Here is a 115,343-nt window from a genome sequence, read left to right as displayed (position 1 = left end):
ATCTGCATGGGAACCAATGTCATTGGCTTATCGGTCGGCAATGGCTTTTATGCGGGAGATGCGGGCGGAAGACATTTCTACACGATAGGAAAAGGGTATGAAGCATTCGGAGAGAACCTGCTTGCCATTGGAGAATGGCATATTGAGTACGAGGATGGCTCCAAAGCGCTAATCCTTACGGAAGCAGACCGCTGGAAGGTTAGAGATAGCGCAACGATGCTTGCGAATGTGTACGGATCTGAAAATTTTGATGCAAGACGTTACCCGGTCGGCTGGTATGAGGCTCCGTTTGATGCTGCAGAATGGGAGCAGGCAGTGGTGTTGGCAGCTCCATCAGGCAGATTGGTTCGCCAAAATCAGCCACCAATAACCGTGCGAAAAATATATGACACCATTGGAATTGAGGAGCCGCTTGAACAGGTATATGTCTACGATCTTGGACAAAACATGTCCGGCATGTTTGAGATCCATGTGAGCGGACCGGCAGGCAGCAAAGTGACGATCAAGCCGGGTGAGTTGCGAAATAAAGATAATACGGTTGCAACGCCTTGGGATATTGTTACTTTTTCTGAATACATCCTTGCCGGCACGGGTGAGATCGAGGTATGGAAGCCTGACTTTTCCTGCTACGGGGCCAGATGGGTGCAAATCGAAGGCTGTACGCGTGATGGTGGAGACCCTGCCAAGCCTGTCATACACGATGTCAAAGGTTACTTTGTCACTTCTGCCGCGAAAAATGTGGGCGAGTTGGAGGCGGATGATCCGCGCATCACACAGCTTGCCAAAATTATCATTAAAGCAATCGAGAGTAATTTACAGAGCGTACATTCGGATTGTCCGACGATTGAGAAGCTGGGCTGGGTAGAGACGGCCAGTCTGATGGGACCCTCCATTATGTATGTTAAGCAGGTGGAAGAGCTCTGGCTGAAAATAATGCGCGACATGATGGAGGCTCAGACAGAGGAAGGGCTCATTCCTGATATCGCTCCTGAGTATTCCAGGTTTGAAGAGGGGTTCCGTGATTCCATCGCATGGGGAAGCGCGATCATCCTCGTGCCAGAGCTGCTGTTGCAGACATACGGGAATAAGACCGCTATAGAAGAGGCATATCCGGCTATGAAAGCTTATATGGCTTACTTGCATACCAGAGAGATTCATGGCGGATTCATTGGACATGGATTAGGCGATTGGGGCATTGCACCGCAGACAGGCGGTGATTATGTTGAAAACGTGGAAACCGCCTTCTATTACGAAGCCTTCCGTTTGATGGCAAAATATGCTTTAATGCTGGGATATAACGAGGAGCATACGTATTATGCTGCCGAGGCGGAGCGAACTAAACAGCTTTATAATGAGCGTCTGCTTAAACCAGTTCCAGGTCAAAACCGCTACGCCTATTGCAAGCTGAACGGCGAATATGATCCAGAGAACCAGGTCATGCAGGCGATGCCGCTTTATTTTAGCTTGGTTCCGGAGGAGAAGCTTGCTGATATTGAAGTCGCATTGCTTCAGGCGACAGCCAGCCATCAGCTGCGCTCGGGAGAGATTGGGCTTCGTTATTTATTTGGCGCATTAGCCAAAATAAATCGAAACGATATCGTATTCGATATGATGATGCAGCCGGAGCATCCGAGTTATATCCGGTTTGTGGAGCAGGGCGAGACGGCTTTGCCTGAATTTTGGACGGACGATTCTAGGTCACGCAATCATGATATGATGGGCCACATCTTAGAGTGGCTATATAAGCATATGCTTGGTATCTCATCGATAAAAGACGCTTATCAAGAAATTGGGATCGCGCCGATTTATTTTGATAAGGTGCGTTTTGTGCGAGGAAGCTATCATTCCGTTAGAGGTATCATCCAAGTCGATTTCTCGCATGGGCAAGATGGAGTGAGATTACAGGTAAGTCTGCCTCCTAACACCATAGGTCAAGTTAAGATTCCACTTGCTTCAGCGAATGCCAAGGTATTAGAGGCTGGGCAGGAAAGGGAGTTCGATCCTGAATGGGAGAATGGCCAGCCTTATGGGGTAATTAAAATCAGCTCTGGCAGCTATAATTTCTATTCCCCGAAAGAATAAGTAGGCTTGCTTAGAACTGAACTGATCCCTGTTTATGAGACGGAGATCAAAAAACCTTTTCGTACTAAATAGCCAAGTGAAGCTTCTATAACAAGTATAGTGTTGTAAATAGTAAAGTACCTTAGAACTGCTAAAAAGACAGATAGATTCCAGGCCTTTTTGGAAACTGTCTGTTTCTTTCTTTTTTATCGTGGCTATATAATAAATAAACAGATTAATAAACAGATAGGATGTTTAACGATTCAGACTATGTTATCATTGTGTCATTTTATCTAAAGGGGTAAAGTTGCTATCAATATAGGGATAAACTTTGTGTCACTGGACATCACTGGACAAATGGACCGATAAACCCGCGTGGTTACGCGGATTCTCACAGACATCTTCACAAAACCCGTATTTCTTTTAGTTTAATTCCAATGATTTTTTGCTGTATAAATATAATATTTTTATATATTGTGACACAATTTATTTAAAAATCGAAAAAACAGGTGAAGATATGGAGGATCCGCTCTCCATCGGCACCATCGGGCTGATCAAAGCCATTGAGAGCTACCGCGCGTACAGAGGCACGAAGCTGGCTACTTTGCTACCCGCTGTATCGAGAACGAAATCCTGATGCATTTAAAAAACAAAAAGGACGTATCCCTGCATGACCCTATAGGGACGGACAAGGAAGGTAATGAGATTACGTTAATCGATATCCTCGGCTCAGAGGCAGATGATGTGATCAAAGAGTTGGATCTGAAGATCGAGAAGAGCAAGATTTACCTCAATCTGGATATTCTGGACGACCGGGAGAAAGAAGTCGTAGTGGGCCGCTTCGGCCTGGACACCGGCAGGGAAGAGCGGACGCAGCGGGAGATTACGAAGGAGCTGGGGATCTCGCGGAGTTATGTACCTGTTAAACCTTATTTCTTTCAAAATAAGTTCACATCATTTTTTTCGCTTTAATCAGGCGAGCGCTCTCCCGTTATATTGGGAAAGCGCTCGCCGTATTAACACGTTTTTCTATTAACTACCGTATTACCAAGGCAGCTCTGTGTCCATATGAAAGAACTTGCCTGTCGGTCCGTCCGAAGGTAACGTGGCAAGCATTACGCTTGTCTTACCGCCATCTTCAAGATCCATATCAGCGTATTTTCCGCCCAGTGGAGTCTTCACCCAACCAGGGTAAGCAGAATTCACTTTAATTGGTGTATCCTTCAGCTCATGTGCAAGATGGGTCGTAAAGGTATTCATTGCCGCCTTCGAGGCATCGTAAGCAAGAAGCTTGACATCATAAATTTGAGCAGCGGGATCGGAATGGAGTGTATTCGATCCAAGCGCACTGGATACATTAACAATTCTTCCGGCTGGCGCTTTGCGAATCAACGGCAGCAGTAGCTGAGTTAATTCAACCATGCTGAAGAAATTGGCATCGAAGGTTTCACGCATAACGACCGGCGAAACGGTACTTGTTTCATTAATGGGTGCAAGATCTTCAATCTCTATCTGTATCCCAGCATTATTAATCAACATATCAAGCTTACCGTACCGCTGTTCAAAAAAATTGTAGGCAACTTGAAGGTCTTCGGCTAGATTGACGTCCAATTTGATATTCTCCGCTTGGATTCCCTCCGAACGAAGTGTATCCACAGCAACCTTCCCTTTCTCCAAATCGCGTGACCCAATAACGACAGTGGCTCCAAGCTTACCTAATTGACGTGCCGTTTCCAATCCAATGCCACGATTTCCTCCAGTTATAAAAGCAACTTTGCCGTCCATGTTTATAGTCATTTTTAAATTCTCCTTTAAGATTTATTTTATACAGTCCTTTGACTTAGCCTTGATGATTTTAGGATTGGCATCATACCTAAAATTAATGCCGCTTTAGATTTAAATCGAGAACGATCGTTCTAATTATGTTAAAAAATTTATCCCAGGACTGCTAAAGTTGTATTAATAATGCTTTCCAGCTTTTCTTTGTCTTCTGTCGTTTTAATCATTACACGCAATCCCACCTAAGCATTATGCAGATAGAGGGAAAGGCTCACAGCATCATAATGTTCGGGAATTTCTCCCGTTTTCTGAACTGAACGCTCACCTGCAAATCATACAACAATTGCTCTGAAGCAAAAAAACTGCTCATGAATTTAAACTGCCACTTCTGGATCGAGCAGTGACAGTTCAACGGCCGAATTTACCGTTAAACAGCCCTTGGGTTGATTCTCTTCACAACTGACTATCATTTCAAACAACTGCTGGATAGCCTCTTTGGCAGAATTTGAGCGATGAATGCGATTCGTAATATTTGAATTCAAAGTCAAAGTATATCGGTTCAAGACATCCATAAATAACTGATGCTTGTCTACGAACGTATCATAAAAGCTTCTTCTGTGAATGCCCATGCCCTGGACAAGCCCCTGTATGGAGGTTTTTTCGTAGCCTTGACGCCAGAATAAGTCCATTGCCTTGTCTAATACCACGTTGATTTCAAACTCTTTGCTTCTCGCCATGATCATTCTCACGCCCTTTTGCTGCCCCACCTCCTGTCTGCAAATTCATATTATCATATTGAGAACGATAGGTAAAGTATTGTTTTGAATTGAGCTGCAGCCCGCAGCAATGGGGTTTATGTGTACATTACGGATTGCACGGTGAAGAAAATCGTTTCCATTTAATCGACCAATGCAGATGATATTGTTAAGGAAGTCTATCTGAAGATCGAGAAGAGCAAGATTTACCGCAATCTCGACATTCTGGATGACCGGGGGAAGGAAGTTGTAGTGGGCGGTTTGGCTTGGACACCGGCGGGGAAGAGCGGACGCAGCGGGAGATTGCGAAGGAGCTGGGGATCTCGCGGAGTTATGTGTCGCGGATTGAGAAAAGAGCACTGATGAAGCTGTATCATGAGTTTTATAAGGTGAAGCGGTAAGAAATGAAATGATAATTACAAAGTAGTATTTTAAAATAAAAACGTTAAAAAACGACTTGTCTGCGGATAAGTTGCTTTTGTTTTTTAGGTGAACCCCTGATGAATGCGGATTAGTATATCCAACTGCTATATCTCTACGAAAAAAAGGGATTCACGATGAAGTTGGAATTCGACGAAGCTCCAAAAAGGGTTTGGACATTCTTGGTTTTAGAGAGAGTTCTTTTGCGGTTTTTTTGAATCCAACTAGAGGTTTGGATTCAGAGACCCTGTTTGATTAAACTCCAGATGCGTTCAAACCTGTCCTGGTAGTCTGGTAAATTCCAGGATTCTTTGAAGGACGGGAGGCTAAACACCGCAAACGCGGAGAGAATCGCTTCTGCCCGTTCCAAGTGGGGATCGTGATAGTCCATTAAGCCGTCAATAATTTGGTAGGAATCCCAGAGAACGTCACGTAATACCAGTGGATTGCTGTCAACATATTGCGTATTCAAGGCGAACATTTTGGCATTCTCGTTATAGGCACGTTTTTTTGCGTTAGCAAATGCCCAAAGCCAATCGTGGAGCAATTCCTGTGGATTAGCCATATTAGTCATGTCTATTTTGATTTGTTCTGAAATCATCCGGTTGAACCAGCTCTTCGACACGGCTGCCCAGAGCTCTTGCTTATTTTTAAAGTGTTTATAAAGCGCTGCGTGGGTGATACTTAATTCATCCGCAATTTGTGAGAGGGTCACTTCGGATTTATCCGTGCGTTCAATTAATGTCTCCGCTGTTTCAATAATGAGCTCTTGTGTGATTTTAACCACTGTGCTGCCAACCCTTCTTTCTTCAATAAATCCCCAATAATCGTTTATACACCTGCCTGTATTTTATCATATAAAACAATGAGTAACAATTGTTGACTTTTGTAACCTCTGGCATTATGCTTGTCACATAAGTTACAAAAACAAATAAATGTTACTTATTATTCAGCGCATAGGAGGCTATTAATTATGAAAGCAGCACAGATTACCAAATATTCAAAAAAATTCATAGTAGAAGTCAATGATATTCCAGTCCCGGAAATAAGTGATAACGAAGTCTTGGTCAAGGTGAAAGCAGCGGCGGTTAATCATTTGGAATTGCTCATTGGTACCGGGAGCGTGAAGCTGATCCAGGATTATGAGTTCCCGTTGGTACTGGGTAACGAGCTGACAGGTGTTATAGAAAAGGTTGGTAAGAACGTCCAGGGATTTAAAGTTGGCGATGCAATTTACTCACGCCTGCCACTACAAAAAATCGGTGCCTTTGCGGAATACGCGGCGATTCATGCGGATGCCATCGGGCACTTGCCCGCTAATCTCGATTTTGTGACCGGTGCTGCTGCGCCATTAACAGGATTGACTGCTTATCAAGGTTTGCATGAAGAATTGGCTGCCAAAGCTGGCGAAAGCGTGTTTATTCCCGGGGGTTCTGGTTCATTTGGCCAAATGGCCATTCCTATCGCCAAAAGCATGGGGCTGAGGGTCATCGTTAGTGGAAATCCGCAAGCGCGTGAACGGACAATGGCGACTGGAGCAGACCAATATATTGATTACACGACTGAGAATTATTGGGAGCAGCTTAGTAATGTAGATTATGTGATGGATACGTTGGGACCAAGCGAATTTGATCATGAACTTTCCATTATTAAAGCAGGAGGTCGCCTTCTTTCTCTGCGGACCGGACCTAACAAACGTTTCGCCGAGCATATGGGCTTGCCAGGTTGGAAACAAAAGCTCTTCACCATTGCCGGGGCTAAGTATGATCACAAAGCGAAGAAAAAGAAGATTCAATATCATTTCATTTTTGTTCGCAGTGATGGCGAACAATTAAAGAAAATTACGAAGATTATTGAAGATAACGGGATTGTACCAGCGGTGGACCCGACTGAATTCCACATTGAAGATATTAATGAGGCTCTGAAGCTTGTTGCGACTGGTCATCCTAAAGGAAAAGTCATTATCCGATTTTAAGGGGAGCACCTAATGAAAGCTGCACAAATTTCTAGATATTCCAAAACACTTGAAGTGGAAATCAACTCAGTCGATGTTCCATCAATCACATCAACTCAGGTTCTGATCAAGACTAAGGCAGCCGGTGTTGATCCACACCTTGCCTTGGCGATTACAGGAAAAGTTAAGTTGTTCGATCATTACAACTTTCCATTGACTCTAGGCAACGAGTTGGCTGGAGTTGTGGTTGAAGTCGGTACCGGTGTCCAAAATTTCAAAACAGGTGATTTCGTGTACACTATGCCACCGCTAGATACAATGGGAGCGTTCGCTGAATATGTCGCAGTAGATGCATCTATTGTGGCTAAAATACCAGCTAATTATTCCTTTACAGAAGCAGCAGCCGTACCATTGTCTGCTTTGACGATCATCCAAGCACTAGATATTTTAGATGCTCAACAAGGCAGTAAATTATTTGTCTCTGGAGGTACGGGGGGCTTTGGACAGATTGCCATACCTTACGCGAAGTCACAAGGACTGTTTGTGACCGTCAGTGGTAGTGGATCAGCGCGTGATTTGGCCAATCGACTCGGTGCAGATGAGTTTATCGACTATGAAACGCAGGATTATACTCACATACTGAGAGGCTATGATTATGTTATTGATACCCGGGGGGCCAGTGAAATTAGTAAACAAATTAAAATATTAAAGCCCGGTGGTAAATTATTGTCGTTAAATGCTGGTCCCAATGCCCGTTTCGCTAAACGAAGCGCAGACTTGTCAACGGCGAAGAAGATTCTTTTCAGTTTACTGGGGTTGCCTTTTGATGGGCTAGCGAAATGGCATAATAAAAGTTATGATTTCATATACGTTCAACCAAGTGGCAAGCAATTAGCAGCTTTCACACAGTATCTTGAAAAAGCAAAATCTAAGCCGGTAATTGATTCTGAGTACCCCTTTGATCAATTGAATGCCGCAATTACTAAAATTGCGACAGGCCATAGTCAAGGGAAAGTCATATTGAAAGTAGATGATGAAGAATGAAATTGAATAATAGAACGATACTGGTGACAGGCGGCACGTCTGGAATTGGCTCTGCTTTTGCAAAACGTTTTCATGAGATGGGAAACACAGTGATCATCACAGGGCGCTCACAAAAACGAATTGATCAAGCAGTAAAGAACAATCCTGGAATCATTGGGATGGTAGCTGATGTTAGTGATGCTAAAAGCGTTGAGCAACTTGCCAAAGAATTAGCTAAACATTATCCCAAACTGGATATTGTTTTCAATAATGCTGGTATCATAAACGAGTTTGACTTATTCGATGAAAGTATTACCTACGAGTATCTTATTTCAGAAATCAACACAAACTTGAATGGTACAATATATGTGACCAAGGCTTTGTTGCCACTATTAGCCAAACAAAGAGAGGCAATGATTGTTAACGTTACTTCACTACTTGCTAATATTACAGTAGCCAACGCACCGACTTATTCTGCAACGAAGGCTGGCATACACATGTTCAGTGATGCATTACGTGAGCAAATCCGTTACAAAGGAAAAAATATTCATGTGGTGGAGCTTTGTCCACCAGTTATTTCTGAAACCAATCTCACGGACACTTATGATGAAGGATTGATGAATAAATTGATCTCTTTCCCCTTAACAAAGCTTGTTAATGTTGGTATTAAAGGCATGTTGAGAAATAAACTACGCGTGAACGTAGGTTTTACCAAAGTTATGCGCTTTTCAATGAAGTTCGCCCCGGATTTTATCACGCATACTTGGGGTCAAATGATTCTTAAGCAAAGTAATAAGAAAAACTAATCTTATACATTTTTTACGGACTATAGTTCGTTTTCATTGCTTGTGATATTGAATGGATTAGCAATAACATTTTTATTCTTTACCGATCGTTCTCAATATGTTATATTGAATACGGGAGGAGGGAACCAGAATGGCACGTTACAAAGAATTTGAAGAAAATGTAGTACTAGATAAGGCAATGAAGCTCTTTTGGGAACAAGGCTATGAAAAGACATCAATGACGGATCTAGTTGAGCATATGGGTATCCATCGGAGAAGTTTGTATGACACCTTTGGCGACAAACATACGTTGTTTCTGAAAGCAATGGATCGATTTCGAACTAAAGTAAATAGCGAGCTTGCAGGAGTAGTTAAAGGCTCTGAGACGGCTGTTGAGGCTCTTCAATTGATTATTAGTTACATGATATATGGGAATGAAGATTCACCTTCTGGTTGTTTAATGGTGAATTCTGCCGTGGAATTAGCTATGCGCGATGTAGATGTGGATTCAAAGGCCACTGAATCATTTACACTAGCAGAGCAACTGTTCAAGGATATTATTTTGTGGGGACAGGAGAATGGAGAATTAAACCTAGATTATGATGCCTCAGTACTGGCAGAACATCTGAATGTGGTGGGTATTGGGTTGAGGGCAATGGCGAGAACTTCCATTCCTAAAGAGAACCTGCAACGTACAGCCAACATCTCTATAAAACTTTTAACTAAATAGTTATAGGTTAATTGTCCTTTATGTATCAATGTTTATAATTTTTAGAGTTTATAATTTTTAGAATGATCGTTTTAATATATTGAACCAACAAAGTTTTCTTCTTGAAGAGACCCTTCTTTTTACCAAATATAGAATGATCATTCTTGTATTATAAAACATATCCCTCCATCTAATAAGAAATTGTATCTTCGTAATGAGAAGAATCCAGAAAATGTTGTTTTGGAATTGGAATACTATACTACAAAATAAAAAGGAGTAATAAAAATGAAAATTTCTGAACAAGTCGCATTTGTCACTGGTGCCAACCGAGGTCTTGGTCGATATCTAACGCTAGAACTTCTGTCCAGAGGAGCAAAAGTTTATGCAGCAGCAAGAAATCCAGAATCTATTGATATCCCAGGTGTAATCCCCGTGAAACTGGATATTACTAATCCTCAAGAGGTGATTGAAGCTGCTAAGATCGCTCAGGATGTAACACTTCTAATAAACAATGCGGGGTCGTCAACAGGTGCTTCTTTACTTGAAGGAGATCTAGATCAAATACACTTAGAATTTAACACGCATTTCTTTGGTACTCTTTCTATGGTTCGTTCTTTTGCACCACTTATAACTAAAAATGGCGGTGGTTCGATTCTGAATATTCTTTCCTTATTGTCTTGGTACAGTTCGGGTACTGTGGGCGCTTATACGGCTGCAAAAGCTGCAGAATGGGCATTGACGAACGACCTACGTTTAAATCTCCACTCTCAAAATATTCGAGTAGCGGGGTTACATGTGGGCTATATGGAGACAGACATGACATCGGGCTTAGAAGTTCCCAAAGTTAACCCCTTGGACGTTGCAAAAGCAGCGATTGATGGTATAGAATCTGACAATTTTGAAATTATTGCGGATGATGCTAGTCGTCAAGTACAAGGTGGACTTGCCGGTGGTGTAGCTGCACTATACCCCCAACTTTCCTAAAATAAGGGGCAGTAATAATAAGGAATTTCACTTAAAAACAGAACAAAGGAGACAATAAAAATGATAATTTCTGAACAAGTCGCATTTGTTACTGGAGCAAACCGGGGATTTGGCCGCCATCTTGCCCTTGAACTTCTATCAAGAGGGGCGAAAGTGTATGCAGGTGCAAGAAACCCGGAGACTATTGATATTCCAGGTGTTACACCAGTTAAGTTGGATATTACCAACCCTCAAGAAGTTGCAGCTGCTGCTATGATCGCTCAGGATGTTACCGTGCTAATTAACAATGCAGGCTCATCAACAGGGGCGTCTTTACTAGACGGTGATTCTGAAAAAATAGGTTTGGAATTTAATACACACTTTTTCGGTACACTGTCCATGGTTCGGGAATTTGCACCGATCATAGAGAAAAACGGGGGAGGATCAATTTTGAATATTCTTTCCGGATTATCATGGTTTAGTTCGGGAACTTTAGGCGCGTATACGGCTGCAAAGGCTGCAGAGTGGGCATTAACGAATGATTTACGATTAAATTTATATCCACGCAATGTAAGAGTAGCTGGTCTACATGTTGGCTTTATGGAGACAGACATGACTGCCAACGTAGACATGCCTAAATCCAATCCTGCAGATATCGCGAAAATAGCTATTGACGGTATAGAATCTGGCAGCTTTGAAATTATCGCAGATGAAATTAGTCGTAAGCTACAAGGTGCACTTGCAGGTGGGGTATCAGCGTTATACCCACAACTTTCTAAATAAAAAACTAATTTAAACTACAGAGGAGTTGTTTGATATGAGTAAATTGTGGACTAAAACAAAAATCGGAAAAATGGAATTGCCTCATCGTTTAGCTATGGCACCAATGACACGTAGCAGAGCAGAAGAGGACGGTACACCAGGTGAACTAAGCTCCCTTTACTATGCTCAAAGAGCATCTATGGGGTTAATCATTAGTGAAGGCACACAACCTTCTGATGATGGGCAAGGTTACTTGAATTCACCTGGTATCTATACTGAAAAGCATATAGAAGGTTGGAATAAGATTACGAATGCAGTGCATAAAGCTGATGGTTATATATTTATCCAATTAATGCATGTGGGCCGCATGTCGCATCCAGATAATACACCCCATCATCGTCAACCTGTTGCTCCATCTGCAATCGCGCCAGGTGTGGAGATGTTCACCGCTAAAGGAATGCAGGATATCCCGGTTCCGCGGGAGTTAAGTAAAGAGGATATTCAAACAACCATTGCTGATTTCCGAAAAGCAGCAGCAGCGGCTATAAAAGCAGGAGCAGATGGCGTCGAAATTCATGGAGCGAATGGTTATCTGATTAATCAGTTTCTTGGAGAGAATTCAAATACACGGACAGACGAATATGGAGGCTCTATAGAAAATCGTAGTCGCTTCGCGATCGAAGTAGCGAAAGCTATTATCGAAGAAATTGGAGCAGAAAGAACCGGCTTCCGTATTTCGCCAGGAACACCTCTTGGAGGAATACAAGATGGGGAACAAGGTCCTGAACTTTATCTCCACCTCGTAAAGGAATTAGCTCAATTGGATTTAGCTTACCTTCATGTCATGCATCTTGGAAATGAGAAGCTTCTCCAAGACATTCGCACAAACTGGACAAACGCATTATTGGTCAACAGAGCAGGGCGTGCTATTGATGATATTAGTGTAGATATTGATAGTGGCACAGCTGATCTGGTACCCGTTGGTGTATGGTCTTTGGCTAATCCAGATTTTGTGGAACGTCTCAAAGTAGGGTTCCCTTTAAATGAAGTTGATCGTAATACTTTATATGCTGGTACCGGAAGTAAGGGTTATACAGATTATCCTACGATGGATGAAGTGAAAGCTCAAAGGCAGTAACACAGCAGTAAGAACATAAATACCACATGGCGTGCCACTGTAATGGCACGCCATGTGGTATTGTAGATGTCGGGGGACAAGAACATATTCCCATTGAAAGTCACTAATTTAGCGGCTTTTTTTGTTTTATCGCAAGTTCGTGTCCCGAGCCAAGGACAAGAACTTGTACCGATTGCCGTAATGGAAAAGATTATAGTCCGATTACCGATTAGGCATATGTCTAATCGATTTTCGCCAGCTAATTCATTTAGCTGACGGTCAGGATAGCGTAACTATGGCGATTTGAAAAACTGGAACCGCAATCAATATACTCATTTTGAGCATCGGTAATTGCCAGTTTTGAGTATACTCTAAAGATTTTCTAATTTCATGTCCCGGAATAAGGTTGAATAAGTGCGTCATCTATGCCCTGCTTTTTTCGCGAGGTTAATAGAATGTGACGTAATGAGGAGAAAGGTTTTGAGATAAATTGGCCTCCTTTGAATATTTTTCCAAAATCTTGCGGATTCCCCTGTTTGTGTACTTTTTCTTCCATGAGGACTCAAACAAATAGGCCGCTTGCTTATTTTTCATAGTATCAGCGTGCATGGCCAGCAACTCTTTGAAATTATGAGGAAATGGAACAATGCAGTCTTTTTTAGTCCAGTGTGATCTTATTTTCAAAACGGGGTTCAACTGATCCGTTGCATAGAAAATTTATTTCCAATTCCTCCGACAACGGTTTTTCTTGATAAGGCTGATACCAAAAATATGCATCCGGACCGTGCAGTTGTACTTGATAAGGTCTCTCTGGCGATGATGGGATCAAAATACCCAGCGTGCCTAATACATCAGGAAACTCCTTGCGGTTCATTGATCCAACAGCTGAAACAAAAGAGTGATTCGTTAAATAATGACCGATGGCTCGCCCCCGGATTCCCGAATGAAGCAACAGACGTGGGGTTTCGAATGTGCTTTTCGATAATACGACCGTCTTTGCTTTAAGAACATAAGCTTTTTTGTCCGGAGATATAGCTTTTACACCGGTAACATACCCATTCTCTTCGAACACTTGGACCCGCCCGGGCCTTGACAGCCAAATCGTAAGGTCTGTTGTTCATCGCTTCAGCCAGAAAGGAGGTAGAACTGAAAAATACATCGGAAGGAACCTGCCCATATGCGGTTGACTGCAGGTTGGCGGCGATCGGAGTAGTCGTGGCTGTGGGAAACCCGTTTTGATGCAGTCGATTCCGCAAAATGTCAGTGAACGAAGAACCATCGGTATATCTGTTCGTGACGCTCATGACCTGTTCGAAAAATAAGGTCTACCAGAAAGATCTGGTGACCTCATAATACGATTGGGCAGGTTAGTTTAAGATAAACCATGCAAACATAATAAAAATGAAAAAGCTAAAGACCAGTATAGGCTTTAGCTTTTTCTTAATTCTTTATATTTTTTTCCCCACTTGCCCATACTATCTAGTATAGGAATAAAACTTTTCCCTAAAGGGTATGCGTCAAACAGCCCCCATCATGCAGTCATGTTGAGGGCTGTCGTATACTATAGCTATTGTTGTTTAAATACTCGGCAGGCGAGCGGTAGCATCGGCGACCACGGAAGCAACTTGTCTAAGACTTCGGGATCGTTTGGATCTGTCAGCTGAGGCGGTTGCTCGAAGAGGTACTGCACATACTTAAATGGATTTAGGCCATTTTCTTTTGTTGTTTCCATCACACTGTAGATCTTCGCGCTGGCTTTGGCTCCGCGAGCTGTGCCCGCGAAAAGCCAGTTTTTACGATTATGTGCTTAAGCACATAAACGCAAAAACTTCCTCTTCAGCAATACGCCGCGCGGAGCAAAAGCAAGTGCGATCATCTACAGCATCGCGGAAACCGCAAAGGCGAATGACCTGAAGCCGCAGGCTTATCTGCAGTATATATTCGAGCAGTTGCCGCAGCAACTTGAAGATGTGAAGGATCATGAAGCCTTGCAGAAACTGGCGCCATGGTCGCCATCACTGCCGCTCTTCTGCCGCAATTTCAAGAAATAATCTCGAGCCAAAGCCTCTTCTAGATAAGCAGGGGCTATTCGGCATTCCTTGAGTTGCGATGTCTTCATATTCTCGAAAAATCGGTAGTTCCATCATCTCATATGCTTCATCTTAGTTCCATGTGTGTCGGATTTGATGCATACTGAATAACAGAGAAAAACAATTGCTCCCGCGCCTTCGCTTGGGCTACGTCCTCCATCAGTGGATAAGATGTACACGGTAATATGAACCATTATTTCCAACTTGGGCGAGTGACTGCTATGATCTCATGAGGAACTATAAGCATACTAAGAGAAAAAAGAGACAATCGTTAGAAAACGATTATCTCTCATCGGAATAATTGATGTTAAAAGGTTAAGTTAATGAAGTTGTTTAAACACAAGGATTTCCGAGTGTTTGAAGGCCTTTTTCTATATCTGGATAATGATGATTTGAGGGCGTGGTCACACGTTTGGTCACGCTAAACTAGGATACTCATGTTATGAGAGGCCCCGGGACGAAGGCTTAAAAAACATCATTCAACGTTTATTTCCACTCTGCAACATCGGCAATCGGCTTTCGTGTTGAAGGGCGGCCATCAGAATCTGCCTTACCGATGGATACCAGCATAACCGAAACGTAACGTTCCTTGTCCAATCCAAATATTTCAGCAATGTTCTCCTTATCATACCCACCCATGGCACAAGTGTCATAACCGTAAGAACGCGCAACCAGCATTAACTGCATAGCCACCAGTCCGCCATCGGTTAAGGCCACGTCTTTACGAAAATGATCCGGGCTATTGCTATAATGAATATTGATAGCCTCAAGGATATATTCTTTCACAGATTCAGTCATTGACCCCTGTTTTACTTCTGCATTGAAAATTTCTGGCGCACTCGCAACATGCTCTAGGTCACCAAAAATTGCAATTACAGCAGATGAAGTTACTATCTGTTGTTCATTGTATTGTTGCCCATTGAATATGGCCAAAGGCAGCAATTTGGATTTAGCCTCTTCGCTTTCAATGACCAGGAAACGCCATGACTGCAAATTATAGGACGAGGGAGCCTTGGTCGCCTTGGTTAATATATCCTTCATTTCATCGCGGCTAATCTTAACAGAAGTATCGTATTTCTTAATCGCCCTACGTTCAAAAACAATTTTGTTGAAATCGTTTATCCGATTTCCATGCTCATGTAAATTCATGCTTCTATTCTCCTTTTTTGTTGGATTTATATTCGATTGCAGGAACATCATACCGCGAGAACTAAGGGTCAACTAGTACGGTGTTTATGCTACTATAAAAACTATTACCTTAACTTAACTCACACGAAATCCGATAAAACAAATGCATTCGTTATAAGATTCTGGTACAATTTATTAAGCATAGATCATTGGAAAGGGGATGCGACTCTTGAATGACGAACTGCGGCGTAAGGAGCTTGCTGAATTTTTGAAAAACCGTCGCAACAGGACAAGACCAGAACAAGTTGGACTGAGTAACAACTCTAATTCTCATAGAAGAACTAAGGGCCTTCGCCGGGAGGAAGTGGCGGTTTTGTCCGGAATCTCAGTGTCTTGGTACACATCCCTTGAACAAGGGAGAGACGTGCGTATATCAGATAGTGTCATCGAAAGCTTGGCCCGTACTTTAAAGTTAAGTCGTGATGAAAGAGCTCATCTCTATGTCATAGCGGATCGCAAGATCCCTCTGGAATCGGTTTCAGATGTGTCATATCTGCAAATATCCACCCCTGTGCTTCAACGCATCGTTGATCAATATATACATCTGCCAGCCTACGCCATTGACGGTCAGTGGAATCTGTTAGTTTGGAATCAGACAGCCATTGAAGTATTTGGATTGCAGTCTAACAAGATGAAAAACTGTTCGGGAAATCTGATCTGGTTAATGTTCAACGACCCCGTTGTACGAGGCCGTTATGCGGACTGGGAAGACTCGGCCCGAAAGCTACTCGCAGCTTTTCGTTACACTTTTGCTCGGCGGACGGAAGATCCCTACATCATTGAAATTATTAAGAAGCTTTTGGAAGTGAACGAAGACTTCAAAACGATTTGGGAACTCCATGACGTCCAGTGTTTTCGGGATGATAACCATTTTAAAATACAGCATCCCTCTGCAGGTGAAATTAATGTTCGTTCCAACACGTTTTATGCAGGCGAATACGACGATGTTACCCTCATTTTGTATACACCTGAAGACGATATGGATGAGAAAAATTTGATAAATTTAGGAGCATTCAGGCCAATAAATTCATTGAACCCCTGATTATTTGATGATACACTGTTTGACCAGCCATTTCTTTTAGACGCAGAGAAAATTAAGTGGATGCTTCATCGAAAAGAACGATTTACATTTTCATCCCCTCATGCCATTGAGGATTCAGCCGAAATATGGAACCAGCTTAGAAAGGACACGAATCAGACCGTTGAATTTATTGAAGGCTGTAACGATGAGGAACTTTATATGCACTATGCCTTTGATCAGTGGATGGAAAGGCAGAAACCAAGAAATCCATGGGCTCGATATGCTGACGATGGAGTCATACACTGTTGGAAGAAAGCAGAAGCTGAACAACTCCTTGAGGAGTTGAAAAGTCGAATGAAAACCTGCAAATTGGAAATACACCCGGATAAAACCAGAATCGTATATTGTAGAAGTGATCGATATCAAGGAGGACATGAGTATGAAGATTTTACCTTCCTAGGATACACGTTTCGCAAACGGTATATGAGAAACAAGCAAGGGGAATTTTTCAATGGTTTTTCACCGGCAGCCAGCAAAAGTGCAGGACAAGTATTGCGAGAGCGCATACGTAACATACGTACTTGCAATAAATCGGTTTCCATAGAGGAATTAGCTAAGTTAGTGAATCCTGTAATACGTGGTTGGTTCAACTATTTCTCGAAGTTTGCTGCTGGCTCAGCCAAAAGAATCCTGACTTATGTAAACCTCACTATAGCCAGATGGACGAAGTCCAAGTACAAGTCGATGAAGGGGAGCACGCTAAAGGCAATGAGATTTTTGAAACGTATTGCAAAGTGCAACCCGAATCTCTTTTACCACTCATAGACATGTTCACAAAACCCGTATTTTATACATATGTACATAAGTAGACTCAAAGCCTTACCACGTTCGGTCCATCCGTAACGTTCTGTCGGAGGACAAGAAAAAGCGGTCAAACTTACATCCCTTTTACTCGAAGAAAAAATCTTCATTCTAAAAAAACTTTTTACTGCAAAAAATTTCATCACAAAAAATAGAACAACCGATGGAAAATCAGGAGTGGTTACCTGTATTCCATCGGTTGTAAGAGACAACTTATGAAAGAAGACGAGTTTAAACCCCTCTTCAAACTTGGCAGCTTATTTCCTGCTCGAAAATGGTTTCTCATGGAGTGACTTAGCAAGACTTCTTATATTCAACTGATCAAGTATCGGGATCAGTCTCCACTCGAAATCGTTCTGCTGTATATTTCTTTTTTGTTTATCATTCCGTTCAAATTAAAAGATCTTATTCGTTCTCCAATTCATAATCTTTCAAAGCATCTTGACACTGCTAATCCGCACTAAAGAAACCACCAATTGACCGAAGAAGTAACATAAACCAGTTTTCTTTCTCCACTGTTCGCTCAGTGATTAAATCAACAGTTCTTAATTGTACGACGCTTTGCCCTTTGACTACGTAAGTAAATGTCGCCGTTCCAGCTTTTGTACCAGCTACTACAGGGGCAGCGAGCCCACCTGGAACTAAATTGACTGTAGCAATAGGTTGTGTAGATACATCTGATTTCGGGAGAATAAAATAAACATCATCTTTTGTTACTATCTGAACATTTTTTTCTTTCCCGCCCTTGACAGGAAATGTTTCCATCCCAGTGACTAAACTCCCAGCAGGAATTACTTGATTCATTGTAAAGTGATTGAATCCATAGTCTAATACCTTTGCCGTCTCTTCGAAGCGGCTCCCCATCGATGGAGTCCCCATGACAACACTGATTAAACGCATACCATTGCGCTCTGCAGTTCCGGTAAAGCAATAGCCTGCGCTTTTGGTATATCCTGTCTTGAGCCCATCCAAGCCCTCATAAGCATAACTCGGAATAGCTTTGTTAGTCTCTAGCATCCGGTTTGAATTGACAATTGGATCTTTATCGGACTTACGCATCTTGTAAAATGGAATGGATGTGACATCAGCATAATCTGGTTCATCTTGAATAAGGTTTTTCGCCAATGTGGCCACGTCTTTTGCTGACATCAGCGTTTCTCCCATTTCATCAGGGCGAAAGCCTTCTGGCATGTCGGCGCGGCTCAGTCCGGTAGCATTGATAAAATGGGTTTTAGTCAGTTCCATGCGTTTGGCTTCCTCATTCATAAGTGTTACAAAGTTCTGTTCTGTGCCCGATACATGCTCAGAAAGAGCAATCGCAGCATCATTCGCGGATCCCACTGCCATTGCGGTGTACAGTTCTTTTACCGTATGCTGATCTCCTTCTGCAAGAAATGCACGGGTACCTACGCTTTTAGATGCATGATCGCTGACTGTAACGATGTCATCCCAGGATAGTTCTCCTGTTCTAACTTTTTTGGCAACAATGTACTCTGTCATCATTTTGACCATACTTGCCGGCGCAAAGCCCTGATCGGCATTGATGGACAATAGAACATCTCCTGTAGTTTGTTCAATGAGAATGGCGGATTTAACATTAAGATGCAATGATTCCACAGTCGGTATGTCAGACATCCCCGATGAGTTAAGTGTTCCTTGGTTCGTGGCTGAAACTGAGAGCGGTAACACATATATTGCCAGTATACAAACGACGATTACTGTGATTAATGGTTTGAATATTCTAAAAATCAATGTTCTCTATCCTCATTTCTGATCATTGGACGTTCCAAATCGATGTGTCCCATTAAGCTTTCTTTATGTTCTCCATCAACCAAAAGTTCAATAGAGCTCACCTCACCAAATTGAAAAAATGTATGTTTTAGCGCTTCAATGGCGAACTGCTCTCCACCTGAGCCAAGCAGGGCTGTCGGGGGAACATGAAGATCAAGTATAATGTTTCCATGCGACACTTCAAGCTTGTTTAAGATTATCTCATCTTTCCACATCGGTATATTGCGATATATGAAAATTATAGAACTGAATGATTTAATGTCAACCTTAATTTTTTTCTAGTCTTAAGAAATTCTTTAGAAATTACTTACCTCGTTCTTCAGGATTTGTTTTTTATGATGGATTTAAGTGAAGCAATGAAACTTGCTTTACTGTGTTTGAATGACCGTTGGAAAACGTTGGAGGGATAACCCATTATGAACGAATACCATTCGAGATTTTTTGGGAAAAGCAATCTTCATGTAAAAATTTCAATCCATGTTTGCATCAGTTTATTCCTTGCCTTCTTCCTAACATTAGGCTTCTCATATGATCTTGCGTATTGTCGCGGAAGCGGATGAACACCATAAACAAATTGGTCCCACTTTCTCTCGGTTGTAGGCCCTTTCTCCATGGACCTAAAAACAATGCCATTCGTTAGGTCTTTCAGTCATTTTCGTACATCTCTAATTTCAATACATACATGCTCGATTCGAGGTTATAAATGCCGAGTATATCAGGCGTAACCTCAAATGAATTCATGTCATCCACGATATCATTCCGTCCACCAGACGCCAAGAGAACACCCCAATTTGCATGAGACTTTCCATCCGCAGAGAAATGACTATCACTCATATCGGCGGTTAATACCGTAACACTTGCACCGGGATAACAGACAAAAACACTGTATTCCCTTGGATTACCTCCGTCATCGTTCATGCTTTCGGTTCGAACTTCGTAGACATTTGCTACCTCAAGTTTAAGTCCGCCATGGTTAAAAGTTTTAGTTTCTCCGTTTTGTGTCGGACTTGGTGTAGGACTTGGTGAATTAGAAGGTGTTTCAAGTGACGTTGAAGTCGGTGTTGAACTCGAATCAGTATTGGAGGGCATAGCTTCAGTAGGTACATTATTGTTATTGCAGCCAGCTAACAACATCAACATAGTAATTGTCATGAGTATTACCATAGCACCTAGCATTTGATTAGAGTAGTTCATACACGATCGCCTTCCTTATCAGCATAATTTCTTTCACCATTTAGACGTAAATATTTGGAAATTGTTGCGTTCCCATTAACGTGATAAAGCTGCCGATAATGCCAGCAGATTCTTCGTAGGTGTATATGGAGCTATCGTTTTCCGTTAGAGCTTAACGCCACCGTGCCAGTATAGAACTTTATTTCATCAGACACGTACGGCGTACTAATGTTTACTGGTGTCTATATATAGTATTTTATACATATGTATACAAATCGACCGAATCCCTTGTCCCACAACTGTTTGTGTAACTTTGTCTGAGGACAAGAACATTGTTCCTTAAAGATTGTTCGATCCGTTCTCCACTTACTCCAATTTTCAGCGGGTTGAATTTCAATATGTGCAACCTGCTCTCCTCCAACCATCGTAGATACTTTAAAAATCCCACTTGCTGTTCCACGTACCCGCACAGTAATTGCTTTTTCACTCCGGAATACAAAATATTTGTATCCTGCCCATGCACCATCTCGTATGTTGGCAATATACTGATTGCTCTCCTCTTCTCTATCCGTTCCGCTTTGAGTAAAGTAAGGATGGTTGCCGGTAGTGTCTTTTTCTTTACCGTATTCATAGGTTCCTTCAGGTCCAGATAGATTGCATGCTATGCGCGCCTCATATTCCCCTGTCCCAGTCAACGGCCCTTCATTAAGGCCGCAACTGGTCATTTCCACCTGTGGTATGCTACCGTCCGTCAGTATCTCAATCCTTTCAGCACAACCCTGCCGTGAAAAATGGTGTCCATTCGTTTGTCTATGATAAAATACGTACCATTCTCCATTGATTTGTACAATACCACCATGTGTATTTCCGGTATAGTTTAACGCTTTCCCCGCAGAATGTTTACCCACATCGCCATTGCTCACAATGGTACCTCCAAATGCATATCCGCTATCAGGCCTATCGCTGACGGCATAACATAGCTCATGACTTTTTTCAGAGGAATATATTATATAATATTTATTTCCTATTTTACGTGGGCTACTAGCTTCGTAAAATGCGTGCTCTTCGAAACTGGTCGCTTTGGCCGTACATGCACCAGGAACGGCCACAATGGGTGAGCTTTTTAGCGTGAGCATGTCCGGTTCCAGTTCTACACAATAAGCACCATCGATCAGGAGTAAACAGATGGTCCGTTCCTTCCATTCCGTTCAAATAAAAGTGATATATTCCTTTGGCCGTAAAACTAGCTCTGGCCTGGGCAAGGCCCTTCCTTACAGTGAATTCCTTGCGAATATAAGGGGCAGGTTTATATACATCAATTTGCACTTCCTTTTCCGGTTCTATCCAGAGGGCATGCCAGTCACTGGTATGCAGCAGCCCCATTTCGAAGAAAGCGTATTCACTAAATAATGACACTTCATCGTGATTGCCCCAAACCTTAACCCTCCAATAAACGCGTTGCAGCGTTTTCAACGACGGACCCGCATACAAGATGGCTTGGGACTGGTCAGACTCTATCTTGCCTGTATCCCAAAGCAAATCGTTAAAATCTTTCGTTCCGGATGCCTGAGCTCCTTTTGTTATGAGCAGCGTTCCTCCTGCATCAAAAATATGGTGTAACAGCCTTCTCCCGAATTCGGTATTTATTAGGCTATATTTTAGCTTTAATTTAAAATTGTTTCAAGAACAACCTGACGTGGCAGCCTCTCCTCGAGCCTTTCTTTCATAAAAAAAACGTTAACCTTAATAATAAGATTAACGTTTTTTAAAATTCAATTTTTCACATAAAATAAATAGCCGCCGGAGGCAAGATTCTAAGACGTAACTCTACCTTGTAAATCTTCGTTATTCAAACGATCACGAACCTCGGTTAATGCGAAGCCCAGCAAATTCTTACCTTTCCAAAACAAAGGATTATTTACGTGAGGATGGTCTTTTGAAAGTCCAATTCCCCAAATCCGATCCACTGGACTAGCTTCTACAAAAATCCGGTTTTTACTTGCCTTTATAAAATTCAAAAGTTCGGGGTTTTGTCCGAACTTGGCTAGGTTTCCTTGAAGTACGATATCATAACAACGACTTTCCCAAATGTCTGCATCAAAACCTTTAACTGCACGACCGTAACTCTTCATTTCTTTCGGGTGCTTTGCCATCATTATTGCCTCAAGCATTTCGTTGTCATAAAAAAGCCGTGCCTTTTCAGCCATCATATACTGCTCGGCGCAGCTGTATAGCTCCCCTTCCACTCTAAATGAGCTTTCCCACCACTGGCTTAAACAGCTGGCACTTATGGTGCCATCTTTCATTGATGTATGGCCCCAGAAAAATAGAAACTTTAACTTCGCTCCAGACTCATAAGCAACTTGCAATTCTTTTAGTGAATAGTACATAAAATCTCCTCACTTTAAACAAGTAATTCGAGATCGATTAACTTCATAAGCCCTGATTCAAGCCTATTGGTAATAGAGCTGCGGATTCTCTAAAAGTTAAATGTCACTGAATCACCTTTATCCATTTTAGGAATAGCGTACCACATGATAGGTTGATAGGCAAAATACGATAGACTTAAAAAAGACTGTGAAACGATTTCCGTATACCAGCCTTTTAATAATATTCGTTCTTCTTAGGCTTGATAGCGAATAAGAAGTAGAGCCACCGTTCCTGTTTCATACTCGGAAGCGCCATTCCGATGACCGTGAACCATTTCATGACTGTTTTTTCTTGCCGATGTTCTTCCGCGAACGATGTCGAGCATATCGCGAATAACGGAATGGCAAGCAAAAACCCCTCCGAATATTCTGGATGCTGGCAAGGGCTGCTAAATCCAATTTTTTCTTATCCATTATAATTTGCTCTCCATTCGATATACGTACGAATATACCTGAATTCCGCTCCTTCCCTTGTTAACCATCCCCTCGAGAATCAACGAATAACCAAATAATAAAAAATTGCGGTACATTTTCCAATTATACGCTAGCGATGTGAATAGAATAGTTTTCCTTCTATAGGGAATAAGAAGAAGAAAGGATTTTATTTTTGGAGGGAACATACGATGGCAAATATCCCAGCACTACCTACATACCCAGAGCCGTTTTGGATGAAATCGGCGGAGAGTCTTCCTTCCTACCCTAAGCTGGAGGAGAATATCGAAACCGATGTTGTCGTGGTTGGAGGGGGCATTTCAGGAATAACGACAGGATACTTGCTCGCGAAAGCAGGGTTGCGAGTCGTTCTATTGGAGGCCAGCACTCTCTTCAGTGGGACAACCGGTCATACAACTGCTAAAATAACCGCTCAGCATGACATTATCTACGATGCGCTGATTAAACAACAGGGTTATGAGAAAGCAGAACTCTATTACAAAGCCAATGCAGACGCGCTTCAATTTATTCGAGATACGGTCAATGAACATGGGATTGAATGCGGCTTCACCGAGCAGGATGCCTACGTGTATACAAATACAGATTCTTACCTGTCGAAGCTTCAAGACGAAATGGCTGCTTATGAAAGGCTCGGTATAACCGGATACTATGTTGACCATATTCCTTTGACGAACATTCCGGCAATAGCAGCCGTCGTCATGAAGAAGCAGGCACAATTCCATCCTTTGCAATATTTGAGCGCGCTTGCCGGCAAGTTCGTCGAGGCTGGTGGCCGGATCTACGAACATTCGACGGCAACAGATATTCAACAGGATCAACACCCCGTTGTCTCAACAGCTAATGGCTACCAAATCACTTGCGATCGCGTCGTCATCTGCTCCCACTTTCCCTTCTTTGACGGATATGGCTTTTTTTTCGCCAGAATGCATGCGGAGCGTTCCTATGCCCTTGCCGTAAAAAGTAAGGTTAACTATCCAGGCGGCATGTATCTTAGCGCGGAGGAGCCAAAACGTTCCATCCGCAGTGCTACGGACCTGGACGGCTTCCCGCTCTTGATTATTGGCGGTCAGAACCATAAAACGGGACAAGGTATTTGTACGATCAACCATTATGAAACGCTGCAGCGGTTTGCAGCAGAGAATTTCGGAACGGAAAGCATTTCTTTTCGCTGGTCAGCGCAAGATTTAGTGACTGGAGACAAATTGCCTTATATAGGCCGTATTACGGAGAACAATCCGAATATCTTCATCGCTTCCGGCTTCAAAAAATGGGGAATGACAACAGGCACCGCAGCTGCTCTTCTCATACGAGACCTTGTTCAGGAGCACGACAATCCGTATACCCAGCTTTTCGCGCCATCCCGTTCCCTGTCTCTCAGCACGCTGAAGAATCTCGTCGTGGACAATTTGGACGTGGCCAAACATCTTGTCAGCGGTAAAGTAGAAATGGTGCATCGAAAGCCTCATGAGCTGAATTCGGACGAAGGTGCCGTAGTCAGCGTGCATGGCCGCCGAGCAGGCGCTTACCGCGATACGGAAGGAAAACTGCATGTCGTAGATACGACTTGCACGCATATGGGCTGCGAAGTGGAGTGGAATGACGGGGAGCGAACATGGGACTGTCCTTGCCATGGATCCCGCTTCTCGATAACAGGCACAGTACTTGAAGGTCCGGCAGAAAGGCCGCTTAAGAAGATTGAAGTTAGCGGTTAAATCCACCATAGACACCGATAAACCCGCTGGAGCAGATTTTACTGCCCAGCGGGTTGTTTCTCTTATCTATTTCGGACGAAAATCATGTGGCATTATTCATTAAGGAATGTTGGAACTTAAATGACTAGAACGACAACCTCGGCAGAATACAACCCGTCTGCGTAAGCCGTTAATACAATACGGCCCTTTTCTCCCGATAATCGAATAATTGTGCTGACGCAGCCTCGGTACATATGCATCCAATTTCGGTCATAGGGCTCGCTGGAGCACAGGTCTCCGTTATCCACTCGCACAATCTCAGCAGGTCCGATAACTTGGAAGGTGACCTTGGCACTTTCACGGAATACGGGCGTCCCCTCTTGGTCGATTGCCCGGACAGTTAACAAACGATGGTAACCATCCTTGGCTGGCAATTTGACTGTTTCTTCATCGAAGCTCAGTCTCACCGTAGGGCCGGCTGTTTGCAGCGTATAGCTACAGGCCTCTTGTCCGCCATTGAACCCTCTAACTTTCACGGTGCCTGGCAAATAAGGAAGGTAACCCGTAATCATGCGGCTAGGGTAAGAGGAAGGTTGCTTTACATGGTACTGCTTGCCATTAAGCTCTAGCACCACTTTCTCGCAGTTAGACGCGATCATATACGGAATGACCGTTTTGTTGAATTGCTGGAAATTCCAATGGCTTGCGTATCGCGGAGCATCCCAATGCTGCTTGACGCCCTCGTCCTGCAAGGAGTAATCCTGTACAGCAAAATATACCATTGGCTTTTCCGACCAGTAGCTTTCGTATAGATAGGACAACGGCTTGCGTTCATTGTTCGTCCAAAATAATGAACCGGCCCAGCCTTTCGCAGGATATCCCATGGATTCACCCAAATAGTCGATGCCCGTCCAGAGCATCCCGCCGATGACGTAATCGTGCTTCTCCACGTCCATCCATGGCACCTCGTCACTGAAATTTTGCATTTGCTCGGGATGTCCCCTGAAAAATTGATACGTCTCCGTGCCCAGAATCAGCTTGTCAGGAGCAACTTTATGGATGCCGGGATACCATTGCTCCTGATAGTTGCAGCTGATGACATCGACAATTTCGGCGATCCGCCGGATTCGTTCAATCCTCTCGTCCTGATCGTAAATTTCCGTATCGCTCTCCGTGTCCACGAACTGCTGAATATCCTCCACTTTGGAGAGATCGACGTTGTCCTCGTATTTGAAGTGCGGATTCATCGCGTAGGAGACAGGCCTTGTGTCGTCAAGCGTTAGAAGATGATCCTTAAGCATTCTCAAGATGCTCAGCATGGAAGCCTGTCCTTGGTTCTCCACTTCGTTGCCGACGCCCCACATGAAAATACAGGGATGATTCCTGTCTCTTCGCACCATACATTCCAAATCGCGCTGCCACTCCGTCTCAAAGTATCTCCGATAAGACCCGCCCGTCCACTTGTCGAATGGCTCCTCATAGACCAGCAGCCCCAGCTCATCGCAAAGATCCAGCAGCTCCGATGCCGGGATGTGATGAGAGACGCGTACAGCGTTGCATCCCATTTCCTTGAACTTAAGGAATCGCTCTCTCCAAATTTCTGGCGTGACAGCTATACCGAGAGATCCGGCATCTTGATGTACGCAGAAGCCTTTGATTTTTGTCACTTGACCGTTCAAATACATCCCTTTGCCTGCAACCATTTCAATTGTCCGAATGCCGATTCGCAGCTTGTAAATGTCTGAAATCTGTTTATCTTCGTGCAGAGTCAATTCCACATTGTAGAGATGCGGCTGCTCGGGACTCCACAGCTTCGGAGACGGAATATCAATCGTAATGCTGCCGTTGTCAGACTCTCCCGTATAAGATAGTCTTCCGTTTGTCATATTTGCACTCACAAAGCCAGCGACCCCGGTATGAATCTTTACCACTGCGTTGTCGCCTTCAACCTTCGAGACTACCTGTATATGCTCCGGATTCAAATGTTTTTCTTGCAAGGTCAACAGCTTGACCGTCCGGTATATACCTGCTCCCGAATACCATCTGTCCGCTGGCATAGATGTATTATCCACTTTGACCTGAATCAGATTATCGCCCGCATGGACGGCATCCGTAATATCAAGGGTGAATCTGGAATAACCATATTTCCTGCCTCCTACAGAAATGCCATTCACCCATACCGTACTGTTCTCGTATACGCCGTCAAATTGCAGCTGATAGACGTGACCTTCCTTCTTCTCCTCTAAAACTAAAGTTTTTCTGTACCAGCCGATCCCCCATCTATCCCTGAACCCCTGTGGTTCGCCCTGCTTCATATGTCTATCGATCGGAGCGGTTATCGCCCAGTCGTGGGGCAAATGAACGGGCTCAAAGTTATCGTCTGCTGGCTCGTTTTTTGTAAATTCCCAACCATTCATCAATAGTGTTTCGGCTCTGTACATTCTATTGTCATCCTTTCGCTATTTCGTTTGGCAGCGTTGTAACAAGTGATACTCTGTTATATTATTTAGTGTAATAGCCCGATAATAAGGAAACAATCTAATGATTTTACGAATAACATTAAAATATTAAGGTGATCTGATGACGAAAAGATATATTCCAGTCCTGACTGAATTAGACAGAGAATTGCCTTATTATGTTGTGCAGGCCGGACAGCATTGGCTGCAGGAGAATGTCATACGCCCCCAAGGCTATTTATATCAGTGGATTCAATGCGTTGAAGGAGAAGGGGAATTAATGGTCGAAGGCAAGGTCTATCGGGTGAAGGAAGGAATGGCTATGCTTCTATTTCAGGGAGTTCCCCATGAGTATTATGCAGTAAGCTCCTCCTGGATCGTCGACTGGATCGTCTTCGACGGCCATCAAGTGCAATCGTTCCTGAACCGCATTGCTGGCATCTCAGCATCCGGCGTATATTATGTATCCAGACCTGAAGCGCTATTGGCCAGAATAAGGAATGTCCTTGATATTGGGCAGTCGAACGCCGGATTGAAGGGTATCCAATGCTCTGGAGTGATGTACTCCCTGCTTACAGATATTGTGCAATATGCATCGGTCCTCCCCAACCATAGCGCCACCAGCCTCAATTTCAAGCTTAAGCCGTTATTCGATTACATTGAGCAGAACTTCAGCCAGCCGCTCACGCTGGAAATCTTGGCCGAGGTTATCGACGTTACGCCGCAGCATTTATGCACCGTTTTCAAAAAAACAACCGGTATACGTATTTTTCAATATATTCATTCCGTAAGGATTAAAAAAAGCAAGGAGCTTCTTCTGCAGCATTCTCAAATGCATGTGAAGGAAATTGCTTATCTAAGCGGCTTTGAAGATGCCAACTACTTCTGCTCTGTCTTCAAAAAGCTGGAACAAATTACACCGAGCCAGTACAGGAACATTCATTTTTGATTCATTGAATGGAAACAAAAAACCACGTCTTAGCAGGTACATTGTACCCCTTAAGACGTGGTGCTCCGATGATACTATTTTTACCGCTGGTCACGCCTTGAGTAATCTTAACGTCTGAAAATACTAAACCTTCCCATATTCAAAAGCTAAGACCAACTTATTACAGCTCATCTGCAATCATTTTTGCCTTTTCCGCAAGCTCCCTCATATCATCAGGCGGAACAAGCTCTGCTAAATCGTAGGACAGCGGATTACGGGAAAACTTGTTCAATTCATCCCGAAGCAGGTTTCTTTTTTCTTCGGAGGCATCAATATAAAGTTTGCGCGGCTGCCTAGCCTCATCCAAATCATGCAAATCGACATAGCCTGATTTAAGACTCTCTAACACCATGGCTGAAAGGTCGATTAGAGCACCGCAGGCAATATCAAGCTCTACCCGAAAGATGCTGTTAGCACGTTTCATATCATATCCAATATTTCCGCCGTTTTTCAAGTCTCCCTCAGAAAGCAGAATATCGAAACCCAAGTCCTTTAAGATCTGATTGAGCGTCACATCCGTTAAGTCCAATTGTTCCAAATAGTCTATTAATGCCAGCGAATCATCGGAACCGCCAATTAAATCTCCCCACCATTTGCTTATGTACATATGTTCATCTCCGCTTTCTTTTTAGGCATTCTAATTTTCCAAATAAAAAGGGATATCAAAAACCGGACTCAGTGATTTATTTATATATGAAAATACGTAAACAGCTACTTGTTGAGGACTAATAAGTTATTTAATTTAGTAATCGTTTCTTTAGAAACTTTTTTACCGTATAGGTCTTCATTTTGCTTCCAATATAGCAATGTCTTTTTCATAGAGATAGCGAACTCAGGATAAGCAAGATTGTAATGGACTCCAATTCCAACTGTAGATAGTAGGCATTGTGTGTATTTAGGGAGCTCGCCCACAATTGTGAAGAACATATCGTTATACTCAAAATAAGAAACACGCTCTTTAGCATGATCATAGCTCAACGGATAGGTAGAAATTCGGGCAGTCTTACCCTCAAAGGCGGCATACTTGTTGGCCTCTCCCCATACTCCCTCCCAGCTAAAGTTGGTCAGGCGAGAGGCTAGAAAATCGTTATAATCGGGTTCAGAGTGCTGCTCCATATCGGTGAATGCTATGCGCATTGAACCTCGGTTACGATAAAAGGCGCAGTCGATAATGATAATGCCGCCGTATAAGCCATTAGGATATTGAAAAGTAAGGCAGCTGCCATTGTGATAATCACTTTCAAATTTCGTAGGCGGCTTGACCCTCTTTTTTGCTATACTTTTGGGTACACTTATTTTGGCGATGAATGTATGTAAGTACTTTTTTCGCTGGTTAATAAATGGTACATTTGCTCCAAGCTGTTCACAGACAGTTAAGTCACTCCCACTCTCAATGATCTGAGCGACTTGCTCTAACAGCGAATCCTCTAAGGATTTCGTTTCCCAAAGGCAGTAGGACAACGCAAATAATACATTGTTTCTATCATCTGCATTATTTAAGCTATCAGTAAATTTCTCTTGTAGCTCGCTGACAATCTGAGTAACTTCACAACCCCGATTATACTGCTCATAGAAATATTCCTTGATCTCACACGAGGTGTCATTACCAAAAACCTCAGCACTCCAAGTTCCCATACGCTCATCACCTCTAGAAAGTTAGATCGGCTAATGTCATTTCAATACAACAGAGGATACTGTTGTACCTTGATATTTCCAATCAGTCTAATTCAGCTCGTGAAAATAGGTCTTTTATTAATGAGTCATCTTCACATGCTTCCTTAAAGGCGATTGCAAAACTAAGTATGGCTTCTCTATTGTCTGAATAAGCAGCGAACATATCGGCTTCAGGGTCAAATCGCACAATATCAACTAAATGAGGCATTTTTTCTTCAAGAAACACGGCTGCTAATGAACCCCAATCATAGCCATTGCCCTCAAATCCTTCATCGGCTCGTGTTTGAAAAATTTCATGCTTATATTTGCCAACACTTAAAATCATGGATATGCTTCCATTATTATGAGCAACTAGCCCAAATGGGTTTATTTTTTCATTAACTTCTAACAAACCCTCATCCTGTTCAACTTTAACGATATGGATCGTTTCATTTCCTGCTCTACTAGCGGCGTTGCGGCTCATTTCTAAAAACCTCCTGCCATGTGCATCTTCAGGGTCTAGTGCTACAGCTTGTTCAAAAGCAACTATCGCTTCCTTATACTGTTCAAGGTAATAATAAGCATAGCCTATTCGGTAATGCCAAAGAGGGTCGTTCTCGCCTTGCTTTTGCACAGATAAAAAATATTTGATCGCTTCATGATAATTATCTTGATTATTCAATGCTCTTGCCAAATGGCAAACTAAGTCGTAGTCCCTGTCTGCTTCGGGTATTTCCATAATTTTATTAATAATTTTCTCATACTGGTCCTTGTTATGCCAAAGAGTGAGCTGCTTTAATAGATCCTTATCCATCTTTGTATTCTCTCCTCTAACTTTAATTAATTGGATTTTAAGCAAGTCATTTTAATTTGGGTGAGGTTTTCTAAGTTGATTTCAATTTGTAATTCAGTATGCTCATTAATAGCGATTAGGGTTTTATCTTTAATTTCTAAGTTCTTTATAGGATTTGAATTTTCAAAAAATATTCCCCATACCAAATGGTCTTCAGCATCCGTACAAGCAATAAATCCTTCATTGCCCATTTGACCATCACCGCCATATATTTTCCCATCTTGATAATCAATACTGACCCATTCATCAACGATCGTCCAATAATCATCATTATACTTTGCTATGCTTTCAATGGTTGTGTCACATAAGGGAGAGCAAAAAAATTCACTTTCTTTTGTGTTGGGGTTATATGTGCTATAACAATTTAAAATAGTTACAGTGCCATTTGGAAAGATGATGCAATTAATGCCGGGCAGTTCATGTTCTTCAAGATTCCAATGTTCCGCAATAAAAGTATTCATATTGTATCCCCAATTATTTAAAAACTCTCAATTTTTGAAAGATAAAAGTCTTCCCAATTATCTCTTGTGTTCTGTGATTGTGGATTAGCAGGAATGATAATTTTTTCCGTTGGCAAGTAAAAATAATTCTTTTGGGTATGCTTTTGCAATCCTGAAATTTTCTTTAAGTCTCTTTGAAATGCTCGATAAAAAGATTGTATCTGTTTGTTAGGATTTTTTGATATCATGCGCATTTGTATAAGTTCTCGACTTTTATAGGTTTCTCTGCCGCCTTTAACTTCAATAGAATAGGAGCTTGGTTCATCGTAAAAATATCCAAATTCGTTTATTTGGGTTATATCTTGTATAGGGTAGCAGGAAAAGAAGAAAGAGTTATATGCAGAATCATTAAAATAACTGGAGAACAATTCGTTTTTTTCACTTTCAAAAGATGAATATTGACGTTCACCCTGTGCGTTAACAAATATTTCAGCATACAGTTTAACTCCATGACTCAGCATTACTTGATGGCTCTCAGTAAGAAAATCCATAACAGGCATTGAAATATTAAAATAGATGGATATACTATTTTCCTCCTTATCCAAAATATAAATGAATAGGGTGTTATTCAAGTTGGAAATTAACCGCCACCCTCGAATCCCTCGTCTAACCTACCAATCACGTTCTTGAATGGCTACTTCTGTATCTATTTCGATACTAAAAAAGGCTAAAATATCTTCAACAGTTTGTGCAATTGATTCTCTCGCAACGGTTTCAATTTCGCTGTCATTTTCGTCAAACTCTTCTGCAATAACATTGATTGCTTGGATGGCGAAATCAAGCTTTGCTTGAATTTCTTCGATATCTTGATTTCCTTGTTCCAAAAATTCAACAACTTTAACTAGTTCAGCTTTGACTTTATCCACAAGAAAATCAGGGAAATATGCATCAATATACATATCTTTTAAATATTCAATTGATGCACTACTTTTGTCTTGCACTCTTAGCTCCGATGGTTTCATTTTGTCTGACTTTCGTTCGACTTTACCTCGGCTCCAATCTAATAATGTTAAAGTCGATCTATCTCCTGGATCTAGCTTATCTGTAATTTCAAATTCTCTTAATGCTTCCTCATATTGTTCAAGATAATAGTAGGAGTAGCCCACACGAAAATGCCAAAGAGGGTCATCCTCACCTAGTTTTGCAATAGTCAAAAGCTGTTGAAGTGCTTCATCGTAACGTTTCAGATTATTCATAGCTCTTGCCAATAAACTGATCGTATTATAATCTCTGTCTGATTGGGGAATTTCCATAATTTTATCTACTATTTTTTCATGTTCATCTTCTTGATGCCAAATATTAAGTTGTGCGAAAGGGTCTTTTTCCATCACTCTGCCTCTTTTCGTTTGTAAGATAGTAACACTTCCTCATTTATTAAGGTTCCGCCTAAATCCAATACAATGGCCTGTATGTCCGATATCTGCCTCCTCTATCAAGTAAACCGGAGTCTTAATCTTCCAATTATAACCTATGATAAGCGCAGGTCATAGGTCCACTATTGAATTAATCTGCCGATTAACTTAATCTCCACTTTTATGCAATCCTCGTAGGAGGAGGATGAGTCTCTTCTTTCATTTTTCACTTTTACTTAACGATGGGATGGGGACAATGAAGTTTTCTGGTGATATGAAAATGAAAAAAGACCATCTCGATACATGAATCGAAATGGTCATTACATTGGCTCGAGTAAGAAGCTGAAATTGTTACGTCCACAGTTACTAAGCGTTGCTTCGCATTCTGCCCCTATTGTTGAGGAAGAAATAAGTTTTCTCTATCAAAATAAATTTTAAGTTTTATAATGATGCCCATATGAATATAAACAGACATGATGGTGTCATCATGTCTGTTTATATTTTAAATTCTTTTATACGCTGAATCGCCAAAAGGCTCGGACTGTAATCCTGATTATGAAATTGCGCTTACATTTTATTTTATGAAACAGCTCATCGTTCGTTTATGACGACTGTCAGTTCAACATTGAAATGGTTGAAAAATGAGCTGAGAAAAATGATATAAATCATTTTTCCATACCGGCCAATCATGGCCTCCGCTCTCCTCGTACCAAATGTGAGGTACATTCTGCTGGGTCAAATACGCATGTGTCTGGTCGCTGACATGTTTTAGATTATCCAAAACTCCGCATGAAAGCCAAAGCAGCTTGAGTTTTGCGGTTGTTTCCTCAGGATTCGGTACTAGCCGCTCAGGTGCCTTCGTATTAGGAGCGGAAGAGAAACCGCCAATCCATGCAAAATGGTCGAGATTCCCTAACCCAATATTGAGTGATTGCCCTCCTCCCATAGATAAACCGGCAAGAGCACGATTTTCTCTTTCAATCTGAACCCAATAGTTTGATTCTATAAATGGAATGATCTCATGCAACAAATCGGATTCAAAGTCCTCGAAAGCTTGCAGCTTGTCGGGATCGAATAGGTTTCCCTCCGCTCGATCATTCGGCATTGCCCGACCGTTTGGCATGACCACGATCATAGGCGCAAGCTTGCGTGCTGCGTACAAATTATCAAGAATAACTTGCGGATTGCCGTGATGGTACCATTCCGTTTCATCCCCGCCAATACCGTGCAATAGATAGAGTACGTTATACCGTTGATTATCTGAATATCCCGGTGGGGTGTAAATCATCATTTTGCGTGAGGTGCCTACCGTCATAGAGAAATATTCAACCGTGTCTATTATCCCACGGGCTATGTTATCCCCATATTGGTCATATCCTGACGGTGCGGTATTCAATATTAAATTATATTTAGCCATGTTCATAATCTTCCTTTCCTGAATGAAAGTGCTTCACTGCCAACAGTGTATTACTTCCATTCAGCGCTAACAACCTGTTAATTCATACTTCTTTCTCATACCCCAAAGTAGAAATTGGCGGGGCATACTCCCATAATCCGACAGGTTGCCGTCGACCATTGTCTAGTAGTAAGCTCATTTTGTAAACGCATACATTTAGTTCCATTTTAAACCACGTCCCCGAAGAAAGAAGTATTGCCCTCTCCACCCTGCCTAATTACTACCATGATTTGCATAAATCAAACAAAATAAAGGAGATGTAATGAATGAGTAAGAAGAAATTTAGTTTAGGAGTCAAGATTATGCTGCTTCTCGCATTAGTGATGTCGCCGATGTTGCTAAGCGGAAAGCCGGTAGAAGCGTGGGTTGGCATGCCAATGTCCAAGCTCCATGTTAGTGGTAATCAGCTGGTGAACACCAACGGTCAGCCCGTATTGCTCAGCGGGTGGCATCAGCCTTCCGGTGCTTACTGGACATACCAGAACAGCAACTACTATCTGAATCAGAACGGCGGGAATCGGCATGCAGCTATTCTGGCATATTTGAAGGATATTACCGATACCTTTACGAGCACTTCCGCCAAATACGGCAACAACCATGGATGGTATATGAATCAGGTCCGTCTATTCATTGACCGGGAAGACATGGGAGACGTTGCAGCGGGCACCTATAACTTTGCTGGTTTGCAGGCCGTCACCCAGAACGTAATCATTCCTTACATCAACTATGCCAAGACCAAAGGTTTATATGTTACACTCGGCCTCGATTACACGTTGAATAACAACCAAGCGACAACGCCCGACAATCTTGCTAAATTCAATCAGATCTGGGGCTACCTAGCTGACCAGCCGGGCATTAAGAGCGCGGATAACGTCATGTTCGAGCTAATCAACGAGCCTGTACTATCCGATGTTAATGGTGTTTGGGGCGGACATCCTTCCCAGTCCAATTTCGTTGCGCACTGGAACTCGCTCAAAAATTTCCAAAACGCAATGATCTCCACGATCCGCAGTAAAGGAGCAGATAACGTTGTCTGGGCAGCGGGGCTCGGCTGGGATCAATACTATCAATTGTGCGCAGCATATCCACTTACGGATCCACTGAACAATGTTGGTTATTCGGTCCATTGGTATCCAGGCTATGGTGCTAATGACAATTACACGCTTTTACAGCAGCAGTGGGATACCAATATTAAGCCTTGCGCTGATAATTATCCAATCAATATTACAGAAACAACCTGGTTTAAAACACAACCCGGAGACTCCTCCTATTGGGAGCTGTTTAACGGGTCAAACGAGGGATTCGGCAAAAACACTAAAGCGATCTTCACAGCGGCAGGTAATGTGAGCATTGCTGTCCATATGAACGGATTTTTGCTGAATTCCGGCACGAGAAGCTCGTTCGCAGACCCGACAGCCGGCTTGCTGTATGATGGTAATACAGCCCGCGATGGCATGGCCCGCTTTATTTTTGAATGGTATTATGAACGCGCTCAGTTAAATCCTTGGAATGGTGTCTGGAATGGAGTGACGAATGGTGCGACGTACAAGCTTGTAAACCGTGCATCGGGCAAAATGCTCGAGGTTCCGGGCGGGCAAAATACGAACGCCCTGCAGCTTCAACAGTCGACGGACAATAACACGACGGCGCAGCGCTGGGTCGTTACGGATCAGGGTACCTACAACAACTATTATGAGTTGCGGAGCGTGAGCTCATCTGATAATAAAGTCATGGATGTTCGTAACGGAACAAAAAACAACGGGGAAGCGATTCAGCTTATGCAGGCTCTCTCCAATACAGCACAACAGTTTCGCTTGATCAAGCTAAGTAACGGATACTGGAGCATTCTTAACGTGAACAGCAACAAAGCAGTCGAAGTGCTGGGATCCTCCACCGCAGATGGAGCGAAAATCCAACAAAATTTATACCGCGGCGATCTGAACCAGCAATGGCAGTTGGTTCAGTGAAGTTGGAAGGGCAAGTCCATTACGGACTATGCCCTTTCTTTTGCTTAGTGTGAGCTAATAGCAGGTTAAAATATTATCATTAAGTACACTTACCTAATCTTAAGCCCCTAGTTGCCGTCGCTCACCGAAGAATAATCTGCTCCCGACTAGGACCAACAGATACCGTTGTGATTGCGACTCCGATCTCCGACTCGATGAATTCGACATAACCCCTTGCCGCCTCCGGTAAATCTTCCATTTTAGCCACCTGCGAGATATCGCACTTCCAGCCCGGAAGCCGCTTATAAATAGGTTTGGCCGAGGATAACTTCTGTGGGAAGAGGAACTCGTTCGCGACCTCCCCCTCCGTCTCATATCCTACGCATATCGGAATTTCATCCAAGTAACCTAGAACATCCAAGTTCGTAAGGGCGACGGAGGTTGCGCCTTGGATCCTGCAGCCATAACGCGTCGCGACCGCATCGAACCATCCGACCCTTCGCGGCCGGCCTGTCACCACTCCATATTCGCCGGCATCTCCCCCGCGGCTTCGAAGCTCCTCGGCCTCCTCGCCCTCCAGCTCTGCTACGAAAGGACCGGCACCGACACAGCTGGAGTAAGCCTTAGTAACCGCAACTATCTTCTCTATCGAATACGGCGGAAGCCCTGCACCGACCGAAGCATATCCGGCAAGCGTAGATGAGGAAGTGGTGAATGGATAAATGCCGTGATCCGGATCCCGCAGCGCCCCAAGCTGTCCCTCAAGCAAAATCCCTTCTCCATTTCGATATGCCTTATGCAACAACGATGTGGTGTCGCACAGGTAAGGTGCTATAGCTTCCGCCTGCTCGCTTAGCTTGGATAACCAGTCCTCCACCTTAATGGAAGACTGTCCGTAAAGATGCTCAAGCAGAATGTTCTTGCTCTCTAATAAATGCTCCAACCGTTCACGAAGATGAGCCTCGACGAACAACTCGGAAACCTGAATTCCGAGCTTCGCGTATTTATCGGCATAGAAAGGAGCAATACCGCGTTTGGTCGAACCGAAGCTGCGTGCTCCCAATCGCTTTTCTTCAAGCTCATCGAGCATCCGGTGCACTGGCAATACAATTTGAGCCCGCTCCGAAATACGTAATTGAGGACGTGGAACCCCTCTTACCGTTAAGGAATCCAATTCTTGCAGCAGCACATCGATATCTACCGCTACTCCCGGGCCGATAACGTTTACGACATCCGGATAGAAAACCCCTGAAGGTAGCATCCGCAGTGCGAATTTGCCGAAAGGGTTGATAATCGTATGCCCCGCGTTGCTCCCGCCTTGGTATCTCACCACATAGGAAGAATCGGCCGCCATCACGTCTGTCATTTTCCCCTTGCCCTCGTCTCCCCAATTCGCACCTACAATTGCTGTTATCGTCATATCCTTGACCTCCGATCCTAATTTGCTTACAGAGCTAATGATAATGGAAGTAAAGTATATTAGAATAATAGATATTAGTTATATTAGGTATAAAGAGAGGTAATAGATATGCAAGTAAATCTGGAGTGGTACCGTGTCTTTTATTGGATTGCTAGAACAGGGAGCTTATCGCGGGCAGCAGATCAGCTTCATATCACTCAACCGGCCGTCAGTCATACCATTAAACAGCTGGAGAGCACCCTTGGTGGGCAGCTGTTTTTCCGCACTCCGAAGGGTGCTACCTTGACCAAGGAAGGAGAGGTGCTTTTTCACTACCTGGAGCAGGCTTTCAATTTCGTTGACATCGGAGAGAAGGCCATTGCAGAGATGAACAACTTAAACAGCGGAGAAATCGCGATTGGGGCAAGCGACACGTTGTGCAAACACTACTTATTGCCTCATCTGGAGCAGTTCCATGCCCAGCACCCCGGAGTACGGATTCGAGTCACGAATCGGACGACTCCGGAGACGCTAGCGCTGCTAAAGGAAGGCAAAATCGACTTTGGCATCGTCAGCCTGCCCGCTTCTGACAAACAAGTTGAGTTCCGTAAGAGCACGCCGATCCAGGACAGTCTTGTCGGGGGGATCAAATTTCGGGATTTGGCGGCTGACGTCCCGCTTTCCATTGAAGCCCTCAAGCAATATCCTCTCCTGATTCTTGAATCGGGGGGCAGCACAAGACGGTACCTGGATGACTATGCCGCTTTACATGGAGTAAAGCTGGAGCCTGAATTCGAACTGGGAAGCGTGGATCTTCTCGTTCAATTCGCTCGCAGCGGATTCGGCCTTGCTTTTGTCGTTCGGAATTATATCCAAGAGGAGCTGCAGTCCGGCAAGCTCTTTGAAATATCATTGGATCCGCCGTTGCCCGAACGGCAAATCGGTATTGCAACGCTGAGAGGAGCCCCTCTGTCTTCGGCGACCCGGTCTTTTCTGGCGTTATTGCCTTGAAAGCCGTTCTAACGTCGCATCGTGCCATTGATCCAGAACATTACAATATTTCGATATACCCTTCTGTTCCATGCACGCGAATGCGTTGCCCATCTTTTATTAGTTTGGTAGCCTTTTCTACCCCAACAACTGCTGGCAAGCCATATTCACGCGCGATAACGGATCCATGGGTCATTAGTCCGCCAACTTCGGTGACTAGTCCTTTAATAGATACAAACAAAGGTGTCCAGCCAGGGTCAGTAAAGGACGTGACTAATATATCTCCATCTTCTAGAACCGCATCTTCCATCCTTAAGATGACACGTGCTCGCCCCTCAATCACTCCGGAAGAAACAGGCAAGCCTGCCAAAGCTTCGGCTGGGAGATTTTCTCGTTCGTATTTACCCGAAATCATTTCACCATCAGACGTAATAACTCGTGGTGGAGTTAGTTTTTCATATATGTTGTACTCGTCCTTTCGTTTGCTGATGATCTGGTGATCCAGTTTACTTGTGCGTACGACATCGCTAAATTCGTCAAAAGTGAGATAATATACATCTTCTTTCTCATGAATAACGCCTGCTAGTACGAGCTGCTCGGCTTCTTTCAGTAAAGCTTGCTTATATACGAAGTAGCGACTAATCATGCCGTATTTTGGATATTCACGATACCCGATGAAATTCTGGATTAGACTAATCACTCGTTTTGTCTCTTCGGCTTTTCGCTTGCCATCCGGTAATGTTTTCAATCGATCTAATAACTCTCGTTCTTTTTCTAAAGCTTCCTGTCGTCCTTGCTCAAATTTCCGTTTGCCCGCATTAGGCTCAAAGTTTTTGATGTGACCTAGAATCATCGGGACAAGTGTCATTGGTTTTTCACTCCAACGAGGTTTCGTCATATCGATTTCTCCGGCACAGCGCATTCCGTATTTATGGAGATAAGCAGAGATAGCGTCTAGGGTTTCCTGTCCACCTTTAAACGTAACGAGCTCATACAAAAAGTTATCGTCTTTTACATGCTGTAAATAATCAATGACTTCTGGAAAGGGGCGAATCACATCTGCGACATCCAATAGCGCCAGACCCATTTCCGAAGTAATATTGTTTGGAACAGATTGCGAAAGCGTATCTGCCACGTTTTTTTCACCTAACCACTCTTTCATTTTTTCATTAATCCATGCAGAAGCATCCATAGCAGTCATAAACACAGCCGAACTTTGTGGATCAAATAAAAATTTCTTTAATTGCTGGATATCTTCTAGAATAAAATCAAATAAAGCTGATCCTGTTTTCGTTTGGATGTTTTGTTTTAACTCTTCTATCGATGTTTGATTACGCTTAATCAATTCAGATACGATTGCCGGATCGTTTTCGATTTGTGCTTGAAAATCCGAAGACGCTATACCTTCATTACTTTTAATGGGACTAGGTATTTTTTCAACATCATCTGGTGACGTTTTTATAAAACCTTCTCGCGCAACGATGGTCAAAAGTGCGTCTTTGATGAGTGGCTCGGATTTTCCGAGAGCATCTATGATCATCTTTCTTCTGTCAGGCGAAGCCAAAGTTTGTGTGATATCAACAAATAGTCTTCCACCAGCTTTACGCATAGGTGCACGTGTCGTTAACAGGTAAAAAGACAGTCCCAATGGTTTTATAGGGTCGGTCATCATTTGTTGGTGGCCGACAGATACATAGACGCGATTTTCTTGATCATCCGCTTCAGGGATCGGGTATAAAGTAGTGATTGGCCGGCTCTGAACAATATAAAAGGTATCATGAGCCAAGCACCATTCGATATCTTGTGGGCAGCCGAAATGTTCTTCAATCTTTCTTCCTATGCGTGCTAGTTGTAAAATTTGTTGTTCAGTAAGGGTTTGCGCCTTTTGCTGATCAGGATCGATCTGCTGTGTCTCTGTTCCGCCTTCTTTTAGTCCATAGATAGCCCATTTTTTGGTTGCAATCTTCTTATCGACGATTTCCTCTTCCTGTACTTTATAACTATCGGGAGATACCAAGCCAGATACCAATGCTTCTCCAAGTCCAAAACTGGCATCGATGGATAACAGCTTTCGGTTAGAAGTAATCGGATCAGCAGTAAATAAAATCCCTGAAGCCTGTGGGAAAACCATCCTTTGAACAATAACGGATAAATAAACTTGGCTGTGGTCAAATCCATTTTGCATACGGTAGATCACCGCGCGATCCGTAAAGAGGGAAGCCCAACATTTGCTAATATGCTGCAAGACTGCTTCTTTGCCGATAATATTTAAATAGGTATCTTGTTGGCCAGCAAAAGAGGCATGTGGTAAATCTTCAGCCGTCGCACTAGAACGCACTGCATAAGCATGTTCATCCCCAAACTGGGAGAGATAGTGAGTAACTGCTTTTACAACATTGGCAGGAATATCTGCTTCCATAATGATCTGTCGAATCATTCGGCTGATTTCACCAATTTGATTTCGATCCTCTACTTTTAGCAACGTTAGTCGATTGAGCAAAGCATGGTACGTTTCGTTTTGTTCGATGACTTTTTGATATCCCACTGTTGTAACACAAAATCCTTCCGGTACTTGTATTCCTTCTATTTTGGATAATTGCCCTAAATTCAACCCTTTTCCGCCAACGAGCAATAGCTGCGTTTTATCCATTTCCTGAAAACCGAGAACCAAAGAACTCATTCAACATCTCTCCTAACCATTAAATTGAGAAAAAATCATTTGACACGAGTTCATCGACATAGTACAATTAAATTATAAGATGTGTTATCTATGTCAATTCAACTTTTGAGAGTCGTATTCAGATTGTATCATCGTGTCTGTTTATATGCAATATTAAAGAACCTGATATAACTAATCAGGTCCTTTTTTGATTTCCTAATATGATTAGTTGTATCAAAAAAAAGTGGACATTTCCTTTCTCTAAAACGGATGTCCACTTTTTTTGTGCGAATTCTTTCATTTAATTCTTCTATGACTATTAATGTATGATTATTGATTTACCAGTGAATATCTACGCCGCCTTCAACACGGATATCTTGCCCTGTAATCCATCTGCTATCTTCTGAGGCTAAAAATAAAATAACGGGGACCACATCGTCTTCTGGTATTCCAATTCTGTTGAAAGGACTAGATTTCGCCACTTCCGTCATAATGACATCATAAAGTTCTTTCGGAGAGTCATTTATTACCGTATCCGTTATCGCTATAGGACTTACATTGTTCACTCGAATATTATATTTTCCCCATTCAATAGCGATAGTACGAGTTAAAGCCCCAACAGCGCCTTTAGCTGCAGTATAAGATGCATATCGATCTAAACCTTGAACGGCTCTGCTTATAAAATTGATAATCGATCCACCATTTTCTTTCATCAAAGGGAAACAAAGCTGCATCATCGTCCATGTTGCATATAGTTGTGTTTTTAATGAATGATCTAAATCCTCAATCGTTTGCTCTAAAAAAGGCACCATATAGTTCGAAGAAGTGGCCCCATTAATTAATACATCTACATGGCCAAATTTCTCTTGAATGTTCTGCACAAATTCCTTCATCTGCTCTTGTTCTTTTAAGTTTGTTACTATTGCTAATACATCTGTGCCTTCTGCCTCACACAGCTTTGCCGTTTCCTTTAATTTCTCTTCTTGAATATCACAAATGGCTAGTTTTGCCCCTTCTTTGGCAAAGCGGATCGCATTTTGTTTTCCAAGTCCTGCAGCTGCTCCAGTAATCACAACAACTTTATCTTTAAATTTCACTTGCTACACCTCCGAATGTTATGAAAAACAGATCCTGTGTCCATATAAAATGACACCTTCACTGTAACAAACTTCGAAGCGGTAACATTACAAGCTTGATGCTTTTTTATATCAGATTTGCACGTGAACTTTTAGATGGTCCAAATTGGTGTAAATAAGAAATAGACCATACTTCGCCAAGGAGATGGTCTATTTCTTTTCTGAACTTACACGTTTATTTTTGGTTATTACGTGCTTCAGCCTTGATCATGTTTGAGATTTAGGCTTGAGACGGTACTGATGAGGTGTGATTCTCATTTCTCTCCGGAATATATCGGTAAAATGGCTTTGTGAGCTGAAGCCGAGCTTTTGTCCAATATCATTCAATGTCAACGAAGTATGTTCGAGAAGCTGCATAGCCGCGGAAATCCTCTCCTTACGGATGCGATCAGAAAGCGTTTCTCCCGTCTCTCGTTTATATGCATGGGAAAGATGGCTTCGGCTAAAGTGCAACGACTCCGCGATTTCGCTGACAGTCAGAGAATCGTACAGATGTTCTTTAATATAATGATGACACTTCCGAACTAACGGTGAATAGCTTTTATCCTCTTGGGCAAGCGCGACATTGCCGGCATACTCAAGGAAAACTTGTTGATGCAAATCTAATAAAGCTTGTACAGATTTGGCCTGTTGCGCCTTCAGGATATAATTACGGTAAATACCTGAAGCCTCCATATCCGACATTCCTCCGTCTACGGCAGAACGCACAATTTGAGGCCATAAAAATTGAACAACCATATAAGTAAAAGATAAATGATCGCTAAAAATCAGCTTGGTATAGGTTTGAAATTCGTGGGTATTCAGCTCACTCTCAATTTGTTTGCGACGACCGCCGCGAACGCAATCTAATAAAAACGATAGGATGGAATTTCCTTTCAGTCTCGCATACTCATCAGAAATATCGGTTTGAAAGTCCATTGCAAGCGCCTCCTCATTAAATCACTGTATCTATTCTACCAGAGAGTTGAGGAGGTTTTCATCTTAGAGAGTGTGACCATTTAAAGAGTAAATAAATGATCAGCATCGATGAAAATCGATAGGCACCTATTTTTAAACCCGCTTGAAGCATGACAACCTTATCTTGAATGTTTGACATCTACAAGTCATCCTCTTCTACCAGAAAAAGTCTAAAATTGTGCAAGTTTTATTTTGCGATTTTAAACCATGGGCCTGAAGCTTGAATCACGTTCCAAAGTTTTTCCGGAAGCTCAAGCTCACTCACCTGCGACGCTCTTATCGCGGTTTGGATCTCAGACTCTTGTCCCTGTTGAAGCTTTTCAACCCAGTCTGGATTCATGATTAACGCGTGGCCAATCGCAGCCAAGGATAATCCCTTATCTAATGCTGCTATAACATTATCCGGAGTTACCATAGTGCCAGCAGCCATTACAGGTATTCTGCCGTTTACATGTTCAACCATTAATTCAAGATAGGTTTTTTCATCTTGACTATCAACTGGCTTTGATAAATTGGCATTAACCAATGACGCATGCACATAATCAACGCCCTCTTCAATGAGGTGCTCAATCAAAGCATAGGTATCCTTCATTCTTAGACCGCCTTCTTCTGATTCGTCAGGAGAAATTCTGTAGCCGAGAATAAACGGTTTTGTTGCATGTTTTTTAATAATATTGTTCATTTCTTGAACGACTGCTAAGGGGAAACGCAAGCGATTTTCCAGTGATCCTCCCCATTGATCCTCACGCCTGTTGAAGAAAGGAGAAAAGAAGTTCTGAAGTAAAAATCCATGCGCACCATGAATTTCAACGCCATCAAACCCCGCTTCAATGGCTCGTCTTGTTGTTTCTCCAAACGCGTGAATCACTTCCAATATCTCATCGTGTGTAAGTGCTCTAGGCTTAACGGAAGGAGCAAATGCTGTGGCTTCAGTCTCTACATCGCTGGAACTAACGACCTCCCCATTTGGAGTCAATGCTGGCAGCGCTTTGTTCCCTGCGTGAAAAATTTGCAGTATAACAGGAGCTCCCCCACTTTTCGCTGCATCCGCCAATTTACGCAAACTTGGAATAAAAGTATCATCATAAGCGGCGAATTCATTCGTAAAACCAATACCGTTCGATTGGACATGTGTACATCCTGTGATAACTAAACCTACGCCATTCACTCTTTTCTTGTAATATTTCACTTCATCATCTGAAATCGTGTAATCGTCATTACTCGCCCAAGTGGTCATAGGTGCCATGACGACGCGGTTTTTGATCGTGATGCCATTTTTGAATGTAAAAGGTTCGAACAATTGATTGTATTTTGAATTCATTTCATTTCCTCATCTCATTTGATTTATTGAGAACTGATTATATTTAATTATTCCGACCTTTCTTTAAGTCCATGTGTCATTAATAAATCGAACATTCGTTTATTTTTAGCTGATTAATAATACTCCCATTTCTTATCAGTCGACTGCCTATATAATAAACGATCATTCGATTAAAATCAATGCTTTTTATCAGAGGGCAGCCATTCTACTGGAATGTTTCTCCCTCTGATGGTTTTAAATTATGCTTTTAAAGCATCCCAAGTCATTTGAATTAATTCATTCAAGCTATCTTGCTTCAACTCTATTCGACCACCAAAATGTTCTTTAACATATTGCATGGACGGGCTAAACATAAACATATGAAGCAGGCCTGTATCCACTTGTTTGAAAACATGTTGACTCTTTCCTTTTTCAAGCAAGCTAAAAATCGGCTCGAACATCTCTATTCCTTCTTTTAAAGATAACTTATGAAGAAGAGGTGAGTTTGAAAATTGTTCAATAAATAAAAATTCTTCTTTATTGGTTAAAATAAAGTTTATAAACTTTTTCAACGCATGTTCGAAAGCTGCTTGTAAAGATATTGAGTCATCATAATTATAAAACACTTCTAGACTCATCTTCTTCTTAATACTCAAATACAATTTATTCAGCATGTCCTCCTTATTTTCAAAATAAACGTAAATCGTTGAAGCAGATACGCCAGCTTTTTTCGCGATCTTGGACATCGAAGTTTCAGACAAACCATGTTCATTTATCAGGTGGATCGCTGCATTAAAAATGCTCTCACTTTTATTTTCATCTTTATGTCTCATGCGCCTATAATAAACGTTCGTTCGATTAAAGTCAATTCAAAAACCTCATCTATTGAAAGGGCCCGATCTCTCACACTACCATCTTATCGGCAGCATCTTACCTCGCATGATGAAACGTACAGCCACCTTATCCCCTTCGGCAACCATCTCCTCCAACGTCCACTTTATATCAGGGAAGCCACTTCGCATCATTCCGATGATCGCGAGATAGCCAGCTGGCCCCCGCATCGGCTCGGCCTGTCCGGGGACAAAGAAGATAGCACCCGGTGCAATAAGCTCATCAGCTAGCTTCTCGCTAGCTGTATTAATAAACTCCGTAAATCTGTGCATCTGATGTTTGTTAGTTTCAAATAACATGGTGAAACTCCTTTCTAGACTTCCATTGTTTTTAAGGCTTGGGGAAAGCTTCGTTTTTCGAAACATTTATCATCGCATGAGGGAAACTTTTCTTGAAGTACTTTTCAACTCTGGCGTGGATATCCCCACGGTACCAATCCGACAGCCCATATGCTGCAAATAATTCAGGCATTCCTAGCCGCATTGAACGCTTTCCCATCGAACCGTCCCCTATATTCAGCGTATCAATCCAAATACGATCCACTATGCCGTTCAGCAATTTAGGAAAATCAGGGGTAAACGGCAATACAGGTGAAATGGATGCCTGCGCAGCTATTCCGGATTCATATATTTCTCTTAAAGCTCTTAGGCGCAATTTGATCCCAGGCGCATACGGCGAAAAAATTTGCTTAATATCCTCTCGATCTGTTTCAATCGTCATGGATACCAGGACATCACAAGTCTTCTTTAATTTAAGTATCAAATCAAGATCCCTTGTAATGAGTGGGCTTCGTGTCTGGATTTGAAGCAGATCAGGTGGCGTTTCGAGCATCGCTTCTAAAATCCGCCTTGTAAGGGCTGCCTTCCGTTCAATTGGTTGATAAGGATCAGTAGCCGAGGACATAAAGATCTTAATCGGTTTGTTTTTTTGACGCAGCTTGATCACTTCATTCTGGTAATTTTCAGCCGCATTTGTTTTGATCTCCACCCATTCTCCCCAAGGCGTATCTTTAAACTTTTGAATCGGCATTTCTCTTACGTAACAATACCTGCATGAAAATGCGCAGCCGCTATACGGGTTCAAGGAATGGGTATATCCAATATCTAAATAACCTTTGGCTTCATTTAAAATTTTCTTGGAAATTATATCTTTCATTTCAATTGGCATTTAAATTTACATCCCTCTCTATAAGATCAGGATTGAAAAACATGGAGGTATTCCGTGTAATCGTCGTCGCTGAAGACATTAAAGATGATTTTCTCAAAATGGTGGGCATGCGTATTCAACCACTCATTGACGGTCTGGACAGCTATTCTGGACGCTTCTGGCTTAGGAAACCCAAATACCCCTGTCGAGATTGAGCAAAAAGCGACCGTTTTTATATCTTCTATTTCACTGGCCAGCTCCAAACAAGCTCGGTAACAAGCAGCTAAATCTGCCTTTTGCTGCTCTATCAATTCCGTTCCTTTGGTTACAATTGGACCTACTGTGTGCAAAACAAACCTTGCAGGCAAATTATAACCTTTTGTGATTTTTGCTCCACCTGTAGCTTCTGACTCGCCTTGATAAGTCATAATTATTTTGCAGTCTTCCCTTAACTGCGGACCTGCCGCGGTGTGAATAGCATTATCGATACAAGCATGGTATGGTTGAAAACAGCCCAACATATATTGATTCGCTGCATTGACGATTGCATCTGCACCTAGCCGTGTAATGTCGCCCTGCCATAAGCTGAATCTATCAGCTTGACTAAAGCTGCACCGGGGTACCAAAGTTGAAACGCAATCTAAATGATCCACATCAACAGTCCCTTTTTCTTTTAATTCGGTTTGCAAAAGAGCGTCTAGCTTGCTTAAAAAGTCCACTGCTAATGGTGTCGGTTCCCTGACCGTGAGAAGCCCCTTTAGTAAATTGCGTTTTTCCATATAATTAGAGGGAATCATCGTTTTCCGCACCTGCTGTTGTTCTTCCAGCAGCGTTTCTAATAAATCGTTTACCATTTGCTCTTTACGACAGAAATCATTTTGCACTGGTATATAACGGTCGTTCAATTGGATGAGAGAAGCATACTCCATTAATGTTAGTTGCACCCTTTTACATCTCCCTCAACATGTGCTTTATTTCGTAACCGCTAATACAACCTCTTGCATATCTTCGGTAAATGAGACTGTTTTAGCATTTATTTCCTGCATACCCTCTGGGTGGTCTTTGTTTAGCCGAATTAAAATAGCCTTCTCATTATGATAAGTCATTGTTTCAAATGGATAACGAATGATGCCAGGTGTATTAAACCCAACTCCCAATTCCAAAAAGACGATCTTCTTTTCTTCAGCATTCAACAAAAAATTTTTGTATGACGTATCCCGATCGTGCCACTTTTCATCCTGCACAAAATACCGGTTCATTCTTAAATTAGGATCCATCTTTCCGCCGCAGATCGGACATTTAGGTACGAGTTCTGCTGGAATTTGACAATTAACGGTCTGCTGAATCATATCCTTAACGATTTGTTCATTATAATAAAGTTTGTTATGGCAGCCTTTAGCACACTGTAGATAGCTGTAATTGCCTTGTATCTCAAATACGCGATCTGGCGGAAAGCCTCCCTTTTCAAACTGGCTTTCGACGTTGGTCGTGATGACAAAATACGGCTTGTTTTGAACCAATCGAAATAAATCCTGGTAAAGCTTGGTCGCACCCGCTTCATAGCGGCTTAAACTAATGTGCTTGGCCCAGTAAGCCCATTTCTCTTCCTCTGTTGCAAACGGATAAAAGCTGGACGTGTAAAGGTCAGTGAAGCCATACTTTTCAATAAAGGGGCCAAAATGGTCGGTAAATGGTTTCCCGCTATATGCGATGCCCGCAGCTGCCGATAAACCTGCCCCTCCGCCTAATAAAATGGTATCCGCTTCCTCCAACGCCGCTTTTGCTTTGTCCAAACGCGCACGATAACTGTCCATCATTTCGATCTCTCCTCGGTTCCTTCCAGATATGGATTGCTCTTTAGAAAATCACGGATTGATCACAACAATCTTTCCGCTTGCCTGATTACTTTCCATCAACAGATGTGCCTCATGGATTTGGTCGAGCGTAAATATTTTGGCAATCGGCGCTTTGATCTTATGCTTCTCGATAAAAGCAAACAAATCTGCAAGCAAATTTTCTTTAATGAGCTCGCTTGTAAAAGCTGTAAAATAAACGCTTGTCGGTATATGAACCAACGGTTCAAAACGTTCCATCTCCCACTCATTCCCTAATATCCCTGACATGCATAAGATGCCATACTCTGACACGAGCGACAGCGAATGTTTCAATGTTGCCTTTCCTACTAGCTCCAAAATTTTATTTGCACCTTTTGGCGCAATGGCAAACAGCTTTTCGGTTAATGATTCATCATCGAGCAGTACATAATCTGCGCCAAACTGCTTTAAAAAATCTGCTTTATTTTTATCTCGGGTGGTCGATATAACAGTTGCGCCGGTGGACTTGGCGAGCTGCAAGGCGGCCAAGCCTACAGAACTGGTTCCTCCACGGATCAGCAATGTTTCCCCCTCTCTCAGCCTTAGACATTCAAATAGCGAAGCATAAGCTGTATAATACATTTCCGGGCTTGCGGCAAGCTCTACCCAGTCCAGCTCATTTTGAATAGGGTACACTTGAGTACACGGGATAAGCGCATATTCAGCATAGCTGCCGTCAAATTCACGTCCCAGTCCTCCCATCAAAGACACAACACGCTGCCCTTTTTTATAAGAACTATCCGAAGGATCATCTATTTCCCCCGCACATTCAATTCCAATCACTCGTGGCAGTTTAACGGATGGAGAATGGCCTTGCCTTGTATACATCTCCGAACGGTTAATGCCAAATGCTTTTATTTTGACACGTACCCAGCCTGGCAGCACTTCGGGCATGGGAATTTCACACACAACCAAATCCTGAGGTGCACACGCTTTTTCTAGAACGATCGCTTTCATCGATAAAACGCTCCTTCCATACTCACTCTAAAATTTATATATTTTCTTCTCGATTTGAATCAATAAAGCATTAGCACCGATCGCCAACCCAGCGGATAATAAGCTACCCCACAACATTTTGTTAACATTCATTGTACGAAGTCCATCGAACAAAATGCTGCCTAATCCGCCTGCGTTGATGAATGCCGCGATTGTTGCCATGCCGATCGTAGACACGACTGCAAGTCTGATTCCGGCAAAAAGTGTTTTTATGGATAACGGCAGCCTGACCTGAAACAGAACTTGTATAGGGTTCATTCCGATGCCAGCAGCTGCTTCAATAATAGACGGATCGATTTCAGTTAAACCCGCAATAAAATTGCGCAATAATAAATATTGGTTGTATATGATTAGAACGATAATGGCTGTCCCTGTTCCCAATCCAGTTACCGGAATCATAATCGCGAAAAGCGCCAGACTAGGGATGGAGTAAATGACGGAAAATCCATGAAGCAGCATTTTTGAAATGATTTTCGAAGACATGGCTGCTATCGTTAAAATCGCAGCTAGTAGAACTGAAATAATCGTAGCAGCTACTACCATTTCCAAATGTTCCAGCAGTGCCTTAACCCATTTATCAGGATGGCGTATGGCATATTCAATCAAGCCAATCCCTCCCAGAAACGTTCTTGCTCTCTCGAAGAATAAAGGAGTGACGATACGAAATCATCTGCAGGATTTTTTACAATATTGCTTGGGGTATCAAATTGACATATTCGACCTTTGTTCATGATCATGACTCTGGTTCCGAGTTTAAATGCTTCGTTGATATCATGCGTGACCAAGAGAAAGGTTTTATTTAACCCGCCATGTATTCTCAAAAGCTCATCCTGCAAATTCAACCGGTTGATCGCATCGATTGCGCCAAAGGGCTCATCCAGCAGCATAATCTTGGGATCCGTCGCCAAAGCTCGAGCCAATCCGATTCTTTGCTGCTGGCCACCTGACAACTCGGACGGATAGCGATTTCTAAATTCCTGCGGCTCTAACCCTACAAGCGATAACAACTCATCTACTCTAGTATGAATTTGAGCTTTATTCCATTTCAAAAGCTTTGGCACTACCGCGATATTCTGAGCTATGGTCATGTGTGGAAATAACCCAACCTGTTGAATGACATAACCAATACGACGTCTAGCCACTACAGGGTCAACCATTGCAATATCTTCGCCAAATAGCTTTATCGTCCCCTCATTCGGTTCATAAAGACGATTTATCATTTTTAATAAGGTTGTTTTGCCAGATCCTGAAGAGCCTAAAATCGTGACAAACTCCCCCTCTTGGATCGACAAACTCACATGATCGACCACGTAATCTCCGGAATGCGAATATTTTTTACTCACCTTATTGAACTCAATTGCTGTAAGAGACATGTTCTCCTCCATGAAACCGCTTATTTAATCGATTCGTAAAAGGCTTTGGCAACGTCTTCATATTCCTCTTTATCCACATCGACTTTGGCGTTGAGCGCTGTAATGGTATTTGTATCTAATGCCGCACTTACCTTATTGATTATTTCTGCAAGGTTAGGATTAGCGGTCAATACCGTGTTCTGAATAACGGGAGCTAAATTATAAGGCGGCCATACACGCTTATCGTCTTCTAATAAGGTAAATTCATCCTTATTCACTAATTGGCCTTCCGTTGTATAAGCTGGCGCAACATCCGCTTCATTATTCCGGAGCACTGTATATTTCAAGCTATTGTCATACACTTTCGATGATTTCCAATTCATTTTTCCATATACTCTTTCTAATGCCGGGATGCCATCCTCTCGTTGGTCCACTTCTCCTTGTGAGGCAAATCGAAGCTCGGCTGCATGCTTTTGCAAATCTGAAATGGTGGTTATACCAAGCTTTTTGGATACATCGGTACGAATAACAAGTCCCGCCCCGTCGCTCGCTTGGGAGTAATTGAGCCAGGTGATTTGAAATTGTTTGTTATATTCTTCCTTCACCGTCTTATAAACTTCATCAGGATCGGTAATGAGATCCATCTTTAGTACAGCCAATAAACCGGTGCCCGTATATTCAGGATACATATCAATTTCATGATTCACGAGCGAGGTATGAATCACGGAACCTGCAATGCTAGGGACTCTTTCCACTTGAAACCCGGCATCTTCCAAAGCTAAGGCGTACAGTTCTCCAACAATTAAATTTTCCGTGAAATCCTTTGTTCCAATGCGAATCGTTGCGCTGTTGCTTGGGTTTGCGCTATTGCCTCCGCACGCCGCTATCATGAGTGCCAATACCAAAAAGGTTAGGATAACAGTGAATGGCTTCATTTTCTTCCTCATTCTCATTCCCTACTTTCTAACAAATTTATATTTGAACAAAAACCTGTCCGTGAGATCAAGGGACAATCCAGCTGCAACCGCCAGCATGGCAACCGAGATGCCGCCAACCAACAGCAAATCCATTCGATTAAGGCCTAAGCCTGTGAAAATAATTCCTCCAAGTCCGCCCGCACCGATTTTGGCAGCCAATGTCGCACTTGCAATGATTTCGATCGTTGCCGTCTTCATTCCGGCAAGAATGATGGGTGCGGCTAGAGGGAATTTGACTTTCCATAATACTTGCCGATCTGACATACCTGCTCCATAAGCTGCTTCCAATAAAAATGGAGGAACTTTCTCTAGTCCTGCAGCAGTGTTCATAAGAATGGGAGGAGTCGCTAATAAAACTAATGCGACCATTGCGGGCCCCGTCCCTGTCCCCATAATCGGGATTAATAGCAGGAGAACGGCCAAACTCGGAATAATTCGCAAAGCTTGAAACAGAGCTACCATCCATCTTTCGTATTGCTTATGCTTCACACAAAGGTGTCCGCAAGTTATCCCAATTAATGCAGACAGCAGTAGTGCCCAAAAACTAAGCTCCAAATGCGATTTTACAGAGAACCAATAGTCCTTAGAGTGATTGAAAAAATAATCAGATAGTTGCATCCATAAATTGACGCCCAATGTGACTCCCCCTCTATCCTCGAAAAGTCATCGTATAATAGCTGCGACGTTTTACGGGGATGCTAAGCGCCCATATTTAACATAAAAGTGCTCATAAACCTATTCACTCAAGCATTTAGTTTTATATAAAACTAAATCATCAAAAAAATTAGAACTCGATCTTTCGAAGAAGTTCTATGATTTGATTTTTTTCCTCAATAGCGAACTTGCTATATATTTTGTCTATTAGGGATTCAGATATTTCTTCAAAAACTTTTCTAAGATCGTATCCTTTCTCTGTAAGAGTAAGCCGATATATACGAGTATCCTTGAGATCCTTCTCTTTGCGGATGTATCCTTTCTTCACCATCTTATCAACCAAAACGGTTACCGTTGACTTGTCTCGGTCAATTAGCTTGGATAGCTCATGCATAGTAAGGCTTTCTTGCTGATACAGTCTAAACAAGATATCACCATGTGATGGCGCAATATCCTTAATATTTCTTTCTCTTAGCTCACTTTCTATAAACCGATTACCCTGACGATGGATGCGGCCAACTAAAGATAAAATGTATGTTTCATTCATGAGCTTCATTTTAGTTTTATATAAAACTTTTGTCAAGCACCGTGCTGTTGCTTAAATCAGTCAAGCTGCAGTCAAACAGCTGTCCTACCGAGTTGTTAGAATAACGCCAGAGCTTCTGTATTCAAAACAACTATCCGTTCCGGCTTATGCTGTGTGGATCGGGTAACCGAGTGCTACTTCCGCTGCTTCAAGCACGATCTCGCCAAGTGTAGGATGCGCATGGATCGTTAGCGCGATATCTTCAAGAGTTGCACCCATTTCGATAGCAAGAGCAAGCTCAGCAATCATATTAGAAGCTTCAAGACCGACGATGTGCGCACCCAATACAAGACCGGAATCCGCATCTGATACGATTTTGACGAAGCCTTCATTAGCATTAAGCGACATTGCCCGTGCGTTAATAGCGAATGGAAATTTGCCGACCTTAACGTTAAGACCTTTGTCCATGGCTTCCTTCTCACTCAAGCCTACGCTCGCGCATTCAGGATCGGAGAAGCAGACTGCTGGCACACATTTGTAGTCAATAACGCTTGGTTGACCGGAAATTGCTTCAGCTACGACACGTCCTTCGTACATGGCTTTGTGCGCAAGCGCAGGTCCAGCAATGATATCGCCAATCGCATAAATATGAGGAATGTTTGTACGGCATTGCTCATCAACTTCAACAAGGCCACGATCGGTCATTTTAACGTTTATAAGGTCAAGACCAAGCTTGTTATCGGTATTTGGACGACGTCCAACCGTTACGAGCAAGTAGTCAGCCGTTACTTTCTCTTCTTTGTCGTCAACTGTATAGGTTACAGTTACGTCTTTATCAGTTTGTTCAGCACCGTTTGCTTGTGCGCCTGTAATGATATCAACGTTCGTGCTTTTCAGTTTCTTAGCGACGATGGATGACATATCCTTGTCAAAACCCGGTAAAATAGCGTCGGAGCCTTCGATTACCGTTATTTTTGTACCGAATTTCGAATACATCTGTCCAAGCTCGATACCTATATAACCGCCGCCTATAACGACGAGGCTCTTCGGTATTTCAGGCAAGGACAAAGCGCCTTTCGACGACACGATACGGCCGCCGAAAGGGAAAGCCTTCAGCTCGATTGGGCGGGAACCTGTAGCAATGATGCAGTTACTGAAACGGTAACGCAGCGATTCCTGATCATTAAATACGCGCGCTTCATTTTCGCTAATGAACGTTACTTCGCCTTGTAAATATTGGACTTTGTTTGCTTTAAATAGAGAAGCAACGCCGCCTGTCAATTTCTTAACGACACTGTTCTTAAATTCTTGTACCTTGCTAAAATCAACCTTGGATTCGCCTACTTCGATTCCAAAAGCAGAAGCGTAGCTGTGCGATTCATATTGATGTGACGCGGAAATAAGCGCCTTCGACGGGATACAGCCTACGTTCAAGCAAACGCCACCTACGTATTCTTTATCTACAACAAGTACATTTTGTCCAAGCTGGGCAGCACGAATAGCTGCTACATAACCGCCGGGGCCTGCGCCAATGACTAGAGTGTCAATATCTTGGTAAACATCATCTACGACCATTTCTCATACTCCATAATGAATAATTCCATTTAATAATCAAGTTAGCTACTATAAATAAAAACTAGAACGTTCATTCTATATTTTCCGCAAAAATCCCTCTTACATGAAGTTGAATTTGCTATACTCATCACCTCATATTAAGCGTATAATTGGATGTTGAACGCTCATTCATCAACTATTCGTATCCGTTAGTTGAATAGCTGTGGACCAGGGGGAGACTCAAGAATTCAGAAACAAACGTTCTAATAAAATGAAAAAAATACATTACCCTCGTAATCAGAGGTGAATTCACCGTTCTGCTACCCCATAGAATAAAAAGAGTCTCATCGATTTATCCAATAATTGCTCGAAATTCCATCTCCCTGTATTATAAATACATCATATATAGAACGATTGGTAAAGAATTTTTCAATTTTTTTAACTTAAGTCAGATCAGTGACTTTTAAAATCATATTTTTACCCTTTCAACCTAAAATGCTCAGCGAAGTATGAATAATACCCGATAATTTCCCTTTATCAGTTGCTGTTTTTACCATCGTACGTAATCCTAACCAAACATTCATGAAGAAATGAGAAAGGGCTTCCGGGTCAAGATGAGCTTCAATTTCACCTGTTTGTTGACTAATAAAAATGAGATTATATAACAACTTCTCTGTTTTTGAATAGCTATCTTCAACAAGGGAAGAAACTTCTGGATCTAACAAGCCCAGTTCCACACCCGAATTAACGATGAAACACCCTTGGGGTTCTCCTTCTTTCTCTATAGAGGACTCCAAAAATTGTCGAATTAATTCCTTAACCGGTTCTTGCTTTTCAACCAATAATCTCAATTTTTTGTTTTGAATAGCTTCGTATCGTTGGAGTGCCTTTATAAATAAAGCATGCTTATCTCCAAAAGTATCATAAATGCTTCTTCTGTGAATTCCCATAAAATCGACTAATTCTTGCATCGAAGTTTTCTCGTACCCTTGCATCCAAAAGAGTTGTATAGCTTTATCTAATACTTCATTGACTTCAAATTCTTTATGTCTTGCCATTTTCATCACCTCATGCATTCATTATACATTTAAGTGAATGATCAGCAAAATTAAGGGTAAAACTTGAATAAAATCAATTTAGATTTATCAATTTTATGTTGTTGTTTCTCCCTCTTGTATAGTCATAAGAATCTTTCCTTGAGCTGTCCCTTTTGCGATTTTGGCAATAGCTTCGTTCACTTGCGAAAACGCAAATATCGAATCAATGGTTGGTTTTATGCCCGCTTCATCAATCCACTGGGGGATGTTTTTTAGTTGATTGCCATTTGGCTGAACATATAAGAAATCATAAGTTTTTCGTTGAATATGTGCCGCCATATCAAACGGCATTCCGATTGCACCAAAAAGGACTCTCTGCATCGTTGAAAATCCGCCATGTTGAATTGCAAAACGTGTATTTGGCACAGCATTCAATGATAATAATTTTCCGCCAGGTTTTAAAATACGTAATTCTTTCCTGAACTCACTTACACCACGGGTATCAATCACGTAGTCGAAATCTTCCAGCACCTCAACATAATTTTGCTTCTGATAGTCGATGAATTGGTCAGCACCAATGGATAGCGCTAAATGCCGAGATGATTCACTACCACTGACAGCTACAAAAAGCTTTTTTGATCTCGCAAATGGAATGGCGATCTGTCCGAATCCGCCTGTTCCACCAGAAATGAACAGTTTTGCCCCCGGTTTTACGTTCAGTACATTAAGTGCCTGAACAACGGTCAGAGCCGCTAGTGGAACGGCAGCACCCTCTTCAAAAGTAAGATGTTTGGGCATTTTCGCGACAATACTTGCATCAGCCACAACATATTGTGCAAACGCACCCATTGTACCTAATGGCATCAGCGCATATACTCTATCGCCCTTTTTAAATGCTGTCACCGCTTCGCCAACCGATTCAATTTCACCTGAAAGTTCATTTCCGAGTGTCAAAGGAAAATCATATTTATCAAAAACGCGCACCTTTCCAGTGATCGCTAATATAAGATGCGGGTCAACGCCTGCCACCTTTGTTTTGATTAACACTTGATGTTTGTTTATTTTTGGAATGGGCACATCGTTGATGTGTGCTTCTAGCTTTTTTGTGTAGCCGTATATTTGGACTGCTTTCATCATCTTTTCCTTAAAAATGAATAATCACCTTCCCTTTTGGACGCCCATTTGCGACTAGTTCCAGCGCTTCATTAACGTTGCCTATTGTAAATAGTGTTGGATGAATCGGTGGAACAATATTGTTTTTTTCAATGATTTCGGTAATCTCTTTTAGCTGTGCGCCGTCAGAACGAACGAAGATAAAACGGTATTCCACATCGTGTTTTTTGGCTTTATTGTCATACTTTGCACCAGCAAGAGAAAATAGCTTTTGTTTCCACCATGGCAAGTTATTGTCTTGTGCGAAACGTTTATTGGGTCCTGTACGGAGAGAGAGCAATCTTCCGCCCGGTTTAATGATTTTTAATTCATTGTCAAATTGTTCGGGTCCCAAGGTATCAATCACGTAATCGACATTCGACAACAAGTCTACATAGTTTTCTTTTGTGTAATCCAAATATTGGTCTGCACCAATTTCCAAAGTGCGTTCGCGCGCGTGCGCGTTACCGCTGACAATGACATTTAAACCCATTGCCTTTGCAATTGGGACAGCCATTTGACCAAAGCTGCCCGATCCACCAGGAATGAAAACAGATTGACCAGATTGTGCCTCAAGTTCTTCATGTAGACCTTGATACGCTGTAAGTCCAGTCAGTGCAGCAGCAGCTGCTTCCACGTAAGATAAGTTCTTTGGCATAGGGGAAATTGCGGCAGCATCAATTGCGGCATATTCCGCAAAAGCACCAATTTTTTTGAGTGGGAGACGTGTATAGATATCGTCCCCTACGTAAAAGTTAGTTACATTTTTACCCACTCTTTCTATAACGCCTGCCAATTCATTACCAAGCGTTAACGGGAAATCATAATCTTGAATCAGTTTCACGCTACCTGTGATAACCAACATTTCAAGCGGATTGACCGCTGCAGCTTTGACCTTTACCAAAACCTCGTTGTCAGAAATTTTTGGAATTGGAATGTCATTGACTTGGGCATGGATTTTTTTTGAATACTTGGTGATCTGCGCTGCCTTCATGAGTGTGTTCATATTAATCAGCATCCTTCCGTTTAGTTACCATCATTGTGTTTCGTCACCTTATAATTTTCACTTTCTAAATACCTTAATCTAAATATCGTTTCATGAATGCTATCGCTAGCTTCAGGTGCAGATGGATCAAAACACAAAAACCAGTGCTTGACAAAAGATATGATTACGAAAATCCACCTATTTCTATTGTTGTAAGACCTACCCACGACTCCAGAATCATCTGGACTTGACCGCTGTAGCTGGTGTTCCCACAAGTTTTACATCGGCCTATAACGTCCGAATGCAGTAAAAGCCTAGCAGTACAACGCAATCCATGCATCAAGCACTGATTTTTAGGTTGATCCAAGAAACTATACAAATATAATATTCATTGACCTAAAGCATTTGTCTCACAACATGGATGACTCTCGGATACATTTATGGCGTACAATTTTTTAGTTGTACGCCATGTTTAAACTACTGTCCATATTGTCGTTTACGTTTAAATCTATTTTGTTATTGCCTCTTTTTCGTTATAAAAATAGAGAGTCACTTCCAGCTTCAAACTGTTTGTGAAACCTTGATGTTTAGCATATAAGCTATACTATATTTACCCCTTCTGAGATTCTAATTCTTTCATCGTAGGATAATCCGTATACCCCTTGCTTCCACCACCATAAAATGTTGCAGGATCTGCTTCATTTAATGGAGTACCTGCTTTAAGCCGTTCCACAAAATCCGGATTAGCTAATGACCATACCCCAACAGGTGCCAGATCAGCAAGATCACTATCGATATCAACGCTGATATTTTCTAGTGTCCGTCCAGCACGATTCACTAACAACGGATTTGTCCATAAGGAACGAATGTTTTGAAGCAATTCATCATTTCCGAGGTGCATAATATGAAGGTAGGCTAAATTCAATTTTGCTAATTCTTTCGTCAGGTAACGATAAAGATCTGGTCCCTGTTCACCATCTTGAATCCCGCCAAGAGGGGTCCCTGGCGAAATACGGAAGCCTGTTTTCTCGGCCCCAATCTCGTCAACGATCGCTTTTGCTACTTCAATGGCGAAACGAGCACGATTTTCGATAGAGCCGCCATATTCATCCGTCCGCATATTCGAATTTTCTCCGATAAATTGGTTAATCAGATAACCATTTGCTCCATGAATTTCAACACCGTCAGCACCTGCTGCAATAGCTGCAGCCGCAGCTTTACGATAATCTGCAATGGTCGTTTGAATCTCTTCCTTACTCAACTCGCGTGGTACAGGGATATCCTGCATGCCTGTAGCCGTAAACGTTTCTACTCCTGGTGCAATTGCAGATGGTGCAACGGGCTGCCGATGATGTGGTGTATTGTCAGGATGCGACACACGACCAGCATGCATTAATTGGATATAAATATACCCTCCTGCTTCATGCACGGCATCGGTAACCTTTTTCCAGCCTGCAATATGCTTTTCCGTATAGATCCCAGGTGTCATTAAGTAACCTTGACCATCATCTGAAGGTTGTGCACCTTCCGTAATAAGAAGTCCCAGGGATGCACGTTGAGCATAATAAAGTGCAGCCAACTCTCCAGGTGTACCATCTTCTTGCGCTCGACTACGTGTCATTGGTGCCATCGCTAGTCGATGGGGCAATTCCATGTTACCGATTTTCGTTTTGCTCCATAATTTCTCCACTTTTATTCCTCCTATTCAAATGAGTTGCACGGATGTACAACTGGATTTAAAATTCTGAAATGACCGGATAGATTTGCCCTCTCAAATTGAAATCATAGTTCTGATCTACAATTCCTACCACTTCGTTGCTCTCATAAAGATCCACCATGAAGCCCGCCATTTGCTTGGCAGTATGATACTTAGGCATGTTGGCTTTGTAGTCAAAATCTTCAGCATCTATTGATTTTTTCACAAATTCTGTTTCCGTGATGGCTGGTGCTAAAACCTTCGCCTTTAACTTTGCACCTTTCAGTTCCAGTTCTTTGGCAAGCCCTTCAGTGAAGGAACTAACATAATATTTCGATGCAGAATAAGCAACACTGCCTACAGCAATAACATAGCCAAGTGCTGAGGATACGTTAATTAATTGAGTACCTTCTACATCAGCGTAATCTCTCACATATAGCGTTGTAAGGATGGTCAAGGATTCGATGTTAACACGCAGCATAGACTCCACTTTTTCAAGATTCTGTTCAGCAACAAAGGAGCCTTCACCAAGCCCTGCATTATTAATCCATGTCTCGATTTGATATTCCTTTAAATCGTTATACAGAGTATAGGCCTGATCAGTGACCGACAGGTCGCTTGTAACAATAACAACGTCTAAATCAGAACTTATTTCCTTAACTTTTGATTTAAGTTCTTCTAATTTGTCAAGTCTTCTAGCTACAATAATCAAGTTTTTTCCCTTAGCCGCAAACGCCAATGCTGTCTCATAACCTATTCCTGAACTTGCTCCTGTAATAACTGTGTACTTCATACGATTCTCTCCCTTTTATGAATCATTATTTTTAATATTGAAGAATGATCATTCTAATTTGGTAATAAAAGAACGGTTAGATCTAACTTGGACTAAGCATATCATTTTTAGAACGATCAGTAAAGTATTTTTTTATTAAGCGGCACGCATCTCCTGCTTGTTAAACCTGCTGTCAGCAGACGATTTAGCATTGCTTTGCATGTTTATAAAAAATCAGATCAGTGTCCCGTTCTGTTTTGTGTGGATCTAACCATACGAGTCACCCATTTGCGTGGCAGCAACCGCGGAATGAATGCCATTAATCGGTTTCGCGCCCCTGGTATGATGATGGTATCGCCGCGTATGAAGCCTCGATAACCTTCCTCGGCTACTTGACCAGCCTCCATAATAGCGCCGCTCTGGAACATTTTCGACTCCCCCATACCCGAACGAGCTACGAAGCCGGTAGATGTAAGTCCCGGACATAGCGCCGTTACAGTCACGCCTGTGCCACTTAGTTCGTTTTCAAGAGCCTCGGTGAACGATAGCACATATGCCTTCGTCGCGTAATAAATCGACATCATAGGTCCGGGGAAAAAAGACACCAATGAAGCCACGTTCATCACGCCCCCTTGGCCCCGATTGACCATATCTGGCAAGAACAGCTTTGTCATAATCGTCAGAGCCTTTATATTGATATCAATCATATTCATTTCTTGTTCCAAGTTCGTCTCCAAAAACGTCCCGTACAAACCGAAGCCGGCATTATTGACAAGATAGTCAACGACGATCCCCTTCTCCTTGAGCTCCGCGAAAATCCCCTCCGGTACGCCGGGTAACGTGACATCTTTAGCGATGACCGTCGCATAGGTGTCATATTTTTTTTTGTATTCTTTACTAAGTTCCACAAGCTTACTTTCACTACGCGCCACCAGCACCAAATCATATCCACCCTTGGCGAAACGATCCGCCAACTCTTTACCAATTCCACCTGATACTCCCGTGATAAGTACAGTTTTCCCCATCTTATAAGTTCACCTCTTTTTTAGTATTAACCATTCTTCAGCATTTAATAAGATTATTAATTTGAATGTTGCTTCTCCATATAAAAGACCTTTTATGGAGAGACTGCACGTACGGGAACGATCATTCTAGTAGTGGCAACAAACATTCATTTCATCATTCCTCTAAAAGCTGCATTGATATTCTGGCTATACGTTGAAGTTTCTCTCTGGGAATCGAGGTTCTTGCCATACTTCTTAATCCAACTCCAACATTATGCAGATATTCTGACAATGCCCCTGCATCATATTCAGAGCTGAATTCACCGTCTCGCTGCCCCCAAAAAATGATTTCCTTGAGCATTTGCTCTGCTGTTGTAAACGCCTCAGTAGACTTTTTATTAACATCGGCATCACGCGCTGCCAACTCAACCGCCGAATTCACCATTAAGCAGCCGGAAGGCCCGTTCTCTTCCCCATAGATCAAGATGTCAACAGCAAATTGGAGTGCTTCCGTTGCGGTCTTGGAGCTTTTAACTCCTCCTGCAAGAGAGGAGTTTATTTTACTTTCATAACGCTCCATCGCCTTTAGAAAGAGCGTATGCTTATCGCCAAATGTGTCATACAAGCTTCTGCGGTGGATTCCCATATGCTCAACCAAATCGGACATGGATGTTTTCTCGTAGCCCTGTTTCCAAAAAAGCTGCATCGCCTTATCCAATACCTCGATCTCATCAAACTCCTTGTTTCTTGACATGTCAATTCCCTCCTGTTAATAATTTAACATATCGAGAACGATCAGTAAAGAATGAACACATTACATACAGTTTAATCCTCATCAGTAGTACATCATCAGATATGAAGCTGTAGATCAAGTGAACCCATTTAGCAGCTTGATTTTATGTTTTAAAAATTGCTATCTTATTTTTTTTCCCCATTGATTCTACGCTTGTCTGCTCCTAACCAATCAGGAACCCAGCCTTTTTCCATCGCATCCAGAGTCACTCCTGGTGGAACAATCGCATCTATCGCATCAAGTACATCATTGCTCAATCGAACGTCACTGCCCTTTAAAGTTTCCCGGAGCTGTTCGATCGTTCTAGCCCCTATGATGGAAGCAGTTATGGAAGGATGAGATTGTGTAAAGGCCATGGCAAGATGCGGTAAAGTTAACCCTGCTTCTTCTGCAAGTATTTGAAGCTTTGCTATGGCTTCAAATTTCGTCCGATTTTCTTCTCGATTAGGGTCGACAACAGATTTTAGGCTTCCCGCAAAGGTGGCCGCTCTTGAATCGGAGGAGGACGCTTCCCCAAATTTATATTTTCCAGTTAATAGACCACCTGAAAGCGGGCTCCAAACCAAAACACCTATTCCATATTTTGCTGTGGCAGCAAGCAAATCGAATTCAATACTTCGGTTTAAAATAGAGTACGGCGATTGCTCAGAAACAAATCGTGCTACATTTTTACGATCGCTAGTCCACTGAGCTTCTGTTACTTGCCATGCTTGAAAGTTGGACGTGCCAACGTAGCGTATCTTCCCTTCTCTGACCAGATCCGTAAGCGCATCAAGAGTTTCATCAATATCAGTGTTAACATCAGGCACGTGTAGTTGATATAAATCGATATAATCGGTTTGAAGTCTTCGCAAACTATCTTCTACAGCTCGTTTGATCCAATATTTTGAACTTCCTGATTGATTGGGCCCACTGCCCATGGGAAAACCACCTTTAGTGGCCAGAAGGATATCCTCCCTGCGGCCTTTTAGGAGTTCACCTAATATTTCTTCTGCTTGACCACTTGAGTAGACATCTGCTGTATCGATCAGATTGACTCCTGCAGCCAGAGCTTCATCCAGAATAGGTTCACATTCTTTCTTTGTGTTGTTTCCCCAAAAACCAAATGTGCCTGTACCTAATACAAAACTGCTTACTTTAAGACCTGTACTGCCTAATACGCGATATTCCATATTCACTCATTCCCTTCTATACGTGCAATAATTTATAAAACGTGCATGATACCCTTAGGAAAAGTTTCTTCCACCGCGCCTCTTTGTTCATACAAGTTGTACCAGGCTTCCGCTACTTGATCTGGATCAAAGCCTGTACCTTTCTTAATCAAAGGACTAATGGATAAATGACCAACAAATACTCCGAGAGGAAGCAAGCGTTCGTGTAAATTAAGGATATAGTTTCGCAAGCCTGACATGGCGATACCTGAACTGCCGAACATGGGGCTTGGACTCATAGCGGAGAGATCGCTTGTAAATAAAAGTGTCCCCTCTCCTCGTTCAATCATATCTGGAATAATTTGTCTTGCCGTATTAATGGCTCCGATGACCACGTTGTTAAAAATGTGAAGAACGCTCTCATCAGTGGTATCAAGAACAGGTGTCACAGGAACATTTCCGCTATGCGGACTAAACTCCACAACATCAATGGTACCGAATGTATTCTTGATTTGTTGAAAAGCCCTGGTAAGCTGCATTTTGTTTGTAACATCAGCAGCAAAACCTTGCGCTTCAATCCCCATTCTATTTAGCTCCGCAGCATAATGATCCAACTTCTCCTGCGTTCTGGAAACCATAGCTATACGGAATCCGTGTCTTCCAAAAGTCTTAGCCAATGAGAAACCAAGACCAGGTCCAGCACCAATTATCGCAATTGTTTTCAACTACTAACCTCCTCCTTGTTTATATTCCTTCATAAATTCAAGAACGATAATTCTAAAAAAGGTTCAAATAGCTATTCCAAACAGGGATGCAACTGCGTGCTCTTTCTACTATTCACTTCTTGCCGTTCTATTTCCCTTGCTTGCATCATCAGTATAACATATCTAGAACGATCGGTAAAGAATTGATTTTTACAATGTTTTTCATCAGAAATGCTAACAATTAACGTTTGTCTCTAAGGAGTAATTGAACAAATCTTGTCAAATAACCGATTGAGATACTTTATGACCAAATTATCAACCGTTCAAATTTAGAGACTGGCAGTAGATGCCGTTAAAAGTGAAGCCAATCAACCATCAGTTACTAAAGCTAAAGGCTGCCGATTTTGCTGGCAGCCCTGGTTGAGCATATGAAAATTTAACCTTTAGTATATTTTCCTTGTCACGCTAAGAAATTATGAATTCCACACATTACGAAAGTGGATTTCATGCCTTACATCAAGTATTTTCCCGTAATCGACTGCTCCGCATTGATGATCTGCGGAGGTGTGCCCTCGAACACCACCTGGCCGCCCTTGCTGCCTCCGTCCGGTCCCATATCGATGATCCAATCCGCTTGGCTGATCACATCGAGGTTGTGTTCAATGACGATTACCGTATTGCCGGCATCCACGAGGCGGTTCATAATCTCCAGAAGAAGACCGATATCTGACATATGCAGACCTGTCGTCGGCTCGTCCAGTACGTAGATGCTGTCCTGCTTATGCAGCTCGCTTGCCAGCTTGATGCGCTGGCATTCCCCGCCCGAGAGCGTGCTGAGCGGTTGGCCAAGTGTTATATAGTTCAGCCCCACATCGCTCATCGCCTGCAGCTTGCGTACAACGACTTTTAGCTCGAAAAAATCCAATGCCTGCTCCACAGTCATTTCCAGCACTTCTGCAATGGACTTGCCGTTCAGCTTGTACGCGAGCACCTCTTCCTTGAACCGTCTGCCTCCACATACTTCGTACGGCAGCTTTACGCTGTCGAGAAATGCAAGGTCTGTATATACAACACCGAGCCCTTGGCAGTTCTCGCAGGCCCCCTTGGAGTTGAAGCTGAACAAACCTGGGCTTACCTTGTTAGCGGAAGCAAACGCCTTACGCACATCATCCATAATACCCGTGTAGGTCGCGGGATTCGAGCGCGTTGACACGCCTACCGCCGATTGATCGATGACGATCGCATCCAGATGCTGGCTGAGGAACACTTCCTTAATCAGCGTGCTTTTGCCCGAACCGGCGACACCTGTAACTACCGTCAGTACGCCGGTTGGAATATCTACACTCACGTTTCGCAAGTTGTGCAGTATGGCATTCTTGATAGACAGCTTGCCAGATGGCTGCCTGCAATCATGCTTCAGCTGGAGCGGCCGCTTCATATGGGTGCCTGTCAATGTACCTGCCTCCAGCAGACCTTGGAAGCTTCCTTCATATACGATGTTACCGCCGCGGCTGCCGGCGTGTGGCCCAACGTCGACAATATGATCTGCGAGCTTAATTACATCGGGATCATGCTCGACGACGATGACGCTATTGCCCTTGTCGCGGAGCTTTTGCAATAGCTCATTTAACTGGTGCACATCGCGGGGGTGCAAGCCAACACTCGGCTCATCAAAAATGTAAGTGACGTCCACCAGACTGCCGCTCAGATGCTTAACCATCTTTACGCGCTGCGACTCGCCACCGGACAAAGTATCCGTCTCACGGTCCAATGTCAAGTAGTCAAGTCCGATATCCACCAGATGCTGCAGCCGCTCTGTCAGCGACTTAATGACCGGCGCGGCAACAGGTTCGTCAATCTCCCGTATGACGCGGATGAGCTGTCCGACCTCCATCGAGGACAGTTCTGCAATATTGAGTCCATTGATCCTGCAATTGAGTGCAGCCTGACTAAGCCTCGCGCCGCGGCAGCTGGAGCAGGGGCCCTCGGAGATGTACGGCGCAACAGTCTGTTGTGTACGCTCGGACTTCGTCTTCACATCCTGCTTAATGTACTTGTTGGTGAACTTCTCAATGATGCCTTCCAGTGTAATGTTCATTGCCTTGCCGGCGAACTGCATTTCTACTTTTCCCGCCTTGGCGTACAGCAGCTGCTCCAGTTCCTCATCCGAATAATCGCTCAGCTTCTTGTCGGCATCGAAGAACCCCGTCTGCATGATCAAGTTCCAATCCCAGCCGTTCACCGAATAGCCCGGCAGCAAAATTGCCCCTTCATTCAACGACTTTGACATATCCACCGCCTTGCTCATGTCGACGCCCAGCCTGCGACCGAGCCCATTGCACTCCGGACACATACCTTGCGGATCGTTAAATGAGAACATATTGGCTTGTCCAATATAAGGCTGACCCACTCGGGAGAAAAGTAGACGAAGAATGGGAGATATATCGGTAATCGTGCCCATTGTGGAATGGGAACCGCCGCCAAGCCGCTTCTGATCCACAATTACAACCATGCTCAGATTCTCGATTCCGTCCGTATCCGGCTGTGGAACACGGGGCAGAAAATTGCGCACGAACATGCTGAAGTTCTCATTCAGCAACCGGGTGGATTCTGCGGCGATTGTATCGAAGACGATCGATGATTTGCCAGATCCGGATACCCCGGTGAAAATCGTGATCTTCCGCTTGGGAATGCGCAAGGAAACGTTCTTGAGATTGTTTTCTCTCGCTCCCGAGATTACGATATACTCCTGATTAGATTCGCTCATGCTTTACATCCTTCCGATCGTGTTAATGGGGTGGGTCCATAATTTAATGTAAAACTCATTCTTCTTCCTCATCAAATAGTTCGTTCAAGCGCAACATATTCGTACTCCAAAACTTGCTGTAGAAACCTACCCAATCTTGAATTTCTCTGAGTGGAGAGGCGTTTAGCCTAAATCGTGTTTCTCTGCCGACTTTTCGATCAAGCACTAGCCCAGCCTCTTTAAGGATTCTCAAATGCTTGGATACGGCTGTTCGCCCCATTTGAAACTTTGCCGTTAACTCATGAAGCGGTACCTCGTCTTTCTGCTAACAGCTGAATCAGTCGGCGTCTAGTTGGATCTGCAATCGCGTCAAACACATCCCGCATCGGGTTGTTCTCGCTCACAACACCCTCTCCTAAAAATTATTACCAAGGGACAACCGATAATTTCACAACCTTCTTAAATGATACGGCTCTTCGGATGTAGCGCCCACGAGGCGAGAATTATTAATTCGACACCATTTAGTGTCACTTGGATAATAGGTCACCATTTGGTGTCGTGTTAACAACATTTTTTAACTCCATTTATGTTGAATGTCAGGATAATCCAGTCCCTCGAATAATGCTAAATAGTCAAGGGCAGACTTCTTTTAACTTGCTCTGCAAGATTATTAAACGGAGGCCATCTGCATGCTAATCGGCAGTCATGTATCTATGGGTGGCAAAACGATGCTGCTAAGAGCAAGTGAAGAGGCTGCATCCTATGGTGCTAATACATTTTTGATATATACAGGAGCTCCTCAAAATAGTAAAAGAAAGCCCATAGCAGCCTATAATATTTCAGCGGGCCATGCACATATGAAGGAACATGGCATTAGCCATATCGTTGTTCATGCCCCTTTCCTGGTCAATTTGGCTAATACGATTAACAGTAAAGTATTTGAACACAGCGTATCATTTATGTGTGACGAATTAGAACGGACAGAAGCTCTAGGCTCAGATCAGATTGTTATGCATCCGGGGAGCCATGTCGGGGCAGGAGTGGATTTGGGACTACAGATCAATCGCAAATAACTCATTACTGGACCAGCCCTGACTGCGCAAATAACTCTCAATGTAAGTGAAATTGCTATCCGAACCTCCCAATCCGTGCACGAATACGACAGGCGTGCGTGCTGTGGCCGCAGAAGCCTTCGAACTTGGCTCTATACCAGATGGAATATAAATGAATCGTTAGTCTCATTTTTTTAACATCAGAATCGGGATAAATATAGTTAATATGACGTGAAAGGAATGAAATAGATGCAAAATTCATTCTCAGATTAGGGAAATATTTATATCATTGAAATAAAAAAAGCCACCCTTCAGGTGACTTCCTCTGTCCATCCTATTAACCGCTATTCTTATCTCTTCATCTGCTAGGCTTCCGCTTGCAGCCATTCGGATGCCAGACCTGCTGTCTGCTTCGAAGTGGCCGACTTAGTAGCGCCGTTCACAGGCTTCATGATTCTGGCAAGCATTTTCTGCTTAGGCTTATTCCATGTCTGCCAATCGTCTAACAACAGTCCGCCGGTATCTCCACTGTTCGGATTGAGGCTCCAGTAGGTCCAATACAGATCATTCTGCCCGATGTAGTCGACAAGAGCATTTTGCCACTTGCCCTCCTTCGATGTTGAATCGACATTGCGGCCGCCGAACTCCCCGAGCAGTATAGGTGCGATTTTTTCCTTATGAATATAGCCCCAATTAGCATCCCATACGCCAGACATATTCGCGGGAAATGTCCGATCTGCGAACCACGGCTGCGACGAAACGCCTGGGCCATAATCGTGCGGTGAGTAAACGAGCTGGTTAGGCACTTTCAGCCGGACTGGATATTTGCGAACCCCCAACAGATTGCCGCCCCACCAATAGGAGCCGCTCTGACCTTTTACATTCGCGTCTACCCCTTCCACAATGATCAGCCAGTCCGGATTGACAGCGAGAATCGCATTGCCCGCCCGCTCCGCAGCCAACCGCCAATCGCTGTCTGAATCGCCGCAGCCCCAGCATACGGAACCGTGCGGCTCATTATGCAAATCGGCGCCGATTACCGTGTCGTTGGCCAGGTAACGCTTTGCCAGCATCGTCCAATCTTTTATCCATGTTTTTTCCGGTACCGCTTGTGTATACCATCGCTCCGCTTGCTCCGAGGCCTGTGGGCGGTGACGGTCAAGAATGATTTTCATACCGCGCTTTTCCGCCTTCTGAACAAGCTTATCCAGCAGCTGGAGCGGCGTCAGACCCTTTAGGTCGGGATTTTTCACATAGTCGATCCCGCTTGGTTTTTTACCAGGAAGCAGCATTTCGTTCGTATAAGGAATACGCAGCAAATTGTAGCCTTCTTTTGCAAGCTGGTCCAGCATGCTGTCCAATGATCGCGTCCACAAGCCATGGGGTGAAAAATTGCCTGTCTCGAATCCAAACCAGTTCACCCCGTTGAAACTAGCCGGTTTGCCTTTGGCATCGACGATTTGATTGCCTGACGTGTGGTAATAACTCAAGGACGTTGCGGGCTTGCCAGCAGCAGTAGCCCCGGTGCTCGAGATAAGCACAGCCACCAGCAACAGGCACGTTCCTATCCATTTCATCCAATCCTCCCTTTCTATTATCCAGAATTAACCTTAACGCGCAGCGTGCAGCCTCGCAGGCCTATCGCACCTGACATGACCCACTCTTGGAATATATCGGATAAATAGTGTAGTTGCTGCAGCTTAATTGCATTAAACCCTCTTTTTCTTAGCGGTTCTCGGAAATCCCCCTCAATATCACTCTTCTCTACTTTATGTATATGACTTCTTTTAATTGGAACTATATAAAAATTTTGCTATACTAACAGATGCTAGATTTATGCTCTATGAATTGAAATTCTACTTTTACTAGTATCCAATGAGAAGGAGGAAAAAAGTTATGTTAATAAAAAAAGCAGGAAAAACAGTTGCCGCCACCCTTCTTGCCTTATCCTTGATCGGTACTGCTCCAAATATCGGTGATGTCTACGCAGCACCTGCAATATCGGTCACGCTGGATAATGTTCTACTGCCATTTGATGCAGCACCGCGGATAGACAAAGGGGTTACTTATGTCCCCTTCCGGACGGTTGGAGAGGCTCTTGGAATCCAAATCACTTGGAACAGCAAGACACAAACGGTCAAAGCGGCAGGCAGTCTTAAAGGGGAAATAACGGAGGTACTTCTTCAAGTGGGGAGCACTACGGCTACCGTCAACGAGAAAAAAGTGAAGCTGGCTGCAGCGCCGATTCAACTAGAAGGCCGTGTGCTTATCCCGCTCAGTTCGTTCAGCAGCCAATTCGGTGTCGCTGTGGCCTGGAATCAAACAACACGCACGGTTTCCCTTCTATCACCACAACGCGAAATGCATTTGAGAGCCTTCTATGCCCTGCAATCTTTTCAGGAAAGAGATCTGGTTTCATCCATGAATTCTGTAGCTTTTGGGTGGAGCCGCATCGATCGCGAAGGCCAGTTTACCCTGCAAGGTGACGAGTACCGACTGCCTGCTGCGGCAGGTGACGTTACGCCTCAATCCATTGTGGCGGATGCAGCGAATCAGGACATCAAACCGTACCTTATGGTTTATGCTTTAGACGGGAACGGTGAACTAACCAAGGTTTTGAGTGACAGCAGCTTGCGCCAGAAGTCTATACAGGGCATAACGGATTCCGTTGCGGAGAACGGTTTTGGCGGGATTGTTCTTGATTTTGAGGGGTTGGGATATAAGCTGGATGCTTTGCAACAGCAGAAGCTGCTAAACGATTACGTTAAGCAGTTGAAAAATTCCTTGCCTAAGGATATCTCCTTATCTTTAGCAGTGCCACCATTGAATAGCGCCTATAAAGGCTACGATTATAAGACTCTCGCTTCCATTGCAGATGATCTTATCATTATGGCTTATCAGTTTAATCCGATTGGGACCAAATCACAGGTACCCGAACCTAATAGTCTTGTAGATGAGGCGATTCAACTGGCACTGGATGCTGGTGCGCCTAAGCAAAAGCTCCTGCTTGGCATCAGCCTAAGCAGTGAAACGCCCTCTTCCATCAAAGATAAGCTAGGTCTTGCCAAGCGTTATGATTTGAAAGGAGCGGCCTTCTGGCGTCTAGGTTTATTCCGTGCCTATAACGACCAGATGGAAAGCGCTGTGAATACTTCGGTTTTAAAAGAGTAAACTTATCAAAATGCCCTAGTTCCTAAATTTCTATTTAATCATCTGCCAATCATTGAACCGAATCTCCTGACACGCTCATTTGCAACATTGGAATCAAATGATTCCCCAAAATGCTTGAGTGAACAAAGGAAATATCGGTTCAATTCCTTTAGGTGGAGACAGGCTAGCACAGCAGCAAGCGGCTGCGTTTCATGCATCAACATAATTTAACCGAATATAGGGGCTATATGAGATTAACCGGCTTGAGCACGAGATCTTTTTGAAACGCGAGTACCTCATCCCAATCCCCATGAAAAACCGGTATCCGGTAGTACCCTACTCTTTCATAAAGCGCCGCCGCTTCAGGCTGCTTGGGACCTGTCTGCAGCTTCAGATTGCTGTAGGCAAATTCGAGCGCAAGACGCTCTGCTTCAGCCATAATTGCCTGAGCAACGCCCTTCCGGCGGAAATCTGAACGTGTGTATACGCGCTTGACCTCCACTGATGTTTCATTAAGGGGCCTGATTGCCCCGCAGCCTACAGGATACCCATCCAGACGGGCAACAATAAAGGCTGATCGCGGTGCCTCCACGTCGGATAGCTGGAATCCTGCTGTCCCATCACCGCCATATAACAATCCTAGTTCTTCGCTTAGCTCCTTAATTAATTGCTCGGAATCCTTGCTTCGTACATCTTCAGCAGCAGCAACCACAATAGACGGCATATCAAAAACCCCTTTATCTCATTGGATTTATTGGTTTTAGAGTGTTTTATATAAATTATCATGAACGATCCTAAGCGTCAATTACTCCATCGATTGAATTTTTCAATAAGTATTTCTTAAAAAGCTATATTCACCTACCCAATCAAGCCCATTCATTTGAATGATACATTTTTTCAAGTTATAACACGCAACAGATTTGCGGAAAATACGGGAACTGTTTGCGGTGCTATATCCAAATAAAAGAATTATACTAAATAAAAAAAGTTCGTCCTTGATAGCGGTTCTATATCGAATACGAAAAAAACAAAATTGGAATATAACGGAACTGAATTTCCGATTCATAATTGAAAATGATTTGTATGTATGTCATACATATTGCAGGAATATCGTCTATTGGTTTTCGTCAATCTAAGGCTTTTCCTACGCATAAAAATGAGGTGTTTACTTGACAAGCAAGCTATTATTGCTGCTTTCTCCCGATTTTAGTAAACTAGGGTCAACGATCCAAGAAGAGGTTTTCAAAGATTTTTATCATTTAACTTACGGTCCAATCATGTATATGGTCAAGGATCACAGCGCGGCGGAGGATATTATTCAGGAGGTCTTTTATAAATCCATCTCCCATACGCCACAAGTTCTGGATGAAAGGCAGTTAGTAGCATGGATCAGAGTTTTAGTGAAAAATAAAACGCTAAATTATTTGCGAAAACATAAAAAAATTCGTAACGAAGTAGAGCTGGAAAGTGTTTTTATTGAGACGGGTGCTATGCAGTCCCCTTATGCTGCGACGGTGGAGTGCGAGGTCGAGGCGAAGCTGCTGGAAGAGGAATTAATAACGTGCATGCTGGAAATGAAACCGGAATACCGTCTCTTAATTGAGCTTAAGTGGAAGCGACAGTTCTCTTACCGGGAAATAGCTGAACATTTAAACTCGACAGAGGATATTATCCGCCAGAAGCTGTACCGGGCTCGTAAAGCACTGAAAGACAAATGGGATAAGAAACGAGGTGATGCTGATGGAGGACGAAGAAAATAATCCGTTATTTGAGAAGGCCTTCGAGAAGGCTATCCAGCAAATGCCGCCAGCCTTTCATTCTACCCATCACAACTCATGGCAAATAACGCAAAAAAAATTAAAAGCACTTAACCGCAGAAAGCGTCGAAATCGAGCTCTATCCTATGTCGCCCTAATAACGGCATCCATTATGATTGGATCCTTCCTGTTCGGGACTCCAGCAAAGACCAAGGCCTTTAGCCCTATATATCAATCGATCGTCGAGCTGCCTGGCCAAATGATTTCGTTCTTCTTCGGAAATCAGGATAAAAGCGATAAAGGAGCGAAGACTATCCCTCCTGAAGAACGGGATACCTCGCATGACGAAAGCAACAATGAATCATCTATACATCCCCTTTCAGGGCAAGAGTCTCATACGATATCGGTTATGGAGGATGAGGTCAATAATAAGCTTACCTTTACACCTCCCTCCTTTCCTCAACTGCCAGAGGGCTATCAATTAAGCCGGATAGATATTTCCGTACAGCCCAACGATGCTAAGTCCAATGAAGTGCTGTATGTATTTAAAAATGAAGAAGCAAAACTGCTTAGAGTCAACTTGCAGCAATTGGAGTCGGGCTCCGTAGTCGGCTCGCTTGCAAGTGCAGCTAGCTCCACCGTAGAGAACATTCCACTTCAGCGCGGTAAAGGTTATTTAACCAGCATGCCGAATGAAACAAAAAAGCTGGAATTCATGTTAGCTAATCTCTATATTCATATCGTTGGCAATCTCTCCAAAGCTGATTTAATCGCATTTGCTGAATCGATGAACCAAAAATAAAACAGGGGCTCCGCACAGCCGGCCCCTGTTTTATTTTTTTATGACACAAGAATATGTTCGCTTGTCACTTGGCCCTGCTCATAGTTGCCGTTTTCAATGACCCAATGGATGGTACGTACACGATAGTAGTAACCGCTATCTGCGCTCATCGTCACAGAACTGCTAAAAGTATCTTTATTCAAATCGCTTCTGTTCACGCCTGTTCCGTGGGTCACCCATTCCATCCCCGTCCATCTCTCCAAATAGAATGTAATTCCGAGGCTATCAAGCTGATAATAGCCATATGTATAACCTGAGAGCGTCACAGCTTGATTATTCACCTTAGTAATGCGGTTTGTTCCATCAAGCAAGTAAATATGACTTGGATTCATAAAACCCTTCAATGATAATGTTGAAGGTGGTGGTGCCGTAAGCGCAATGCCTTTGCTTATGGTCGGTGCCGCATAGGTGGTAGTCGAAAATAATAAACTGGCAATAATCATTATTCCCATAGCAGCTTTCGACAATCTATTTTTGAATAATATCAATTTAAATCACCTTTCTTTTTCTGGATATAGTGAGTTTCTTCTTTATTTGCTGCTTCAATAATGCTTCGGATGCTCGCGGCCACCTTCTCCGGCTCTGACAGCAGAAACATATGTCCTCCTTCAAAGCGATGCAGCCCGACATTATGGCCCCATTTCCTCCATCCGTCAGCTTCCTCCGCGCATTTATAGTCTTCAGCACCGTAAAACACGTGCATAGGCGCCTGAAGCAGCGTGTGATCGCTATGTTCAAAGGTTTCGAGTGCCTGAAAGTCCGCCCGGAAAGAGGGCAGGAAAAAGTCGAGCATTTCCCGCTGCTTTATTAGCTCCTCGGGTATGCCGCCTATGGGAATGACGTGATCGAGAAAGGCGTCATCATCAAGATGCGCTGTTCGCTCACGCTTGCTTTGTGGCGGCTGAACAGCTGAAATAATGACCGCTTTAGCGACTATTCCTTGCTGCTCCAGCTTCTGTGCCAAACGGTATACAACCATTCCACCCATGCTGTGTCCAAACAGGACGAATGGCTGTTGAAAATACGCAGCAAGCTCCCTCGCATACAGCTCCACCAATCCCTCCAAATTTGGAATCAAGGTCATGCTGTTCGTTCCATGTCCAGGAGGTTCAACCGCGAGCAGTTGGCAATCATTTTGAACAAAATGGTGCAAAGGCCAGAATGCAGCAGAATATCCTCCTGCGAATGGAAAACAGATAAGTGGAATTTTTCCTGTTCCAGTGCTAAACGTTTTGAGTATTTGATTCATTTGTTCACGGGCCTCCATTCTAATAAAAAGCTGATGGTTTGAGCATTCAATCTGGCGAAGCGCCCTTGCAGCATTTCCCCATGCTTTCCAAAGCCTTGATACTCTACATATTCGCCCGTTCCCGCAGCCCTTTTCCAGGAAGAGAGCTCTGACGAAAGTGTACATGCGGTTTCGGATTGAATCAGATGAATAGAAGCATGAACTTGCCCCTCTGCAATCCACTCTACGTAATATTTATAATAGGCTGCTGTTTTACGAACAATTCCTTCACGAACTGCGTCTATTTGCAGCGCAATATTTTGCTTATTGGCTTCCATAAGCTCTGCAACGTCACCTTCCACTGTACGGCCCTTCAAATCACTCACGTTATTTTTCCAATAAGAATCAATCATGATCAGAACTTCTACCTGCCTGCCGCAGCATTCCAATTGTTTGGCAACTTCAAATGCTAGAGCGCATCCAGCAGAATAACCGATCAAGATGAAGGAGCCATGCGGCTGAATGCTCTGCATTTGGCTGGCATAACGAGTGATGCGATCCTCCTCTTCAATAAAATCAAAAGCGTGAACGCGATAATTAGGCAGCTGGTCCGCAAGCTCCTTGAACACAATGCCATACCCAAGCACCGGAGGGAAAGCAAATAAATGGGGGCCACCCTTAGGGTTAAGCAGCGTCAGATGCGCTGAAGCCCTAGACACCGTTTGCCCACTTTCAGCCCATTCCTGCAAATAAGCTGCAATTTCGGCAATTGTCGGCGTCTCAAACAATAATTTTATGGGGATGTCGATCTGAAATTCCTTTAGCATGATAGAACAAAGCGTCATCGCTTTCAGCGAATGACCCCCTAGAGCAAAAAAATCATCATGAATACCGACTCGTGCTACCCCGAGTACCTGAGACCATACTACAGCGAGCCTGGCCTCCGTATCATTGCGAGGAGGTGCGTAGTGTTCGGATTCATTCATGAACTCCGTCATTGCAGGCAAGCTTCGCCGATCCACTTTTCCATTGACGGTCAACGGCAGTCGCTCAAGAAAAACAATGGTTGGCGGAACCATATAGTTTGGCAACATGCTTAGCAAATAATTGCGAAGCTGATTCTTGCTTAACTCCATTTGAGGCTTCAATACAACATAAGCGCAAAGCGATGCCTCGCCCGAAGCACGCCATGCAACAGACAGGAGCGCTTCTTTAACCTGCTCAAGTTTTACAATCTGTTTCTCGATCTCACCTAGCTCAATACGATGGCCGCGAATTTTCACTTGATCGTCGACGCGCCCTATAAACTCGATATTCCCATCGGGCAGCCACCTTGCCAAATCACCACTGCGGTAAATACGCTCTCCTTGTACAAACGGATTTGGAGCAAATTTCTCTGCGGTTAAAGCTGTCCGATTCAAATACCCTAGCGCCAGCCCCTCACCGCCCAGGATAAGCTCCCCGACCGCTTCAATCGGCTGAAGCTGATCCGTCTCATTTACAATATAAGCTGAAGTCTGATTAAGCGGCTTGCCAATGGGGATGGAAGCCATATCCTCCGAAAGCGCATGAACCGGATAGAAGGTCGCAAACACCGTACTTTCCGTTGGGCCATATACATGAATGATTTTATCCGGTCCCATGCTATGCAGCGCTTTGCGTACATGATTCACCGATGAGCGTTCTCCGCCGAACAGCACCTTGCGGATGCTCTTCATCCACGAATCCTCCTCATCTACGAGCAGATTGAACAGCGCCGTCGTGACGAACATGACCGTAATTTTCTCTTCTTTAATGAACTGTACAAGCTTGCCAGCATGCATAATCGTATCGCTTGGAGCAAGCACCAGTGCAGCCCCATTTAACAATGCGCCGAATAAGTCAAAGGTGAAGCCGTCAAAAGCATAATTGGATAACGACAGTACTTTGTCATTCTTAGTTATTTCAATATAGTTCGTATTAATCGCAATCCGCGAAATATTGGCATGTGTGATCAGTGCCCCCTTAGGCTGGCCAGTCGTACCAGAGGTGTACATTACATAAGCAAGCCTGTCCAAGCCTCCGGGAGTCGTCGCTAATGTGTTTATTGGCGCATCCTCAGTGTCCAAATTGCTGGCGGCAGCTTCATTATACAGCTCTGGTTCATCGAGGTACAGAAGGGTTCCTTGATACTCTACTTTCTCGATAACGCTTGTCAACGAATACTGCGTGAGCAGCAGCTTCGCTCCGCTATCCTCCAGCATGTAGCTGATTCGCTGCTCTGGGTACGCAGGATCGATCGGGACGTACGCCGCCTCAGCCTTAAGAACGGCTAATATAGCTGCAATCATATCTGATGAGCGGTGAACGAGCAGACCAACGATAGTCCCGTCGTTAACTCCTCTGCCGCGAAGCACGTAAGCGAGCTTATTTGCACGAGCGTTCAGCTCAGCATAAGTAAATAATCCATCTGGAGCAGAAAGGGCAAGATGTTCCGGCGTATTCTCCACCTGCCATTCGAATCGCTGAGCAAGCGTCATATTGCTTGCTGCTGCCATTTCCCCGTCCCGGCCATCCAGACGGTTAAAAGCGAATAAGCGATGTGCTTCTTCCTCAGGCACAATTCCAAGCTCACCAAGCGGCTTATTGGACTCCCTCACGAGCTGGCGAATCATGTGGATGAGCTGCGCCTTCAAGCGATTGATGAAGGAGCTTTCATACACATTGGCATTGTATGCTAGCTTCATCACCATCTCCTTGCCAGGCCCAGCGAGTAAATGAAGATCATAATGGCTTTTTTCGAAAATATGAATGTCATCCATCGCAAATCCCAGATTCTGCTCTTCACTTTGTTTGCCAGCCTCTTGAAGCGGATAATTCTCGAACACAACAATATGATCAATTAACGTCTGCTGGCCTATTCGGCTCTGGATATTATAAAGCGGCACGTACTGATGCGCTTCGGTCTGCACCGAGAGTCTCTGCATTTCCGTTATTAATTGCTTGAAGGTCATATCCGGTACGATCTGAACACGGGTTGGGATTACGTTGATAAACAGGCCCACCATGCTCTCCACACCGCTAATCTCAGCGGGACGACCCGATACAACTGCTCCAAACAACACATCGCTGCTGCGCTGATAACGGCTAAGCAGAATAGCCCAAACGGCTTGAATCGCTGTGCTTAACGTAACCTGATGCTCTCTTGCCAGTCTAGAGAAAGCCTCACTGTCTTCCTCTCCAAGCTTAAAATGAAGCTCGCCTGACGAATAACCTTCCTCCCTGCGTCTGCTGCGCTGCTCGGCGAAAGACTCCTGCCCCTCAAATTCAGCTAAATAGCTCGACCAAAAGACAAGCGAAGCCTCCTTATCCTGCTTGCCAAGCCAGTTGATATATTCCTTATATGGTTTCGAGACGGGCAGCTCGTATGGCTTATGATTCAGCAAGGCGCTGTATATCTGAAACAGCTCCTTTACAATAATGCCAAAGCACCAGCCGTCCAGCATAATGTGGTGATAGCTCCATATCCATTCATACGTGTCCTCACCTGTCTTAAAAACGGTCGTCCGCATTAAAATATCTTTGGACAGATCAAATCCCAGCATTTTATCCTGCTGCTTGAAGGCAGCAAGCTGTCGCTGCTGCTCTTCTTGGGGCTGATCACATAAATCTATTTCCTGAACATGGAACGCTCGCTGCTTGAATACAACCTGAACCGGCCGGTTGATTTTCTCGTGGAGGAATACGGTACGAAAAATATCGTACCGATCCATCAACACGTTCATGCTTTGTTCCAGCAAATCTTTGCGAAATGAGCCTTTCACCGAAATGGCCAGTTGCTCCATATAATAGCTCTGTCCGGGGTGCAGAAGCGTGTGAAACAGCATGCCCTCTTGCATAGGCGATAAAAAATAAATATCTTGTACTTGATCCTTCTGAAAAGTAATCCCGTTCACCTGTGCTAGGCCTCCTTCTATCCATTCCGCAGCAAATTAAGCTGCGCGCAAATTCATTCTCTTAGCCAAACTTCTCTGCCAGCATGTCAAAAATATCTCCGACCTCTTCGAGCTGCAATTCACTCGCCGTAAAGTCGCTTGGTGTGAAATCTCTGTCCGTCTTGGCTGTGCAACACTGAATTAATACAAGCAAATGATGGTGGAAGCGATCCATCAGCTGATCTATCGTAGCTCGCAAATATTGCTTTTTATTGTAGGCGCAAGACACAACGAGGCGTTCGCCTCTTACCATACCGCTTAAGCTGAGCGCATACAGCGCTTCAGATTCCGGGCTTGTTTGCGCGCCCATATCGTATACGGATGGTGAAAGCAAGTCTGTTTGCACCTCGCTGTCGAATTGCCCCAAATAGTTGAAGCTGATTTCCGGTTTGAATGAGAAGGTGAGCCCTGCTTTATGCTCATCAGTTGCCAAATATCGCAGCAGGCCATAACCGATTCCCTTATTGGGAATATGGCGCAAATCTTCTTTCACCCGTTTTATTTGATAGGCTAAATCGTCCGTATAGCTCATGTCGAGCACAACCGGATATTGGGAGGTAAACCAGCCTACCGTTCGTGATACGTTAATAGCTACAGCTACCGGCATAATCACCTCCAGCTTGACTACTGAATCGGCTGGTTTGCCATTTTGCTGGACAACGGTTTTGTTCCCTTCCTGCGGCAATCCATTCCCTCATGCGATCTAAGCTTGAGAAAACCGCTCAAATTGGCAATACTCGTTCCGGGGTAAAACTGCTCGGTATACCAAATTCGTTTTTGCGCATGTGTTAATGGATAATAAAAACGTTTCATCAAATTACCCCCAATAACTTGTTTTGATAAATAAAAAACTGCCCGGATTTTGGACAGTCTGCTCCCATTTTCCAGCAACCTGTCAACCGTAGCATCGTCTGATGCCTTAGGCCATGGCTTTGCGTCCCTATGTTTCCATAGGTATGCCTTTATCCATTTTATGTTTGTTTTATTCCATTCCTAATCTATAAACAATCCGTTCGGCAAATAGTTACGTTTTTTACATTTTTTTATATTTTCATTCGACAAAAAGTTTTTGGGAGAGGGGTCCTATTAATATGAAGAGAATGAAAGTCTATGGGAGGAGACGAAACTTGGATAGACTAGAACGAAATAATCCTGCGCAGATTTATCTTCCTTGATACGTAACGCTATGAAAATTTTAAAACAAAAAAGCCGCCATTTAGGCGGCATCAGGCTGTCGAGAAGGTCTCGACAGCCATCTTTATAAGCATTCAGTTTAACGCATCACCGCGTTTCTGTGGTATCGATTTTTCCTTTATTGTCTAAAAGGTTCGGCATATGTATTCACAAGATAATGGGCGTCCAGCCATTGATCCGCTTATTCTTTTCAAGATCATCTTTCTGGGCTATTTCTTCAGGTGTCAGCTTTATGGAAAGAGCAGCTGCAGCATCCTCAATATGCGATATTTTTGTAGCACCAACAATAGGTGAGGTTACAGGTTCTTTCTGAAGAGTTTCAGGCTTTTATCAATCTCGCTCATAATGGCCTTTCGAGAAAGTCCGGCACCGTTTGGACCTGCGTGCGCCCATTCAACTTAGTAGCCAGCACGATTTCATCCCGATTTGCATATTCCTTTAAAGCAGGTCCAATAACCGCCTCACTTGATCCGGCTGAATATACATTAGCTGTATCAAAAAAATTGATACCAAGCTCTAGTGCTTTTTTAATAACGGGACGACTGTCTGCTTCATTAATAATCCATTGATGCCCTCCTTGCACGGCTACTCCGAAGCCCATACAGCCCAGACAAATTCGGGATACTTCCAAGCCCGTATTTTCGAGTTTCACATATTCCATTTGATTGTTCCTCCATTTATTCATTATTTTTCAACAAACGTTTTACAAATAAAGTGAACAGCAGCAAGGAAATTGCAACGGACAAAGCGCTGACCGTGAATAACGCCTGATAGCTCATGTACTGGGAAACCCAGCCTAGCACGATCGCACCGAGCCCGATGCCAAGATCATTAGCGGTCGATATCGAGGCGTTGGCAACTCCGATTCGCTCTGGATGGGCCAGACGTATCGTTGCCGCTTGAAGGGACGGCTGCGCGGAGCCAAACCCGATGCCATATAAAATCGCCGCAACAAGCACACCGCCTAAGCCGGTCGACATGCTGAGCACAATCAAGGCGCCAATCGTAATGACAAGGGCTGGTACGATAACAGAAATCTCTCCGTATCGATCCGAAAGTTTTCCCGAAATGGGACGGCTGAGTGCCAGTGATGCAGCAAAGGCCAGAAAGAATGCGCCGGAATTGACCTGAATCGACTTAGCGAACAGCGGAACAAATGTTGTAATGCCCCCATACGCGATAAACAGAAAAAAGACGGATGCCGCAATCGGCAAAACCGATTTTTCGAACAATTCTATTTTTCTTACGCCCGTTTTGGGCTGGAAGGGCATTTTTGCTCCTAACGTCAGGAGCAGCGCTATCGCAGAGAGGACGACGGCGATTAAAAACAAAGCGCTGTACGACTGGTTCTCTGTCACCCAGAGCCCGAACATCGGACCGACTGCCATAGCCAAGGTCATGGATGTGCTGAACCATCCCATTCCTTCGCCGCGGCGGCCCGCTGGAATCATGTCTGTAATCGCTGTCATTGAGGCGGTTGTAGAAACGGCCCAGCTCATCCCATGCAAAATTCTGAGCCCCATCAGCACAACAATTCCTCCAACCCAGTTATACATATACATTGCCAGGATGAACAGAATAAGCCCCCAAATGAGAAACGGGCGCCTGCCGAATCGGTCCAGCATCCCGCCGACGATGGGGCGAAAAATAACGGCGGACAGCATAAACGCGCCCATCGCCAGCCCGACCTGCGATTCGCTGCCTCCCATCTGTGTGATGAATAGCGGCATCGTCGGATACAGCATATAAAAGGCATTAAACAAAAATAGGTTTCCTATCGTCATGAGCGTAAACGATTTCGTCCATAGACGTTCCATTGTTCTTTCCCCCCGTTTTTTACGTATAATCCCCGATGCGTTTTTCGGACATCAAAAACATTGAATTTCTACTATTCCTTGATTCATTAATGTACTCACGTCTATAATTATAAACAGACACCGAACATCTGCAATTGCTAAATGAGCTGGATTTGTTAAGTAATGAACAGTTGCATCATCATTGTCAATTATTAAAGAAAGATTGGTGATTCCCAGTTGGCTAAAGTGGATCGGAGAATACTCAAAACCCAGGAAGCGTTAAAAAAAGCGGTTATTGATTTGATGTCAGAGAAAAATTTTGATGATATTACGATCCAGGATCTTTCCGATAGGGCGAATGTGAGCCGCGGAACGATCTATCTTCATTATTTGGATAAATTTGATCTGCTGGACAAGCTTATCGAAGAACACATCAACGTCTTAAGAGAAATGTGTAAATCCGCAGCCGAATTGGAATTTACCGAAGCCACTTTGATGTGGACGGAATACTTTGAGCTTCATTATTCCTTTTTTTCCATGATGCTGGCGAGTAAAGGCGCCCCCTACTTTCGCGGCCGGTTTCTCGACTTGTTTATCGAAGAATTAACGAATGAGGTTGAGGTAACCAAAGGGAAGAATGAGAAGTTAAATGAAGATCTTCTAGTCAGGTTTATTGCCTCTGCTTACGTAGGGGTTGTGGAATGGTGGTTTACGAATGACAAGCCTGTCCCCCATCATGTCTTGGCAGAGCAACTGGGGACGTTGCTTGAGCGAAATGTGTAAGAAAAGGCCCCCATTATGCTGAGGGCCGGAGGCATCCCTTTTTACAGGCAGGCGCAGCTTCAACAAAAGTCCTCGCGTTAGCTGCATACCTGCACTTCTTATCTAGAATGCTGCTTGGTAGGACGATACATGTACATTCTCAGTAAAATAGCTAACAAACTAAATGCCAAAAATATAATTCCTCCTAACACGATGTATCGTGTACCCATCCCTGATAAAAACAATCCTAATACGATGGGGTAAGTCACGACTGTTCTCATTGGATTTTTAGAGAGCAGCCTCCCTCCGATTAAGTTGCCCAGCAAACTGGCCAAGCCATATAAAAATAACGTCAAGCTTAACATTTTCCCGGAAATATGAGTAATGGTTTCAAGGTACTCTGCAATGTAACTGCTAACACTAGCCCCTGCTGAGCCTATAAGTACAACAGCAGCAATAGCTAGCCAAATAATCGGTTTTTTTAATACGCTTAACTGGGCTCCGTATGAAAGTTTTTCCGTAACATGCATAGATGGTATAAATAGCCATGTTGCGATGAAGGCCACAGCATTTACGACAGCAAAAAAGACCATCGCCATTTCTATGGAAGTTTCATTAGCTATAAAATTTGTGATGGGCACACCAAGTACCATTCCTGCGGTCACGCCAAGCATCACTTTAGAAATAGCTTTTGGAGCCTCTTCCTTGCTTACGGAGCTAGCAGCTGCTGTCAAAGACAAGGAACAATAAATGGGATGGAAAAAGCCTGGAATAATACGGGCGATTAGTGCAACGGTGAAGGTTGGCGCAAATAGGGATACTATATTACAAACAACAAAAATCCCGAGGACCAGCAGCATGACTTTCTTGCGATTTATACCGGAAAATAATAATGGCATTGTGGGACCTGCGATTGAAACGGCTAGGGAAGAATACTGTGCGAAGCGGAGGTTGAATCAGCTTCCAAAGATGGGGCATGAGCTGGTTCGAATATTTTGAATGTCATTATTTGTTTTTTCAGCCATGTTGGCAAGCAAAGGAGCTCCCTTCTTTCGCAGCCGCTTCCTAGAATTTGTCATAGAGGATATTAAGCGCAGCTGGGAAATGACGGAGGGGAAAAATCGTGGAATCAATGAAGATGTAATGGTTCAATTTTTTGCACCAGCTTACGTAGGAATTGTGGAATGGTGGTTTCTAAATGGAATGCCCTATCCCCCACGTGTCATGGAAGAGCAAGTAGAAAAGCTGCTGGATATGAATCTTTCATAGTTCGATTTGCCGCAGGCAGACACCCGTAATGCCTATCTTAAACGCAATAATCCCCCAGACAAAGGCTGGGGGATTATTGCTATGAATGAAAATTAAACGATGAACTATTCATACTTTCCTATCCTTGTTCTCCTTTTGAGAAAGCTTCTTTCAGTTTGTCACTCATCAGGTGCCAGGCATCTTCTGCGACGGCTAGATCACCATAATGGGTAAATCCGTGCGCTGCTCCCTCATATTGTTTATGCAGCACCTTCACACCGTGTTGTTTCAGCTTTTCTGCATAGGCTATGCCTTCTTCAGCCAACGAATCTTTCCCAGCGGTAATAACCAATGCTTCGGGCAGTCCTTGAAGGGCTTCCGCATAAACAGGCGAAGCTAGCGGACTATGGGCATCGTCTGCGGAAGCCAAATACATGGAGTTAAACATTTTTGCCATTTCCGCTGGGATCGCTTCCTCAAAGCTTGGTTTTAAAGCAGGATCCATTGCCAAATCCAATGGCGCATAATCAATAATTTGCAATACAATCGGAAGCTCGCTCCCACTCTGTTGATTTAACAAGCATACAGCGGCAGCCAGATTGCCACCTGCACTGTGTCCTCCGATCGCCATGAGCGCTGAGTTGATTGAAAATGACTCTGGGTGCTCGTGAACCCACTTCGCAACGTCATAACATTCATGAACGGCAGTCGGGAACCTATGTTCAGGAGCGAGCCGATAATCGACATTAATGACGACACAGCCAGCCCGATGGGCAATCAATCGACACCAAGGATCATCCATTTCTGCCTTTCCCAAAATAAAGCCGCCCCCGTGCATATTGATGTATACAGGTAGAGAATCAGACAAAGCAGATTCCGGTGTATACACTAGGACACGGGTATCCCCAGCTCTGGTAGGGATGATGCCCTCTTGCCTTTGTACAGCAAAGCTTGCGCTTGGCTGGAGCGCAGCTCCCGTACCCACCACATTTTCACGAAATCTTCGCACCATTTCCAGTTGTTGCTTATGATCCATTTGCTGTCCATCCATTGTTAAACACTCCATTCTATTATTTAAAATTTTATTTAGAGCTTTTCTCAATCAGGTCCTGCAGCCGAATGCTGGAGTTGTTAATATTGCCGATAAAATTGTAGATGACATCGATATTTTTCTCCTGCTCTTGTGTCGTGGTCAGTACCCCTTCGGTTGCTGCTGCATGCTTTTGAGAAATACCCGAGATATGATCAACCTGCGTCCGCACTTGAGAAAAGATTACACTCATTTGATCCGTCATGTCCAATTCCTGGGCTATGTATTGATCCATCTGTTGAAAAGTAGACCTGATGCTGTCAAAGCTTTCAAGCACTTGCTCGGTGAGCGCCTCCCCTTCTTTAGCTGCCACGCTGCCGTTGCTAGCCTTTTCAACCACAAGCTGCGTTTTGCTTTTAATATTATGAATAATCGTGTTGATTTGTTTAACCGAGTTTAAGCATTCCTGAGCAAGCTTCTGAACTTCATTCGCCACGACCGCAAATCCCGCTCCCGCGTCCCCCGCCCTGGCGGCTTCAATATTAGCATTTAAAGCGAGAATGCTGGTCTGATCGGAAATTTGCTTAATGGCTAACAGGAAGGTATTCACATCATCCACGCTTTTGTTTAATTCCTGAACGGTAGTTAATGAATCCGATACAGTCGAGTTGATAATATTCATTTGTTTGCCCATTTGAACGATTCGCTCCGAGCTTTGGCGAACGGCCCTTCCGTTGCTGCCTGAGAGGTCGGCGAGATTGTGAGACAGCTGATTGATTTCCGACATCTTCCCATCCGCATGGTTCATCATTTCGCTTATATGAGCCATGCTTTCAGACTGATCTCGAATTCCCACCGTCACTTCCTGTATGCTGGACGTTATCGTATCGCTCATCTTCTTTAAAACGCCAATATCGTGATTACAGTTGGCAATATCGGCATTTAACGAGGAAGTGTTCTCGTGAACGACACCGACCATATTATCCCGCTCGTCCAACAGCTCCCGGGCTTCGGCTTCTTTATGCCGGCTTACATGAATGAGATCGTTTCCGCGTTTACAGACAAAATATAACGCTACAATCGTCAGTTCGATGAAACCGATCGTCATATAAAAGGTTGTATCGAATTGCTCGTGTTTGGAGTAATAAATGACAATATAGGATATATTGTACAAGCCTCCGAATCCGAATAGCAGCACTCTATTCAAATAAAGCGAAACGACACAAAGCACAACCATAATGAGCATGCCCGCACCAGCCGATTCGATATAGGCGGTTGTGCAGGTTAATATGGCAATCATCAAAGTAACCATCGTCTGAATCGGGTATTTTTTTCTAGACATTAGTACAGTCGCAACGACCAGCTCCAAAAACAGCGAGAAAACCACTTCAACTTTAACTTGGCCGCTAGCAAGAAAGAAACAGAAGGATAACAAAGCAAGCCATAAAATGCAGGCGATAATTGGGTTGACCTTTTCAGTGTTGCTTCTCAAAAAGCTGTTTTTCATTTGTCCTTTTCCCCCGAATGATAGTGTCTGATAATTTTTATAATGATTAAACAAATGTTAAGCACAATCAAACCAATTACATAGATGGGTCCACACCCTCTTCCTCTGTCAAAGACTCCTTCTTTTTTTTGCACAGCATATAAATGCCTATGAGAAAAAATAAAGCACTGCATGCCATCCCAAACAAAGCGCTGACGCTTATGGCATAAGGTGAAGCTTGCATCGTAAGCAAAGTCGTTTGAGTGACAACAATGGACACCATTGCATCAATAAAATTAAACATTTTCAGCGTGGAAATAATGGGATTTTTCAGATGCCGGTAAACGATATTCCCATAGATGGCTACTGCCAGCTTCGTAAAGGCGATGGTCGCTACCAGATAAACAATAAAACCGTCGAAGATAAAGACGTCTCTAGCCAGATACATGCGCAAACAGACCAGCATATAGGAGACACCTAGCAGGCAGAGAAAAACGCCACTGCGTTTATACACGCTGAATTCCAAGTCATGCTTTTGCTCAGGAGATTCGATCTTTTTGGCCACGGCATACATGTGAAGGGCCTGTCCTTTGGCGGCGCAAAGGATCAAATAATACAAGGCATTCGTAATGAACCAGCCGGAAAGGAGATAAAGGCCAAGGACTAGCTTGCCAATGCCAATAAAAATATTAAGGACAAGTGATGCGGTGTTTACGATGGCAGTTCGATCCTGAGCATTTCTGAGATAATGAGCTAGCATCTCCTAAATTTATAGCCTCCCTTCGGATCGTCATTCCTTTACTTTGCCAGCAAGTTATTTCCTTTCTGGCACACCTCATAAATTTCGTCATATTTTTGATCAATGAACGGAGCAACTTTGTCCGTTTTTTTCTTGCGAATGCTGCTGTAGCCATAATACGGAATGATCCACCCTGTGATACCGATGAGGGCCAAAATAACCGTGAGCAGCAGCATGCCTGCAGCATAGGCAAACGCCGAGCCAGCCATGAACCCCGTTCCGGCTACACCGACAACATAAGCAGTTGTAGAAGCAGCCCTCGTTATAGAACGTTCCAGTCTCTCGATATCCTTTACACAGGCTTCAAATTGTCGCTGCAAACGGGTCAGTTCAGCTTTATTGCGAATGTTGCGGTCCCGCTTATACTTCATCGTTACAGCACCGACGCTTTGGATTGGAGTCGCTTTTCCTTCCAGCGTCCAGCCAAAATGGGTATAGCCATCTGCATAAAGGGATTCTTTGCCGCGCTTTACCGTAATATCCTTGTATTCATAGCCTACAAAGTTATTTTCATTTTTAATAATCTCGCTCAAAATCTCTATCACTCCTTGCATAATCACCCTTCATTTGGTGTACCTATCGTATCGAACATTTGTTTATAAGTTGCTTATGAAATGTTTGAGAAATGTTAATACGTTAGGATTGGCATAAAAAAAGCCTGGATTCGAGGTTTTCGAATTCAGGCTGCTTGTTAGCGGTAGTTTCTCATTTTTCAACTTTTGTCACTTTGATAAGGCTGGCACAATCTCTTGAATGTCCTCGTTAAATGAAATGATAGTGCCTACTTTTTTTTCAAAATGATCTGGATCGCCTTTTTTCAATAAAACTAAAGGTTCATCCTTTACACCCAAGCCTATAAACAGCCGCTCCTTGCCGATGGATTCGAGCACGAAGTTTTTGTATAACGCTTCTAATTCATAAAACTTCTCATCCTGCACAAAACATTTGTTGATTCTGATGTTTGGAGCCATTTCGTCGCCGCAGACAGGGCATTTAGGCACAAGCTCATGAGGGATTTTGCAATCCACTGTGTTCTCGACCATATCTCTGATTAGTATTTCATTATTGTAGAGCCGGTCATGGCAGCCGGCTGCACATTGCAAGTATCTGTAATTGCCATGAGTTTCAAATACTTTGTCGGGCGAAAAACCTGCAAGCTCAAATTGGCTGTCGAGCGTAGTGGTGAGAACGAAATATTGTTTGTCCTTAACCAAGCGGTATATGTCCTGGTAAAGCTTTGTCGGCCCCGTCTCAAAACGATTAAGGCGGATACGTTTTGCCCAATACCCCCATCTGTCCTCCTGTGTAGGAAACGGGTAAAAACCGGAAGAATACATATCTGTTAAATCGAATTTGCGAATAAATGGGCCGAAATTATCTGTAAATCTTTTTCCGCTGTAGGTTATACCAGCAGCAGCCGAGACGCCCGCTCCGCCGCCTAACAAAATATATTCCGCCCCTTCTATTGCCTCTTTTGCCTTCTCGATACGCAATTGATAATCGTCCATTTTCCCCATCCAATCCTTCTAAGTTCGAAAGCGGTTACAATACTAAAGCTGCTAGGTTAAAACTCGATTGCTTGCTTCCCCCTCTGCTATTCGATATTATCGCATTTGGAGTTAACTCCATGTCAAGAGCTTTTCGGAATGCCTTGACCATATTTCATGGAAAAACAAGCAGTGAAAGGGTTGGCAGAAGATGAAAAGTTGTTTGTCTTTCATTAAAATAAAAAAAGTCGCCCTATTGGCGACTTTCTCTGCACAGACGACTCTACTCTATCCTAATTTTCTCCAATCAGCTGCTTCAGCTTCGGAAATACCCGTAGCGCATTGTTATAAAAAACATCCTCCCAGTGAGCCTGTGGAATCAGATGCTTCACAAATCGGATATAAGCATCCAGCTGAACAAGCGGCCAATCGGTACCGAACACAAGCCGGTCATATTTCTCGGCAAACACAATGGCACGGCGGAAATGATCCGTATAGGTTTGCTCCATTAACAACCGTTCCACCTTTGCGGCATCGCCTACTATCCAGCCCGACAGATCTGCGTAGAGATTCGGATTTTTTTCCAGCAATGCGGCTGTTTCCATGACCCAAGGATCACCGAGATGACAAAGCATAAAGGTAAGATCACGGTGCTTCAAAAAGGTTTCTTCCATCGACAGCGGATGCGAATATTTCAGTAAGCCTTTATCCGAATAAGTCAGTCCTCCATGAATGACGATGGGCAGCTGGTACGCGGAAGCGAGCCTGTACACCGGGTCATAAATTTCATCACCGACATTGTAGTGGTAATAACCCGCATACAGCTTAATACCAACGACATCCTTCGAGCGCAACGATTGTTCCAGCGCTTCGAGCTGACCATCCAGATGCAGGGTTAATGGATTAATACCGACACAAGTGAATAGATTGTCAGGAAGCTGGCCGCTTAAATCAAGCAGCATGGGATTAAGGGCTGCCGAATCCGGGAAGGCCCCTTCAACCGTTTCCGTAACGCCCATCCCTACACCAGCGATAACACCAGCGTTTCTGAACTCCTCCAGCAAACCGCTTGCTGTGTAATCAATAGCGGCCAACGTTTGTGCCGTCTCTTTAAAAGCTGCAATATTGGAAAAATGGACATGTGCATCTATAATTTTCATCAAAGTATCCTTTCTTAAGTCAGCTGGTCAAAACGAATGTTGAGCAAATCCTGATAAGCTTCCTCTGGGGCAAACAGATCAGAAACGATATAGAACTGGGGCTTGGCGAACTGCTGCTTCCCGTCTTGCAAAAATAGTTTTTCTCTTGCTACGGATGCCGCTACATGGGTATTCATATGCAGCTCGCTTGAATCAAGCTCTGGGTGGGCCATGAAGGTCAGGCGCTGCTTCCGCTCACGGGAACTATACTGGAAAATCCCGTTTGGGCTGCTGGCGCTATACTGAACCCTGCCAGCCTTATAGGTAATATTTTCACCATTGCTATTTTTAACATGCCCCCTGCTATCCTTAATATCGCTGCTGGCCCGGTAGAAGGTCGAACTGGAAAGGGTTAGCGGATGCAAAGGCGCACCTGTATTTTGCTCCACCCGAATGACAGTTGCAAGTACAGGTACCCCTGGCAGCATTAAGAAATAGTGATGGAGCACAAGTCCTCTGAATTTTGCATGGTTGCTGATCGTCACACTCATTCGGATACCCGACCAGCTGTTTCCCAAATTATCTGTAATCGCTGCAAAGGCTGTCTCACGCGGCTCTTCCATGAAGCTCGCTGCGGACATGCCGGATACTTCTGCTGCAATGCCGCCGATCCAAGGATTCCACCAAGACTTAGGCCCTGGATGAGGAAAGGAAGAATCGAGCCATTCCACGCCGTGATGCTTTAATGAAAATAGGGCCGGGGCAAAGCTGCTGCTTGCCTGAATTTGCATAACCCCATTGCCCGCAGTAAGTACCTCGCCATATTCCGTCTGTTCCGTCTGTTGTGTTATTAGGTGATCCGATACTGGAAAAACAAGGCGACTTCTTCCTGTCCTATAGGATTCCATGTCGAGACGCATGGTTAGAATATCCGCCTCAAGGCTGGATTTCCAAGCAAGCGGCGTTACGAGTTCGGTGAGCTTCTGTTCGCTGGATATGAGGTGTTTTGCCGTATCTATGCTGTCTAGTGCAGATGAGATCTCAATTTCACCTTCCAAAAAGGCATTTTTCCGCTCCGCAATCCGGATCTCCAGCGATCCTTGCAAAAAAGGATTTCCCTGATTCACAATCGTCTCCAGCTGCTCGGTAGTCTCCAGCTCCTGTGAAGTTCCCCTGTTCAGGGCAAAAGAACGGAAATCACGCCAATTTCTCCACGTTCCTAAAGCAATGCGGATAGGCTCAGTCTGTGCCATACCTCCCGCGGGAATAACGCCCAAAGCATGCTCAATGCCATAATACCAGCCCTCTGATACGATCTCCAATTGTTCAGGCCAGGTAATTCCCCGTGACGATGCCCCGTTATGAGCAAAAATCCAGTTTTCCGTAAACCGATTTTTCTCCCAATAATCGGAATTGGAGGCGTCTGGCCCTTTGCTTAAATCCACATACCGGCCTTCATATGGAATAACGCTGTCTTCAAGGCTGAAGGTAAAGCCTTCTTTCAAAAATAGGGGTTCCTCCCGAACTGCTGCCGCCTTGTTCCGTACAACATGATGGCGGGTAATTATACCATTGCTGTACAATTTGACGACTAGCGTTAGCAGCAGGTTTGCGGAAGTCAAATCATACTGGGCTTCAAGCACCATAGCTTCGTCATGACGGCAAGTTACTTGAGATACACGATTTTTCTCAAATGCGCTGCTATAAGGCAACCCAAACTTAGGATAATAAAGATTTATGGTGCTATGAGTTCCCTCGTAAATGGAAAGTGTGTTGCTTGATTTGCTTAGGCGAGCGGAGTATTGTCCGTTAAAGATTACCCAATCCTGATCGGTTTCTCCTCCGAAAGCAGCATGTATTCCCGGAAACACAAGACTGACCTCCTGCTGCGTTACGAGTAATTCGCCAGTGCCGACCACCTTGTGAATAGCCAGATGATGATGCCAAATGCCATAGGCCAGCAATCTAGCTTCAATGGTAATGGTCCTCCGGCCTTTAGCGGGTACCTTGATACGGACGGAGGGCTGGCTGAAGGAAAGAACAGCATCATCCGCCAGCTCGAAAGCAAACTCAGCCTCTGTCTCGTACTCATTTTCTACCGTCAAATCAAGCGCGATAGGTTCACCCGCATAAAGGGGCCCAACTGGCGCTTGAAGCTTTAGCTTCGCTGGAAATTTGGGCTCAATGCCAATTTTGAAGGTGGCTGGCAGACCATTAATGAGCAGCTCGGCTTCAACAACCGGATGGGTCTGAAATAGATTCTGGTCCTCTTGAGTGGCATGGACTAAAAAGCTGCCTTCTATCCGTTCCTGTGACTCAACTACTCTGGATTCATGCAGCTCAAAGCTAATGGCAGCATTGCCGACGCTCTTGATTTCCAAAGCTAGAGCCTTCCCGCTTTTATTGACGGCTTCATATACGATAGGATAACTAGCACCGAAAGGCAATTGATGGTGATCAGGAATCGTTGCCTTAATGAGGTAGTCATCCGTTTCAATTAGTCTTAACCCGCGTCCTGTCCGCTCATATTCCATCCTCAGATGTAAATTGCCTTTTCTCCACTCATAAGTAAAATAATCAAAACCTTGTTCCTGACGTCCATCGGGACTGACCGCAATTTCGCGTATGCTATCCGTGTACCAGTTGATTTCTTCAAAATAAGCCTGTACAGCACCGGTCTGCAATACGGATGGAATCAAGTTCATTAGATGTGTGGTGTCATCCCGTTTCTCCCAGAAAAACCCGCTCTTCTTATAGGCAGGGACTGCTTTCGTATTGCCTGGCCATGTATAGAGGTCAAGTCTAGGCCAGCCAAGCTTCAAGGTCTCCTCTATTGCGCGCAAAATAAGTCGCTTGCCGACTTTGTGTCCATGATAATCGGGCCGGACATTTAGTAAAGGGATGTACAGGGCACCAGCATCTTCCTTGTAATGGGAGAAGCTGCAATATCCCACAACCTCCCCACCAGCTATCGCCAAAAATACATGAAGAAAGGTACTGTTATGATGTTCTTTAAGAATGCTTTCCTCCGTCTGGAGCGAGTTGTCTCCACCCCAACTCTCATTGCTTGTATTCCACATTGCGGCGATGGAGGCTGCATATCGGGGTTCATATTCGATGATAGTCATTTCTTGATTTCTATTCATAAGAGCACTCACCTCCTAAATTCGTTACACAGGGCTGAAACAAATTTCGACATTTTACTGACTGAACGTTCAGTATATATTGTATCATGTGCGTTTTTGCTGGTCAATTTTGCTAAATCTTTCTTAATCAATGCAATGAACAAAACCGGTCTCCAAAGGATGGAAACCGGTTATCGACCTGTAAATGAAGCCACTAATCCTGTCAACATTCACTAACATATAGCAAGCACTATTTCATCATATCAGCAATAAGCACTTTCTGCCCTAGCCGTGCGCTCTCCAGCGATGCAAGCACCATGGCCATGCTGTAAATATTGTCGCTGCTGTCGGTTTCCGGCTTGCGCCCTTCATCAAGCGCTGCGAACATTTCGTCCAGACAGCCTTCGTGGAACTCATTATTCATCTGCACAAGTCCGCCATCTACACGCACATAATCGCGAATGAATTTGCCCGATTGATCGCCTTGAGCAACAACCTCGGCATAAGGTTCACCGATTCCATCCCAAATGGCTGTCCCATATTCTCCTGTAATACGCCACTGGGCTTCCCATGAGGTAATTGCCCCCTCCGCACACCATGAGCCGCGATAATTAAATACCGAGCCGTCGGACATTTCAAAAATACAGAGTGCTGCCGCATTCCCTTCATACCAGGACCCAGGAGAATTAAATTCGTGGCAGTAGACCGATACCGGATTCGCTCCCGATAAATACCGTGCCTGATCGAACGTATGGATCGCCATATCGAGCAGCAGCGGACTGCTCATCGCATCGCGGAATCCGCCAAAGTGCGCGCCAATAAAAAAATCCGCACCGATAAAGCCGGTTCGCCCGATATGGCCCTCCGACATCAGCTTGCGCAAAGCCCGAATGCGCCCATCGTAACGGCGATTTTGCATAACGGCATGCGTACGGCCCGTACGCTGCGCCAGCTTCACAATAAACAAGCATTCTTCCATCGTTTCTGCCAAAGGCTTCTCGCCAAATACGTGACAGCCCTGCTCCAGCGCTGTAGTGCCGATCGAATAGTGGCTGGACGGGATGGTAATATCAAAAACAAGGTTCGCCCCCGTCTCCGCAAGTGCAGTCTGCAAGCTGGTAAAGGTCGGACAGCTCAACCCTTTACGCTCAGCCATCGCTTGGGCAAATTCCTGTTTTATATCGACCAGACCGACGATTTCCGTATCATCCCTGCCTTGTGCATAGTCCACCCATTTGTTAGCCATTCCGCCACAGCCCGCGACGACTACCTGATATTTTGCTGTCATTATGCTATTCCTCCCGCTTCTCTTCAGCTAGTATTTATACGCTTGGATTTGGAATAAAATCGCCACCGCGGCAGCGCTTCAAATAATTTAATGCGTGGACCTGACCCGTCATTTCCAGCTCGTCCTTGTAAACAGGATCATGCCAGCCCTCGATATCGATCGTGCCTTTATAGCCATTTTGACGCAAAATCGTTATAATATCGCTCCAGTTGCTGTCGCCAAAGCCCGGCGTCCGGTGCCACACAAATGGCTGAGGACCATGCACACCGTGCTCCTTCACAATATCCCAAGCGATTGTTGCATCTTTGCCATGAACATGGAATACTTTGCTTGCCCATTTGCGGAGCTGCGGGATCGGATCAATCAGGCTAACCATCTGGTGGCAAGGCTCCCACTCCAGGCCAATATTATCCTCTGGTACCGCGTTGAACATAAGCTCCCACGCTGTCGGGTTATGCGCGATATTCCAGTCTCCCTGCTTCCACGTGCCACCCATATCGCAGTTTTCGAACGCGATCCGCACGCCTTTGTCCGCTGCACGCCTCGTTAGCTCCCCGAACACTTCCTTAAAACGCGGGATGGATTCATCAATCGGCTGATCCGTCAATCGGCCAGTAAACCCGGATACAATATTAGCGCCAAAAAGTGATGCATGGTCGATTAAGCGCTCCCAACTGGCTAAAGTATCCGCATTGTCGCCCGCTCCCGTAAGCGGATTGCCAAATACGCTAAGCGCCGACACCACAAACCCATGCTCATCGGATAGAGCGCTTACACGTTTGGCCAACTCCGGCAAATCGGTTTGGCCCGTCGTTTGCCAGAACGTTAAATTAAAAGATTCAAAACCATGTCCCACGATTTGCGGTATAATCCTATCGGCATTCCCGCCGCCTACCAACGTACCTATTCGCATTTGTTCACTCATGCTTGAATATCACTCCAATATTGGCTTATAGTATGCTTAGCACCTTCATTATAACGAGAGAATTACGAGATGACTCTACACAATCTTGAGCAAAAGTAGTCTAATCTTGTGGTGGTGAATTTTACTATGACATATCCAAAAGAGCTTTGGGAAAATACGCGAATAGAGCATAAGGCGTATCCCATTCAATTATTTCATAACCAGGTGCTTGGAATTAAACCTGGTGACAGCATGCTGTATTTGCACTGGCATGAGCATTTCGAGATTATTCTGATGAGAGAAGGCCATGCGCTGCTGCATATCGACAGCAGACCTTATGAGATATCGCCGGGAGAGCTAATCGTTATTCCTGGAGGCGGCCTGCATGTTGGCTATGCGCTGAGTGAAGGCGATATTCGTTACGATTGTATCGTCTTTAATGCCTCATTGTTCAATGAATGGGTTCATGATCCCGTGCATGCGCAGCTTGTTGCCCCTTACCTGGAGGGGACGCTAAGATTTCCCGTCAAACCGCTGGAGCATGAGCAGCATGCCGAAACTATTATAAAGCTTCTGGATGAGCTAGTGGGAGAGTTTGACGGTAAGCAGTCAGGCTATCAACTGCTCGTCAAAGCAAAGCTGTATAGTGCGCTAACGCTGCTTGCCCGCCGTTACGATAGCCAGCCGCCAAGCAGTGGCAGAGGCCCAGCCGCCTCTCACCTCGCTAACCGTGACCGCTTCAAGCAGCTGATCAAACGGTTGGAATCCGATTTTCAAACTAAAATAACGGTAGAAGCAGCGGCACGGCAGGTTAATCTGAATCCATTCCATTTCTGCAAGCAGTTCAAAAAGCTGACTGGACGCACCTTCGTCGAGTATGTCAACGTTTGCCGCGTCAACGAGGCGCAGAGGCTGCTGTTGCAAACGACATCCACCATTGCTGAAATTGCAGCAGCGGTAGGCTGCGACAATCCAAATTATTTTACAAAGCTGTACAAACAATACAAGGGCATAACCCCGTCGGAAGCACGCAAACGTCCATTGTAGCGCAGCACAGCGGTTCCATCATCTGATTTATAGGTGGACTCCGCCTCTACCGGAAATTTTCGACATACTCATACAGAAAAGCTTCTAGCGTGCGTGGCTCTCTGCCGAGCAAGCGCTTCACAGTGTCATTTGGATTTTCTGGCACCACCGTAGACATGGTTTGAATTTCCACAACGTGGTTCGCGAGCCAAGCTGGCATATGCCCGTGCTCAATAAGATTGCGGAGTAGTACTTGGGGTTCCATGTTGATGTAGCTTATCTGCCGATTAAGCAGGGCGGATAGTTGACTCGCGATCTGGGGATAACTGAAAATCTCCGAACCTGTAAGCGTATATACTTGGCCTGATACCTCGCTGTTGGTCAGAACTTCTGCGGCAACATCTGCGATATCGCGGCAGTCAATGAAGTTACAAGGTGAATCGCCCATGGAGCCAAAGAAAACATTTTGGGTTGTGATCGTTGGTGCAAGGCGCATTAAGTTTTGCATGAACGCATAAGGTCGCAACACGGTGTAGGTGAGACCCGATTCTCTCAGCGTTTTCTCGATTTCTTGATGCCAGCCCGCCACTGCCACGGGAGAGCTCTGCTCAAAGGCAGGGCTGGATATTTTTACGATGTGCTTGATTCCAGACTCGGCGGCAATCTGAATGATTGAAGTTTCCAATTCGATTTGTCTTGGACTATTGGACATGGCTAGAAAGAGCTGGCTAGCACCTGTAAACGCGCGGCGCAGCGATTCGGGGTCGGAAGCATCCGCCGATGAGACCTCGATAGTCGATCGGCCTTTTTCACCGATCTGATCACGCAACTTCTCTGGCTCTCTGCTCAGCGCCCTGACGGGTACGCCAAGATCAACCAAACGTTCCAAAAGCGCACTGCCTATCGTACCTGTTGCTCCCATAATAATTATCATTTTTTTGTTCTCCTTTTGGATGGAAAATGAGTTGTGACGGCAATACGCCACCGCCATGTCACTATCGTGCTTGCTATGAATCCAGACAACGGGAAATCGATCCAGACACGATCGACCCAAGCAAAGTGATTGCTTGGAATCATATTTTCTAGTAATACAGATGTCACCCATGCGGCGTATAGGCCAAACGATGACCCGGCCAATGCGAACACCCCTACCACCACCAAGTGAGGTGCACCGATGACCCATCCTACATGGCCCACTCGGCTCCGCAACAAAAGGCCAATCATCAAGGCCATCAAGGCCGATGCACCACCGATTGTGGTCAATGCCCCGATTTGAAGACCCCTATCGGCAGTAACCAATCCCCCGATACCTGCCATGCTAGCAGGAGCAGCATAGGCCATTACAACTTCACGCCATAGTACAAAAATCTTTTTCTTGGAACCAGCAGCCTTGATGCCGTAAGCAGCATCTGTCTGATTCGGGTATTTCATCTTGTTCACTTAGTTGCTCCCTTCTTCTTTGAAATAGTTCAACGATTGCTTTCAGTGAGATATAATTAGCTTCCTAACTATATAAGAGTAAAAATAGGCTAGCTGCACTAGCCCATTCTACTCATTACTGATATTTACCTTTGGTTTCGGGCTTTGTTCCCCCGTAAGTGCTGAGATACCTTGCGTAACTCGGCCTAGCAGGTCGAGAAATACGCTGCGCTCATCCATATTGAGCAAGCTCACCATTGCTTCCAGCCGAGCGAAATGCTCAGGAGCCATGTCACGGAGCTTCTGCGCTCCTTTTTCCGTCAAAATGACCGATCTCTGACGGCCATCGTCTGAGCTTGAACGCCGAGATACTAGCCCATCTCGTTCAAGAACGTCGATAAGACCTGTCACTGTAGCACGTGTAACGCCTAGATGCTCCGCTAATTGCGAAGGCAACTCTTCTCCCTCGTTATCTTCAAGATCTGCCAATAAACGATATCGACTTGTTGATAAACCGAATCTAGAGAAATGAATCTCCGAGGCATGTCCAAGCTTGGCCCCCGCTGCCATTAGCCTAGACGCGACGAGTACAGCTTGTGCGTCTATGTCTAGGTTATAGCGATCAATCTGACGCTTGGATTGTACAAGCGAAGGAATAGCGTCAATGTCATTTATTATTTTATTATTGTTGTTCATATATATAGTATGGTTCCTAACTACTTTTATGTCAACATATTTTTATAACTCATCAACACCCCGCCTTTCTTCATATTTGGAACTGTTTTTTTACATTCTTAACTCTAGTAACTGCCTAACATTCAGCCGTTAACTCCACTGCATCCGGTTTACAAATTGTGCTAAATTATGTAATGTATATATTGTGAACCTTGCATTATTTTGTTGATTAGTCGCCCTTGAGCATTCGTTTTTATCATCACTTTTGTAATGCCCATTCATTTATCAAAGGAGATGGCAAAGTTGAGTGAACGTTACTTAATTAAAAACGGCTTCGTGTTAACGATGGACAAGTCTTTAGGAGATTTCAAGAAAGCGGATATTCTAATAGAAGATTCGCTCATTGTAGCAATAAAAGAAGAGCTCGATGCAATAGATTGCGAAATTGTCGATGCAACGGATATGATCGTCATGCCCGGCTTCGTCGATACCCATCGTCATGTTTGGGAATCTTTAGTCCGAACCATAGGTACGGATTGGTCGCTGCCTACCTATTTGCAAAATATTTATTACGGAGGGCTTGGCAGCAAATTGCGGCCAGTCGATAGTTATGCGGCTAATTTGCTGGGAGCGTTGGATGCGCTGAATGCCGGTGTAACTACCCTTTTGGATTGGTCGATGATTTATTCCCCTGAGCATGCAGACGGGTTCGTTCAAGGTTTGCAAAATGCCGGAATCCGCGCCGTATTCGCATATGGAGCATCCGGCGAAACCGAATATTGGGACCGTGCTAGCCAAAAAATCGTTTCAGATGACGTGTACCGTATCAAAAAACAGCATTTTTCTTCCGACAATCAATTATTAACGATGGGATTAGCGATTAGAGGACCAGAATTCAGCCACTGGGATGCAACGGTTCAGGAAATAAGGCTTGCAAGAGAACTGGATGCGATCTGTTCCATGCATGTCGGTTTTGGCAGCTGGGGTCCAGATGACCGCTCCATTGAAAAGCTATATAAGGCTGGCCTCCTTGGTCCCGATTTGAATATGGTGCATGCGAATACAATGGGTTATGACGAGTACAAAATGCTTGCAGATTCAGGAGCGTCGATATCGATTACGCCTGAGGTGGAAATGATGATGGGGCATGGGTATCCAGCCACTGGGGTGTTTATGGAGAATGGCGGAACACCTACCCTCGGTGTAGATGTCGTGACTTCAACCAGCGGGGACATGTTTGCGCAAATGAAATTTATGCTGCAGGCGGAGCGGGCAAGAACCAATCAGAATATTTTAGCATCCAAAAACATGCCGGGCGAGTTGAGTTTAAAGGCACAGCAAGTATTAAATTTTGCAACGATTGCTGGAGCTAAAGCTTTGAAATTAGACCATAAAATCGGCAGCTTAACGCCTGGAAAAGAAGCCGATCTCATTATGGTTCGAATGACAGATTTGAATATGTTTCCCGCTTCCGATCCCGTTGGAGCTGTCGTACAATTTGCGAATCCCTCAAACGTTGATTCCGTATTTGTGTCCGGACGTCCAGTAAAACGCCACGGACAGCTGCTTCACGTCGATTTAAACCATGTGCGTAAAATCGCGGGTGAAAGTAAACAATATTTGTTTTCTGCTCTTGCAGATACCGCAAGTGGGGCCGTTTAAAGCAGCTAGATGGCTTGAGAACTTTGCGCGATCCTTCCCATAAGCTTGGAAAAGGCAGCCGTTCCTTAGGGGATGGCTGCTTTCAATTCGATGACAGCCTTAGAAAGGTTCTCACAATATACACACTTCTACATACCTATACCCCGTATAGGTATGTTAAAATCATTTTGTGAAAATAAAATACCAGATTAAAGGAGAGATCATCGATCATCATGAAAATCGCAATTATGCTTTTTGATGGGATCACAGCATTAGATGCAATTGGTCCTTACGATGTGTTCGCCGCTACACTGAAATGTGAAGTGAAGTTTGTCGCTAAGAGAAAAGGTTTAATCAAACTGGACTCGAATATGGGGTATTTGCATGCCGATTACAGCTTTTCTGAAGTTACCTCAGCTGATATTCTTGTTGTTCCAGGCTGTAGTCCGCCAAATTATAAAACGCCAATGAATGATGAAGAAACGTTAAATTGGATTCGCCAAATACATGAAACTACGAAATGGACTACGTCGGTTTGCAACGGCTCATTGATATTGAGTGCAGCAGGCTTGCTAAATGGAATCGTAGCCACCACTCATTGGGGCTCCTTCGATCTGCTCCAATCCCTTGGAGCCATACCTACAGATGAGAGAGTCGTTCGTCAGGGTAAAATGGTTACTGCAGCTGGTGTTTCCTCTGGTATCGATATGGCGCTCCAATTAATAGCATGGGAATTGGGAGAGGATACAGGCAAAGCCGTACAGTTGATCTTAGAATACGATCCTCAACCTCCATTTGACACAGGTTCACCAAAGAAAGCGCCCGCTGTATTGGTCGCACAAATAAAAGGGATGTTACAAGAGTTTGCAGAACGGGAGCCTAATGTGTAAATCACAAACCATTCGACAGCCTTTTTTTAAAAAAGACAAAAGAGACTCAGCCATGTTCCTGGCTGGGTCTCTTTTATCTTTAGAGGATCTTCATCGGCAAATGGGTTAACGACTGTCCTACAGCGGAAGTTGTAAGGTGATGCTCCAGGTCAAAGGATTCAACAGCTTCAATACCAGAAACCTTCTCCACAAATGCCTTCAAGGCAATGTTCAGCTCCATCCTTGCCAAAGGCGCACCTAGACAAAAGTGAGGGCCATTGCCAAAGGTTAAATGCTTTTTGTTATTGGCACGATGAATATTGAGCTCAAACGGATTTTCAAACATGCGCTCGTCCATATTCGCCGCGCTCATCCACGAGATGACAACGTCGCCTTTTTTCAAATCGACCCCTAATAGATTGTTATCCTGCTTAACCGTACGATGTCGTTTGGAGCAGTGGAATCGATAGCGCAGCATTTCCTCAACAGCTTGAGGAGCCAGATTTGGATCTTTTCTTAATTGCTGATACAACGGTTTTCCTTCATGCAAAAAAGAATAGAACATGCTGGAAATCGTATGGCTCGTTGTTTCTATCCCTGCTCCGAGCAAAAGCATCGATGTCCGTACCACTTCGTCTTCGGTGAATCTTTCCCCGTCTACCTCTACATTCAATAGATCCGAAATAATATCATCGCCAGGATGTGTCCGCTTATGAACGACCATAGGGTATAAAAATTGATAATATTCCTGCGCGGCTGCCTGTTTTTTCAATTCAATCTCTTCTGCGTTCTCCTCGCCGGCCGGCTGGAACAAAATGTCTACCCAGCCTTTAAAAAGGGTGCTGTCCGTAAGAGGAATGCCCAGCAAATCAGCCATAACCATTGCGGGCAGCGGAGTTGCCAGTGCCTGAACGATATCAATCGTCGTATTTGGTTCAATGTCCTCTACCAGCCGCTTTGCGATGTTGTTAATGCGAGGCTCCCAGTTTTTTAAGCTGCGGGGTGTAAAAGCTGCGGATAACAAGGAGCGACTCTTGAGATGGCGCGGAGGGTCTATGCTTGAAACATTCAGTTTATCCGGAGGCGTCCCCTCCTTGTTCTTCGCTCCAACTAAAACCGTAGTTCTAGACCCTTCGCTTGAGAAATACTCATGCTTGCTCAGTACCATCTTGACATCGTCATACCTGAAGACATTCCAAGTGTCGGTGCCTTCATGATAATATACAGGGTGTTCGGACAGCATTTTTCGATACCATTCGAGCGGAAAAAATTCTTCCGATCTTGACTGAAACCGCGAAATTTCATGAACCGCAATCACTTCTTTGTACATAAAGATGCCACCTCCAGATTAATTACATAAATTCACAAACTAGAGCATACTCATTATTCCATTTTTCAGACGCCTTGTTTAGCACTTCAATACATCACATAACAATTATACAACTCGTTCATTTTATTGGAATAATTCGTAAGAACTATTTGGGAATTCTCTATATTTAGGCATCTATTTTATACGATTAGTTCAATTTTGTGTTTAATCCGTTTAGCTCATTTCCAATGTGGTCTGCTTTGCTCTATATACCACCAGCATTCATTGGCAATCTTTCTAGCTTCATTCTGATAGACGCTGGACTCAAATTCGATTTGAAAGGCCTTTAATACTACTTCCAACATCGATATATTCAGCTCAGCATCTATAACCAACGACAGAAGTCCTTTTGTAAGTTCTTGAGCTTTGGTGGTTGCTTCCGCTTGATGAATGGAATGACTGAACGTTTGAAGCTCAGCCACTAGGCTGGCTTTATCCAGCACGATTGGTTTGGACAAGGGGTTGATCAATGCAAGGTTGTCAGAATCAATCATATGTTCATGCCTCTCTAGCATGGCTCTCAACAAAATTTCGACATAATTCAACAACTTGGGTACGAGATTTTTCCAATCCGGCTGTTCGAGGCGGAAGTTCCGCCATGTATTGGAAATTTGATGGATCATGCCTAAACAAAAAATGGCTCCTTCAAAGGTATAGGCTTTTAATTCTTCTCCATATATTTGGGTCAGCCGTCCCGATAGCCAGTCCAACTGGATTCGAGTCAGATGCTGCAAATCCAACTCCCCTGAATATAAGCCTGTCCAAAATAATTCAAGAACACGCTGCTTTTCCGGGATCGTAATCGGAACCACAAGTTGATCCACGAGCAAGTCGAAATCCGAGGCATAGCTCAAGGATTCCAGATCTTTTCGAAGTATCATATCTTCCTGTGTACGTTGTTCCAAAATCGCCAGGATACAATCGTCCTTGGAACCGAAAAATTTGTAAAAGGTGCCTTTGGATACGCCTGATTGGTCCAAAATCATTTGAATCGAAGTATTTGCTACACCATATTCCTCAAATAGCACAAGTGCTGTATCCAACAGTCGTTTTTTACGTTTATTCATAAGCTCCCCCTGGATTCTTTTGCATTAAGATGTATAAAGTGATTGTATCACCCAAGTGGGGAAAGAAAATAGAGTTTCAAAAGGCTCATTCGAGTCATTGGAAAACGGAGCCCCGATTACTCCCATCATACGGTTGTTCTTCTACCGTTGCTGCTGCATTATGTGAAATCTGGCTCTTTTATTGATCTTCAATAAAATGACCGCCTTTTAAATGAAATTTTTCCGGACTCACCCGAGCTGATTATTTGTGCTCCGACAACCATTTAGAAATGCTTTGAATTTCCGCTTCGGTTATTTTTGTTCCGAACTTCGGCATACCTTTTCGGCCGTCCGTGACAATCCGAGCAATCTCTTCCTGCGTTAATGTGCTGCCAACGCTTTGCAGGTTCGGACCCGCCCTGCCCTGCAAGTCCGTGCCATGACAAGTCACGCATTTTTTCATGTAGAGGGTCTCTGCATCGCTATTTTGAACCCTTTCTCCTTCAATATTGTTGTTCTTCGTGTTGAATCCAGTGGTTGATTGGCCACATGCCGACACAATCAAAGCTCCTATAATGACGCCTATCACTGCACCGTATCTGAGCCTTCTAATCATTTCACTCCTCCTCCTCATTCCGTTTCAACTGCTATCATAACGAATCATCGAATTTTTAAAATGACTACTTATAGCTATTTCAGCCTCTGAAATATGGAGGTTTCACAACATTTGATCGGTGAAAAATAAAAAGAGTCGAATCTTATCATCAGACAAGATCGGACTCTTTTATTTCCAAATAAGAATGTCTTTTTCGATTTTGATGTAAAAAAACAAGCATCAGCAAGGCAAAGACGAGTACGACTGCAAAAATACCAGACAAACATAGCCCAAGCATTAAAACAATAATAAACGCAAGGATCGTATTTTTGACTAGAGCCATACCAACAAGAAATAAAATGACACCTAAAGTGCTAGTGACCAGAAACCTGTTATAGTTGAACTTCTCGGCAATTGCTCCGGAAAAAATTCGCCCAACAACCATGGCGATCCAAAAAAAGGTAACCGAAAGCGTGGCTGCTGAAGTATCCAAATGATATTGCTGAACGAATATGGACGGCAGAAAATTAACTAAGCTGGTTTCAATGCCGACATACAAAAATACGAAGCAAATTAAAAAGGCATATTTTAAAATAGCAAATCGCTATTTGCCCGTTTGATCGAGTGCTTCAGCATGTAGGGCTGGGGTTTGCTGTGATTTAGGGCTGTCAGGCTTCTTGCTCCATAGAATGAGGTTTATTATGGCGAACACAATAACGATAGCAAATGACCATATCCAGGAAACGTTGGCTATTAATAAGCCCGACATGACGGGCATAAGCAAAGCTCCGAATCCAAACGCAACCTCTAGCCGGCTCATCATCACAGCCCCATTATTAGATGATTCCAACAGAAACGTCCCTATAACCGTTTGAGTCATTCCAAAAGCAAAACCGTTTAATGCAGCAAGCAGCAAAATGTTCGATCTCACGTTTCTCATCCGATTCTCTGACCAGACGCTCTTTATATTCGTAAATCGCTTTTTCTTTTGCTGGCAGCATAGCTCCACCATGTGTACGGATGATGAGACCAGACTCCTCCATCTTTAATAAATCTCTGCGAGCGGTATCGCGTGACACATTGAATTGCTGACAAATATCTTTAATAACGATTCGCTGATGCTGATTTAAATGCTCAATAATAGCGTTTAACCGCTCCTCTTGAAACATGCCAATCCCCCCTAAATTCCTGCTGATGAGCGTTCACTCGCAAACAACTATATAAGGCGTTTTACATCATATATTAAGTATTTTCAATCACTTATCTTCTTTTATGCATCATTTTTTCGATTAAAAAAATGGCTGCACAGGTTTGATTGCCTGTACAGCCATTGATATCACTGGTATCTCGTTATATGGCGGTATGCCGCCACCTACAATGCTTCATGATTTTCAGCTTGCTTCGTATCTCTCATTGAGAAGCCATGGTTTTAAAATGTTGAATGATATATTCACGAAAGTTTATCGCTGCAAGCGATAAGTACCGATCCTTCATCCATGCCAAATAAAAGGTTAATTGGCATGATGGTTTTTCAATTTCAATGTAAGTTAGGTCGGAATACTCTTCACGAGAGCCTGCCGGCTGGAAGGCAATCCCTAATCCTGAACGAATGAGACTGGCAATGGCTGCTGGTTCATCGCCTTCACATATCGTGCGAGGAATGAAACCCGCTTCCTTGCAACAGGCATCCATTAATTCTCTAAAGGAATATCCCTGTTTGAGGGAAATAAAATCTTCCTGGGCTACTTCATGGAGTGAAATCCGTACAGCACCTGCCAATCGATGCGTTTGCGGCACCGCAATCATGATCTTCTCCGTAACTAGCGGAACATGTTTAATATCATCACGGCTAATTAATTCGGTTGTGAGAAAAAAATCAATCTCATTGCGTTCCAGCAGCAGCATTTTATCCTGCTCTGTTGATGCCTGGGTAATTCTAAAATTAGCGTCTGGATATTGAGCTAAATAAGGAGAAAGCACGTTAGATAACCGATTTAGCGTAGTAACAGCAAGGGAAATTCTATTTTGCTCCCGATGAGCTAACGCCGTAACTTCTCTTCTTCCCTCTTCCAAGCTGGCCAAGGCGATGTTGACTCTCTTTAAATAGGCCGTGCCCTGTTCATTGAGGCGAATTTTCCTGCCTACCCGATCAAATAAAGCAACACCTAAATCATCCTCCAATCGTGATATGATCATACTGAGTGCCGGCTGGGCCATATTTAAATGATTAGCCGCTTTTGTCATATGTTCTGTGCGGGCAACGGTTTGAAAATATTTGAGATGCATCAAATCCACACTCATCCCTCCTTTCACTCATATAAAATTAATTATGATTATATAATAATTTATATATTTTTAATAATGAATATATTGATTTATACTGGGAATATTCTAATGCACTTTGGAGGTCGCCCATGGCACAGCAATTAGCTTTTCCCACTTCACGATCAACTGAAAATCCAGATAAGATGCTCCGCAAGGTTGCATGGGTTGTCGCGCTTGGCGTACTTCTCAATCCGCTTAATTCATCGATGATTGCCGTTGCTCTTTTGCAGATTGGCAATGCGTTTCAGGTCAATTTGGCGACGGTCACCTGGCTGCTTTCCGGTTTTTACTTAGCCGGAGCTGTCGGTCCCTCCCTTGCAGGCAAGCTATCCGATCTGTTTGGAGCCAAAAAAATTTTCATGAGTGGACTTATACTCGTTGTAATCAGCAGCCTGCTGGCAATATGGATATCAAATTTCGGCATGCTATTGGCGCTGAGAATGATGCAAGCACTTGGCAGTGCCGTTGCTTTCCCTGCTGGCATGTCCATGCTACGCTCGACCGCAGCAAAGCACAATGAGCAGGATCATCCAGACCGGATTTCCTCGGCATTAGCCCTTGTCTCCATTATGGCTAACGTCATGGCTGCATTCGGCCCTACACTTGGAGGCATTCTTGTCGGTTCTGTCGGTTGGCCGTCTATTTTCTGGATCAACATTCCCATTGCATTGGCTACATTATTTATTGCTCGACTATGGCTGCCCAAAGACCAAGACCGGCAAGCAGCAAGCAGCGAAGATGCCTTCCCGGCCTCCACACCAAACATTTGGTCACGTATCGATATTCCGGGAATCACTCTCTTTATGATCATGCTTACTACTCTAATGTTGTTTCTGTTGTCCTTGTCAAAAGGAATGTCATGGTGGCTTCTTGGCTGCGCAATCATATCCATGCTTGCACTTGTGATATGGGAGAAGCGGGCAGCCAATCCGTTTCTTAACTTACAGATGCTCACTTCCAACCGCCGATTGCGGTCTGTGTATTTTCAGTATATTGGAGTGAATATTGTATTCTATTCCCTATTCTTCTGTATCCCGCTATGGCTCAGTCAAGTGAAAGGCTTTGATCCGAAAACCACCGGCTTGCTAATGCTGCCATTAGCTGGACTAGGTATAATCATGACTTCCGTGGCAGTCAAGTGCAACAAGCGTTTCGGCTACCGTACAACGATTATCGCTGGCAATGGTCTTCTTGTACTCAGTACGTTGCTTCTGCTGCTTTTGGGCGATAACAGCTCTATCCTTATAATTGTTCTGATTAATGCAATGCTTGGCATTCCTAATGGGTTCAACAATATGGGGCTGCAAACTGCTTTATACGTTGTAACTCCAGCGCAAGAGACCGGAGCTGCTTCCGGCTTATATGTCACATTTCGTTCAATCGGGTGCATCTTATCCACCAGCTTGCTGGGACTTACCTTCGGCGGTGCGATTACATCAAGCGGACTGCACACCATTGGGCTTATAACAGCGGGACTTTCTGTTGTCTTGTTGGTAACCAGCTTATCCCGCAAATTGATATAAACGAGCACTGAAAAAAGCTTGTCCGAATCATCAAAAATGCCCCGGAATCCTTATGGATTTCGGGGCATTTTTCAAGTAAGTACCGCAATTTTATCCCTTTTATTGATGCGTCTTCCACATGCATTCTGTCATTTCAAGCTCGCTAAAAACAGCCTCAAAAGAAGATTGCTCCGGACTGCAGGCATATACGCCAAATTGAATTTCTGCTCCGCCTTCGAACATATGAAAGATACGCATTTGTTTATAAGTGATTCCGTCATAGGAATTTTCAATACAATAATCACTTTCACGACGGCTTAATCGGTAGTACATCGTCTTTACATTTGCCGGGATGTCCGTTGTCGCCCAATCCGAAAACCCATGGTTGGTAACGACACTTCCTAACCGTTGATAGTCATCATTTTCAAATTCAATAGACGCTTTAAACCAGTTTTCGCTGTTCTGATAAAGGATAACGCCGCACTGGTCATAACGATGTTTACTGTTAAACTCCGTCTTCACAACAAATGAAAAGTAAGGCTCGACTGTTTTCAGCAATAAAGCGGGGGCGGAATCATTTTGAAAACCGTAATAGGTTCGCTGCCAAAAATCGGTTCCCGGCTCCGTTGTAATTGTAACCTTATAAGGTTCGACGGCATACTTTTTCGGTTCATTAAGCCAAAATGTATGTTGTAATTCATATTTCATTGTATAGGTCTCCTTATTCATAAAAATCGGTTTGAGACTATGCTCCTCAAAAATAGTATGACCTGAATCTACGAGGTTTGCTAGTCTCCATTATTAATTACAATTTTTCCTCGTACCTTATGAGCTTCAATCAGTATATGAGCATCAGCTATTTGAGCAAGTGGAAAAACATGCTCAATGACAGGTATGACACTCCCCTGCTCGCACCTCGTCTCCTACTTTGAAGTTCTTCACCTGCGATCCGCATTCGGTTATGATACCAGAGAAATCAGCGCCAATAATACGCGGGAAACGCCAAGGTCGATGCCTTGAGCATTTTTTGATAGGGGTATAGCCTAAGCTTTCATCTTCTCCAAACAGCTTAAAATAAAGGCTTCCTCCCGCCCCAGATTGTCCTGCAGCTTAGCGTAGATGCTGCAGGACAGCTTCTCGTCCTCTTTAAATCTGTATTTAATCACTAAATTTCGCATGGACAAGTACCGCTGCTTTAAATCCACGCTAGTGTCTAGCAATCGCTGGTCGTATAGCATATGCCCATGATCCATTAAATAGGCAAGGCGCTTTTCCATTAAAAGTTTGTGCTCATACAGCAGGTGATACGCACGCAGGTCAAATCTTCTATATTCAGCTGATGAGGTATCCATATTCTGTGGATCTGTAAGAAGCCGCTGCAGCGCTTGAAATCCGAATTCGAACGGCTGCTCCACCACCAAATCAAACGTAGGTTTGGAGTATAAATAATTTTGCATGCCAGCAGCAATTTGTTCCATATTAATATGGCATTCAAAGTCCGTGTTGCGCTTCAAAAAGCGAATTTCTGTATAGAAATCGTATTTATCGGACGCACACCAATAACCCTCCTCCAACTCCGAAAAAGGGCATTCCGCCTTTATAAACTGCTCCACAAAGTTGTCTGCGACAAGCGCCATATCCTTGTCCAAATCATATCCGTAAATTAATAGCTCATGCATATGATGACCATTTTTGTACGAATCTGTCAAGGATATATAATACCGGTCTACGAAAATATGTACATAATAGCCAAGATCTATCGACTCGATAATGACATCCTTTAATGATTTTCCCCATTTGGCAATGACTATTTCCTGAGGAAGCTGATTATAGGATAGGCCAGGACAGATTTTGAGCAGGATATGGTGATTGTCAAAAGCGAACATTTCCCATAAATAAGCATATCTGATTTGAATAAAGTTATTGAATACCCACCGCCATAACGGTTCGCTTATGATGGAAAACAAGATTCCGTATGGGGTGTACGTGCTAACTTCCGGTTCCTGAAGGTAAAGCGCTTTTCTTGACATGACCTGCCTCCATCCGCTGTGTAATGGCCCTTTCAGACTGCTGCCCTAAAAAATATGGCAGCCTGCATCGACATGGAGAACTTCACCTGTAACCCCTCTTGATAGGACGCTTAGCAAAAACATCGCCGCATCTCCTATTTCATTCTGGTCAATATTGCGCCGAAGCGGCGCCTGCTGCTCCATGGCCGTCAGCTTATCTTGAAAATCAGCAATCGCTGAAGCTGCCGATGTGAGCACCGGTCCAGCCGAGACGGCATTCACACGAATGCCATGCTTGCCTAAATCCTCAGCCAAGTAGCGAACGCTCGCTTCGAGCGCGGCCTTCGCAACGCCCATAACATTATAATTTTTCACGACACGACCAGATCCTATATAGGTTTGCGTCACAATGGCGCCCCCCTCTTTCATTAGGCCGCGAGCCTGCTTGGCCATTGCCACTAATGAAAAGCTGCTGGCGTTTTGCGCCAGCAGGTAGCCTTCTCTCGTCGTGTCGATATATTCTCCTTGAAGTTGATCCGCATAGGCGATAGAATGCACGAGACCATGAATCGTCCCGACCTGTTCTCCAATGGTGCTGAATGCCTCTTCAATGCTCGCATCATTCAGTATATCGCATGGAACAACAGCTGCCGCCTCTATTCCGTGCTCCTGAAGCAGCTTCGTCAGTTTACGCAAAGACTTATCCTTTCGGTAAGTAAACACAAGCCTTGCTCCTTCTCGATGAAGCGATTTAGCAACTCCCCACGCTAAACTTTTCTCATTAGCAACGCCTGATACGACAATGGTACGGTCTTTCATCAGCATCAGCTCTATCTCCTCCAAGCAAGGTTATATTCCTTTATGCAACTAGCTGTTAATGATTATTGGAGCATGGAAAGCAGGCTTTCCAGCTCCTCATAATCCAGTTCTTTAAAGATGGGCTCCGTCTGCTGGAAGGTGCATAGTGCCAGCGCATGATCCTCATCTGCAAAGGTTTGCATAAAATAAGCGGCAGACGCCCCTGCTTCAAGGCTTGCCGCCACTTCACCGTCCTCCTTGACTAAGAAAGAGAAGGAGTCAAGCGGGATCGACATTCCTTTGCCTACTGCCTTGATATAGCTTTCCTTCAACGTCCACAGCTGGTAAAAATACGTGAGCTGGCGGCTGCCAGCCAAACTCATCAGCATCTCATATTCAACCGGAGCAAAGAACCGCTCTGCAATCGACAAGTCTTGCGGCTTCATGCGCTCAACGTCAATTCCGACCGGGCAGTCGCCGAAGGCGCAGACTACCCAGTCCCCGGAATGTGACACATTAAACTCGCAGTCGATGGTAGCGTTATCTAGCAGCGGCTTGCCAAACTCATTTTTGTAGAAAGAAAGCTCATTATTCGATAACTGCCACCGCTTGCAAATCGCAAGACGGGCTAAAATCTCACCCGTCAGCGATCGATAAGCGTCAATCGGCCGGCGAAAGCGGCGGACAGCTTCCCGCTTGCTTTCTGAAACGTATTTCAGCATAACGGGGTAAAGCGCCTCAGCTTTCCTCTCATCCAGCCGCAGCATATAAACCTCAATCATGGATAAACTCCTATCGGGAAATTTTTTCTGCTAGACGTGAAGGAGCAAGATAGTCGTTTAATTCATAATACATGCCCGTCTCGTCAATAATTTGATGGAACCAGCGTGTCTGCTCTTCTACCGAAACCTTCTTCGTATCCAAAATGATTTTCAGCAAATCGAGCGCTGTTCTCATTTGTTCCAAAGCTGGCTTCTCCCCTGTCTCCTCAAGACGATCCTGGATCTCCTGAATTTTGCGGTACGACTTCACAACCTTCTCCTGGTACTCCTCATTATCCCAGTTTTGGTTAAGGGTAGCTACTGCGACAGCCAGGCTTCGCGTAATAATCGTCGGGATATGCTTTCTTAGACCCGGATAAGCGGCTAAAATTTGCTCGATTTTTTTGCGATCCTCCTTCGTGCCATAGCAGAGTGCTTCAATTCCATCCACGTTCGCCTTCACCATATTGGTCAATACATTTTTAGGTCCCATTTCAACCGTAAGTGTAACGCCTTTATGTTTAAAATATTGCATCGTACGTTCCCATTGTACCGGGCTAGTTAAATGCAGCGCAAGATTTTGCGCTACTTTCTCCGAATGTGCCATCGGCTCGGCATTGCGGTTCGTAATGACCGGATATTTGAAAAAACCGTACTCCAGCCCGGACAATTTGTCCAATAATTGGTCAGCCATCGGCTGCATGAAGCTGCAGTGGAACGGTGCACTCGCAAGCAGCGGCGTTGCCAGCCCGCCATGATTCGCGAGCCTATCCTCTAGTTCCATAACCGCATCGCTTTCCCCCGAAATCGCGGTTTGATTCGGCGTATTATAGCAGGACACCCAAACCTGACGGCCCTCCTGCTCCATCGCTTTGCACTCATCCACAACCAGCTTTCGCTCAACGCCATCAATAATGGACATGGCTCCAACATCGCTTGACGCAACCTCGTCGGTCATTTTTCCCCGTTCGTGCAGCAGCTTCACCGCATCGGAAAAACGAATCGCTCCCGCGCAAGTAAACGCCGCATATTCGCCAAGGCTGTGCCCGGCAAGAAATTGCGGAACAATACCAATCTCCTGCATATAAACGCGGAAGCTGGCTACGCTTGATACGAGTATGGCAGGCTGGGCATTTTTTGCTTTGGACAGCTCTGCAAGCGAGCCTTCAAAGCAAAGCTTAGCCAAATCATAGCCAAGCACATCGTTAGCTTCCTCGAACGTTTGCTTCACGATCGTATATTGGTCATAAAGACCTTTCGACATGCCGACAAAATGAGAGCCTTGACCCGGGAACAGAAACGCCATTTTTTCCATTATTACTTCCTCCAATATCATATTAGCCGTATTTTTTCCGTAAACAGGCACGCACGACCACTTAACCTGCTATCCTGCTTCAGCTATACCCTCTAGCCGATGTTCATCGTGAACCTGTTTTGTTTATTCATCCATTCATTCAACACGGCTGATTAAGGTGAGATAGTCTGGAGCGCTTTGCAGATGGGCAGCATCATGCTCGAAAATGAGCAGTCCGTCCCGCTCCTCCACTTCCTTAAATCCAGCAAATTTATACGTAAGCAGCATCATGCGATTACGGTCAGTAGGCACGAACTCAGCGCGCAATACCGCTCCCGCATCATGCGCCATCCTGGCGATGTATTGAAGCATGACGCTGCCTACGCCTCTGGACATGACACGGCATGACATTAACAGCAGCTTCAGCGTCCAAATATTATCCTTGCATTCAAGCAGCGTTAAGCCGATCTTGCCGTACGTGCCGTATTTATCCTCCAATTCGGAAATAAACAGCTTATGGTTCGGTGAATGGCGGAATGCATCCAATTCCTCATAGGAATACGTGTAGCCCGTTGCATTCAGCTGATGAGTTCTTACCGTCAGCTCCTCCGCCCGCTTCAAATCGTCTCCCTCAACCGAGGAAACCGTAAATACCATACTTAGCGAAGCGAGAAACTCCTCCTGTGAGCCATCGAAGCTGGCTTCAACTTCATTGCGTACGATATCGCTCATGTAAAGGCTTCTGCGGTTCCGGGAGTCCTCAGTAACAAAGGTTGGATTAAATTCCGGCCTTTCAAGCAGCCCTTCTGTCTCCGCAGCATCTATGCACAGGACGTCTGGATGGTTGAAGCTGACCTCCTCCCGCTCAAACGGCTGATCATCGATAAACGCAATCGTATCCATCCCGATATTAATCGATTCGACGATCGTCTTAATCGAAGAAGATTTGCGGTTCCAGCTGATTTGAGGGTAGATGAAATAATGATCAATCCCGAGCTCTCTCAATTTCTCCATCGCCACTTCATGCTCATTGCGGCTGGCAATGGACTGCAGGATGCCTCGCTCATCCAGCGTTTTGATGACGTTGACAATATCGCTTCGCAGCTCAACGGTTGTATCCTCCATTAAAATACCGTTCCAAATCGTATGATCCAAATCCCACACGACACATTTGATTTTACGCTTGGCCGTATCCTTCTTCTCCTCAACATTGTACGCCACAGGCATTCATCTCCTTATGAATTGGCTGTTTGAGCCATTGTCCGCCCTGCTCGGCGGCTGGTCACGAACTGCTGCTCTGCAATCAGCATTTCATGCATCTGCGACGTTCCCTCGATGATTTCATTAATTTTGGCATCGCGGAAATAGCGTTCAACCGGATAGCCGCTATGGCAGCCGTTAGCACCATGAATTTGCACCGTATCGCTGGTGATTTTGCCCAGCATAGTCGAAGCAAAATATTTGGCCGTCCACGTTTCCATAATGCTGTCGGGATCGCCGCTATCGCGTAAATATCCGACTTTATAACAAAGCATTCTAGCCGCCTTCACCTGTACGGCCATTTCTGCAATCATCTTCTGAATCAATTGATTGTCCCGGAGCGGCCGTCCAAATTGGACTCTAGTGCTTCCGTATTCTAGAGAAGCCTCCAGACAGGCCTGCGCCAAACCGACACAACCGCACGCTATAGTGTACCTGCCGTAATCGAGACAAGGCAGCGCGATATGAGTCAGTCCCATGCCGAGCTTGCCAAGCAAATTTTCTTGCGGAATTCGGCAGTCGGAAAGCACGACTTCGGCAATCATAGATCCCCTTGCACCGAGCAGGCCGGACATGGGCAATACCGATACTCCGATTCGCTCCCGCTCAACGAGGAATGCCGCTGGCTGGCCGCCCACTTTGGCGAAGATGAGAAACAGATCGGCAATTTGCGCGATCGTAATCCATTTTTTGCGGCCATTCAATACGTATTCGTCCCCGTCTAACTCGGCCGTTGTCTCAATACTCTTGGCATCGCTGCCGGCGTTTGGCTCCGTTAGGCCAAATGCTGCCAATGTGCTGCCGGTCGCAAGCTTCGGCAGCCAGTTGCTCTGCTGCTTCTCTGTTCCCCAGCGCAATATAGCAAGGGATACCATTCCGTGAACGGTCAACAAGCTTCTTGCGGACGAGCAGCCGCGACCCGCCTCTTCGTTAAGAATGCCTAGCGTGACGTTGTCCAGCTCCATACCGCCGTATTTTTTGGGCAGCATCGATCCCAGATAGCCAGCCTCTGCCATTTTCCTAAGCATATCTGGATGAATACGCTCCTCGCTGTCATTGAGATCAGCTAGCGGCACCATCTCGCTATCAACAAACGCGCTGAACTCATTTTGCCAATTTTCCTGTTCTGGAGTCAGTTCAATTTTCATCCTTAACCTCCCGATACTTGTGAAGACTGCTGATCAACCGCTGCTTTCTCTTGAATCAGACTGACCATCCGGTTAATGGTGCGGAAGTTGTCCAAATCCATGTCACGGCTATCGATAGTAAGCGCAAATTCCTTCTCCAGAAACATAACCAGCTGCATCGCGAACAGGGAATTGACAAATCCTAATGCGAAAATATCCTCATCATCCCCAAGCTCATGCTTGCGGAAAAACCGCGATAAAAACTTCTTGATTTTAACTTTCATTTCTTCCATTATTGGCACTCTCCTCATCCCGATTCGGGTTAATCTAGTACGAAATCCAATCATTAGCAGTCATTAGCATGCATGATTACGCATTAATACGTATAAAACCCTTGACCGCTCTTGCGGCCATGCAGCCCCGCGTCGACCATTTTCCTAAGCAGCGGACAGCAGCGGAACTTCGAGTCCTGATAGCTTTCATAAAGGACATTCAAGGAATGCACGACCGTGTCCAGACCGATCAAGTCAGCCGTTTCGAGCGGCCCCATCGCATGTCCGTAGCATTTTTTAAAAATTTCATCGACTTCCTCTGCCGACGCCACCTGATCCTGCACAACATAAGCAGCTTCATTCATAAACAAATGGGAAATACGATTGGATACAAAGCCCGGATAGTCGTTAACGA

Annotated in this window: 106 protein-coding genes, 11 pseudogenes and 1 riboswitch (2 of these 118 cut by a window edge); of the genes and pseudogenes, 28 read left to right on the top strand and 89 right to left on the bottom strand. The window is 44.0% G+C overall.

Features of this window, described 5'->3' with window-relative positions:
* Positions 1 to 2,082: the 3' portion of a family 78 glycoside hydrolase catalytic domain gene (locus AC6B99_RS12270; RefSeq protein ID WP_494860360.1), read on the top strand. The gene continues 576 nt to the left of window position 1, outside the view; only the last 2,082 of its 2,658 coding nucleotides appear in the window; its start codon lies beyond the left edge, outside the window; the stop codon is at positions 2,080 to 2,082.
* Between the two features lie 424 nt (positions 2,083 to 2,506).
* Positions 2,507 to 3,033 (top strand): annotated as a pseudogene (locus AC6B99_RS12265) (sigma-70 family RNA polymerase sigma factor); the annotation flags it as partial.
* Between the two features lie 72 nt (positions 3,034 to 3,105).
* On the opposite strand, the gene AC6B99_RS12260 reads toward AC6B99_RS12265, so the two are convergent.
* Both AC6B99_RS12260 and AC6B99_RS12255 read right to left on the bottom strand, forming a co-directional pair.
* Positions 3,106 to 3,858 carry an SDR family oxidoreductase gene (locus tag AC6B99_RS12260; RefSeq protein WP_200931666.1) on the bottom strand — a complete coding sequence of 251 codons (753 nt, stop codon included), beginning with the start codon at positions 3,856 to 3,858 and terminating at the stop codon, positions 3,106 to 3,108.
* A 356-nt stretch (positions 3,859 to 4,214) separates the two neighbouring features.
* Positions 4,215 to 4,607, bottom strand: a complete 393-nt coding sequence (locus AC6B99_RS12255) for a TetR family transcriptional regulator (RefSeq protein ID WP_494860364.1) — start codon at positions 4,605 to 4,607, stop codon at positions 4,215 to 4,217.
* 138 nt (positions 4,608 to 4,745) lie between these two features.
* On the opposite strand from AC6B99_RS12255, the pseudogene AC6B99_RS12250 reads away from it, so the two are divergent.
* A pseudogene (locus tag AC6B99_RS12250) lies at positions 4,746 to 4,996 on the top strand (sigma-70 family RNA polymerase sigma factor); the annotation flags it as partial.
* A 257-nt stretch (positions 4,997 to 5,253) separates the two neighbouring features.
* Here AC6B99_RS12250 and AC6B99_RS12245 read toward each other — a convergent pair.
* A complete protein-coding gene (locus tag AC6B99_RS12245) occupies positions 5,254 to 5,802 on the bottom strand; it encodes a TetR/AcrR family transcriptional regulator (protein ID WP_496663447.1) in 549 nt (182 codons plus the stop codon).
* A 186-nt stretch (positions 5,803 to 5,988) separates the two neighbouring features.
* Between AC6B99_RS12245 and AC6B99_RS12240 the strand changes: the two genes are divergently transcribed.
* The 7 genes from AC6B99_RS12240 to AC6B99_RS12210 all read left to right on the top strand — a co-directional run bounded on the left by AC6B99_RS12240 (position 5,989) and on the right by AC6B99_RS12210 (position 12,349).
* Positions 5,989 to 6,990 (top strand): NADP-dependent oxidoreductase, encoded by a 1,002-nt coding sequence (locus AC6B99_RS12240; RefSeq protein ID WP_046230981.1) that lies wholly within the window; start codon positions 5,989 to 5,991, stop codon positions 6,988 to 6,990.
* A 12-nt stretch (positions 6,991 to 7,002) separates the two neighbouring features.
* Positions 7,003 to 8,013, top strand: coding sequence for an NADP-dependent oxidoreductase (locus AC6B99_RS12235; protein ID WP_496663446.1), 1,011 nt, complete (start codon positions 7,003 to 7,005; stop codon positions 8,011 to 8,013).
* Positions 8,010 to 8,798, top strand: coding sequence for an SDR family oxidoreductase (locus AC6B99_RS12230; RefSeq protein WP_496663445.1), 789 nt, complete (start codon positions 8,010 to 8,012; stop codon positions 8,796 to 8,798). Before AC6B99_RS12235 ends, AC6B99_RS12230 begins: the two co-directional genes overlap by 4 nt.
* Positions 8,799 to 8,928: 130 nt before the next feature.
* Positions 8,929 to 9,507 carry a TetR/AcrR family transcriptional regulator gene (locus AC6B99_RS12225; protein WP_056040356.1) on the top strand — a complete coding sequence of 193 codons (579 nt, stop codon included), beginning with the start codon at positions 8,929 to 8,931 and terminating at the stop codon, positions 9,505 to 9,507.
* Between the two features lie 264 nt (positions 9,508 to 9,771).
* Complete coding sequence (locus AC6B99_RS12220; protein ID WP_056040355.1) at positions 9,772 to 10,470, top strand: SDR family oxidoreductase; 699 nt, start codon at positions 9,772 to 9,774, stop codon at positions 10,468 to 10,470.
* A gap of 60 nt (positions 10,471 to 10,530) precedes the next feature.
* The gene (locus AC6B99_RS12215; RefSeq protein ID WP_056040353.1) at positions 10,531 to 11,232 is read left to right on the top strand and encodes an SDR family oxidoreductase; all 702 of its coding nucleotides are present in this window, start codon (positions 10,531 to 10,533) and stop codon (positions 11,230 to 11,232) included.
* A 34-nt stretch (positions 11,233 to 11,266) separates the two neighbouring features.
* On the top strand, positions 11,267 to 12,349 hold the full coding sequence (locus AC6B99_RS12210; RefSeq protein WP_046230975.1) for an alkene reductase: 1,083 nt from the start codon (positions 11,267 to 11,269) through the stop codon (positions 12,347 to 12,349).
* A gap of 637 nt (positions 12,350 to 12,986) precedes the next feature.
* Here AC6B99_RS12210 and AC6B99_RS12205 read toward each other — a convergent pair.
* Positions 12,987 to 13,400, bottom strand: coding sequence for a GMC family oxidoreductase N-terminal domain-containing protein (locus AC6B99_RS12205; RefSeq protein WP_056040351.1), 414 nt, complete (start codon positions 13,398 to 13,400; stop codon positions 12,987 to 12,989).
* A gap of 495 nt (positions 13,401 to 13,895) precedes the next feature.
* Positions 13,896 to 14,126 (bottom strand): annotated as a pseudogene (locus AC6B99_RS12200) (transposase domain-containing protein); the annotation flags it as partial.
* 22 nt (positions 14,127 to 14,148) lie between these two features.
* On the opposite strand from AC6B99_RS12200, the pseudogene AC6B99_RS12195 reads away from it, so the two are divergent.
* Positions 14,149 to 14,379 (top strand): annotated as a pseudogene (locus AC6B99_RS12195) (transposase domain-containing protein); the annotation flags it as partial.
* Between the two features lie 525 nt (positions 14,380 to 14,904).
* Here AC6B99_RS12195 and AC6B99_RS12190 read toward each other — a convergent pair.
* Positions 14,905 to 15,567 (bottom strand): nitroreductase family protein, encoded by a 663-nt coding sequence (locus AC6B99_RS12190; protein WP_056040346.1) that lies wholly within the window; start codon positions 15,565 to 15,567, stop codon positions 14,905 to 14,907.
* Positions 15,568 to 15,775: 208 nt separating this feature from the next.
* On the opposite strand from AC6B99_RS12190, the gene AC6B99_RS12185 reads away from it, so the two are divergent.
* Together AC6B99_RS12185 and AC6B99_RS12180 are read left to right on the top strand one after the other, a co-directional pair.
* A complete protein-coding gene (locus tag AC6B99_RS12185; RefSeq protein ID WP_496663444.1) occupies positions 15,776 to 16,648 on the top strand; it encodes a helix-turn-helix transcriptional regulator in 873 nt (290 codons plus the stop codon).
* A 60-nt stretch (positions 16,649 to 16,708) separates the two neighbouring features.
* Positions 16,709 to 17,452, top strand: coding sequence for a group II intron maturase-specific domain-containing protein (locus AC6B99_RS12180; RefSeq protein ID WP_056040341.1), 744 nt, complete (start codon positions 16,709 to 16,711; stop codon positions 17,450 to 17,452).
* 486 nt (positions 17,453 to 17,938) lie between these two features.
* Here the strand turns inward: AC6B99_RS12180 and AC6B99_RS12175 are convergent, their stop codons facing one another.
* The 7 genes from AC6B99_RS12175 to AC6B99_RS12145 all read right to left on the bottom strand — a co-directional run bounded on the left by AC6B99_RS12175 (position 17,939) and on the right by AC6B99_RS12145 (position 23,264).
* Positions 17,939 to 19,240, bottom strand: coding sequence for a serine hydrolase (locus AC6B99_RS12175; RefSeq protein WP_494860394.1), 1,302 nt, complete (start codon positions 19,238 to 19,240; stop codon positions 17,939 to 17,941).
* Positions 19,237 to 19,494: a GerMN domain-containing protein gene (locus tag AC6B99_RS12170; protein WP_056040337.1), complete on the bottom strand. Its 258-nt coding sequence runs from the start codon at positions 19,492 to 19,494 to the stop codon at positions 19,237 to 19,239. Before AC6B99_RS12170 ends, AC6B99_RS12175 begins: the two co-directional genes overlap by 4 nt.
* Positions 19,495 to 19,924: 430 nt before the next feature.
* Positions 19,925 to 20,473, bottom strand: a complete 549-nt coding sequence (locus tag AC6B99_RS12165) for a hypothetical protein (protein WP_494860396.1) — start codon at positions 20,471 to 20,473, stop codon at positions 19,925 to 19,927.
* A gap of 221 nt (positions 20,474 to 20,694) precedes the next feature.
* Positions 20,695 to 21,588 carry a hypothetical protein gene (locus AC6B99_RS12160; RefSeq protein WP_496663443.1) on the bottom strand — a complete coding sequence of 298 codons (894 nt, stop codon included), beginning with the start codon at positions 21,586 to 21,588 and terminating at the stop codon, positions 20,695 to 20,697.
* The gene (locus AC6B99_RS12155) at positions 21,494 to 21,991 is read right to left on the bottom strand and encodes a glycoside hydrolase family 78 protein (RefSeq protein WP_056040325.1); all 498 of its coding nucleotides are present in this window, start codon (positions 21,989 to 21,991) and stop codon (positions 21,494 to 21,496) included. The genes AC6B99_RS12160 and AC6B99_RS12155 overlap by 95 nt, the downstream gene beginning before the upstream one ends.
* A 275-nt stretch (positions 21,992 to 22,266) precedes the next feature.
* Positions 22,267 to 22,842 carry a riboflavin biosynthesis intermediates N-glycosidase gene (ybiA, locus tag AC6B99_RS12150; protein ID WP_494860399.1) on the bottom strand — a complete coding sequence of 192 codons (576 nt, stop codon included), beginning with the start codon at positions 22,840 to 22,842 and terminating at the stop codon, positions 22,267 to 22,269.
* 233 nt (positions 22,843 to 23,075) lie between these two features.
* A complete protein-coding gene (locus AC6B99_RS12145; RefSeq protein ID WP_155973416.1) occupies positions 23,076 to 23,264 on the bottom strand; it encodes a hypothetical protein in 189 nt (62 codons plus the stop codon).
* 240 nt (positions 23,265 to 23,504) lie between these two features.
* Between AC6B99_RS12145 and AC6B99_RS12140 the strand changes: the two genes are divergently transcribed.
* On the top strand, positions 23,505 to 25,046 hold the full coding sequence (locus AC6B99_RS12140; protein ID WP_496663442.1) for an FAD-dependent oxidoreductase: 1,542 nt from the start codon (positions 23,505 to 23,507) through the stop codon (positions 25,044 to 25,046).
* A gap of 116 nt (positions 25,047 to 25,162) precedes the next feature.
* Here the strand turns inward: AC6B99_RS12140 and AC6B99_RS12135 are convergent, their stop codons facing one another.
* A complete protein-coding gene (locus AC6B99_RS12135; RefSeq protein ID WP_496663441.1) occupies positions 25,163 to 27,466 on the bottom strand; it encodes a glycoside hydrolase family 2 TIM barrel-domain containing protein in 2,304 nt (767 codons plus the stop codon).
* A gap of 139 nt (positions 27,467 to 27,605) precedes the next feature.
* Between AC6B99_RS12135 and AC6B99_RS12130 the strand changes: the two genes are divergently transcribed.
* The gene (locus AC6B99_RS12130; RefSeq protein WP_056040317.1) at positions 27,606 to 28,430 is read left to right on the top strand and encodes an AraC family transcriptional regulator; all 825 of its coding nucleotides are present in this window, start codon (positions 27,606 to 27,608) and stop codon (positions 28,428 to 28,430) included.
* Between the two features lie 160 nt (positions 28,431 to 28,590).
* Here the strand turns inward: AC6B99_RS12130 and AC6B99_RS12125 are convergent, their stop codons facing one another.
* The 7 genes from AC6B99_RS12125 to AC6B99_RS12095 all read right to left on the bottom strand — a co-directional run bounded on the left by AC6B99_RS12125 (position 28,591) and on the right by AC6B99_RS12095 (position 34,244).
* Positions 28,591 to 29,076: an imm68 putative immunity domain-containing protein gene (locus tag AC6B99_RS12125; RefSeq protein WP_496663440.1), complete on the bottom strand. Its 486-nt coding sequence runs from the start codon at positions 29,074 to 29,076 to the stop codon at positions 28,591 to 28,593.
* Between the two features lie 104 nt (positions 29,077 to 29,180).
* Positions 29,181 to 30,104 carry a hypothetical protein gene (locus AC6B99_RS12120; protein ID WP_496663439.1) on the bottom strand — a complete coding sequence of 308 codons (924 nt, stop codon included), beginning with the start codon at positions 30,102 to 30,104 and terminating at the stop codon, positions 29,181 to 29,183.
* An 82-nt stretch (positions 30,105 to 30,186) separates the two neighbouring features.
* Positions 30,187 to 30,936: an Imm51 family immunity protein gene (locus AC6B99_RS12115; protein ID WP_081419007.1), complete on the bottom strand. Its 750-nt coding sequence runs from the start codon at positions 30,934 to 30,936 to the stop codon at positions 30,187 to 30,189.
* A 26-nt stretch (positions 30,937 to 30,962) separates the two neighbouring features.
* A complete protein-coding gene (locus tag AC6B99_RS12110; RefSeq protein WP_081419006.1) occupies positions 30,963 to 31,436 on the bottom strand; it encodes a hypothetical protein in 474 nt (157 codons plus the stop codon).
* A gap of 17 nt (positions 31,437 to 31,453) precedes the next feature.
* Complete coding sequence (locus tag AC6B99_RS12105; protein WP_496663438.1) at positions 31,454 to 32,047, bottom strand: hypothetical protein; 594 nt, start codon at positions 32,045 to 32,047, stop codon at positions 31,454 to 31,456.
* A gap of 39 nt (positions 32,048 to 32,086) precedes the next feature.
* Complete coding sequence (locus tag AC6B99_RS12100; protein ID WP_442952552.1) at positions 32,087 to 32,803, bottom strand: DUF5713 family protein; 717 nt, start codon at positions 32,801 to 32,803, stop codon at positions 32,087 to 32,089.
* A 643-nt stretch (positions 32,804 to 33,446) separates the two neighbouring features.
* Positions 33,447 to 34,244: an alpha/beta hydrolase gene (locus AC6B99_RS12095; RefSeq protein WP_200931665.1), complete on the bottom strand. Its 798-nt coding sequence runs from the start codon at positions 34,242 to 34,244 to the stop codon at positions 33,447 to 33,449.
* Between the two features lie 305 nt (positions 34,245 to 34,549).
* Between AC6B99_RS12095 and AC6B99_RS12090 the strand changes: the two genes are divergently transcribed.
* Positions 34,550 to 36,250: an RICIN domain-containing protein gene (locus tag AC6B99_RS12090; protein ID WP_494860417.1), complete on the top strand. Its 1,701-nt coding sequence runs from the start codon at positions 34,550 to 34,552 to the stop codon at positions 36,248 to 36,250.
* A gap of 121 nt (positions 36,251 to 36,371) precedes the next feature.
* Here the strand turns inward: AC6B99_RS12090 and AC6B99_RS12085 are convergent, their stop codons facing one another.
* On the bottom strand, positions 36,372 to 37,649 hold the full coding sequence (locus tag AC6B99_RS12085) for an adenylosuccinate synthase (RefSeq protein ID WP_496663437.1): 1,278 nt from the start codon (positions 37,647 to 37,649) through the stop codon (positions 36,372 to 36,374).
* Positions 37,650 to 37,757: 108 nt separating this feature from the next.
* Here AC6B99_RS12085 and AC6B99_RS12080 point away from each other — a divergent pair, with 108 nt between their 5' ends.
* Positions 37,758 to 38,639 carry a LysR family transcriptional regulator gene (locus AC6B99_RS12080; protein WP_496663436.1) on the top strand — a complete coding sequence of 294 codons (882 nt, stop codon included), beginning with the start codon at positions 37,758 to 37,760 and terminating at the stop codon, positions 38,637 to 38,639.
* Positions 38,640 to 38,679: 40 nt separating this feature from the next.
* Here the strand turns inward: AC6B99_RS12080 and ppsA are convergent, their stop codons facing one another.
* The 27 genes and pseudogenes from ppsA to AC6B99_RS11945 form a co-directional block, all read right to left on the bottom strand.
* The gene (gene ppsA, locus AC6B99_RS12075) at positions 38,680 to 41,298 is read right to left on the bottom strand and encodes a phosphoenolpyruvate synthase (RefSeq protein WP_496663435.1); all 2,619 of its coding nucleotides are present in this window, start codon (positions 41,296 to 41,298) and stop codon (positions 38,680 to 38,682) included.
* Between the two features lie 317 nt (positions 41,299 to 41,615).
* Positions 41,616 to 42,374: an SDR family NAD(P)-dependent oxidoreductase gene (locus AC6B99_RS12070; protein WP_496663434.1), complete on the bottom strand. Its 759-nt coding sequence runs from the start codon at positions 42,372 to 42,374 to the stop codon at positions 41,616 to 41,618.
* A 246-nt stretch (positions 42,375 to 42,620) separates the two neighbouring features.
* Positions 42,621 to 43,331 (bottom strand): helix-turn-helix transcriptional regulator, encoded by a 711-nt coding sequence (locus AC6B99_RS12065; RefSeq protein ID WP_496663433.1) that lies wholly within the window; start codon positions 43,329 to 43,331, stop codon positions 42,621 to 42,623.
* 226 nt (positions 43,332 to 43,557) lie between these two features.
* A complete protein-coding gene (locus AC6B99_RS12060) occupies positions 43,558 to 44,691 on the bottom strand; it encodes an NADH-dependent flavin oxidoreductase (RefSeq protein WP_496663432.1) in 1,134 nt (377 codons plus the stop codon).
* A 239-nt stretch (positions 44,692 to 44,930) separates the two neighbouring features.
* On the bottom strand, positions 44,931 to 45,503 hold the full coding sequence (locus AC6B99_RS12055; RefSeq protein WP_056040297.1) for a TetR/AcrR family transcriptional regulator: 573 nt from the start codon (positions 45,501 to 45,503) through the stop codon (positions 44,931 to 44,933).
* Between the two features lie 75 nt (positions 45,504 to 45,578).
* Positions 45,579 to 45,860 carry an ester cyclase gene (locus AC6B99_RS12050; protein WP_081419005.1) on the bottom strand — a complete coding sequence of 94 codons (282 nt, stop codon included), beginning with the start codon at positions 45,858 to 45,860 and terminating at the stop codon, positions 45,579 to 45,581.
* Positions 45,861 to 45,891: 31 nt separating this feature from the next.
* Positions 45,892 to 46,728, bottom strand: a complete 837-nt coding sequence (locus tag AC6B99_RS12045) for an SPL family radical SAM protein (protein ID WP_056040295.1) — start codon at positions 46,726 to 46,728, stop codon at positions 45,892 to 45,894.
* Positions 46,729 to 46,754: 26 nt separating this feature from the next.
* Complete coding sequence (locus tag AC6B99_RS12040) at positions 46,755 to 47,651, bottom strand: protein-ADP-ribose hydrolase (protein WP_056040293.1); 897 nt, start codon at positions 47,649 to 47,651, stop codon at positions 46,755 to 46,757.
* A 27-nt stretch (positions 47,652 to 47,678) separates the two neighbouring features.
* On the bottom strand, positions 47,679 to 48,524 hold the full coding sequence (locus AC6B99_RS12035) for a Sir2 family NAD-dependent protein deacetylase (protein WP_494860436.1): 846 nt from the start codon (positions 48,522 to 48,524) through the stop codon (positions 47,679 to 47,681).
* Between the two features lie 48 nt (positions 48,525 to 48,572).
* Complete coding sequence (locus AC6B99_RS12030) at positions 48,573 to 49,538, bottom strand: zinc-binding alcohol dehydrogenase family protein (protein ID WP_496663431.1); 966 nt, start codon at positions 49,536 to 49,538, stop codon at positions 48,573 to 48,575.
* A 27-nt stretch (positions 49,539 to 49,565) separates the two neighbouring features.
* The gene (locus AC6B99_RS12025) at positions 49,566 to 50,183 is read right to left on the bottom strand and encodes an ABC transporter permease (RefSeq protein WP_056040288.1); all 618 of its coding nucleotides are present in this window, start codon (positions 50,181 to 50,183) and stop codon (positions 49,566 to 49,568) included.
* Entirely contained in the window at positions 50,180 to 50,950 is a 771-nt protein-coding gene (locus tag AC6B99_RS12020) for an ATP-binding cassette domain-containing protein (protein WP_494860441.1), read from the bottom strand. Before AC6B99_RS12020 ends, AC6B99_RS12025 begins: the two co-directional genes overlap by 4 nt.
* A 20-nt stretch (positions 50,951 to 50,970) precedes the next feature.
* Positions 50,971 to 51,864, bottom strand: coding sequence for a glycine betaine ABC transporter substrate-binding protein (locus tag AC6B99_RS12015; protein WP_494879288.1), 894 nt, complete (start codon positions 51,862 to 51,864; stop codon positions 50,971 to 50,973).
* A gap of 21 nt (positions 51,865 to 51,885) precedes the next feature.
* Positions 51,886 to 52,542 carry an ABC transporter permease subunit gene (locus AC6B99_RS12010; protein WP_494860445.1) on the bottom strand — a complete coding sequence of 219 codons (657 nt, stop codon included), beginning with the start codon at positions 52,540 to 52,542 and terminating at the stop codon, positions 51,886 to 51,888.
* A 148-nt stretch (positions 52,543 to 52,690) separates the two neighbouring features.
* On the bottom strand, positions 52,691 to 53,143 hold the full coding sequence (locus tag AC6B99_RS12005; RefSeq protein WP_235533262.1) for a MarR family winged helix-turn-helix transcriptional regulator: 453 nt from the start codon (positions 53,141 to 53,143) through the stop codon (positions 52,691 to 52,693).
* A gap of 108 nt (positions 53,144 to 53,251) precedes the next feature.
* Positions 53,252 to 54,661, bottom strand: a complete 1,410-nt coding sequence (gene lpdA / locus AC6B99_RS12000; RefSeq protein WP_496663430.1) for a dihydrolipoyl dehydrogenase — start codon at positions 54,659 to 54,661, stop codon at positions 53,252 to 53,254.
* Between the two features lie 464 nt (positions 54,662 to 55,125).
* The gene (locus AC6B99_RS11995) at positions 55,126 to 55,698 is read right to left on the bottom strand and encodes a TetR/AcrR family transcriptional regulator (RefSeq protein ID WP_056040282.1); all 573 of its coding nucleotides are present in this window, start codon (positions 55,696 to 55,698) and stop codon (positions 55,126 to 55,128) included.
* A 93-nt stretch (positions 55,699 to 55,791) separates the two neighbouring features.
* Positions 55,792 to 56,814, bottom strand: a complete 1,023-nt coding sequence (locus AC6B99_RS11990; protein ID WP_496663429.1) for an NADP-dependent oxidoreductase — start codon at positions 56,812 to 56,814, stop codon at positions 55,792 to 55,794.
* Positions 56,815 to 56,821: 7 nt separating this feature from the next.
* On the bottom strand, positions 56,822 to 57,835 hold the full coding sequence (locus AC6B99_RS11985; protein ID WP_056040280.1) for an NADP-dependent oxidoreductase: 1,014 nt from the start codon (positions 57,833 to 57,835) through the stop codon (positions 56,822 to 56,824).
* A gap of 589 nt (positions 57,836 to 58,424) precedes the next feature.
* Positions 58,425 to 59,504 carry an alkene reductase gene (locus AC6B99_RS11980; RefSeq protein WP_056040279.1) on the bottom strand — a complete coding sequence of 360 codons (1,080 nt, stop codon included), beginning with the start codon at positions 59,502 to 59,504 and terminating at the stop codon, positions 58,425 to 58,427.
* Between the two features lie 46 nt (positions 59,505 to 59,550).
* Complete coding sequence (locus AC6B99_RS11975) at positions 59,551 to 60,303, bottom strand: SDR family NAD(P)-dependent oxidoreductase (RefSeq protein WP_056040277.1); 753 nt, start codon at positions 60,301 to 60,303, stop codon at positions 59,551 to 59,553.
* A gap of 218 nt (positions 60,304 to 60,521) precedes the next feature.
* Positions 60,522 to 61,307, bottom strand: a complete 786-nt coding sequence (locus tag AC6B99_RS11970; RefSeq protein ID WP_056040275.1) for an SDR family NAD(P)-dependent oxidoreductase — start codon at positions 61,305 to 61,307, stop codon at positions 60,522 to 60,524.
* Positions 61,308 to 61,461: 154 nt separating this feature from the next.
* Positions 61,462 to 62,040: a TetR/AcrR family transcriptional regulator gene (locus AC6B99_RS11965; RefSeq protein ID WP_496663428.1), complete on the bottom strand. Its 579-nt coding sequence runs from the start codon at positions 62,038 to 62,040 to the stop codon at positions 61,462 to 61,464.
* Between the two features lie 164 nt (positions 62,041 to 62,204).
* Complete coding sequence (locus tag AC6B99_RS11960; protein WP_494879294.1) at positions 62,205 to 63,251, bottom strand: aldo/keto reductase; 1,047 nt, start codon at positions 63,249 to 63,251, stop codon at positions 62,205 to 62,207.
* A gap of 32 nt (positions 63,252 to 63,283) precedes the next feature.
* Positions 63,284 to 63,955: an SDR family NAD(P)-dependent oxidoreductase gene (locus tag AC6B99_RS11955; protein ID WP_496663427.1), complete on the bottom strand. Its 672-nt coding sequence runs from the start codon at positions 63,953 to 63,955 to the stop codon at positions 63,284 to 63,286.
* Positions 63,956 to 64,445: 490 nt separating this feature from the next.
* Positions 64,446 to 66,701 carry an ATP-binding cassette domain-containing protein gene (locus AC6B99_RS11950; RefSeq protein WP_496663426.1) on the bottom strand — a complete coding sequence of 752 codons (2,256 nt, stop codon included), beginning with the start codon at positions 66,699 to 66,701 and terminating at the stop codon, positions 64,446 to 64,448.
* Positions 66,702 to 66,756: 55 nt separating this feature from the next.
* Positions 66,757 to 67,084 (bottom strand): annotated as a pseudogene (locus AC6B99_RS11945) (ArsR/SmtB family transcription factor).
* 285 nt (positions 67,085 to 67,369) lie between these two features.
* Here AC6B99_RS11945 and AC6B99_RS11940 point away from each other — a divergent pair.
* Positions 67,370 to 67,738, top strand: a pseudogene (locus AC6B99_RS11940) (TIM barrel protein); the annotation flags it as partial.
* On the opposite strand, the pseudogene AC6B99_RS11935 reads toward AC6B99_RS11940, so the two are convergent.
* Positions 67,736 to 67,906 (bottom strand): annotated as a pseudogene (locus tag AC6B99_RS11935) (esterase/lipase family protein); the annotation flags it as partial. The pseudogenes AC6B99_RS11940 and AC6B99_RS11935 overlap by 3 nt on opposite strands.
* 191 nt (positions 67,907 to 68,097) lie before the next feature.
* Positions 68,098 to 69,309, bottom strand: coding sequence for a glycoside hydrolase family 5 protein (locus tag AC6B99_RS11930; protein WP_496663425.1), 1,212 nt, complete (start codon positions 69,307 to 69,309; stop codon positions 68,098 to 68,100).
* A gap of 319 nt (positions 69,310 to 69,628) precedes the next feature.
* On the opposite strand from AC6B99_RS11930, the gene AC6B99_RS11925 reads away from it, so the two are divergent.
* Complete coding sequence (locus AC6B99_RS11925) at positions 69,629 to 70,903, top strand: stalk domain-containing protein (protein ID WP_496663424.1); 1,275 nt, start codon at positions 69,629 to 69,631, stop codon at positions 70,901 to 70,903.
* A 223-nt stretch (positions 70,904 to 71,126) separates the two neighbouring features.
* Here AC6B99_RS11925 and AC6B99_RS11920 read toward each other — a convergent pair whose 3' ends face one another.
* Positions 71,127 to 71,606: a GNAT family N-acetyltransferase gene (locus AC6B99_RS11920; protein WP_056040261.1), complete on the bottom strand. Its 480-nt coding sequence runs from the start codon at positions 71,604 to 71,606 to the stop codon at positions 71,127 to 71,129.
* 445 nt (positions 71,607 to 72,051) lie between these two features.
* Here AC6B99_RS11920 and AC6B99_RS11915 point away from each other — a divergent pair, with 445 nt between their 5' ends.
* On the top strand, positions 72,052 to 72,642 hold the full coding sequence (locus tag AC6B99_RS11915; protein ID WP_496663423.1) for an RNA polymerase sigma factor: 591 nt from the start codon (positions 72,052 to 72,054) through the stop codon (positions 72,640 to 72,642).
* Positions 72,623 to 73,441: a DUF4367 domain-containing protein gene (locus AC6B99_RS11910; RefSeq protein WP_496663422.1), complete on the top strand. Its 819-nt coding sequence runs from the start codon at positions 72,623 to 72,625 to the stop codon at positions 73,439 to 73,441. The genes AC6B99_RS11915 and AC6B99_RS11910 overlap by 20 nt, the downstream gene beginning before the upstream one ends.
* 38 nt (positions 73,442 to 73,479) lie before the next feature.
* On the opposite strand, the gene AC6B99_RS11905 is transcribed toward AC6B99_RS11910, so the two are convergent.
* The 4 genes from AC6B99_RS11905 to AC6B99_RS11890 all read right to left on the bottom strand — a co-directional run bounded on the left by AC6B99_RS11905 (position 73,480) and on the right by AC6B99_RS11890 (position 79,367).
* Positions 73,480 to 73,968, bottom strand: coding sequence for a hypothetical protein (locus AC6B99_RS11905; RefSeq protein WP_496663421.1), 489 nt, complete (start codon positions 73,966 to 73,968; stop codon positions 73,480 to 73,482).
* On the bottom strand, positions 73,965 to 74,729 hold the full coding sequence (locus tag AC6B99_RS11900; protein ID WP_496663420.1) for a thioesterase II family protein: 765 nt from the start codon (positions 74,727 to 74,729) through the stop codon (positions 73,965 to 73,967). The genes AC6B99_RS11905 and AC6B99_RS11900 overlap by 4 nt, the downstream gene beginning before the upstream one ends.
* On the bottom strand, positions 74,726 to 78,643 hold the full coding sequence (locus AC6B99_RS11895; RefSeq protein ID WP_496663419.1) for a non-ribosomal peptide synthetase: 3,918 nt from the start codon (positions 78,641 to 78,643) through the stop codon (positions 74,726 to 74,728). The genes AC6B99_RS11900 and AC6B99_RS11895 overlap by 4 nt, the downstream gene beginning before the upstream one ends.
* 61 nt (positions 78,644 to 78,704) lie before the next feature.
* Positions 78,705 to 79,367, bottom strand: a complete 663-nt coding sequence (locus AC6B99_RS11890) for a condensation domain-containing protein (RefSeq protein WP_496663418.1) — start codon at positions 79,365 to 79,367, stop codon at positions 78,705 to 78,707.
* A 198-nt stretch (positions 79,368 to 79,565) separates the two neighbouring features.
* Positions 79,566 to 79,653: riboswitch (cyclic di-GMP riboswitch) on the bottom strand.
* 352 nt (positions 79,654 to 80,005) lie between these two features.
* On the opposite strand from AC6B99_RS11890, the pseudogene AC6B99_RS11885 reads away from it, so the two are divergent.
* Positions 80,006 to 80,143 (top strand): annotated as a pseudogene (locus AC6B99_RS11885) (transposase); the annotation flags it as partial.
* Positions 80,144 to 80,193: 50 nt separating this feature from the next.
* Here the strand turns inward: AC6B99_RS11885 and AC6B99_RS11880 are convergent.
* Positions 80,194 to 80,537: pseudogene (locus tag AC6B99_RS11880) on the bottom strand (aldo/keto reductase); the annotation flags it as partial.
* 16 nt (positions 80,538 to 80,553) lie between these two features.
* Complete coding sequence (locus AC6B99_RS11875; RefSeq protein ID WP_496663417.1) at positions 80,554 to 81,693, bottom strand: MFS transporter; 1,140 nt, start codon at positions 81,691 to 81,693, stop codon at positions 80,554 to 80,556.
* A gap of 216 nt (positions 81,694 to 81,909) precedes the next feature.
* Between AC6B99_RS11875 and AC6B99_RS11870 the strand changes: the two genes are divergently transcribed.
* Positions 81,910 to 82,455 carry a TetR/AcrR family transcriptional regulator gene (locus AC6B99_RS11870; protein WP_056040247.1) on the top strand — a complete coding sequence of 182 codons (546 nt, stop codon included), beginning with the start codon at positions 81,910 to 81,912 and terminating at the stop codon, positions 82,453 to 82,455.
* A gap of 98 nt (positions 82,456 to 82,553) precedes the next feature.
* Here AC6B99_RS11870 and AC6B99_RS11865 read toward each other — a convergent pair.
* Positions 82,554 to 83,351, bottom strand: a pseudogene (locus AC6B99_RS11865) (MFS transporter); the annotation flags it as partial.
* 82 nt (positions 83,352 to 83,433) lie between these two features.
* On the opposite strand from AC6B99_RS11865, the gene AC6B99_RS11860 reads away from it, so the two are divergent.
* Positions 83,434 to 83,703, top strand: coding sequence for a TetR/AcrR family transcriptional regulator C-terminal domain-containing protein (locus tag AC6B99_RS11860; protein ID WP_494879302.1), 270 nt, complete (start codon positions 83,434 to 83,436; stop codon positions 83,701 to 83,703).
* Positions 83,704 to 83,821: 118 nt separating this feature from the next.
* Here AC6B99_RS11860 and AC6B99_RS11855 read toward each other — a convergent pair whose 3' ends face one another.
* The 9 genes from AC6B99_RS11855 to AC6B99_RS11815 all read right to left on the bottom strand — a co-directional run bounded on the left by AC6B99_RS11855 (position 83,822) and on the right by AC6B99_RS11815 (position 94,961).
* Complete coding sequence (locus tag AC6B99_RS11855; protein ID WP_496663490.1) at positions 83,822 to 84,718, bottom strand: alpha/beta hydrolase; 897 nt, start codon at positions 84,716 to 84,718, stop codon at positions 83,822 to 83,824.
* Between the two features lie 46 nt (positions 84,719 to 84,764).
* Positions 84,765 to 86,219 (bottom strand): methyl-accepting chemotaxis protein, encoded by a 1,455-nt coding sequence (locus AC6B99_RS11850; protein WP_496663416.1) that lies wholly within the window; start codon positions 86,217 to 86,219, stop codon positions 84,765 to 84,767.
* A 76-nt stretch (positions 86,220 to 86,295) separates the two neighbouring features.
* Positions 86,296 to 86,958, bottom strand: a complete 663-nt coding sequence (locus tag AC6B99_RS11845; RefSeq protein WP_494860479.1) for a hypothetical protein — start codon at positions 86,956 to 86,958, stop codon at positions 86,296 to 86,298.
* Positions 86,959 to 86,996: 38 nt separating this feature from the next.
* Entirely contained in the window at positions 86,997 to 87,530 is a 534-nt protein-coding gene (locus tag AC6B99_RS11840; protein ID WP_494860481.1) for a hypothetical protein, read from the bottom strand.
* 189 nt (positions 87,531 to 87,719) lie between these two features.
* Positions 87,720 to 88,514, bottom strand: coding sequence for a Sir2 family NAD-dependent protein deacetylase (locus tag AC6B99_RS11835; RefSeq protein WP_496663415.1), 795 nt, complete (start codon positions 88,512 to 88,514; stop codon positions 87,720 to 87,722).
* A 263-nt stretch (positions 88,515 to 88,777) separates the two neighbouring features.
* Positions 88,778 to 89,644, bottom strand: coding sequence for an amidohydrolase family protein (locus AC6B99_RS11830; RefSeq protein WP_496663414.1), 867 nt, complete (start codon positions 89,642 to 89,644; stop codon positions 88,778 to 88,780).
* 14 nt (positions 89,645 to 89,658) lie between these two features.
* Positions 89,659 to 92,769: a GNAT family N-acetyltransferase gene (locus tag AC6B99_RS11825; protein ID WP_496663413.1), complete on the bottom strand. Its 3,111-nt coding sequence runs from the start codon at positions 92,767 to 92,769 to the stop codon at positions 89,659 to 89,661.
* A gap of 229 nt (positions 92,770 to 92,998) precedes the next feature.
* Positions 92,999 to 94,036, bottom strand: coding sequence for a Gfo/Idh/MocA family protein (locus tag AC6B99_RS11820; protein WP_496663412.1), 1,038 nt, complete (start codon positions 94,034 to 94,036; stop codon positions 92,999 to 93,001).
* A 34-nt stretch (positions 94,037 to 94,070) separates the two neighbouring features.
* Positions 94,071 to 94,961, bottom strand: a complete 891-nt coding sequence (locus AC6B99_RS11815; protein WP_496663411.1) for a sugar phosphate isomerase/epimerase family protein — start codon at positions 94,959 to 94,961, stop codon at positions 94,071 to 94,073.
* A gap of 126 nt (positions 94,962 to 95,087) precedes the next feature.
* Between AC6B99_RS11815 and AC6B99_RS11810 the strand changes: the two genes are divergently transcribed.
* The gene (locus AC6B99_RS11810) at positions 95,088 to 95,987 is read left to right on the top strand and encodes a helix-turn-helix transcriptional regulator (protein WP_496663410.1); all 900 of its coding nucleotides are present in this window, start codon (positions 95,088 to 95,090) and stop codon (positions 95,985 to 95,987) included.
* Between the two features lie 46 nt (positions 95,988 to 96,033).
* Here the strand turns inward: AC6B99_RS11810 and AC6B99_RS11805 are convergent, their stop codons facing one another.
* The 3 genes from AC6B99_RS11805 to AC6B99_RS11795 all read right to left on the bottom strand — a co-directional run bounded on the left by AC6B99_RS11805 (position 96,034) and on the right by AC6B99_RS11795 (position 98,081).
* Positions 96,034 to 96,900, bottom strand: a complete 867-nt coding sequence (locus tag AC6B99_RS11805; protein WP_496663409.1) for an SDR family oxidoreductase — start codon at positions 96,898 to 96,900, stop codon at positions 96,034 to 96,036.
* Positions 96,897 to 97,397 (bottom strand): hypothetical protein, encoded by a 501-nt coding sequence (locus AC6B99_RS11800; RefSeq protein WP_494860730.1) that lies wholly within the window; start codon positions 97,395 to 97,397, stop codon positions 96,897 to 96,899. The genes AC6B99_RS11805 and AC6B99_RS11800 overlap by 4 nt, the downstream gene beginning before the upstream one ends.
* Before the next feature lie 117 nt (positions 97,398 to 97,514).
* Positions 97,515 to 98,081 carry a MarR family transcriptional regulator gene (locus tag AC6B99_RS11795; protein ID WP_494860495.1) on the bottom strand — a complete coding sequence of 189 codons (567 nt, stop codon included), beginning with the start codon at positions 98,079 to 98,081 and terminating at the stop codon, positions 97,515 to 97,517.
* A gap of 282 nt (positions 98,082 to 98,363) precedes the next feature.
* On the opposite strand from AC6B99_RS11795, the gene AC6B99_RS11790 reads away from it, so the two are divergent.
* Together AC6B99_RS11790 and AC6B99_RS11785 are read left to right on the top strand one after the other, a co-directional pair.
* Positions 98,364 to 99,722, top strand: a complete 1,359-nt coding sequence (locus AC6B99_RS11790; RefSeq protein ID WP_155973411.1) for an amidohydrolase family protein — start codon at positions 98,364 to 98,366, stop codon at positions 99,720 to 99,722.
* A 212-nt stretch (positions 99,723 to 99,934) separates the two neighbouring features.
* Positions 99,935 to 100,591: a DJ-1/PfpI family protein gene (locus tag AC6B99_RS11785; protein WP_056040222.1), complete on the top strand. Its 657-nt coding sequence runs from the start codon at positions 99,935 to 99,937 to the stop codon at positions 100,589 to 100,591.
* A 79-nt stretch (positions 100,592 to 100,670) separates the two neighbouring features.
* On the opposite strand, the gene AC6B99_RS11780 is transcribed toward AC6B99_RS11785, so the two are convergent.
* From AC6B99_RS11780 to AC6B99_RS11750, 7 genes are all read right to left on the bottom strand, one after another.
* Positions 100,671 to 101,900: a cytochrome P450 gene (locus tag AC6B99_RS11780; protein WP_496663408.1), complete on the bottom strand. Its 1,230-nt coding sequence runs from the start codon at positions 101,898 to 101,900 to the stop codon at positions 100,671 to 100,673.
* Positions 101,901 to 102,118: 218 nt separating this feature from the next.
* Positions 102,119 to 103,006 carry a TetR/AcrR family transcriptional regulator gene (locus AC6B99_RS11775; RefSeq protein ID WP_496663407.1) on the bottom strand — a complete coding sequence of 296 codons (888 nt, stop codon included), beginning with the start codon at positions 103,004 to 103,006 and terminating at the stop codon, positions 102,119 to 102,121.
* Positions 103,007 to 103,247: 241 nt separating this feature from the next.
* On the bottom strand, positions 103,248 to 103,601 hold the full coding sequence (locus AC6B99_RS11770; protein ID WP_494860500.1) for a c-type cytochrome: 354 nt from the start codon (positions 103,599 to 103,601) through the stop codon (positions 103,248 to 103,250).
* A 148-nt stretch (positions 103,602 to 103,749) separates the two neighbouring features.
* A complete protein-coding gene (locus tag AC6B99_RS11765; protein ID WP_496663489.1) occupies positions 103,750 to 104,154 on the bottom strand; it encodes an MFS transporter in 405 nt (134 codons plus the stop codon).
* Positions 104,155 to 104,184: 30 nt separating this feature from the next.
* A complete protein-coding gene (locus AC6B99_RS11760; protein WP_496663488.1) occupies positions 104,185 to 104,460 on the bottom strand; it encodes an MFS transporter in 276 nt (91 codons plus the stop codon).
* Positions 104,417 to 104,749 (bottom strand): DeoR family transcriptional regulator, encoded by a 333-nt coding sequence (locus AC6B99_RS11755; protein WP_496663406.1) that lies wholly within the window; start codon positions 104,747 to 104,749, stop codon positions 104,417 to 104,419. The genes AC6B99_RS11760 and AC6B99_RS11755 overlap by 44 nt, the downstream gene beginning before the upstream one ends.
* Before the next feature lie 241 nt (positions 104,750 to 104,990).
* Positions 104,991 to 105,866: a LysR family transcriptional regulator gene (locus AC6B99_RS11750; protein ID WP_496663487.1), complete on the bottom strand. Its 876-nt coding sequence runs from the start codon at positions 105,864 to 105,866 to the stop codon at positions 104,991 to 104,993.
* Between the two features lie 128 nt (positions 105,867 to 105,994).
* On the opposite strand from AC6B99_RS11750, the gene AC6B99_RS11745 reads away from it, so the two are divergent.
* The gene (locus tag AC6B99_RS11745; protein WP_496663405.1) at positions 105,995 to 107,428 is read left to right on the top strand and encodes an MFS transporter; all 1,434 of its coding nucleotides are present in this window, start codon (positions 105,995 to 105,997) and stop codon (positions 107,426 to 107,428) included.
* A gap of 99 nt (positions 107,429 to 107,527) precedes the next feature.
* Here AC6B99_RS11745 and AC6B99_RS11740 read toward each other — a convergent pair whose 3' ends face one another.
* The 11 genes and pseudogenes from AC6B99_RS11740 to AC6B99_RS11690 form a co-directional block, all read right to left on the bottom strand.
* Entirely contained in the window at positions 107,528 to 108,115 is a 588-nt protein-coding gene (locus tag AC6B99_RS11740; RefSeq protein ID WP_496663404.1) for a DUF1349 domain-containing protein, read from the bottom strand.
* A gap of 80 nt (positions 108,116 to 108,195) precedes the next feature.
* A pseudogene (locus AC6B99_RS11735) lies at positions 108,196 to 108,309 on the bottom strand (zinc-binding dehydrogenase); the annotation flags it as partial.
* Positions 108,290 to 108,439 (bottom strand): alcohol dehydrogenase catalytic domain-containing protein, encoded by a 150-nt coding sequence (locus AC6B99_RS11730; RefSeq protein WP_442952555.1) that lies wholly within the window; start codon positions 108,437 to 108,439, stop codon positions 108,290 to 108,292. The gene AC6B99_RS11730 and the pseudogene AC6B99_RS11735, both read right to left, overlap by 20 nt.
* A gap of 11 nt (positions 108,440 to 108,450) precedes the next feature.
* Entirely contained in the window at positions 108,451 to 109,437 is a 987-nt protein-coding gene (locus AC6B99_RS11725) for a cysteine peptidase family C39 domain-containing protein (RefSeq protein WP_056040206.1), read from the bottom strand.
* Between the two features lie 45 nt (positions 109,438 to 109,482).
* Positions 109,483 to 110,241 (bottom strand): enoyl-ACP reductase FabI, encoded by a 759-nt coding sequence (gene fabI, locus AC6B99_RS11720; RefSeq protein ID WP_056040204.1) that lies wholly within the window; start codon positions 110,239 to 110,241, stop codon positions 109,483 to 109,485.
* A gap of 56 nt (positions 110,242 to 110,297) precedes the next feature.
* Positions 110,298 to 110,996, bottom strand: a complete 699-nt coding sequence (locus AC6B99_RS11715) for a 4'-phosphopantetheinyl transferase superfamily protein (protein ID WP_494882004.1) — start codon at positions 110,994 to 110,996, stop codon at positions 110,298 to 110,300.
* A 10-nt stretch (positions 110,997 to 111,006) separates the two neighbouring features.
* A complete protein-coding gene (gene fabD, locus AC6B99_RS11710) occupies positions 111,007 to 112,290 on the bottom strand; it encodes an ACP S-malonyltransferase (protein ID WP_056040200.1) in 1,284 nt (427 codons plus the stop codon).
* A 135-nt stretch (positions 112,291 to 112,425) separates the two neighbouring features.
* Complete coding sequence (locus AC6B99_RS11705) at positions 112,426 to 113,490, bottom strand: HAD-IIIC family phosphatase (RefSeq protein WP_494860517.1); 1,065 nt, start codon at positions 113,488 to 113,490, stop codon at positions 112,426 to 112,428.
* 14 nt (positions 113,491 to 113,504) lie between these two features.
* On the bottom strand, positions 113,505 to 114,677 hold the full coding sequence (locus tag AC6B99_RS11700; RefSeq protein WP_496663403.1) for an acyl-CoA dehydrogenase family protein: 1,173 nt from the start codon (positions 114,675 to 114,677) through the stop codon (positions 113,505 to 113,507).
* A gap of 2 nt (positions 114,678 to 114,679) precedes the next feature.
* Complete coding sequence (locus AC6B99_RS11695; RefSeq protein ID WP_046230893.1) at positions 114,680 to 114,949, bottom strand: acyl carrier protein; 270 nt, start codon at positions 114,947 to 114,949, stop codon at positions 114,680 to 114,682.
* Positions 114,950 to 115,032: 83 nt separating this feature from the next.
* Positions 115,033 to 115,343 carry the end of a 3-hydroxyacyl-CoA dehydrogenase family protein gene (locus tag AC6B99_RS11690; RefSeq protein WP_496663402.1) on the bottom strand. It continues 556 nt past the right edge of the window, so only the last 311 of its 867 coding nucleotides appear in the window; its start codon lies beyond the right edge, outside the window; the stop codon is at positions 115,033 to 115,035.

It is taken from the genome of Paenibacillus liaoningensis, assembly GCF_059609455.1.
Note: the sequence above shows the minus strand (reverse complement) of the source record. Positions and strands in the feature narration are given on the sequence as shown.

Bases quoted from the DNA above. Each gene is read 5' to 3' on its own strand.
- AC6B99_RS12260 (WP_200931666.1), bottom strand. From the start codon at position 3,858: ATGACTATAAACATGGACGGCAAAGTTGCTTTTATAACTGGAGGAAAT.
- AC6B99_RS12240 (WP_046230981.1), top strand. From the start codon at position 5,989: ATGAAAGCAGCACAGATTACCAAATATTCAAAAAAATTCATAGTAGAA.
- AC6B99_RS12235 (WP_496663446.1), top strand. From the start codon at position 7,003: ATGAAAGCTGCACAAATTTCTAGATATTCCAAAACACTTGAAGTGGAA.
- AC6B99_RS12230 (WP_496663445.1), top strand. From the start codon at position 8,010: ATGAAATTGAATAATAGAACGATACTGGTGACAGGCGGCACGTCTGGA.
- AC6B99_RS12225 (WP_056040356.1), top strand. From the start codon at position 8,929: ATGGCACGTTACAAAGAATTTGAAGAAAATGTAGTACTAGATAAGGCA.
- AC6B99_RS12220 (WP_056040355.1), top strand. From the start codon at position 9,772: ATGAAAATTTCTGAACAAGTCGCATTTGTCACTGGTGCCAACCGAGGT.
- AC6B99_RS12215 (WP_056040353.1), top strand. From the start codon at position 10,531: ATGATAATTTCTGAACAAGTCGCATTTGTTACTGGAGCAAACCGGGGA.
- AC6B99_RS12210 (WP_046230975.1), top strand. From the start codon at position 11,267: ATGAGTAAATTGTGGACTAAAACAAAAATCGGAAAAATGGAATTGCCT.
- AC6B99_RS12190 (WP_056040346.1), bottom strand. From the start codon at position 15,567: ATGAATTTACATGAGCATGGAAATCGGATAAACGATTTCAACAAAATT.
- AC6B99_RS12180 (WP_056040341.1), top strand. From the start codon at position 16,709: ATGCTTCATCGAAAAGAACGATTTACATTTTCATCCCCTCATGCCATT.
- AC6B99_RS12170 (WP_056040337.1), bottom strand. From the start codon at position 19,494: ATGTGGAAAGATGAGATAATCTTAAACAAGCTTGAAGTGTCGCATGGA.
- AC6B99_RS12165 (WP_494860396.1), bottom strand. From the start codon at position 20,473: ATGAACTACTCTAATCAAATGCTAGGTGCTATGGTAATACTCATGACA.
- AC6B99_RS12160 (WP_496663443.1), bottom strand. From the start codon at position 21,588: ATGCTCACGCTAAAAAGCTCACCCATTGTGGCCGTTCCTGGTGCATGT.
- ybiA (WP_494860399.1), bottom strand. From the start codon at position 22,842: ATGTACTATTCACTAAAAGAATTGCAAGTTGCTTATGAGTCTGGAGCG.
- AC6B99_RS12140 (WP_496663442.1), top strand. From the start codon at position 23,505: ATGGCAAATATCCCAGCACTACCTACATACCCAGAGCCGTTTTGGATG.
- AC6B99_RS12135 (WP_496663441.1), bottom strand. From the start codon at position 27,466: ATGTACAGAGCCGAAACACTATTGATGAATGGTTGGGAATTTACAAAA.
- AC6B99_RS12130 (WP_056040317.1), top strand. From the start codon at position 27,606: ATGACGAAAAGATATATTCCAGTCCTGACTGAATTAGACAGAGAATTG.
- AC6B99_RS12125 (WP_496663440.1), bottom strand. From the start codon at position 29,076: ATGTACATAAGCAAATGGTGGGGAGATTTAATTGGCGGTTCCGATGAT.
- AC6B99_RS12120 (WP_496663439.1), bottom strand. From the start codon at position 30,104: ATGGGAACTTGGAGTGCTGAGGTTTTTGGTAATGACACCTCGTGTGAG.
- AC6B99_RS12115 (WP_081419007.1), bottom strand. From the start codon at position 30,936: ATGGATAAGGATCTATTAAAGCAGCTCACTCTTTGGCATAACAAGGAC.
- AC6B99_RS12110 (WP_081419006.1), bottom strand. From the start codon at position 31,436: ATGAATACTTTTATTGCGGAACATTGGAATCTTGAAGAACATGAACTG.
- AC6B99_RS12100 (WP_442952552.1), bottom strand. From the start codon at position 32,803: ATGGAAAAAGACCCTTTCGCACAACTTAATATTTGGCATCAAGAAGAT.
- AC6B99_RS12095 (WP_200931665.1), bottom strand. From the start codon at position 34,244: ATGGCTAAATATAATTTAATATTGAATACCGCACCGTCAGGATATGAC.
- AC6B99_RS12090 (WP_494860417.1), top strand. From the start codon at position 34,550: ATGAGTAAGAAGAAATTTAGTTTAGGAGTCAAGATTATGCTGCTTCTC.
- AC6B99_RS12085 (WP_496663437.1), bottom strand. From the start codon at position 37,649: ATGACGATAACAGCAATTGTAGGTGCGAATTGGGGAGACGAGGGCAAG.
- AC6B99_RS12080 (WP_496663436.1), top strand. From the start codon at position 37,758: ATGCAAGTAAATCTGGAGTGGTACCGTGTCTTTTATTGGATTGCTAGA.
- ppsA (WP_496663435.1), bottom strand. From the start codon at position 41,298: ATGAGTTCTTTGGTTCTCGGTTTTCAGGAAATGGATAAAACGCAGCTA.
- AC6B99_RS12065 (WP_496663433.1), bottom strand. From the start codon at position 43,331: ATGGACTTTCAAACCGATATTTCTGATGAGTATGCGAGACTGAAAGGA.
- AC6B99_RS12060 (WP_496663432.1), bottom strand. From the start codon at position 44,691: ATGAATTCAAAATACAATCAATTGTTCGAACCTTTTACATTCAAAAAT.
- AC6B99_RS12055 (WP_056040297.1), bottom strand. From the start codon at position 45,503: ATGAGACATAAAGATGAAAATAAAAGTGAGAGCATTTTTAATGCAGCG.
- AC6B99_RS12050 (WP_081419005.1), bottom strand. From the start codon at position 45,860: ATGTTATTTGAAACTAACAAACATCAGATGCACAGATTTACGGAGTTT.
- AC6B99_RS12045 (WP_056040295.1), bottom strand. From the start codon at position 46,728: ATGCCAATTGAAATGAAAGATATAATTTCCAAGAAAATTTTAAATGAA.
- AC6B99_RS12035 (WP_494860436.1), bottom strand. From the start codon at position 48,524: ATGATGGACAGTTATCGTGCGCGTTTGGACAAAGCAAAAGCGGCGTTG.
- AC6B99_RS12030 (WP_496663431.1), bottom strand. From the start codon at position 49,538: ATGAAAGCGATCGTTCTAGAAAAAGCGTGTGCACCTCAGGATTTGGTT.
- AC6B99_RS12020 (WP_494860441.1), bottom strand. From the start codon at position 50,950: ATGTCTCTTACAGCAATTGAGTTCAATAAGGTGAGTAAAAAATATTCG.
- AC6B99_RS12015 (WP_494879288.1), bottom strand. From the start codon at position 51,864: ATGAAGCCATTCACTGTTATCCTAACCTTTTTGGTATTGGCACTCATG.
- lpdA (WP_496663430.1), bottom strand. From the start codon at position 54,661: ATGGTCGTAGATGATGTTTACCAAGATATTGACACTCTAGTCATTGGC.
- AC6B99_RS11995 (WP_056040282.1), bottom strand. From the start codon at position 55,698: ATGGCAAGACATAAAGAATTTGAAGTCAATGAAGTATTAGATAAAGCT.
- AC6B99_RS11990 (WP_496663429.1), bottom strand. From the start codon at position 56,814: ATGATGAAAGCAGTCCAAATATACGGCTACACAAAAAAGCTAGAAGCA.
- AC6B99_RS11985 (WP_056040280.1), bottom strand. From the start codon at position 57,835: ATGAACACACTCATGAAGGCAGCGCAGATCACCAAGTATTCAAAAAAA.
- AC6B99_RS11975 (WP_056040277.1), bottom strand. From the start codon at position 60,303: ATGAAGTACACAGTTATTACAGGAGCAAGTTCAGGAATAGGTTATGAG.
- AC6B99_RS11970 (WP_056040275.1), bottom strand. From the start codon at position 61,307: ATGGGGAAAACTGTACTTATCACGGGAGTATCAGGTGGAATTGGTAAA.
- AC6B99_RS11965 (WP_496663428.1), bottom strand. From the start codon at position 62,040: ATGTCAAGAAACAAGGAGTTTGATGAGATCGAGGTATTGGATAAGGCG.
- AC6B99_RS11960 (WP_494879294.1), bottom strand. From the start codon at position 63,251: ATGGAATATCGCGTATTAGGCAGTACAGGTCTTAAAGTAAGCAGTTTT.
- AC6B99_RS11950 (WP_496663426.1), bottom strand. From the start codon at position 66,701: ATGAGCGAATCTAATCAGGAGTATATCGTAATCTCGGGAGCGAGAGAA.
- AC6B99_RS11930 (WP_496663425.1), bottom strand. From the start codon at position 69,309: ATGAAATGGATAGGAACGTGCCTGTTGCTGGTGGCTGTGCTTATCTCG.
- AC6B99_RS11925 (WP_496663424.1), top strand. From the start codon at position 69,629: ATGTTAATAAAAAAAGCAGGAAAAACAGTTGCCGCCACCCTTCTTGCC.
- AC6B99_RS11920 (WP_056040261.1), bottom strand. From the start codon at position 71,606: ATGCCGTCTATTGTGGTTGCTGCTGCTGAAGATGTACGAAGCAAGGAT.
- AC6B99_RS11910 (WP_496663422.1), top strand. From the start codon at position 72,623: ATGGAGGACGAAGAAAATAATCCGTTATTTGAGAAGGCCTTCGAGAAG.
- AC6B99_RS11900 (WP_496663420.1), bottom strand. From the start codon at position 74,729: ATGAATCAAATACTCAAAACGTTTAGCACTGGAACAGGAAAAATTCCA.
- AC6B99_RS11875 (WP_496663417.1), bottom strand. From the start codon at position 81,693: ATGGAACGTCTATGGACGAAATCGTTTACGCTCATGACGATAGGAAAC.
- AC6B99_RS11860 (WP_494879302.1), top strand. From the start codon at position 83,434: ATGTCATTATTTGTTTTTTCAGCCATGTTGGCAAGCAAAGGAGCTCCC.
- AC6B99_RS11855 (WP_496663490.1), bottom strand. From the start codon at position 84,718: ATGGATCATAAGCAACAACTGGAAATGGTGCGAAGATTTCGTGAAAAT.
- AC6B99_RS11850 (WP_496663416.1), bottom strand. From the start codon at position 86,219: ATGAAAAACAGCTTTTTGAGAAGCAACACTGAAAAGGTCAACCCAATT.
- AC6B99_RS11845 (WP_494860479.1), bottom strand. From the start codon at position 86,958: ATGCTAGCTCATTATCTCAGAAATGCTCAGGATCGAACTGCCATCGTA.
- AC6B99_RS11835 (WP_496663415.1), bottom strand. From the start codon at position 88,514: ATGGGGAAAATGGACGATTATCAATTGCGTATCGAGAAGGCAAAAGAG.
- AC6B99_RS11830 (WP_496663414.1), bottom strand. From the start codon at position 89,644: ATGAAAATTATAGATGCACATGTCCATTTTTCCAATATTGCAGCTTTT.
- AC6B99_RS11825 (WP_496663413.1), bottom strand. From the start codon at position 92,769: ATGAATAGAAATCAAGAAATGACTATCATCGAATATGAACCCCGATAT.
- AC6B99_RS11820 (WP_496663412.1), bottom strand. From the start codon at position 94,036: ATGACAGCAAAATATCAGGTAGTCGTCGCGGGCTGTGGCGGAATGGCT.
- AC6B99_RS11815 (WP_496663411.1), bottom strand. From the start codon at position 94,961: ATGAGTGAACAAATGCGAATAGGTACGTTGGTAGGCGGCGGGAATGCC.
- AC6B99_RS11810 (WP_496663410.1), top strand. From the start codon at position 95,088: ATGACATATCCAAAAGAGCTTTGGGAAAATACGCGAATAGAGCATAAG.
- AC6B99_RS11805 (WP_496663409.1), bottom strand. From the start codon at position 96,900: ATGATAATTATTATGGGAGCAACAGGTACGATAGGCAGTGCGCTTTTG.
- AC6B99_RS11800 (WP_494860730.1), bottom strand. From the start codon at position 97,397: ATGAAATACCCGAATCAGACAGATGCTGCTTACGGCATCAAGGCTGCT.
- AC6B99_RS11795 (WP_494860495.1), bottom strand. From the start codon at position 98,081: ATGAACAACAATAATAAAATAATAAATGACATTGACGCTATTCCTTCG.
- AC6B99_RS11785 (WP_056040222.1), top strand. From the start codon at position 99,935: ATGAAAATCGCAATTATGCTTTTTGATGGGATCACAGCATTAGATGCA.
- AC6B99_RS11780 (WP_496663408.1), bottom strand. From the start codon at position 101,900: ATGTACAAAGAAGTGATTGCGGTTCATGAAATTTCGCGGTTTCAGTCA.
- AC6B99_RS11775 (WP_496663407.1), bottom strand. From the start codon at position 103,006: ATGAATAAACGTAAAAAACGACTGTTGGATACAGCACTTGTGCTATTT.
- AC6B99_RS11770 (WP_494860500.1), bottom strand. From the start codon at position 103,601: ATGATTAGAAGGCTCAGATACGGTGCAGTGATAGGCGTCATTATAGGA.
- AC6B99_RS11760 (WP_496663488.1), bottom strand. From the start codon at position 104,460: ATGACTCAAACGGTTATAGGGACGTTTCTGTTGGAATCATCTAATAAT.
- AC6B99_RS11755 (WP_496663406.1), bottom strand. From the start codon at position 104,749: ATGTTTCAAGAGGAGCGGTTAAACGCTATTATTGAGCATTTAAATCAG.
- AC6B99_RS11750 (WP_496663487.1), bottom strand. From the start codon at position 105,866: ATGCATCTCAAATATTTTCAAACCGTTGCCCGCACAGAACATATGACA.
- AC6B99_RS11745 (WP_496663405.1), top strand. From the start codon at position 105,995: ATGGCACAGCAATTAGCTTTTCCCACTTCACGATCAACTGAAAATCCA.
- AC6B99_RS11740 (WP_496663404.1), bottom strand. From the start codon at position 108,115: ATGAAATATGAATTACAACATACATTTTGGCTTAATGAACCGAAAAAG.
- AC6B99_RS11725 (WP_056040206.1), bottom strand. From the start codon at position 109,437: ATGTCAAGAAAAGCGCTTTACCTTCAGGAACCGGAAGTTAGCACGTAC.
- fabI (WP_056040204.1), bottom strand. From the start codon at position 110,241: ATGCTGATGAAAGACCGTACCATTGTCGTATCAGGCGTTGCTAATGAG.
- AC6B99_RS11715 (WP_494882004.1), bottom strand. From the start codon at position 110,996: ATGATTGAGGTTTATATGCTGCGGCTGGATGAGAGGAAAGCTGAGGCG.
- fabD (WP_056040200.1), bottom strand. From the start codon at position 112,290: ATGGAAAAAATGGCGTTTCTGTTCCCGGGTCAAGGCTCTCATTTTGTC.
- AC6B99_RS11700 (WP_496663403.1), bottom strand. From the start codon at position 114,677: ATGAAAATTGAACTGACTCCAGAACAGGAAAATTGGCAAAATGAGTTC.
- AC6B99_RS11695 (WP_046230893.1), bottom strand. From the start codon at position 114,949: ATGGAAGAAATGAAAGTTAAAATCAAGAAGTTTTTATCGCGGTTTTTC.